General features: G+C 31.2%; 124 protein-coding genes, 9 tRNA genes and 2 other annotated features (1 of these 135 running past the window's edge). Of the genes, 83 read left to right on the top strand and 50 right to left on the bottom strand.

Annotated features, from left to right (window positions below; all coding sequences use genetic code 11):
• The 4 genes from recF to dnaA all read right to left on the bottom strand — a co-directional run.
• Positions 1-826 carry the 5' portion of a DNA replication/repair protein RecF gene (recF, locus tag KPL50_RS13695; protein WP_216299089.1) on the bottom strand. Its footprint begins 266 nt before the window's first position, so 826 of the gene's 1092 nt are visible here — the first part of the coding sequence; the start codon lies at positions 824-826; its stop codon lies beyond the left edge, outside the window.
• Between the two features lie 142 nt (positions 827-968).
• The gene (locus KPL50_RS13690; protein ID WP_216299088.1) at positions 969-1175 is read right to left on the bottom strand and encodes an RNA-binding S4 domain-containing protein; all 207 of its coding nucleotides are present in this window, start codon (positions 1173-1175) and stop codon (positions 969-971) included.
• A 44-nt stretch (positions 1176-1219) separates the two neighbouring features.
• Entirely contained in the window at positions 1220-2329 is a 1110-nt protein-coding gene (gene dnaN, locus KPL50_RS13685) for a DNA polymerase III subunit beta (RefSeq protein WP_216299087.1), read from the bottom strand.
• Between the two features lie 270 nt (positions 2330-2599).
• Positions 2600-3952 (bottom strand): chromosomal replication initiator protein DnaA, encoded by a 1353-nt coding sequence (gene dnaA, locus KPL50_RS13680; protein ID WP_164957318.1) that lies wholly within the window; start codon positions 3950-3952, stop codon positions 2600-2602.
• Positions 3953-4496: 544 nt separating this feature from the next.
• On the opposite strand from dnaA, the gene rpmH reads away from it, so the two are divergent.
• The 13 genes from rpmH to KPL50_RS13615 all read left to right on the top strand — a co-directional run bounded on the left by rpmH (position 4497) and on the right by KPL50_RS13615 (position 14611).
• Positions 4497-4631, top strand: coding sequence for a 50S ribosomal protein L34 (rpmH, locus tag KPL50_RS13675; RefSeq protein ID WP_216299086.1), 135 nt, complete (start codon positions 4497-4499; stop codon positions 4629-4631).
• 52 nt (positions 4632-4683) lie between these two features.
• Complete coding sequence (gene rnpA / locus KPL50_RS13670; RefSeq protein ID WP_216299085.1) at positions 4684-5064, top strand: ribonuclease P protein component; 381 nt, start codon at positions 4684-4686, stop codon at positions 5062-5064.
• Entirely contained in the window at positions 5027-5236 is a 210-nt protein-coding gene (yidD, locus tag KPL50_RS13665; protein WP_124998842.1) for a membrane protein insertion efficiency factor YidD, read from the top strand. The genes rnpA and yidD overlap by 38 nt, the downstream gene beginning before the upstream one ends.
• Positions 5237-5256: 20 nt before the next feature.
• Positions 5257-5934 carry a membrane protein insertase YidC gene (yidC, locus tag KPL50_RS13660; protein WP_216299084.1) on the top strand — a complete coding sequence of 226 codons (678 nt, stop codon included), beginning with the start codon at positions 5257-5259 and terminating at the stop codon, positions 5932-5934.
• Positions 5935-5980: 46 nt separating this feature from the next.
• Positions 5981-6607, top strand: coding sequence for an RNA-binding cell elongation regulator Jag/EloR (gene jag / locus KPL50_RS13655; protein WP_216299083.1), 627 nt, complete (start codon positions 5981-5983; stop codon positions 6605-6607).
• Positions 6608-6869: 262 nt separating this feature from the next.
• Positions 6870-8246, top strand: coding sequence for a tRNA uridine-5-carboxymethylaminomethyl(34) synthesis GTPase MnmE (mnmE, locus tag KPL50_RS13650; protein WP_216299082.1), 1377 nt, complete (start codon positions 6870-6872; stop codon positions 8244-8246).
• An 8-nt stretch (positions 8247-8254) separates the two neighbouring features.
• The gene (gene mnmG, locus KPL50_RS13645; protein ID WP_216299081.1) at positions 8255-10144 is read left to right on the top strand and encodes a tRNA uridine-5-carboxymethylaminomethyl(34) synthesis enzyme MnmG; all 1890 of its coding nucleotides are present in this window, start codon (positions 8255-8257) and stop codon (positions 10142-10144) included.
• A 14-nt stretch (positions 10145-10158) separates the two neighbouring features.
• Entirely contained in the window at positions 10159-10878 is a 720-nt protein-coding gene (gene rsmG, locus KPL50_RS13640) for a 16S rRNA (guanine(527)-N(7))-methyltransferase RsmG (protein WP_216299080.1), read from the top strand.
• A gap of 220 nt (positions 10879-11098) precedes the next feature.
• Positions 11099-11878, top strand: coding sequence for a nucleoid occlusion protein (gene noc / locus KPL50_RS13635; RefSeq protein ID WP_216299079.1), 780 nt, complete (start codon positions 11099-11101; stop codon positions 11876-11878).
• 235 nt (positions 11879-12113) lie between these two features.
• Complete coding sequence (locus KPL50_RS13630; protein ID WP_216299078.1) at positions 12114-12881, top strand: ParA family protein; 768 nt, start codon at positions 12114-12116, stop codon at positions 12879-12881.
• A 6-nt stretch (positions 12882-12887) separates the two neighbouring features.
• Positions 12888-13736, top strand: coding sequence for a ParB/RepB/Spo0J family partition protein (locus KPL50_RS13625; protein ID WP_216299077.1), 849 nt, complete (start codon positions 12888-12890; stop codon positions 13734-13736).
• 39 nt (positions 13737-13775) lie between these two features.
• The gene (locus KPL50_RS13620; protein WP_216299076.1) at positions 13776-14282 is read left to right on the top strand and encodes a DUF4446 family protein; all 507 of its coding nucleotides are present in this window, start codon (positions 13776-13778) and stop codon (positions 14280-14282) included.
• Positions 14283-14353: 71 nt separating this feature from the next.
• Positions 14354-14611 carry a YkuS family protein gene (locus KPL50_RS13615; RefSeq protein ID WP_216299075.1) on the top strand — a complete coding sequence of 86 codons (258 nt, stop codon included), beginning with the start codon at positions 14354-14356 and terminating at the stop codon, positions 14609-14611.
• Between the two features lie 267 nt (positions 14612-14878).
• Here the strand turns inward: KPL50_RS13615 and yyaC are convergent, their stop codons facing one another.
• From yyaC to KPL50_RS13600, 3 genes are read right to left on the bottom strand one after another with little or no spacing between them, the layout of a single operon-like run.
• Positions 14879-15481 carry a spore protease YyaC gene (yyaC, locus tag KPL50_RS13610; RefSeq protein ID WP_216299074.1) on the bottom strand — a complete coding sequence of 201 codons (603 nt, stop codon included), beginning with the start codon at positions 15479-15481 and terminating at the stop codon, positions 14879-14881.
• A gap of 47 nt (positions 15482-15528) precedes the next feature.
• Complete coding sequence (gene ytvI, locus KPL50_RS13605; RefSeq protein ID WP_216299073.1) at positions 15529-16581, bottom strand: sporulation integral membrane protein YtvI; 1053 nt, start codon at positions 16579-16581, stop codon at positions 15529-15531.
• Between the two features lie 9 nt (positions 16582-16590).
• Positions 16591-17745 carry an aminotransferase class V-fold PLP-dependent enzyme gene (locus tag KPL50_RS13600; protein WP_216299072.1) on the bottom strand — a complete coding sequence of 385 codons (1155 nt, stop codon included), beginning with the start codon at positions 17743-17745 and terminating at the stop codon, positions 16591-16593.
• Positions 17746-18082: 337 nt separating this feature from the next.
• Between KPL50_RS13600 and yedF the strand changes: the two genes are divergently transcribed.
• The 17 genes from yedF (at position 18083) to KPL50_RS13515 (ending at position 31534) form a co-directional block, all read left to right on the top strand.
• A complete protein-coding gene (yedF, locus tag KPL50_RS13595; protein ID WP_216299071.1) occupies positions 18083-18667 on the top strand; it encodes a sulfurtransferase-like selenium metabolism protein YedF in 585 nt (194 codons plus the stop codon).
• Positions 18668-18690: 23 nt separating this feature from the next.
• Complete coding sequence (locus KPL50_RS13590) at positions 18691-18963, top strand: DUF3343 domain-containing protein (protein WP_216299070.1); 273 nt, start codon at positions 18691-18693, stop codon at positions 18961-18963.
• A 19-nt stretch (positions 18964-18982) separates the two neighbouring features.
• Complete coding sequence (locus KPL50_RS13585; RefSeq protein ID WP_253200618.1) at positions 18983-19168, top strand: DUF951 domain-containing protein; 186 nt, start codon at positions 18983-18985, stop codon at positions 19166-19168.
• A gap of 96 nt (positions 19169-19264) precedes the next feature.
• Positions 19265-19552 carry a 30S ribosomal protein S6 gene (gene rpsF / locus KPL50_RS13580; protein WP_124998809.1) on the top strand — a complete coding sequence of 96 codons (288 nt, stop codon included), beginning with the start codon at positions 19265-19267 and terminating at the stop codon, positions 19550-19552.
• Between the two features lie 11 nt (positions 19553-19563).
• Entirely contained in the window at positions 19564-20004 is a 441-nt protein-coding gene (locus KPL50_RS13575) for a single-stranded DNA-binding protein (protein ID WP_216299068.1), read from the top strand.
• A 30-nt stretch (positions 20005-20034) separates the two neighbouring features.
• A complete protein-coding gene (gene rpsR / locus KPL50_RS13570; RefSeq protein WP_372481131.1) occupies positions 20035-20298 on the top strand; it encodes a 30S ribosomal protein S18 in 264 nt (87 codons plus the stop codon).
• A 313-nt stretch (positions 20299-20611) separates the two neighbouring features.
• Positions 20612-20929 (top strand): MazG-like family protein, encoded by a 318-nt coding sequence (locus tag KPL50_RS13565; protein WP_216299067.1) that lies wholly within the window; start codon positions 20612-20614, stop codon positions 20927-20929.
• A gap of 11 nt (positions 20930-20940) precedes the next feature.
• The gene (locus KPL50_RS13560; protein WP_216299066.1) at positions 20941-21948 is read left to right on the top strand and encodes a YybS family protein; all 1008 of its coding nucleotides are present in this window, start codon (positions 20941-20943) and stop codon (positions 21946-21948) included.
• 13 nt (positions 21949-21961) lie between these two features.
• Positions 21962-23953 carry a DHH family phosphoesterase gene (locus KPL50_RS13555; RefSeq protein WP_216299065.1) on the top strand — a complete coding sequence of 664 codons (1992 nt, stop codon included), beginning with the start codon at positions 21962-21964 and terminating at the stop codon, positions 23951-23953.
• Positions 23953-24396, top strand: coding sequence for a 50S ribosomal protein L9 (gene rplI, locus KPL50_RS13550; RefSeq protein ID WP_216299064.1), 444 nt, complete (start codon positions 23953-23955; stop codon positions 24394-24396). Before KPL50_RS13555 ends, rplI begins: the two co-directional genes overlap by 1 nt.
• Positions 24397-24492: 96 nt before the next feature.
• Positions 24493-26367, top strand: coding sequence for a Lon family ATP-dependent protease (gene lonC / locus KPL50_RS13545; protein WP_216299096.1), 1875 nt, complete (start codon positions 24493-24495; stop codon positions 26365-26367).
• Between the two features lie 96 nt (positions 26368-26463).
• Entirely contained in the window at positions 26464-27795 is a 1332-nt protein-coding gene (locus tag KPL50_RS13540) for a replicative DNA helicase (protein WP_216299095.1), read from the top strand.
• A 927-nt stretch (positions 27796-28722) separates the two neighbouring features.
• Positions 28723-29778, top strand: coding sequence for a ParM/StbA family protein (locus KPL50_RS13535; protein WP_216299063.1), 1056 nt, complete (start codon positions 28723-28725; stop codon positions 29776-29778).
• A 2-nt stretch (positions 29779-29780) separates the two neighbouring features.
• Positions 29781-30170, top strand: coding sequence for a hypothetical protein (locus KPL50_RS13530; protein ID WP_216299062.1), 390 nt, complete (start codon positions 29781-29783; stop codon positions 30168-30170).
• Positions 30171-30290: 120 nt separating this feature from the next.
• Positions 30291-30617 carry a TM2 domain-containing protein gene (locus tag KPL50_RS13525; RefSeq protein WP_216299061.1) on the top strand — a complete coding sequence of 109 codons (327 nt, stop codon included), beginning with the start codon at positions 30291-30293 and terminating at the stop codon, positions 30615-30617.
• A gap of 25 nt (positions 30618-30642) precedes the next feature.
• A tRNA-Thr gene (locus KPL50_RS13520) sits at positions 30643-30718 on the top strand.
• A 174-nt stretch (positions 30719-30892) separates the two neighbouring features.
• Positions 30893-31534, top strand: a complete 642-nt coding sequence (locus tag KPL50_RS13515; RefSeq protein ID WP_216299060.1) for a phosphatase PAP2 family protein — start codon at positions 30893-30895, stop codon at positions 31532-31534.
• On the opposite strand, the gene KPL50_RS13510 is transcribed toward KPL50_RS13515, so the two are convergent.
• Both KPL50_RS13510 and KPL50_RS13505 read right to left on the bottom strand, forming a co-directional pair.
• A complete protein-coding gene (locus tag KPL50_RS13510) occupies positions 31505-33067 on the bottom strand; it encodes a hypothetical protein (protein WP_216299059.1) in 1563 nt (520 codons plus the stop codon). The genes KPL50_RS13515 and KPL50_RS13510 overlap by 30 nt on opposite strands.
• A gap of 49 nt (positions 33068-33116) precedes the next feature.
• Positions 33117-34031 carry an ABC transporter permease gene (locus KPL50_RS13505; RefSeq protein ID WP_216299058.1) on the bottom strand — a complete coding sequence of 305 codons (915 nt, stop codon included), beginning with the start codon at positions 34029-34031 and terminating at the stop codon, positions 33117-33119.
• 268 nt (positions 34032-34299) lie between these two features.
• Between KPL50_RS13505 and KPL50_RS13500 the strand changes: the two genes are divergently transcribed.
• The 5 genes from KPL50_RS13500 to KPL50_RS13480 all read left to right on the top strand — a co-directional run bounded on the left by KPL50_RS13500 (position 34300) and on the right by KPL50_RS13480 (position 39037).
• The gene (locus KPL50_RS13500) at positions 34300-35262 is read left to right on the top strand and encodes a 3'-5' exoribonuclease YhaM family protein (RefSeq protein ID WP_216299057.1); all 963 of its coding nucleotides are present in this window, start codon (positions 34300-34302) and stop codon (positions 35260-35262) included.
• Between the two features lie 29 nt (positions 35263-35291).
• Entirely contained in the window at positions 35292-35504 is a 213-nt protein-coding gene (locus KPL50_RS13495) for a DUF3006 domain-containing protein (RefSeq protein ID WP_216299056.1), read from the top strand.
• 249 nt (positions 35505-35753) lie between these two features.
• The gene (locus tag KPL50_RS13490; RefSeq protein WP_216299055.1) at positions 35754-37166 is read left to right on the top strand and encodes an NAD(P)/FAD-dependent oxidoreductase; all 1413 of its coding nucleotides are present in this window, start codon (positions 35754-35756) and stop codon (positions 37164-37166) included.
• 135 nt (positions 37167-37301) lie between these two features.
• Positions 37302-38588 carry an adenylosuccinate synthase gene (locus KPL50_RS13485; protein WP_216299054.1) on the top strand — a complete coding sequence of 429 codons (1287 nt, stop codon included), beginning with the start codon at positions 37302-37304 and terminating at the stop codon, positions 38586-38588.
• A 263-nt stretch (positions 38589-38851) separates the two neighbouring features.
• A complete protein-coding gene (locus KPL50_RS13480; RefSeq protein WP_216299053.1) occupies positions 38852-39037 on the top strand; it encodes a DUF1858 domain-containing protein in 186 nt (61 codons plus the stop codon).
• A 39-nt stretch (positions 39038-39076) separates the two neighbouring features.
• Here KPL50_RS13480 and KPL50_RS13475 read toward each other — a convergent pair whose 3' ends face one another.
• Positions 39077-39664 (bottom strand): ECF transporter S component, encoded by a 588-nt coding sequence (locus KPL50_RS13475; protein WP_216299052.1) that lies wholly within the window; start codon positions 39662-39664, stop codon positions 39077-39079.
• Between the two features lie 304 nt (positions 39665-39968).
• Here KPL50_RS13475 and KPL50_RS13470 point away from each other — a divergent pair, with 304 nt between their 5' ends.
• Positions 39969-40718, top strand: a complete 750-nt coding sequence (locus tag KPL50_RS13470) for an acyl-[acyl-carrier-protein] thioesterase (RefSeq protein ID WP_216299051.1) — start codon at positions 39969-39971, stop codon at positions 40716-40718.
• A gap of 174 nt (positions 40719-40892) precedes the next feature.
• Here the strand turns inward: KPL50_RS13470 and KPL50_RS13465 are convergent, their stop codons facing one another.
• From KPL50_RS13465 to KPL50_RS13445, 5 genes are all read right to left on the bottom strand, one after another.
• Positions 40893-41426: a 2'-5' RNA ligase family protein gene (locus tag KPL50_RS13465; RefSeq protein ID WP_216299050.1), complete on the bottom strand. Its 534-nt coding sequence runs from the start codon at positions 41424-41426 to the stop codon at positions 40893-40895.
• Between the two features lie 39 nt (positions 41427-41465).
• On the bottom strand, positions 41466-43379 hold the full coding sequence (gene thrS / locus KPL50_RS13460; RefSeq protein WP_216299049.1) for a threonine--tRNA ligase: 1914 nt from the start codon (positions 43377-43379) through the stop codon (positions 41466-41468).
• A 57-nt stretch (positions 43380-43436) separates the two neighbouring features.
• Positions 43437-43664: a binding site (T-box leader), on the bottom strand.
• A gap of 37 nt (positions 43665-43701) precedes the next feature.
• Positions 43702-43931 (bottom strand) — a binding site (T-box leader).
• Between the two features lie 97 nt (positions 43932-44028).
• Positions 44029-45030, bottom strand: a complete 1002-nt coding sequence (locus KPL50_RS13455) for an anti sigma factor C-terminal domain-containing protein (RefSeq protein WP_216299048.1) — start codon at positions 45028-45030, stop codon at positions 44029-44031.
• Positions 45017-45526, bottom strand: coding sequence for an RNA polymerase sigma factor (locus KPL50_RS13450; RefSeq protein WP_216299047.1), 510 nt, complete (start codon positions 45524-45526; stop codon positions 45017-45019). Before KPL50_RS13450 ends, KPL50_RS13455 begins: the two co-directional genes overlap by 14 nt.
• A 415-nt stretch (positions 45527-45941) precedes the next feature.
• On the bottom strand, positions 45942-47171 hold the full coding sequence (locus tag KPL50_RS13445; RefSeq protein ID WP_216299046.1) for an NAD(P)/FAD-dependent oxidoreductase: 1230 nt from the start codon (positions 47169-47171) through the stop codon (positions 45942-45944).
• Between the two features lie 338 nt (positions 47172-47509).
• Between KPL50_RS13445 and KPL50_RS13440 the strand changes: the two genes are divergently transcribed.
• The 9 genes from KPL50_RS13440 (at position 47510) to KPL50_RS13400 (ending at position 50545) form a co-directional block, all read left to right on the top strand.
• Positions 47510-47584 (top strand) — tRNA-Glu (locus tag KPL50_RS13440).
• Positions 47585-47597: 13 nt separating this feature from the next.
• Positions 47598-47673 (top strand) — tRNA-Val (locus KPL50_RS13435).
• Positions 47674-47678: 5 nt separating this feature from the next.
• A tRNA-Asp gene (locus tag KPL50_RS13430) sits at positions 47679-47755 on the top strand.
• A gap of 10 nt (positions 47756-47765) precedes the next feature.
• Positions 47766-47840: transfer RNA gene (locus KPL50_RS13425), tRNA-Thr, on the top strand.
• Between the two features lie 28 nt (positions 47841-47868).
• A tRNA-Glu gene (locus KPL50_RS13420) sits at positions 47869-47943 on the top strand.
• A gap of 13 nt (positions 47944-47956) precedes the next feature.
• Positions 47957-48032, top strand: a tRNA-Val gene (locus KPL50_RS13415).
• A gap of 5 nt (positions 48033-48037) precedes the next feature.
• Positions 48038-48114: transfer RNA gene (locus KPL50_RS13410), tRNA-Asp, on the top strand.
• A gap of 7 nt (positions 48115-48121) precedes the next feature.
• A tRNA-Thr gene (locus KPL50_RS13405) sits at positions 48122-48196 on the top strand.
• A gap of 165 nt (positions 48197-48361) precedes the next feature.
• Positions 48362-50545 (top strand): 5'-nucleotidase C-terminal domain-containing protein, encoded by a 2184-nt coding sequence (locus KPL50_RS13400; protein ID WP_216299045.1) that lies wholly within the window; start codon positions 48362-48364, stop codon positions 50543-50545.
• Positions 50546-50724: 179 nt separating this feature from the next.
• Here the strand turns inward: KPL50_RS13400 and KPL50_RS13395 are convergent, their stop codons facing one another.
• Positions 50725-51705 (bottom strand): ATP-binding protein, encoded by a 981-nt coding sequence (locus KPL50_RS13395; RefSeq protein WP_216299044.1) that lies wholly within the window; start codon positions 51703-51705, stop codon positions 50725-50727.
• Complete coding sequence (locus KPL50_RS13390) at positions 51698-52684, bottom strand: DnaD domain protein (RefSeq protein ID WP_216299043.1); 987 nt, start codon at positions 52682-52684, stop codon at positions 51698-51700. Before KPL50_RS13390 ends, KPL50_RS13395 begins: the two co-directional genes overlap by 8 nt.
• A gap of 227 nt (positions 52685-52911) precedes the next feature.
• Between KPL50_RS13390 and KPL50_RS27515 the strand changes: the two genes are divergently transcribed.
• The 5 genes from KPL50_RS27515 to KPL50_RS13370 all read left to right on the top strand — a co-directional run bounded on the left by KPL50_RS27515 (position 52912) and on the right by KPL50_RS13370 (position 57363).
• A complete protein-coding gene (locus tag KPL50_RS27515; protein WP_216299042.1) occupies positions 52912-54111 on the top strand; it encodes a M23 family metallopeptidase in 1200 nt (399 codons plus the stop codon).
• A gap of 61 nt (positions 54112-54172) precedes the next feature.
• Positions 54173-54298, top strand: a complete 126-nt coding sequence (locus KPL50_RS27510) for a hypothetical protein (RefSeq protein WP_290443240.1) — start codon at positions 54173-54175, stop codon at positions 54296-54298.
• A gap of 227 nt (positions 54299-54525) precedes the next feature.
• Positions 54526-55188 carry a hypothetical protein gene (locus KPL50_RS13380; RefSeq protein WP_216299041.1) on the top strand — a complete coding sequence of 221 codons (663 nt, stop codon included), beginning with the start codon at positions 54526-54528 and terminating at the stop codon, positions 55186-55188.
• A 254-nt stretch (positions 55189-55442) separates the two neighbouring features.
• A complete protein-coding gene (locus KPL50_RS13375; protein WP_216299040.1) occupies positions 55443-56996 on the top strand; it encodes an ATP-binding protein in 1554 nt (517 codons plus the stop codon).
• Between the two features lie 151 nt (positions 56997-57147).
• A complete protein-coding gene (locus tag KPL50_RS13370) occupies positions 57148-57363 on the top strand; it encodes a hypothetical protein (RefSeq protein WP_216299039.1) in 216 nt (71 codons plus the stop codon).
• 409 nt (positions 57364-57772) lie between these two features.
• Here the strand turns inward: KPL50_RS13370 and KPL50_RS13365 are convergent, their stop codons facing one another.
• Positions 57773-58417, bottom strand: a complete 645-nt coding sequence (locus KPL50_RS13365) for an undecaprenyl diphosphate synthase family protein (RefSeq protein WP_216299038.1) — start codon at positions 58415-58417, stop codon at positions 57773-57775.
• Positions 58418-58681: 264 nt separating this feature from the next.
• Here KPL50_RS13365 and KPL50_RS13360 point away from each other — a divergent pair, with 264 nt between their 5' ends.
• The 3 genes from KPL50_RS13360 (at position 58682) to KPL50_RS13350 (ending at position 63033) form a co-directional block, all read left to right on the top strand.
• The gene (locus KPL50_RS13360) at positions 58682-59245 is read left to right on the top strand and encodes a TetR/AcrR family transcriptional regulator (RefSeq protein WP_216299037.1); all 564 of its coding nucleotides are present in this window, start codon (positions 58682-58684) and stop codon (positions 59243-59245) included.
• A 166-nt stretch (positions 59246-59411) separates the two neighbouring features.
• Positions 59412-61961, top strand: coding sequence for a YhgE/Pip domain-containing protein (locus tag KPL50_RS13355; protein WP_216299036.1), 2550 nt, complete (start codon positions 59412-59414; stop codon positions 61959-61961).
• Between the two features lie 136 nt (positions 61962-62097).
• Positions 62098-63033, top strand: a complete 936-nt coding sequence (locus KPL50_RS13350) for a DUF4097 family beta strand repeat-containing protein (RefSeq protein ID WP_216299035.1) — start codon at positions 62098-62100, stop codon at positions 63031-63033.
• Between the two features lie 77 nt (positions 63034-63110).
• On the opposite strand, the gene KPL50_RS13345 is transcribed toward KPL50_RS13350, so the two are convergent.
• Positions 63111-63995, bottom strand: coding sequence for a radical SAM/SPASM domain-containing protein (locus KPL50_RS13345; RefSeq protein WP_216299034.1), 885 nt, complete (start codon positions 63993-63995; stop codon positions 63111-63113).
• 234 nt (positions 63996-64229) lie between these two features.
• Here KPL50_RS13345 and KPL50_RS13340 point away from each other — a divergent pair, with 234 nt between their 5' ends.
• Positions 64230-64544, top strand: a complete 315-nt coding sequence (locus tag KPL50_RS13340) for a demethoxyubiquinone hydroxylase family protein (RefSeq protein WP_216299033.1) — start codon at positions 64230-64232, stop codon at positions 64542-64544.
• Between the two features lie 73 nt (positions 64545-64617).
• On the opposite strand, the gene KPL50_RS13335 is transcribed toward KPL50_RS13340, so the two are convergent.
• The 10 genes from KPL50_RS13335 to KPL50_RS13290 all read right to left on the bottom strand — a co-directional run bounded on the left by KPL50_RS13335 (position 64618) and on the right by KPL50_RS13290 (position 72373).
• Positions 64618-65250, bottom strand: coding sequence for a tRNA-uridine aminocarboxypropyltransferase (locus KPL50_RS13335; RefSeq protein WP_216299032.1), 633 nt, complete (start codon positions 65248-65250; stop codon positions 64618-64620).
• A 112-nt stretch (positions 65251-65362) separates the two neighbouring features.
• A complete protein-coding gene (locus KPL50_RS13330; protein ID WP_216299031.1) occupies positions 65363-66034 on the bottom strand; it encodes a zinc dependent phospholipase C family protein in 672 nt (223 codons plus the stop codon).
• Between the two features lie 186 nt (positions 66035-66220).
• Positions 66221-66697 (bottom strand): GNAT family N-acetyltransferase, encoded by a 477-nt coding sequence (locus KPL50_RS13325; RefSeq protein WP_216299030.1) that lies wholly within the window; start codon positions 66695-66697, stop codon positions 66221-66223.
• Between the two features lie 81 nt (positions 66698-66778).
• Positions 66779-67303: a dCTP deaminase gene (gene dcd, locus KPL50_RS13320; RefSeq protein ID WP_216299029.1), complete on the bottom strand. Its 525-nt coding sequence runs from the start codon at positions 67301-67303 to the stop codon at positions 66779-66781.
• 356 nt (positions 67304-67659) lie between these two features.
• Positions 67660-68268, bottom strand: coding sequence for a GNAT family N-acetyltransferase (locus KPL50_RS13315; protein ID WP_216299028.1), 609 nt, complete (start codon positions 68266-68268; stop codon positions 67660-67662).
• Between the two features lie 269 nt (positions 68269-68537).
• Positions 68538-68807 carry a CD3324 family protein gene (locus KPL50_RS13310; protein ID WP_216299027.1) on the bottom strand — a complete coding sequence of 90 codons (270 nt, stop codon included), beginning with the start codon at positions 68805-68807 and terminating at the stop codon, positions 68538-68540.
• Positions 68808-69196: 389 nt separating this feature from the next.
• Entirely contained in the window at positions 69197-69424 is a 228-nt protein-coding gene (locus KPL50_RS13305) for a hypothetical protein (protein ID WP_253200615.1), read from the bottom strand.
• Positions 69425-69470: 46 nt separating this feature from the next.
• Positions 69471-70268, bottom strand: coding sequence for a DUF692 family multinuclear iron-containing protein (locus KPL50_RS13300; protein ID WP_216299026.1), 798 nt, complete (start codon positions 70266-70268; stop codon positions 69471-69473).
• A gap of 8 nt (positions 70269-70276) precedes the next feature.
• Complete coding sequence (locus KPL50_RS13295; RefSeq protein WP_216299025.1) at positions 70277-71251, bottom strand: GNAT family N-acetyltransferase; 975 nt, start codon at positions 71249-71251, stop codon at positions 70277-70279.
• A 123-nt stretch (positions 71252-71374) separates the two neighbouring features.
• Complete coding sequence (locus KPL50_RS13290; RefSeq protein WP_216299024.1) at positions 71375-72373, bottom strand: GNAT family N-acetyltransferase; 999 nt, start codon at positions 72371-72373, stop codon at positions 71375-71377.
• A gap of 210 nt (positions 72374-72583) precedes the next feature.
• Between KPL50_RS13290 and KPL50_RS13285 the strand changes: the two genes are divergently transcribed.
• Positions 72584-72997 (top strand): hypothetical protein, encoded by a 414-nt coding sequence (locus tag KPL50_RS13285; protein ID WP_216299023.1) that lies wholly within the window; start codon positions 72584-72586, stop codon positions 72995-72997.
• Between the two features lie 40 nt (positions 72998-73037).
• Here KPL50_RS13285 and KPL50_RS13280 read toward each other — a convergent pair whose 3' ends face one another.
• The 4 genes from KPL50_RS13280 to KPL50_RS13265 form a co-directional block, all read right to left on the bottom strand.
• Positions 73038-73235, bottom strand: coding sequence for a hypothetical protein (locus KPL50_RS13280; protein WP_216299022.1), 198 nt, complete (start codon positions 73233-73235; stop codon positions 73038-73040).
• A gap of 27 nt (positions 73236-73262) precedes the next feature.
• Complete coding sequence (locus KPL50_RS13275) at positions 73263-73520, bottom strand: NUDIX hydrolase (RefSeq protein WP_216299021.1); 258 nt, start codon at positions 73518-73520, stop codon at positions 73263-73265.
• 84 nt (positions 73521-73604) lie between these two features.
• Positions 73605-74249, bottom strand: a complete 645-nt coding sequence (locus KPL50_RS13270; RefSeq protein WP_216299020.1) for an MBL fold metallo-hydrolase — start codon at positions 74247-74249, stop codon at positions 73605-73607.
• A gap of 90 nt (positions 74250-74339) precedes the next feature.
• On the bottom strand, positions 74340-74888 hold the full coding sequence (locus tag KPL50_RS13265) for a flavoprotein (RefSeq protein ID WP_216299019.1): 549 nt from the start codon (positions 74886-74888) through the stop codon (positions 74340-74342).
• A gap of 587 nt (positions 74889-75475) precedes the next feature.
• Here KPL50_RS13265 and KPL50_RS13260 point away from each other — a divergent pair.
• The 4 genes from KPL50_RS13260 to KPL50_RS13245 all read left to right on the top strand — a co-directional run bounded on the left by KPL50_RS13260 (position 75476) and on the right by KPL50_RS13245 (position 78267).
• A complete protein-coding gene (locus KPL50_RS13260; protein ID WP_216299018.1) occupies positions 75476-75883 on the top strand; it encodes a nucleotidyltransferase domain-containing protein in 408 nt (135 codons plus the stop codon).
• A 272-nt stretch (positions 75884-76155) separates the two neighbouring features.
• Positions 76156-76377, top strand: a complete 222-nt coding sequence (locus tag KPL50_RS13255) for a helix-turn-helix transcriptional regulator (protein ID WP_216299017.1) — start codon at positions 76156-76158, stop codon at positions 76375-76377.
• Entirely contained in the window at positions 76364-77059 is a 696-nt protein-coding gene (locus KPL50_RS13250) for a DUF3169 family protein (protein ID WP_216299016.1), read from the top strand. Before KPL50_RS13255 ends, KPL50_RS13250 begins: the two co-directional genes overlap by 14 nt.
• Before the next feature lie 32 nt (positions 77060-77091).
• On the top strand, positions 77092-78267 hold the full coding sequence (locus KPL50_RS13245; protein ID WP_216299015.1) for a site-2 protease family protein: 1176 nt from the start codon (positions 77092-77094) through the stop codon (positions 78265-78267).
• Positions 78268-78383: 116 nt separating this feature from the next.
• On the opposite strand, the gene KPL50_RS13240 is transcribed toward KPL50_RS13245, so the two are convergent.
• The 11 genes from KPL50_RS13240 to KPL50_RS13190 all read right to left on the bottom strand — a co-directional run bounded on the left by KPL50_RS13240 (position 78384) and on the right by KPL50_RS13190 (position 86893).
• On the bottom strand, positions 78384-79277 hold the full coding sequence (locus KPL50_RS13240; protein WP_216299014.1) for an AraC family transcriptional regulator: 894 nt from the start codon (positions 79275-79277) through the stop codon (positions 78384-78386).
• Between the two features lie 185 nt (positions 79278-79462).
• Positions 79463-80020 carry a GNAT family N-acetyltransferase gene (locus KPL50_RS13235; protein ID WP_216299013.1) on the bottom strand — a complete coding sequence of 186 codons (558 nt, stop codon included), beginning with the start codon at positions 80018-80020 and terminating at the stop codon, positions 79463-79465.
• A gap of 110 nt (positions 80021-80130) precedes the next feature.
• Positions 80131-81063 carry a hypothetical protein gene (locus KPL50_RS13230; RefSeq protein ID WP_216299097.1) on the bottom strand — a complete coding sequence of 311 codons (933 nt, stop codon included), beginning with the start codon at positions 81061-81063 and terminating at the stop codon, positions 80131-80133.
• Positions 81060-81560, bottom strand: a complete 501-nt coding sequence (locus tag KPL50_RS13225; RefSeq protein WP_216299012.1) for an RNA polymerase sigma factor — start codon at positions 81558-81560, stop codon at positions 81060-81062. Before KPL50_RS13225 ends, KPL50_RS13230 begins: the two co-directional genes overlap by 4 nt.
• A gap of 500 nt (positions 81561-82060) precedes the next feature.
• Positions 82061-82687, bottom strand: coding sequence for an HD domain-containing protein (locus tag KPL50_RS13220; RefSeq protein ID WP_216299011.1), 627 nt, complete (start codon positions 82685-82687; stop codon positions 82061-82063).
• 158 nt (positions 82688-82845) lie between these two features.
• Positions 82846-83433: a class I SAM-dependent methyltransferase gene (locus KPL50_RS13215; RefSeq protein WP_216299010.1), complete on the bottom strand. Its 588-nt coding sequence runs from the start codon at positions 83431-83433 to the stop codon at positions 82846-82848.
• 89 nt (positions 83434-83522) lie between these two features.
• Entirely contained in the window at positions 83523-84176 is a 654-nt protein-coding gene (locus KPL50_RS13210; RefSeq protein WP_216299009.1) for a CPBP family intramembrane glutamic endopeptidase, read from the bottom strand.
• Positions 84177-84208: 32 nt separating this feature from the next.
• Entirely contained in the window at positions 84209-84904 is a 696-nt protein-coding gene (locus KPL50_RS13205) for a class I SAM-dependent methyltransferase (protein WP_216299008.1), read from the bottom strand.
• 15 nt (positions 84905-84919) lie between these two features.
• Positions 84920-85291, bottom strand: coding sequence for a helix-turn-helix domain-containing protein (locus KPL50_RS13200; protein WP_216299007.1), 372 nt, complete (start codon positions 85289-85291; stop codon positions 84920-84922).
• Positions 85292-85637: 346 nt separating this feature from the next.
• Entirely contained in the window at positions 85638-86105 is a 468-nt protein-coding gene (locus KPL50_RS13195) for a VOC family protein (protein WP_216299006.1), read from the bottom strand.
• A gap of 176 nt (positions 86106-86281) precedes the next feature.
• A complete protein-coding gene (locus KPL50_RS13190) occupies positions 86282-86893 on the bottom strand; it encodes a bifunctional 2-polyprenyl-6-hydroxyphenol methylase/3-demethylubiquinol 3-O-methyltransferase UbiG (RefSeq protein WP_216299005.1) in 612 nt (203 codons plus the stop codon).
• Positions 86894-87733: 840 nt separating this feature from the next.
• On the opposite strand from KPL50_RS13190, the gene KPL50_RS13185 reads away from it, so the two are divergent.
• Positions 87734-88180: a staygreen family protein gene (locus tag KPL50_RS13185; protein ID WP_216299004.1), complete on the top strand. Its 447-nt coding sequence runs from the start codon at positions 87734-87736 to the stop codon at positions 88178-88180.
• A 6-nt stretch (positions 88181-88186) separates the two neighbouring features.
• Here the strand turns inward: KPL50_RS13185 and KPL50_RS13180 are convergent, their stop codons facing one another.
• The 4 genes from KPL50_RS13180 to corA all read right to left on the bottom strand — a co-directional run bounded on the left by KPL50_RS13180 (position 88187) and on the right by corA (position 90992).
• Entirely contained in the window at positions 88187-88681 is a 495-nt protein-coding gene (locus tag KPL50_RS13180) for a TspO/MBR family protein (RefSeq protein ID WP_216299003.1), read from the bottom strand.
• Positions 88682-88876: 195 nt separating this feature from the next.
• A complete protein-coding gene (locus KPL50_RS13175; RefSeq protein WP_216299002.1) occupies positions 88877-89437 on the bottom strand; it encodes an NUDIX hydrolase in 561 nt (186 codons plus the stop codon).
• A gap of 44 nt (positions 89438-89481) precedes the next feature.
• On the bottom strand, positions 89482-89787 hold the full coding sequence (locus tag KPL50_RS13170) for a zinc ribbon domain-containing protein (RefSeq protein ID WP_216299001.1): 306 nt from the start codon (positions 89785-89787) through the stop codon (positions 89482-89484).
• Between the two features lie 251 nt (positions 89788-90038).
• Positions 90039-90992, bottom strand: a complete 954-nt coding sequence (gene corA, locus KPL50_RS13165) for a magnesium/cobalt transporter CorA (RefSeq protein ID WP_216299000.1) — start codon at positions 90990-90992, stop codon at positions 90039-90041.
• A gap of 349 nt (positions 90993-91341) precedes the next feature.
• Between corA and KPL50_RS13160 the strand changes: the two genes are divergently transcribed.
• From KPL50_RS13160 to KPL50_RS13095, 14 genes are all read left to right on the top strand, one after another.
• Entirely contained in the window at positions 91342-92415 is a 1074-nt protein-coding gene (locus tag KPL50_RS13160; RefSeq protein ID WP_216298999.1) for a nitronate monooxygenase family protein, read from the top strand.
• 170 nt (positions 92416-92585) lie between these two features.
• Positions 92586-93032, top strand: a complete 447-nt coding sequence (locus KPL50_RS13155; protein WP_216299093.1) for a MarR family winged helix-turn-helix transcriptional regulator — start codon at positions 92586-92588, stop codon at positions 93030-93032.
• Positions 93033-93057: 25 nt separating this feature from the next.
• Positions 93058-94041: a beta-ketoacyl-ACP synthase III gene (locus KPL50_RS13150; RefSeq protein ID WP_216298998.1), complete on the top strand. Its 984-nt coding sequence runs from the start codon at positions 93058-93060 to the stop codon at positions 94039-94041.
• A gap of 20 nt (positions 94042-94061) precedes the next feature.
• Positions 94062-94292, top strand: a complete 231-nt coding sequence (gene acpP, locus KPL50_RS13145; RefSeq protein ID WP_216298997.1) for an acyl carrier protein — start codon at positions 94062-94064, stop codon at positions 94290-94292.
• Positions 94293-94470: 178 nt separating this feature from the next.
• On the top strand, positions 94471-95403 hold the full coding sequence (fabK, locus tag KPL50_RS13140; RefSeq protein WP_216298996.1) for an enoyl-[acyl-carrier-protein] reductase FabK: 933 nt from the start codon (positions 94471-94473) through the stop codon (positions 95401-95403).
• Between the two features lie 49 nt (positions 95404-95452).
• Positions 95453-96388 (top strand): ACP S-malonyltransferase, encoded by a 936-nt coding sequence (gene fabD / locus KPL50_RS13135; protein WP_216298995.1) that lies wholly within the window; start codon positions 95453-95455, stop codon positions 96386-96388.
• 102 nt (positions 96389-96490) lie between these two features.
• Positions 96491-97231 carry a 3-oxoacyl-[acyl-carrier-protein] reductase gene (gene fabG, locus KPL50_RS13130; RefSeq protein ID WP_216298994.1) on the top strand — a complete coding sequence of 247 codons (741 nt, stop codon included), beginning with the start codon at positions 96491-96493 and terminating at the stop codon, positions 97229-97231.
• A gap of 93 nt (positions 97232-97324) precedes the next feature.
• The gene (gene fabF, locus KPL50_RS13125; RefSeq protein WP_216298993.1) at positions 97325-98566 is read left to right on the top strand and encodes a beta-ketoacyl-ACP synthase II; all 1242 of its coding nucleotides are present in this window, start codon (positions 97325-97327) and stop codon (positions 98564-98566) included.
• Positions 98567-98568: 2 nt separating this feature from the next.
• Complete coding sequence (gene accB / locus KPL50_RS13120; RefSeq protein ID WP_216298992.1) at positions 98569-99087, top strand: acetyl-CoA carboxylase biotin carboxyl carrier protein; 519 nt, start codon at positions 98569-98571, stop codon at positions 99085-99087.
• A 69-nt stretch (positions 99088-99156) separates the two neighbouring features.
• On the top strand, positions 99157-99603 hold the full coding sequence (fabZ, locus tag KPL50_RS13115) for a 3-hydroxyacyl-ACP dehydratase FabZ (protein ID WP_216298991.1): 447 nt from the start codon (positions 99157-99159) through the stop codon (positions 99601-99603).
• Between the two features lie 32 nt (positions 99604-99635).
• On the top strand, positions 99636-100982 hold the full coding sequence (locus KPL50_RS13110; protein ID WP_216298990.1) for an acetyl-CoA carboxylase biotin carboxylase subunit: 1347 nt from the start codon (positions 99636-99638) through the stop codon (positions 100980-100982).
• A 62-nt stretch (positions 100983-101044) separates the two neighbouring features.
• Entirely contained in the window at positions 101045-101905 is an 861-nt protein-coding gene (gene accD / locus KPL50_RS13105; protein ID WP_216298989.1) for an acetyl-CoA carboxylase, carboxyltransferase subunit beta, read from the top strand.
• 42 nt (positions 101906-101947) lie between these two features.
• A complete protein-coding gene (locus tag KPL50_RS13100) occupies positions 101948-102898 on the top strand; it encodes an acetyl-CoA carboxylase carboxyltransferase subunit alpha (RefSeq protein ID WP_216298988.1) in 951 nt (316 codons plus the stop codon).
• A 175-nt stretch (positions 102899-103073) separates the two neighbouring features.
• Positions 103074-103955: a DegV family protein gene (locus tag KPL50_RS13095; RefSeq protein ID WP_216298987.1), complete on the top strand. Its 882-nt coding sequence runs from the start codon at positions 103074-103076 to the stop codon at positions 103953-103955.
• Between the two features lie 101 nt (positions 103956-104056).
• Here the strand turns inward: KPL50_RS13095 and KPL50_RS13090 are convergent, their stop codons facing one another.
• Positions 104057-104203 carry a small, acid-soluble spore protein, alpha/beta type gene (locus tag KPL50_RS13090; protein WP_216298986.1) on the bottom strand — a complete coding sequence of 49 codons (147 nt, stop codon included), beginning with the start codon at positions 104201-104203 and terminating at the stop codon, positions 104057-104059.
• Positions 104204-104435: 232 nt separating this feature from the next.
• Between KPL50_RS13090 and proC the strand changes: the two genes are divergently transcribed.
• The 7 genes from proC to KPL50_RS13055 all read left to right on the top strand — a co-directional run bounded on the left by proC (position 104436) and on the right by KPL50_RS13055 (position 111094).
• Entirely contained in the window at positions 104436-105245 is an 810-nt protein-coding gene (gene proC / locus KPL50_RS13085) for a pyrroline-5-carboxylate reductase (RefSeq protein WP_216298985.1), read from the top strand.
• Between the two features lie 262 nt (positions 105246-105507).
• On the top strand, positions 105508-106752 hold the full coding sequence (locus tag KPL50_RS13080) for a hypothetical protein (RefSeq protein WP_253200614.1): 1245 nt from the start codon (positions 105508-105510) through the stop codon (positions 106750-106752).
• A gap of 142 nt (positions 106753-106894) precedes the next feature.
• The gene (locus KPL50_RS13075) at positions 106895-107620 is read left to right on the top strand and encodes an ABC transporter ATP-binding protein (RefSeq protein ID WP_216298984.1); all 726 of its coding nucleotides are present in this window, start codon (positions 106895-106897) and stop codon (positions 107618-107620) included.
• Positions 107607-108359: an ABC transporter permease gene (locus KPL50_RS13070; protein WP_216298983.1), complete on the top strand. Its 753-nt coding sequence runs from the start codon at positions 107607-107609 to the stop codon at positions 108357-108359. The genes KPL50_RS13075 and KPL50_RS13070 overlap by 14 nt, the downstream gene beginning before the upstream one ends.
• Before the next feature lie 44 nt (positions 108360-108403).
• A complete protein-coding gene (locus KPL50_RS13065; protein ID WP_216298982.1) occupies positions 108404-109846 on the top strand; it encodes a cell wall metabolism sensor histidine kinase WalK in 1443 nt (480 codons plus the stop codon).
• A 9-nt stretch (positions 109847-109855) separates the two neighbouring features.
• Positions 109856-110551, top strand: coding sequence for a response regulator transcription factor (locus KPL50_RS13060; protein WP_216298981.1), 696 nt, complete (start codon positions 109856-109858; stop codon positions 110549-110551).
• A gap of 285 nt (positions 110552-110836) precedes the next feature.
• The gene (locus KPL50_RS13055) at positions 110837-111094 is read left to right on the top strand and encodes a hypothetical protein (RefSeq protein ID WP_216298980.1); all 258 of its coding nucleotides are present in this window, start codon (positions 110837-110839) and stop codon (positions 111092-111094) included.
• 213 nt (positions 111095-111307) lie between these two features.
• Here KPL50_RS13055 and KPL50_RS13050 read toward each other — a convergent pair whose 3' ends face one another.
• The gene (locus KPL50_RS13050) at positions 111308-112426 is read right to left on the bottom strand and encodes an HD-GYP domain-containing protein (protein ID WP_216298979.1); all 1119 of its coding nucleotides are present in this window, start codon (positions 112424-112426) and stop codon (positions 111308-111310) included.
• 338 nt (positions 112427-112764) lie between these two features.
• On the opposite strand from KPL50_RS13050, the gene KPL50_RS13045 reads away from it, so the two are divergent.
• The gene (locus tag KPL50_RS13045) at positions 112765-114054 is read left to right on the top strand and encodes a CapA family protein (RefSeq protein ID WP_216298978.1); all 1290 of its coding nucleotides are present in this window, start codon (positions 112765-112767) and stop codon (positions 114052-114054) included.
• 279 nt (positions 114055-114333) lie between these two features.
• A complete protein-coding gene (locus KPL50_RS13040) occupies positions 114334-115197 on the top strand; it encodes a methionyl aminopeptidase (RefSeq protein WP_216298977.1) in 864 nt (287 codons plus the stop codon).
• The last annotated feature ends 146 nt before the right edge of the window (positions 115198-115343 follow it).

The raw sequence follows: 115343 nt of genomic DNA, 5'->3' as shown, positions 1-115343 counted from the left end.
ATCCAAATGTTTTAGCATCTATACCATTAATATCTATAGAGAAATCATCTCTATGTGGACCTACTGATGTAGTTTTAGTTTCTAGGTCTCTTTTTCTATTTTTACATAGAAGTATATACAAGTTTTCTTGTATATTAATTAACTCCTTAATAGGTGTTAGATACTTAATTTCTATCATTTCACTTTTAGATGTTATATCACTATGTATTACTTTTCCCTTTTGGTTTAACTTCTCTATATAGTTAATTCTATCTTTTATTATAATTGCACCAAATTCACTAAGTTGCTTATCATACACATCTATAATATCAATGTTTGTGTTCCATTTTTTTATAGTCGTGTTTCTCTCATTTAAAACTTTTTTATATTGCGTTAAGCTATGGTAGTAACGACGGCTTAACTTACATAACTCTATATCTAGAAATTTACGCCTATATGATGGAGAATCCTTAACAATATTTAAATCTTCAGGAGAAAACATAATCACATTGAAGCTTCCTATGAGCTCTGACATTTTTTGAACTTTTATAGAATTTATATTAACGCCTTTTCTACCTTCTTTAAAAATTTTTATTTCTATCTTTTTATCTAATCTAGTTTTACATACATAAAGCTTTATATAAGCTTCTGTTCCATTCCAGTTTATTAACTCTTTATCTCTATTTGTTCTGTGGGATTTAGCTAAACTACAATAATAGATTGCTTCTAAAATATTTGTTTTTCCTTGGGCATTATCTCCCACAAATACGTTAGTACCTTTATTTAATTCTATAGCTAATCCATCAAAATTTCTAAAATTTAGAAGTTGTAAATATTTTATATGCATACAATCACCTAATATAATTATAACATATATATATAATTATATTATTTAATATGTATAAATATATTTGCATAATTTTTTATATTAAATACATAAATTGTGCACCGGATAATTTTTAAATAATTTTCCGGTGCATTCATATATTTTAAACTATTTTATAACTCTCATTGTTAAATTCTATTATATCGCCTTTAGTTAATTTTTTACCCCTCTGAGTTTCTATTTCACCATTGACTTTAATATCTTCATTTTTTATATAGTATTTTGCTTCTGATCCCAAACAAGCTATTCCAGCCCATTTCAAAAAAGAATCTAGCTTTATTATATCTGTTTCAATTTTTATTTCATTCATTTAAAAACCTTCTTTTCTAAAATATTATTATAAATATCTCTTTGTTAATTATTTGTTGCTCTTATTCTTACTGGCAATACCATGTACGTACAATTGTTTTTTTCTTTGTTTTTTACCACACAAGGATTAACGCCACTAGAAAATTCCATAATAATTTCTTCCTCTTCCATTATTTTAAGGAGCTCTATTAGGTATTTTGAGTTAAATGCAATTTGAAGAGACTCTCCTTGCAAAATTATATTTATTTCTTCTCTAGACTTTCCCAATTGAGAATTAGAGGTAATTATCATGTTATCTTCTTCTATATTAAATTTAACTAAATTAGTATTTCCCTCTTTTGCCATAAGAGAAGCTCTTTCTATACAGTTTAATAATTCAGACCTTTTAGCTGTTATTTTCAAGTTATATTCTTCTGGTATTATTGAACTATATTTTATGAATTCACCTTCTAGTAACCTTGATATAACCTTAGTTTTCCCAATATTAAATAGTATATGGTTTGGTGTGAATGTTATATTAACAGGTTCATCCGTTTCCTCTAATATTTTTGATACTTCACTTAAGGTTTTACCTGGAATTACGGCAGTTATATTAGAATCATTATCTACTGGTTCACTTCTAAATGCAACTCTATAACCATCTAGTGCTACAAGATTAAGTTTTTTATCTTTTATTTCAAATAGGACGCCTGTAAGTATCGGACGTGTTTCATCTTGAGCAACTGCAAAAATAGTACCTTTCATCATGTTTTTCAACACTTTTTGAGATATTGAAAAAATCATATTTTCAATTATATTTGGCAAACTAGGATAGTCTTCACCGTTCATATGAATTATAGTTGCGTAGGATTTTTGGCAAACTATTTTAATAGCATTATTGTCATCTGTTGTTATTTCAATTGTACTATTAGGTAATTTTCTTATTATTTCACCAAATAGCTTTGAATCTAAAACTACCGTTCCGTCTTCTATAACGTTCGCAGTAATTTTAGCTTCAATGCTTAGATCAATATCAGATCCTATAAGAGTGACTTCTCTATTACTGGCAACTATTAATATACCTTGTAGTACAGGCATCGTTGATTTTCCAGTAATTGCTTTTTGAACATTTGATATTGCTTCTTGTAATATATTTTTTTCACATATAAATTTCATAAAAAAAAGACCTCCTTATCCACATGGGAAATTTATTAAAGATAGGTAAGATAATAATCTAAAAATAGTAGTAATAGTAGTAGGGGCTGTTGATATGTTAGAAACCTATCTTAGCCTTCTGGCTTCAACAAAGTTAGGTAAAACTATTTGTGGATAAGTATGCAAAAAAAAACCATAGTTATCCACAATATCCACAGCTGTGTTATATGTATTATTTTATACACAGCATTATATATAAATAGTATCAACACCTGTTAGTAAATTAATATACTATTTCTGACTTATCTTTTTAGTTAGTTCGGCTACGTTATCTTGCAGATTTTCATCTTCTTTAAGACCTTTAGATATTTTCTCACAGGCATGAATTACAGTTGTATGGTCTCGACCTCCAAATTCTTCACCTATTTTAGGCAGCGACATATCTGTAAGCTTTCTGCACAAATACATTGCGATTTGTCTTGGGAAGGTTATGTTTCTAGTTCGTCTTGAAGACTTGAAATCCTCAACTTTTAAATTAAAATAGCTAGAAACTATATCTTGGATTAGCTCAATAGTTACTTGCTTTGAATTTCTACTGGATATAATATCTTTAAGTGCTTCTGACGCCAAATCTATTCCAATTTCCTTATTAGTTAGAGACGAAAAAGCTACTATTCTAATAAGAGCGCCTTCTAGTTCTCGTATATTAGATTTTATTTTAGTTGCAATATAAACCATTACTTCATTTGGAATATTTAAATTTTCTACATCTGCTTTCTTTTTTAAAATAGCAATTCTAGTTTCAAAATCTGGAGGTTGTATATCAGCTATAAGGCCCCATTCAAATCTAGAACGCAATCTATCTTCTAGAGTTGGGATCTCTTTTGGAGGTCTATCACTAGATAAAATGATTTGTTTGTTTGCTTCATGAAGATCATTAAATGTATGGAAAAATTCTTCTTGCGTACGTTCTTTGCCTGCTATAAACTGAATATCATCAATTAGAAGCACATCTACATTTCTGTACTTGTTTCTGAATTCTACGTTTTTGTCATCCTTAATAGAATTTATAAGTTCATTTGTAAATTTTTCCGAAGAAACGTAAACAACCTTAGATTTTGGGTTGTTTGATAATATATAATGACCAATAGCATGCATTAAATGTGTTTTTCCAAGACCAACTCCTCCATATATAAATAGGGGATTATAGGCCTTAGCAGGGGATTCGGCTACAGCAAGAGACGCGGCATGAGCGAACCTATTACTATTTCCAATTACAAAAGAATCAAATGTATACTTTGGATTTAGTGTTGCAGACATTTCATCATTAACTATCAAGTTATTTCTTTCTGCTTCTCTTTTGGCTTTCGGTGTTTCAATTTCTGCTACTTCTTCAGATAATATAAAGAATTCTATTTTATATGTTTTAGAAGTAAGTAATTTAACGGCATTCATTATTAAATCCTTATATCTATTTTCGAGAATGTCTTTGGTAAAATTATTAGGAACACCTAATTTAAAAGTATTATTATCTAAGGCCATAGGTTCTATACTTTTGATCCAAGTATTAAAACTAACTTCTGTAAGCTCGCCTTTTATTATATTTAAGGTTTTTTCCCAGATATCTTTAATTTGGGTGTTCATGTACTACCCTCCAGTTCAAATAAAAAAAATATTTTATGTAAAAACAAACAATGTATAAACAGAGTTATAAACAATAAATAAATACACTATGTGCTGTTGATAAATAACATTAAAAATATTCACATGTTAATAACTATGTTAACATTTTTAATAGCAATTAAGTTATTAACAATTATAAAAAAAAAGTATTAACAGATAAAAAAAGGAATAAATCTATTAATATAGCTAAAAATAGTTGTGCGAAAACACGTTTTGTACAATATTATAGTAGTTATTCACAATTTTGTCCACAAGTTGTGAATAACTTTATTAATATATAGGTTATTCACAGTTCTTTCTTATATAATATCAAAAATATACAAGGTGTTCAAGAAGTTATCCACAAAAAAATATATTAATATAAAATATATCAACAATATTAATTAAAATGGTTATCTTGACATTATGAGGTTGTGAATATATAATCTAATAGTAAAACCATAAATATGCGATTGAAATATTATTGTTATAATTTAAAGGTTATAGAGAAGGGGGTGTAGTAGATATGTTCATGACTTACCAACCTAAAAAAAGACAAAGAAAGAAAGAGCACGGATTCAGAAAAAGAATGAAAACCGCTTCTGGTAGAAACGTTCTTCAAAGAAGAAGACAAAAAGGTAGAAAAAGATTGACAGCATAAAGGCCGCTAATGTGGCCTTTTTCTGCAATTTGCTGAAACGAGGGCGGCTAATATGAATTTTAATGTTAAGAAATACAGAATTAGAAAGAATACTGAATTTAGAACAGTATATAGAAGAGGAAAATCTTTTTCTAACCTACTACTAGTATTATATATCTATAGAAATGGCAAAGATCTTAATAGGTGTGGAATATCTGTAAGTAAAAAGGTCGGAAAAAGTGTAACTCGAAGTAGAGTTAAAAGACTAATTGGTGAAAGCTATAGGCTTAATAATGAAGGATTAAAGACTGGTTATGATTTGGTATTTATTGCTAGGAATCCTTCTAATGGTAAAAATTATAAAGAAGTTGAGAATGCTTTAAAGAATTTGCTTAAAAAGGCAGGTTTGATTAATAATGAAAAAAATACTTATACTGGGTATCAAAAGTTATAGAAAATATATATCACCTCTTAAGAGGCCTTGCTGTATATTTTATCCTACATGTTCTCAGTATACTTTAGAAGCTATTGAAAAGCATGGAGCAGTTAAAGGCTCTATTATGGGAATTAAGAGAATACTTAGATGTCATCCTTATAACAAGGGCGGCTTTGATCCAGTTAAATAACCACTTGGGAGGTTTTATATTTGAATTTAGATTTCTTAACTCTTCCACTTGAAAAGTTCTTTTATCTATTACATAGTGGAATTCATACGGTTATATCAAATAATAATATATCATTTGGACTCGCAATAATTCTTTTCACAGTTATAATAAGGATATTATTGTTGCCATTAAGCATTAAACAAACTAAATCAACGGCTAAAATGGGTGCAATTCAACCAGAAATGAAAAAAGTTCAGGAAAAATATAAAAAGGATCCACAAAAGTCTCAGCAAGAAGTAATGAAGCTTTATAAAGAAAATGGAGTAAATCCAATGGGTGGTTGTTTACCAATGCTTATTCAAATGCCTATTTTATTTGCTTTGTTTGCTGTGTTTCAAAAATTAAATTTCCAGGGCGCTAGCTTTTTATGGATTACGGACTTAACAAAAGCAGACCCTTTATATATTTTACCAATATTGTCTACTGTTACAACATATTTTTCATCAAAGCTTATGCAACCACCAGGTGGCGGTGCTCAATCTAAACAAACTTCAACAATGAACACTGGAATGGCCCTTATGATGGGATTTATGAGTCTTAAATTCGCTGGTGCATTAGTATTGTATTGGGTAGTGAACAACGTAATACAAGTAATACAAACACTAGTTATAAATAAGATGGAACTTGGAAAAACTGATCTTACAAAAAAAACAATTTAACACAAGTGCCTAATTTTGATATTGAGAAAGGCGGGTGTCTTACGGTATGAAGATTATAGAAATCATGGGAAAGAATGTAGAGGACGCAATTAATAATGCGTTGCTGGAATTAAAAGTTACAAGAGATAAAGTAAAAGTGGAAACTTTAGACGAGGGTAGTAGAGGGTTTCTAAATATTATTGGGGTAAAACCTGCGAAAATTAGAGTTACAGTTAAAAGAGATGGTCTATATGAAGCTAAAAAGTTCTTAACTGAAGTATTGCAATCTATGAGTATGAAAGCGGAAATAGAGCTTAAAGATGAAAATAATGAAATTAGGATTGACTTAATTGGACCTAATATGGGACTATTGATAGGCTATAGAGGTGAAACACTAGATTCGCTTCAATATCTTGTAAGTTTAGTTGTAAATAAAAATCACGATGAAGAGTATAAAAGAGTAATATTAGACACTGAAAATTATAGAGCAAAAAGAGAAGAAACACTGAAGAGACTTGCATCAAAGATTGCCTATAAGGTAAGGGTTAGTGGTAGAGTATTAAAACTTGAACCTATGAATCCTTATGAGAGAAGAATAATACACTCTACGCTTCAAAATGATTCATATATTTATACCTTTAGTGAAGGTGAAGAACCCTATAGAAGAGTTGTAGTTGACTTAAAGAAAGCCTAAGGGCTTTCTTTTTAAATTTACAAAACATAGTGTAATATTAATTATATTCTTAAGTTTCAAAGTTATATTTAAATATATTTTCGAAGAAAAAAGTTCTAAATTCATATAGATAGCACTTCAGTTGATGATTTAACATTGAACTTTACGAATATTATTAAAAACACTTATAATAGGGTAATAAAAACCACAGAAGTTGCTTTGATATAATATATTTTAATAGGATATAATAGTAAATACTTATAAAATTAGGAGGTCATATTTAATGAAAGAATTTGATACTATAGCTGCAATAGCAACTAGTATAGGTGAAGGTGGTATATCTATAATTAGAGTATCTGGGGATAAGTCTATTAATATAGTAGACAGCATATTTATAGGTAAAAATAATAGAAGACTTCAAGATTTTAAATCTTATACTATGAGATACGGTTATGTTATAGATAAAAATGGCAGTAAACTTGATGAAGTTATTATTTCCTATATGAAGGGTCCTAAAAGTTTTACCGCAGAGGATACTATAGAGATAAATTGCCATGGTGGTGTGGTTGGTACTAATAGAATTCTACAAGAAGTTATTAGAGCGGGAGCAAGAATGGCAGAACCCGGAGAATTTACTAAAAGAGCATTTTTAAATGGTAGAATAGATTTAAGTCAAGCGGAGGCAGTCATAGATATAATAAGAGCTAAGACAGAGCTTAGTATGAAGTCCGCCCTTTTGCAATCTGAAGGATCAATTTCCAGGGAAATAAAAACAATAAGAAATAAATTACTTAGTGTAATTGCAAGTATAGAGGTAACTGTTGATTATCCAGAAGAGGATATTGAAGAAGTAACAGCAGGAATGGTTAGCGGCGATGTTGCTTCAATAATAAATGAGATAGATATACTACTCAGTACGGCAGATGAAGGGAAAATTCTTAGAGAAGGCTTAAGCACAGTAATAGTTGGTAAACCTAATGTAGGTAAATCATCACTGCTTAATGCTCTAGTTAAAGAGAAAAGAGCTATTGTTACGGATGTACCAGGCACTACTAGGGATGCAATAGAAGAATATATAAGTATTGAGGGTATACCCGTTAAGATAGTAGATACAGCAGGTATAAGGGAAACCGAAGATATAGTTGAAAAAATAGGAGTACAAACATCAAAAGAAAAAATAGATGAGGCGGATTTAGTTATCTTAATGTTAGATTCAAGTATGAAGCTCAGTCATGAAGATAAAGAAATCATTGAATATATTAAAGAAAAAAAATACATTGTTCTCTTAAATAAAAGCGATTTAGGTGGTAAAATAGAGAAGAGTGAGTTACAAAGTCTGAAATCAAAATATATAACTAATATTTCAGCAAAAACAGGTGAAGGATTAAGTCAGGTTAAAGAAAATATAAAAGATTTATTCTTTAATGGCGAAATTAAAACTGAAGGAGTTTTTGTTACTAATAATAGACATAAGCAGTCTTTAATAAGAGCAAAGGAAAACTTAGAATCATCCCTAAATGCATTAGAGCATACTTTAGCTATAGATTTAGCATCCATTGATATACGTAATGCATGGATGAATTTAGGAGAGATTACCGGAGAGGCTTTAGAAGAAGATATTATACATAAAATATTCTCAGAATTTTGTTTAGGAAAGTAGGTATAAATATGAAATATGTTGCAGGAAATTTTGATGTTGTAGTTATTGGAGCTGGTCACGCAGGTTGTGAGGCAGCTCTAGCAGCTGCAAGAATAGGATGCAAGACTTTAATTTGTGCTATAAACTTAGATAGCGTGGCATTAATGCCATGTAACCCCAATATTGGTGGCACAGCTAAAGGACATTTAGTAAGGGAAATAGATGCTCTTGGGGGAGAAATGGGAGTAAATATTGATAATACATATATACAATCAAGGATGCTAAACACATCTAAGGGTCCGGCTGTGTTCTCGCTCAGAGCTCAAGCGGATAAAAAAGCATATGGACAAAGAATGAAAAATGTATTAGAAAAGCAAGAAAATTTACAATTAAGACAATTGGAAGTAGTATCTATAGATATTGAAGAACAGAAAGTTGTGGGTGTTCTTACTAAAAATGGAGCATATTTTACAACAAAAGCTGTAATTATAGCCTCAGGAACATATTTGAAATCAAAAGTTATAATTGGAGATTGTACCTATGATGAAGGGCCTAGTGGATTATTGCCAGCTAATGAACTTTCTAAATCTTTAAATGAAATAGGAATAGAACTCCGAAGATTTAAAACCGGAACACCAGCTAGAATAAATAAACGGTCAGTTGATTTTTCTAAAATGGAAGCGCAAGTTGGAGATATAGAAGTAGTACCATTTTCATTTATTAGTGGAGACATACATCGAAACCAGATAAGCTGCTATTTAACTTATACAAATGAGGACACTCATAACGTAATTAGAAAAAATATTCATAGATCCCCACTGTATAATGGATCTATTGTGAGTACAGGTCCTAGATATTGTCCTTCCATCGAGGATAAAGTGATGAGATTTGCAGATAAGGAAAGGCACCAAATATTTATTGAACCTGAGGGTGAGAATACTGAGGAAATGTATGTTCAAGGTATGTCTAGCTCACTTCCAGAGGATATTCAGGTTGAAGTGTTAAAAACAGTGCCAGGACTTGAAAATGTAGAAATAATGAGAACTGCTTATGCTATAGAATATGATTGTATAGATTCCACTGATTTAAAGCTTTCACTGGAATTTAAAAATATTCGGGGGTTATTCTCAGCTGGACAAATAAATGGTAGCTCGGGATATGAGGAAGCTGCCGCTCAGGGTATTATGGCAGGAATTAATGCTGCACTTTATATTCAAAATAAGGATCCATTGATATTAAAAAGATCTGATGGATATATAGGCGTTTTAATTGATGATTTAGTTACTAAAGGTACCAATGAGCCATATAGGATGATGACCTCAAGAGCGGAGTATAGATTGCTACTAAGACAAGATAATGCTGATTTAAGGTTAACTGAAATAGGATACACCGTAGGACTTGTTAACGCCTTTAGATATGAAATATTCAAGACAAAGAAAATGCAACTAGATGAGGAACTGAGCAGAATAAAACATCTGCAAATTACAAATAAAAAAGAAATTGAGGCATTCTTAATTTCTTGTAATTCAACGCCATTGAAAAAGCCCATTAGTCTGTACGAACTTATAAAAAGACCGGAGCTTGATTACTATATTGTAGAGAAACTAGATCCGCAGAGGCCGCAGTTAAATAAATATATACAACAGCAAGTTAATATTGTGTCAAAATATGAAGGTTATATTCAAAAACAATTAGACCAAATTCACCAATTTAAGAAGTTTGAAAACAAAATTATATCAAAAGATATAAATTACGACAATATAAAAGGATTAAGGATAGAGGCTATGCAAAAATTAGGCAAAATCAGACCGGAAAGTATAGGGCAAGCTTCCAGAATATCAGGGGTATCACCTGCAGACATGTCTGTTTTAATGATTTATATTGAGCAACAAAATAGAATTAGGAAAGAACAAGAATAATTTGGAGGTGAAGAATGCAATATTTTGATATAATGAATCAATCTAGCGATAATGAAGGACTTGAGTTCAATGAAAAAAAATATGAGCAATTTATGAAATATAAAGACCTCATAAAAGAGTGGAATGAAAAGGTAAATTTAACCGCAATAAAAGAAGATGAAGAAATAGTAAAAAAACATTTTATTGATTCTATAAAAGTTTTTAAGTTTCAGGAGCTAAGGAATGCAAAAAATATTATAGATATTGGAACTGGAGGAGGATTTCCAGGTATTCCTATGAAAATAATAAAACCTGAAATAAACATAGTTTTATTAGATTCACTAAACAAGAGAATTAATTTTTTAAATGTGGTAATCAAAGAGCTCCAATTAGAAAAAATTAAAGCTATTCATGGAAGAGCGGAGGATTTTGCACAAGAAAAGCAATATAGAGAAAAATTTGACGTAGCAGTTTCAAGAGCCGTTGCCAATTTAACAGTACTGAGTGAATTTTGCATACCTTATGTAAAGGTGGGGGGGTACTTTGTTGCAATGAAGGGACCTGCAGTTGAAGAGGAAATTAAGTGTTCCAAGAATGCAATCAGAATGCTAGGCGGACGTATAGAGCATATAGAAAAGGTACAAATTGAAGGCAGTGACCTTAACCATAATTTAGTTATAATAAGTAAAATTGCAGAGACTAATAAGAAGTATCCTAGAAAAGCCGGAATGGTTACTAAAACCCCACTGGGTTAACGACATTTCAGAAGGTGGTCATAAGCATTATAAATGGTAATCTAATGTTTATAAAAGAAATTTTAAGTTGCATAGGTATGTCCTTCTAAAGCTGTTAATATTCCAGCACCAGGTGATGAATAGTGTTATAAATTGTCGTACGAAAAATAAAAAAAAAAGAAGGAAATGAGCATAAAATAGAGAATTGTTAATAAAAGGAAAAACTTAAGGATGGTATATTATGCAAAATGATGTAAAATATGTATCTATAGAATTAATTTCTCCAAACGTCTATCAGCCTAGAAAGCATTTTAATGAAGAAACTATCCAGGAGCTTTCACAGTCAATAAAAGCTTACGGAATAATCCAACCTTTAACAGTTAGAAAAAGCGGTGATATCAGATACGAACTAGTAGCAGGTGAAAGAAGACTAAGAGCAGCAAAAAAAATAGGACTTCAGCAAGTTCCAGTAATTATTATTGATATTACAGATAAAGATTCTGCTGCAATTGCGCTACTGGAAAATTTGCAAAGAGAAGATTTGAATTTTCTTGAAGAAGCATCAGCTTACTATAATCTCATCCAGGATCATTCTTATACACAAGAGCAATTAGCACAGGTAATAGGGAAGAAACAATCAACTATAGCTAATAAGTTAAGGTTATTAAAATTGGATAAGCAAATTACAAATAGTTTGATAGAAAATAAGCTTACTGAGAGACATGCTAGGGCTCTTTTAAAATTAAATGATATAAATATCCAGAAAAAAGTACTTAAAATAGTTATTGATAAAACACTTAATGTTAAAAATACTGAAGAACTTATTGAAAAAGAATTATTAAAGCTATGTAGGGATGAAGTGGCTACTGATGGAAAGAAAAAAATCAAGGGAATCTTTTCTCCTAGAGTTTATATAAATACTATCAAACAAGTTTTTGATAAGTATGGAATAAATGCAGATTATAAATCTAGAGAATTAGAAGATAGTATCGAGGTAACGATAAGAATACCTAAAAAATAGATTATAAAAAACAGAATGTTTCACGTGAAACATTCTGTTTTTTTTATTTTTTTTGAAATATTGAAAATAATACTATTAATATATTTAACATAAATATATAATGAACTATATAGAAAAATTGATTTAGGCACATTCGAGTAAATAATAATGTAAAATACAATATTAACTTTTCTTTTTAATTATTTAGGTGTATCTTGTATAGGAATGAATAATATTATGAAGGGCAGGTGTAGTCATGGAAACCATATGTATTTTTAATCAAAAGGGAGGAGTAGGTAAAACTACTACGAATATAAACTTATGCTCTTACTTAGCATTACAAGGTAAGAAAATTTTAACAATAGATATAGATCCTCAGGGAAATACCACTAGTGGGCTCGGATTTGATAAGAAAAAAATCAAGCTATCAATGTATGATTTGTTAACATCAGATATTTCCATAAGGGAAACTATAAAAGAATGCGAGCTAATTAATAATCTGTATATAGTACCATCGAAAATGGAACTTGCAGGTGCAGAAGTAGAATTGATAAATAGAAGTAATCGTGAAAATATACTAAAAGAGAAACTTAAAGAAATTGAAGGCGAATTTGATTATATTTTCATAGACTGTCCACCTTCACTGGGAATTTTAACTATTAATGCTCTTACCGCTGCAACTAGCGTACTAACACCTATTCAATGTGAATTTTATGCTTTAGAAGGTGTTGGACAGTTAGTAAATACAATCCAATTAGTTAAAAAATCTCTAAATAAAAAACTAGAAATTCAGGGTGTAATTCTAAGTATGTATGATAATAGAACTAAACTATGCAATGAAGTTGTATCAGAAGTGAAGAAATATTTCAATGATAAGGTTTATAAAACTACAATACCTAGAAATATAAGACTCGCTGAAGCTCCAAGTTTTGGATTACCAATTATGCTGTATGATGATAAATGTAAGGGTGCAGAAGCTTACGAAGAATTAGCAAATGAATTCTTAGAAAGACAAGGGAGATGATATATTGTGAACAAAAAATTTGGATTAGGTAAGGGCCTGGGAGCATTAATACCTGAAGAGGAAATAATAGAGGACGGTTCCTCGGTACTTAAAATATCTATGAATTTGATTAAAGCAAATAAAGATCAACCAAGAAAAAGCTTTGACCCTGAAAAAATATCAGAACTCGCACAATCTATAAAAGAACATGGGGTAATTCAACCAATTATATTAAATAGAGAAAATGATACATATACAGTTATAGCAGGTGAGCGAAGGTTCAGAGCGGCTAAAAGTATTGGACTTGTGGAAATACCTGCAATTATTATGAATATAGAAAGTAAAGAAGTGTTAGAAATATCATTAATAGAAAACATTCAAAGAGAAGACCTTAATCCAATTGAAGAAGCTTTAGCTTATAAAAGACTATTAGTAGACTTTAATCTTACTCAAGAGGAAATAAGTAAAAAGGTATGTAAATCAAGAACGGCAATAACAAACTGTATGAGATTATTAAATTTAGATGAGAGAGTTCAAGATTATATAATAGATGGAGTTATTTCTGAGGGGCATGGAAGGGCAATACTGGGCATAAATGATAAGGAAATTCAGTATGGAATTGCTCAAATGGTTATAGATGAGAGTCTTTCAGTGAGAGAAACAGAGAGATTAGTAAAAAATCATGAAAATGAAAAAAAAGAAAAGGTGGTTAAAAGTGAAAATAATTTATATTATAAAGATATAATGAATAAATTAGAGAATAGATTTGGTACGAAAGTATTTATAAATTCTAAAAATAGAAGCAAGGGTAAAATAGAAATTGAATATTACTCAGAAGAAGATTTTGAAAGAATTTTAGAAGTTTTTAATATATAATGTTTCACGTGAAACATAATCGAGAGGATGTAATTCATAATGCAAAGTATATTCAATTTTATAAATAGTGCGCAGATATATATAACATTAGCACTTATGACGCTTGTATTTATATTAATCATAATAATCATAATGACCTATGCATCTTTAAATAAATTAGAAAAAAAGTACAGAAAATTAATGAGAGGCGTAAACAATAAAAATTTAGAGGAAATGGTTGTATCCTATTTGGATAAAATTGATGAGGTTAAAGAAGAAAATGTGGTTATGAAACAAATGTATGAAGAAATAAGTGATGGACTAAAAACTTGTATTCAAAAAACTTCAATGGTAAGATATAAGGCTTTTGATGATGTTGGAAGTGATTTAAGCTTCTCAATAGCACTTTTAGATGGAAACAATAATGGTGCTATATTAACAAGTATTTATGGTAGAAACGAGAGTACAACCTATGCTAAGCCCATAGATAAAGGGATATCTAGGTATGATTTGTCCGAGGAAGAGAATAAAGTGTTACAAGGAGCCATTAGTTCTAAAAATAAATAAAAGATTATGTATTATTAAATTTAATAATAAAAAACCTTTTTTGTGGCATACTAAAAACAAAGGGGTTTTTTATGGTAATATGTATTTCAGAGGAACTTGAATATTTACAGGATGAACTAATTAAAAGAGGATATACTGTGATAAATAATAGAGACAATAATACCTATTGTGATGCAATAATATGCAAACTTAAAGATGGGGGTCTTATAAATCTAAATATGCAAAATAATATACGAAGAGAAGGTACTTTAATTATAGATAGTGGAAGTAAAACTATTGATGAAATAGAGTATATATTATGTAATAGAGTATGTAGTTCAATATTTTAAAAAAATAACTCTTTAATATATTATTAAATTGTATGATAAATATGTACAAACCTTGTAAAAAATCTTCAAGATACATAAAGGTACATTAGTCTTCAAGTTTGTTGTTTATTATCATGGAATTTGTATAAAATCCATGTGCAATAAATAAAAATCAAATATAAAATCTAAGCATGCTTTAACAACTGCCTAGGATTTTATATTTGTTTTTTTTATATAATAGTGTAATAAACAGAATTCCTTTTGGGGTGGGGCAGTTGACAAAGTAAACTAACCTTCAACATCTTTAATATTGAAATCCTCATAAATGGAGTTGATTTTTCTTCCGCCTACAGTTTTGAGTATTGAATGATATAAACCATTTGCAATGGCATCGGCAAGCATCATCACTGTATACAATCTCGTATTTTGAAGAACCATAAATTCAAAGGCTCCAGATATATTTACAACTCCAGTTATGCTTAAATTACCTACTTTAGGCAAATTTTTATTCATAGCAGCACCAGGGCTTAAGGGTTTTTCTTCAACAATAATTTTTCCTACATTTTGCAAACTTCCAAGGCAAGCATCAATTGCAATAATATATGGGTCAGTATAGGTATAGTTAATTTCGTCAATTGTTTCACATAAATTTTTGGCGTGCACCGGGCATTCAAGACTGCCGTAAATGTGAATTTTATTTCTAACTAAAAATTTAAGTTTATTTCCAACCAAGGGGCCTAAACTATCACCAGTAGATCGGTCGGTTCCAATACATAAAACAACAATAGGACGTGAGCATTTAGCTATGGGAAAAATATATTGACTTATAATATCTCTTAATTTAAAAGTACAATCTCTGGACATAGAATCTAAAATAACTTTTTCTAGCATAAAAAAACCTCCTATTTGGATTTTATCCATGTAGGAGGTTTTTTATTCTATAAAACTTCAACTTTTTTCAATATATTGTAAAATACCACTAAAAACATACAGAATAACATGCCAATAAGACCATTTGCTTTTAATCCTATAAATATAGAAGCAAGAACTGCAACAGGATTAATACCTAGTGATGATGAGACTATTTTAGGTTCTATAATTTGTCTTACTATGGTAATAATCACATAAGATATTAGAAGTCCTAAGGCAGCAACATAATTTCCAGATATAAAAAATATTACGATTAGTGGAATATATATAGCGCCTATACCGAAGATGGGGAGCAAATCAAATATTCCACATAATATACTTAGAGTTACAGCATACTTAACTTTGAAAACTAAAAAAACAATTAATGTTTCTAAAAATGTTATAGTGATTATAAGTAAGTAAGATAGCAAATAGTTTTTAAACATTTTTTTTGATTCATCAAATATATAATGTACTCTATCTCCATTTTTATTAGGAATCAAATCAAATATTTTATTGCTAGAAGATGATAAATCTTTTGTGAAAAAATATGTAGTAAGTAAAGTAAATAGTAAAACCATCAAAGTATAAGGGACAGTAGACATAAAACCTAGGGTTAGGGAAAATATTTTTGTAGAGGCATCCATACTTATATTTAAAGTCTTGGTTATATAGTTAGAAATGTTTGACTCAATATTAGTGAGAATGCTGGGGTCTAAATTTTTATAATAGTTTTTTAGATTGCTAAAGAAATCAATTATACTATCTTTGTTATTAGAGAAATAAGATTGAATATTTTTTACTAATTGTATTGTTTCTGAAGTTATAGTGGTTACAATTAAGGATAACAATATAACAATTACTGTGAAAAATATAGTAGTAGTAAATAGTGAAGCTATAGTGTTTTTAATTTTGAATTTTCTCATCAAAAATTTTGTTGGTATCTTAAGTAGTGAAGCTAGAATAAGAGCTAACACAAAAGGGAGTGTATATCCAATAGTTCCGAAAAAGATTACAAAAATAAAGGTATACAAAACAAAGAACACAGCTAACTTATCAATTTTTTTTAGAATGTTTTCCATGAAAAAAAATCACACCTTTCTAATAATAGAATTGAGAGAGCTCAGGGTATAATTAATGTCTTTTATATCGTTAAAAGGTCCAATGCCAAATCTTAAAGCACCAGTTGGATATGTGCCAATGGTTTCATGAGCCAGCGGTGCACAATGGAGACCAGTTCTCGTTGTAATTCCATACTCTGTATCTAGGATAAATCCTAATTCTGAATTGTCGATTTTTGTAGAATTAATGGAGATTGCAGCTATTCGCTTAGAGCTGTCCATGGAACCATAAACTTCAACAGAGTTTATATTTAATAAACCACTTATAAAATTTTCACACAAATATTCTTCATGCTGGCAAATAGAATCTAAGCCACGGGTATTGATAAAATTAAGCCCGTCTAAAAGCCCTGCTACACCTGGGCCATTTAAGGTCCCGCTCTCAAATTTGTCAGGTAAAAAATCTGGCTGAATAATACTAGATGAAAGACTACCAGTCCCACCCTCTATAAATGTAGTACACTGATCATTTAAATTATCGTCAATTAAAAAGCCGCCTATACCTTGAGGCCCCAATAAACTTTTATGACCTGTAAAGGTTAGGGCATTACAATTCAGTTTATAGAAATCTAAAGGCAGAACTCCGGCAGTTTGAGCAGAGTCTATGACAAAATAAATACCTTTTTCTTTACATATTTTACCTATAGCTTCTAGTGGCTGAATTGTTCCAACAATGTTAGAGGCGTGAGAGAGAACTACTAATTTTGTATTAGGCTTAAGTGCATTTATAAAGTCTTCTACATTTAGAAGACCTTCTTTTGAACAAGGAACAATATCGAGTTCTATAATGCCCTTTTGGCAAAGGGAGTTTAAAGGCCTTAAAGTAGCGTTATGATCCATTGAGGAGGTTATTACATGCCAGCCCTGCTTTACAACGGATTTTATAATAGTATTTAAAGAGGTTGTAATATTTGGTGTAAAAATTACATTTTCAACCTTATCAAAGTGAAAAAAATCCATTAATGCATATCTACAATTTAAAATAACTTTATTGCCTGCAAGGGAAGCAGTGGATGCACCTCTTCCTGGATTTGTGCCTATGTTCGTCATATAATTCATCATTGAAGTATAAACTTCAGGTGGTTTCGGAAATGTAGTAGCTGCGTTATCTAAATATATTTTCATTATTTCCTCCAATTTTACAAAATAAAACAATAGTATTCCTACATTCTATAGAAGATGCAGTATCTATCAATATTATCGATAGCAAGTTAAATTTTGTTTTGATATAATTTAAACTACAAATAGTTTATAATAGACTTAGCTGAAGAATGAAATGTAAATTTTTTCAGCTAAAAACTATTTATTATTACATTATAATTACTTATTTAAGATTAACATATAATACAATATTATAATCCAAATTTCTGTAAATGTATATGAAATCAATAGTTATAACAACGAAAGGGGTGTGACGGTTTCAAGTTAGTTTTGAAAAAAACTAATATGAAACTCAAATAATATGAATAATATAATAGATTGTAAGGGCTTACTATGTCCAATTCCTGTGGTTAAGACAAAAAAATATTTTGATTCAATTGAAAGTGGAGAAAGTACAGTTATCGTAGATAATTTAGTTGCTAGAAACAATGTAGTAAAATTAGCGGTCGGCAGTGGATACACGAGTGTTGTAGAAGAAAAAGATAAATTATACTTTATTAATATAACAAAAGACAAAAATGATGTAGTAAATGTAGAAATAGATGTAACTAAAAAATTAACATTGCTAGTATCTACTGATAAGTTAGGCCTTGGGGATGATGAACTAGGGGCTATACTTATGAAAAGCTATATATTTGCATTATCAGAAGCAGATACAATACCTAATGATATACTCTTTATTAATGGAGGAGTAAAACTTACCACATCTGATTCCCCAGTACTCGATAGCTTAAAGAAGTTAATTTTCAGAGGAGCAAATATTTTAGTTTGTGGAGTTTGTCTTGATTTTTATAATATAAAGGATAAGCTTTCTGTTGGAGAAATTTCCAACATGTATACTATTGTGCAATTGATGAATAATGCAGATAATACTATTAAACTTTAGAGTATAGGATAGGGTGAAAAACATTGAATAAATATTATATAGTAACATTTCAAAACACACATGAAGCTATGAGAGCAGAAAGAGAAACTATAAAGAATAAGATAAAGGTAGTAGTTATTCCTACACCTACGTATATAACTAAAAGCTGTGGGATTAGTTTAAAAATAGAAGAAGAAAATATTCAAAGAATATTTAAACTTGTAAAATCAGAAGATATAAAAGTAAAAGAAATCTTCCTTAGGGATGGAGAAAGCATAAAAGCTATTGAAGGTGGGATATGTAGTGAAGGTATTTAATTTAGGAGACATTGTTGAAATGAAAAAAACTCATCCTTGTGGTAGCAAGAACTGGGAGATTGTTAGGTTGGGTGCAGATATAAAAATCAAATGTTTAGGTTGTGGAAGGCTTGTGATGCTTCCAAGAATTAAGTTTGATTCAGGTGTAAAGAAAATTATAAAAGAAAATGCAATTAACAAAGAAAATGTGGTTGCCAAAGAATAATAACTTGATTTTTGTATAATTAAGTGATATAATTTATTCTTGTAATCCCTGCTGTGCAATGCGCAGCCGTTAGTCCGAGGGGAGGAGGTGAAATTAATGAGAAAATATGAAACTATATTCATATTACATCCATCATTAGACGAAGAAGCTGTTAAAGCTAACGTTGAAAAATTTAAAGGTGTAATAGAAAATAATGGTGGAGTAATTGAAAATATTGATGCATGGGGCAAAAGAAAATTAGCCTATGAAATACAAAAAGTTGGTGAAGGCCACTATACATTAATCAATTTCAATTCAAATCCTGAATTACCGAAAGAATTAGATAGAGTATTTAGAATTACTGACAGTGTTATAAGACATATCATAATAAATCCAGAAAAATAGGTGGTGCTTTTATGAATAAAGTTGTTTTAGTTGGTAGATTAACAAAAGATCCTGAGTTGAAATTTGCTCAAGGAACAGGAACAGCTGTAGCCACTTTTACTGTAGCCGTTAATAGAAGATTTAAGCGAGAAGGTCAACCAGAAGCAGACTTTATACCAGTGGTTGTATTTGGCAAGACAGCGGAAGCTACTGCTAATTATATGAGTAAAGGTAAGCTTATAAGCGTTTCTGGAAACATTCAAACTAGAAATTATGAGGCTAAAGACGGAACTAAAAGATATGTTACTGAAGTGATTGCTGATGAAGTTGACTTCCTTGAATGGGGAGACAAAAAAACATCAGGAACGAATACTAATCAAGGTGGATATAATGGCGAATCAAATGCTGGATCTAACGATTATGGCAGTGCTAGCGATATAACACCAATTGATGATGGAGACATCCCATTCTAATATTAGGTAAGGAGGAAAAAAACTATGGCTATGAACGAACGTAAAAGAAGCAGTGGCGGAAGTGCTGCTGGCGGAAACAGAAAGAGAATGAAAAGAAAAGTTTGTGCTTTCTGTATGGATAAAGCAACTGCAATTGATTATAAAGATATAAATAAATTGAGAAAATATGTTACAGAAAGAGGAAAGATTCTTCCTAGAAGAATTTCTGGAAACTGTGCAAAACATCAAAGAATGCTTACTGTATCTATCAAAAGAGCAAGAAACATAGCATTATTACCATTTACTACTGAATAGTAAATTTTTACTAATAAATAGTAAATGACTGAAAGCAGCGCCTTACGGTAGCTGCTTTTATTTTTTTAAAATAGAAATAAAGATTTCATTGAATAATGAAAATATAAATTTAAAAATATATATGCATCAGTGTGATTTGTAGTATACTTGTAGTTATAACCCATAAAATGTAAACCTTAGAACTATTAAATATTAGATTAGCTATTTTCAGATTATATACTACGCGTATATAAATAAACTTTAGTTGCATAATATCAGAAAAATAACTAAAATAGAGTTATAAGCATAAGCCTACAGGGGGGGATGATATACTATGAAAAAAGATGATTTTAATATAATGTCTAATGTTAAGCTAATTGAAAGTTTGAAGGCTGAGCTACTATGTATAATAGGTGATTTCTTCAAATTACTAAGTAAAGGAAGCAATGTTGCTCAAGACTCTATACTAGATTGCATTTCAGGGGCAATAATACTTTTATATATATTAGCTGAAAGGCTAGGATACTCCAATGTTGCTGTGGACGAGAGTATGAAAAAGAAACTAAAGGTGGGAATAGTTGAAGGAGATAACATAGAAAAGGATGGAAAGGATTTAAGTAGATTATATATACACATAAAAGGAAGGCAATAATGGAGGAAAAAATGAAGAATAACGATTACAGTACAAGGGCAATGGTAGAGGCTTCACTTATGGCTGTTATAATTTCAGTAATAATGATTATAATAGGATACTTGCCCTTTGTAGCATTTATAGGAACATTACTATTACCAATTCCTGTGGCAATACTCTATATAAGGCATAACAGCAAAATAACAATCGCGGCTATTGTACTCAGTATAATTTTAGCATCCTTAGTCTATAATCCAATAATAGCAATACGTTCAGCTATAACTTGCAGCGTTGTTGGTATTGCACTTGGTTATTGTGTTAAGAAAAACAAAAAATCATCTATAACTCTATTATTTTTAACTATTGGTTCTGCAATATCTAATACATTAACCATAGCTTTTTCTATGTTATTTATAGAAAAAGTAGGTTTTATGAATTTTATTACAAATAAATTAGAGTTTATGAAGCAAAGCATGAAGGTCTCTGTGGACCAAGTGAAAACAATTTACATGCAAGCAGGAATAACTCCAAATCAGTTGAAGCTTTTAGATGAAAACCTTGAAATGATAAAAAAAATAGATGTTATGCTAGTTTTGGTGGTAATACCTTCAGTTATTTTCCTTTTCTCATTTATATCAGCTTATTTGAATTATATAGTGTCTAGAGCAATATTAAACAAGCTAAACTATAAAATGCAGGAAGTATTACCTTTTAGCAGAGTTTATGTTTCTAATATAGTAGGAGCGGTACTTATAGGTACGGTGTGCATTGGGATAATACTTTCATCGAAAAAGATAACTGGTGGGAATTATATACAAAATGCCTCTCAGATTCTTACGCAGTATATATTTATGATAAATGGCCTAGCGGCAACTACATATTTTCTAAGAGTTAAAAGAAATTTATCTAAGCCATTAGTAGTAATAATCATAGGGTTAACAACACTTTCGTCTCTGGGCAATATTTACTTTTCAATAGGACTCATGGAAATGGCTTTTGACTTTAGAAGGCTTGATCCATATAGAATTAAAAGAAAATAATTGGGGGCGAATTATGGATAATAAATATAATTACTTCAATGTTAATAATAAAATATATATGGTGACCATGGCCCTATTTATATGTATAATATTTTATTATGGACATTATGAAGTAGGAATACTTACACTAGGATTATACGCCATACTAGTGGTATACAATATTTACAACACAAAGATTAAAAAAAGTGAATGGAAACAGTTTATTGAAAATTTTTCCTCGAAACTTGATATAGCAACTACAAGTACTTTAGTAAAACTTCCATTCCCCTTAATAATTATAGGGTATATGGGAAACATTTTATGGTACAATCAAAGTGTAACCACAATGCTTGAAGGTGAAGATCTTTTAAATAAAAATATCAGGGATATAATTAAGGATTTGCCTTTAAAACAAGTTTTAGAAGGTAAGAAGAATATATTTCCAAATATTAAGATAAAAGATAATTATTATGAAATTTATACAAATATTGTGGATACAAACGAAAATAAAAATGTTAAAGATAAGATTATGCTTTTATATTTTTATGATATAACTGAAAAAAACAATCTGATAAAAGGTATTAATGGTAATAGAGAAAGTGTTATGCTAGTAGAGGTTGATAATCTTGATGATGTTATTAAAACTACAGAAGAAGATAAGGCACCGATGCTTGTAGCTGATATTGAGAGAACAATAAACAGCTATGGACAGAGCGTAAATGCGGTAGTAAAAAAATATACATCAAATAAATATGTTATTATAGTACAAGATAAGTATATTGAAAAAGAAATAGAAAAGAAATTTGATATACTAGATAGTGTTCGCGAAATAAGTAATGGTAACAAGCTTGCAGTTACTTTAAGCATAGGAGTAGGAAGGGGAGAAGATACACCACTAAAAAACTATGAATTTGCGACTTCAGCGAAAGAACTTGCCTTAGGTCGTGGCGGTGATCAGGCAGTAGTAAAAAAAGGTGATAAATTATCCTTCTTTGGAGGGAAAACAAAGGAAGTTGAGAAAAGAACTAAGGTTCGTGCGAGAGTTATTGCTCATGCGCTAATGGATTTGGTAAGTGAGAGTGATGTGATTTTCATTATGGGACATAAAAACCCTGATGCTGATTGCTTAGGTGCAGCAATTGGCCTATATAGTATTATTAAAAGTACAAATAAGGAATGTTATATTATTCTAGAAGGAATAAGTACTGGAATAAAAAGCATGATGGATATATTTGTGGAAGATGAGGAATATAAAAACACTTTTATATCAAGTGAAAAATTTAAAAGTGTTAAAAAATCTAATAATCTGCTTATAATAGTAGATGTTCATAATGAAAGTCATGTGCTGAATTTCGAAATAGTTAAAGAGGTAGAAAAAGTAGTTATAATTGACCATCATAGAAAATCACAAGATTTTATACAAGGGGTAGTGCTTAGCTATATGGAAACTTATGCATCCTCTACTTCGGAACTAGTTACAGAGATGATACAATATATGGTAGATAAGCCAAAACTTAAGCATATAGAAGCAGTGTGTCTACTCGCAGGAATATGTATAGATACAAAAAACTTCTATTTTAAAACAGGAGTTAGAACCTTTGAAGCAGCTGCCTTTTTAAGGCGCCATGGTGCGGATACTATGGATGTTAAAAAAATGTTTTCTGATGATTTAAATGTTTATTTAAAAAGAGCTGATATTATAAGGTCAGCAAAAGTTGAAAATGAAATTGCTATAGCAGTTTGTTCCCCAATTGTACAAGATACAGTACTCGCTGCTCAAGCAGCGGATGAGCTTCTAAACATTACTGGTATTGAGGCGTCATTTGTCATTATTAAAATAGGAGATGAAGTCTTTGTTAGCGGAAGGTCTCTTGGAAAAATTAATGTACAGTTAATACTTGAAGCCTTAGGCGGGGGTGGACATATGACTATGGCTGGTACAAAATTTACTTCAATGGATATTGAAGAAGTATTAGTGAAATTAAATGAAGCAATAGATGAATACTTAAGGGAAGGTGAAAAATAATGAAAGTTATTTTATTAAAAGATATTAAAAGTGTAGGTAAAAAGGGAGATGTGGTAAACGCCGCAGATGGATATGCGAGGAATTTTTTATTTCCTAGGCAATTGGCCCAGGAAGCAACAGACCCAAATATGCACATATTAAATAAAAAGAATGAAACTGAAAGAAAAAAGAAAACCGCTGAAATTGAGGAAGCACAGAAAACAGCTAATGAGCTTAAAGATAAGGTTGTAAAAATAATTGGAAAAGCTGGAGAAAATGGAAAGCTTTTTGGTGCAATTACAAATAAAGATATAGCAACAGCATTAAATAAACAATGTAATTTAGATATTGATAAAAAGAAAATAGTAACAGATACAATAAAATTATTAGGAACTTATGAAGTAGAAATTAAAGTATACCCAGAAATATCTACTAAGATAAAAGTTCTTGTTTGTGAGGAATAATCATAAAAAAAGAAGGGAGGAAACGCTTTAGTATATAAATTGATAGTGTTATCTATTTAAAGCGGATTGAGCTTGAAGACATTACTTGTTAATAAGATGGGTGAACCCATTGTAAAAGATACCTTACCACTAGATACACAAATTGACGTTTTATATGAAATAATGAGAAACGTAATAGATGAGAGCAGTATAAAGGCTAAAACTATAAAATTTAAACTCCAGAAGTATATAAAAAGCGAAGATATATATAAAAGATTATATGCATTAAATAAAATTATCAGCGATGGTAAGGGAATAGATATAGTACCGAACCAAAGTAATATTCATGAGGTGTTAGACAGCACTAATGACTTTCTTACTGAAGAAATAGCTAAAAGATATGTGCAAAATAAGATTGAAGCTGAAGTAGAAAAAAATCTAATGGAAAAGCAAGATAAATATATTGATGAGGTAAGACTTAGCATAATCAAGAAACAAAAGGGCCCTGAAAATGCTAAAACTCTTAAAAAATATGAGGAACTAGAATTACTTGATAGCAGAAAACTTACGAAAAATATACAAGCTATGTTAAGACCGGATAGTTTTAGTGAAATAGTTGGTCAAGAAAGAGCTATAAAATCATTGCTATCTAAAATGGCATCCCCATATCCTCAACATATTATTCTTTATGGACCACCAGGAGTTGGTAAAACCACTGCAGCGAGGCTTGCTCTTGAGGAAGCTAAAAAGCTAAGTTACACTATTTATGATAAAGATGCTAAGTTTGTAGAAGTGGATGGTACAACACTAAGATGGGATCCAAGAGAAATAACAAATCCTCTACTGGGCTCTGTTCACGACCCAATATACCAGGGGAGTAAAAGAGATTTAGCTGAAACTGGAATTCCTGAACCAAAAACAGGTCTTGTTACTGAAGCTCATGGAGGAATATTATTTATCGATGAGATAGGAGAACTGGATAATATACTTCAAAATAAACTTCTTAAAGTACTAGAAGATAAAAGAGTTGAGTTTTCATCCTCTTATTACGATCCTGAAGATGAAAATACACCTAAATATATAAAATATTTATTTGATAAAGGTGCCCCAGCAGATTTTGTTTTAATAGGGGCTACAACCCGCGAACCATCAGAAATAAATCCGGCATTAAGATCAAGATGCACTGAGGTTTACTTCGAACCATTAACTGCGAAAGATATTGAAACTATAGTAGTTAATGCTGCTAATAAATTAAAAGTTGAAGTGGCGGATGGAGTGGCAGAGACCATTAGTAGATATACTATTGAAGGAAGAAAGGCTGTAAATATCTTAGCAGATGCTTATGGATATGTATTGCATAATAGAGAATTAACAAAGAGTTCTAAAATTAAAATTGAGCTTAAGGATCTTTTAGATGTCATATCTATAAGTAGATTAACACCCTATGAGGAATTAGATAATGAAGTTAAATTTGAAGTTGGTCACATATATGGACTTGGAGTATCAGGGTATATAGGATCAACTATAGAAATAGAAACATCAGTATTTGAAGCCAAGGAAAAAGGTAAAGGCCAAGTAAGGTTTAATGATACTGCAGGAAGTATGGCTAAGGACTCAGTGTTTAATGCTGCCTCAGTAATAAGAAAGACAACAAATAAAGATATTAAGGATTACGACATACATGTAAATATAGTAGGTGGAGGTAAAATTGATGGACCATCCGCCGGAGCAGCTATAACTGTATGTATAATTAGTTCACTTTTAGATAAACCTTTAAGGCAAGATATTGCAGTAACTGGAGAGATATCACTTAGAGGTATTATAAAACCAGTAGGCGGCATATTTGAAAAAATTTATGGTGCAAGAAGAAAAGGAATTAAGATGGTTATGATTCCTAAAGATAATGAAAAAGAAGTACCTATTGATCTTGTGGATATTGAAACAAAAGCTATATCAACAATTGAGGAACTAATGAAATTAGTCTTCGCATAAAAAACAAGTAACTATAATTAATGGCCCTGTTAATCATCACCTTCGGTGTTGCGATATTAGCAGGGCATAAACATTACTTTAGGAGAGATGAAAAAAATGGATACACCTCTTAGAAGTCTGCCTTATAACTTAGAAGCAGAGCAATCAGTAATTGGATCAATGCTAATAGATAAAACTGCCATATCACGTGCAGTAGAGGTTTTAAAAGGCGATGATTTTTATAGAGATTCTCATAAAGTTATATTTAATGCTATTTTCGATTTATATCAAAAGGACACACCTATTGATATGATTACACTACTGGAGCATTTACGTTCTTCTGAAAAACTGGAAGCCTCAGGGGGAATCACTTATATTACAGAGATAAGTAACTCAATACCCTCTACTGCTAATTTAAGTTCTTACATAAAAATTGTAGATGATAAGTCTATTTTAAGAAAACTTATTAGAGCGTCTACGGAGATTATGGAAAATTGTTATAATAAGCAAGACGATGTAGAGGCAGTTATGGATCTTGCAGAGCAAAAAGTCTTTAATATAGCTGAGAGAAAAAATTCAAGTGACTTTGAACCAATGAATACTGTACTTGAGAGAGGATTCTTAGAAATAGAAAGAATCTTTAATAATAAAGGAGAAACAACAGGAATATCTAGTGGGTTCCCAGAACTCGATGAGAAAACCGCTGGATTCCAAAAGGGAGACATGATTCTTATTGCTGCCAGGCCTTCTATGGGTAAAACTACATTTGCACTAAATTTAGCTGAATATGCGGCCCTTAGGGGAGGAAAAAGTGTAGCCATATTTTCACTGGAAATGTCTAAGGAACAGCTTTCCTATAAATTACTTTGTTCAGAGGCAAATGTTGATATGTCAAAGCTTAGACATGGTAGTTTAGAAGATAAGGACTGGGAAAACATAGCGAAAGCCTCCGGGCCACTAGCTGCTGCTAAAATATTCATTGATGATACAGCAGGAACTTCCGTTATGGATATGCGTTCAAAATGCAGAAAACTTAAAATGGAGCATGGTATAGATATGATAGTTATAGATTACCTTCAACTTATGTCTGGTAGTAATCCAGAAAGTAGACAACAAGAGGTATCAGAAATATCAAGATCTATTAAAGCCCTTGCAAAAGAGATGCAGTGTCCAGTTATCGCGCTCTCACAGTTATCACGTGCGCCAGAGCAAAGAGCTGACCATCGACCTATGCTATCGGACCTTAGAGAATCAGGATCTATTGAGCAGGATGCTGACCTTGTTATGTTCTTATATAGGGATGAGTATTATGACCCTGAGACAGAAGATAAGAACGTAGCAGAGCTTATAATAGCAAAACAAAGGAATGGTCCTGTAGGTACAGTAAGACTTGCATGGATAGGTCAATTCAGTAAATTTGCAAGGCTGGATGTTATTCATAGAGATTAGATAATAATTTATGTAGACTGAAAATTTTTCTTAGAGGATGCTATAACAAAAGTATATGTTGCTAGAAATGCGTTCGCGTCGCTAAGTAATTCTAAAATTTATTTTATTTGTATCTGCTAAAAATCGCAAACTCGCTTCGCTCAAACATGCGATTTTCTTAACGCTGCTACAAATAAAATAAATTTTGAATTACTAGAGCTTGCTCAAACGCATTTTACACGACATATACTTTTGTTAGCAACCTCTAAGAAAAAAAATTTATTTCGAAAATTGATATTGTTTTTTTGATGGTATAACTAAAAGTATATGTTGGTAGAAATTAATGACGTTATTTAGATTAATTTAACGTCTATTTTTGTGTAGTGAATTCCTATATATAAATTTTTATTTATTAGATAAATGTGTATAGAATGGGCTGATAAGGGCATTTGGACTAGTAGATATATATCTACATTTATATATATATCTACAAATGTAGATATATATAAACATTTACAAATAGGTAGATAAATGTAGATATTATACACAGTTATCACTTTATCACGGCAATATTGTGCCTCAGAGAGAGGAACGGACCCTAGAACCAGGCAATTAAGTAGTAGACAATCAAGTTATGTTTTCGAAAATCTCTTATGTACACCTCAATTTAGTGAATTTCATGGGAGTTATATAATTAATAGCAATTTAAGTAGTTTAGTATGATAGGATAAGGAAACTTTATAAGTTTTCTTATCCTATTTTCGTTTTAGTATAGATATATAAACATTTGTAGATATATCTATATATGTTTACAAGTAGTTATGTAAACATTTACATATAATCTTACAAATGTTTATAAAATATTTTGTTATAAAAGAAGGAGTTTACATTAAAATACAGAATATATAAATACAAACCATTAAATGAAATAATTAGGAGGAAAGAAAAATGAACTTAACAGATATATCAAAAAAATACCCTGTGCTAAACAAAGTGTTGGCCTCCGTATTAACTGTAGACATAGGAAATACCTTTACAAAAACAAGTACCAATGTAATATTTGCTAGTAGAGTATCTTCTGTAAGTAAGCATGGGTCAAGGGCTACTGGAATAAGTAATGTCACTTGGAATGGGAAGTTTTATACAGTAGGTAACAAAGAAGGTAAACTTAATATGGAATCTAACAAATACATGTCAGATCATTATAAGTTGAACTTACTTAATGCTATTGCACTAAGCTTTAAAGGTGATACTAAGATAAAGGTAAGACTTGCTGTGGGACTTCCTGCGGAATACTATATAGATCACAGTATTCCACTTAAAAATGAAATCAAGAAGATGGAAAGACAATCCATAACAATAAACAATATAACATATGATATTGAAATATTAGATGTACAAGTATTTAAACAAGGTGGAACATTAAGTGCGGAGACTATGGAAATGTTTAATTATCCAATGTTGTTACTTGACTTTGGTGGTGGTACTTTAGATGTATCTCAATGGAAATATGAAAAAGATGAATTTGGTAACAAGGTGCTTGGAATGACTAAGGCTAGTAGTTTTGCTCAACATGGTTTTGAGCCAACAATAGAAGCCTTGCTTACTAAGTTTAACTCTGCTGAAGGCTCTGACGGAAATTATGATATATCAGATGCTATTGAATACTTAGAAGACGATGAACTACCTTTTGGAGAAACAAATGTATTACAAGACATTAAGGACTTAGTGTTAAGGCCTTATGTAGAGAAAGCAATTAGCTCAATTAATAGTTCTTTTAAACCGAATACTTGTAAAGATATAAGAATAATAGGCGGGCCAGCTGATTTATTACTAGACTATTTACAAACTGAGTTCAAAAAAACTGCGCCAAAACTAATAGATAATAAAGATCCTCAATGTGCTAATGCTATATTATTTGCTGAAAGATATAAAGAATTGTTAGTGCTTGAATACTTAGATGGAAATAAAGAAGCTGCTGCAACTACAGAAGCAGGACAATAATCATGGGAGCACTCCGTAAAACTGTATCATCAAATTTAGGAGAGGATACAGATAAAGACTTGATTACTTATGTGAGCAATATGGAGAAGAAGGGTATCAATAATTCTAAACTTATAAAGCAGGCTCTAAGATTTTACAGGGACTATGGGAATAAAGTTAAGCAATTAGATACAGTAGATATTGCAAACATTTTAGATAATCCTGAAGTTAAAGAATATATAGGTAATATAGTTGGAGAGCTTTTTAAAAGTGCTACACCAAATTCAATACCACAAGTTAACGATACCAATACTGCAAAAAAACTAAAAAGAGAACAGCAAGAGAAGGATATAGATTCTATTGAAAATGATTATAGAAAAAAACTTAATTGTGTGAAAGATATGTCTCTATAGTTTGGAGTGGTGGCCAGGCTACTCCTTTTAATTAGATAAATGACATGCATATAGTAAAATGTGGCCACATATGATAAAATGTGAATATGATATTTAAAATAATGTGAAAAGGGTGATTTTATGTTCTGTCATAATTGTGGGTCTCAAAATGATGATGGATCTAATTTTTGTAAAACCTGTGGTATCAATTTATTAATTCAACAGAATAAGACTGAAGTAAGGACTATTAGTGATAAAAACTGGTTAGTTGCACTATTACTTTGTGTTTTTCTTGGAGGAATCGGCATTCATAGATTTTATGTAGGCAAAATTGGTACAGGAATTTTAATGATTTTAACCTTTGGCGGTTTTGGGATATGGGTATTAGTTGATCTGATTACAATTGCTACTAATTCATTTACTGATATAAATGGGTTACAATTAAATAAAAATATATATAACTACTAAAGAGGATTAAACCCTCTTTAGATATGCTGAAATAGCTCAGTTGGTAGAGTAACGCACTCGTAACGCGTAGGTCGAGGGTTCGATCCCCTTTTTCAGCTCCAATTTTATAACATAGAAAAAAAGCTTAAGTAGCGATACTTAAGCTTTTTTTTATATCTTAAAAATTGACACTTTTAAAAAAACATGAATAATAATCCACATACTGAAGAAAATGTATATAAAATATATATTTAAATTAGTGATATTGATTAAGGCTAGCTTAGAAAGGAGATTTTATGAAAAAATTAAAAAGTGACTTAATTGCATTAAGTTTTATGGCATCTATTGCAGTTTCTATTATTTTTTATAAACTCTTAAATAATGGAGATGGAGATATAAATAGTTTAATAACAAATGTAGATCAGACAATACCATTTCTAAAAATATTTATACTACCATATATAACCTGGTATGGATATATTGTTATAGGATTAATATATCTATGTATGAAAAACCGTAAAACTTATTATACTTCTCTTATTAGTTTAAATATTGGTCTAGTGATATGTTATATTATATATGCAATTTTTCAAACTACAGTGCCTAGACCAATAGTCGCTGGTTCAGATATATTATCTAAATTAGTAAATTTGATTTATAAATATGATAATCCTTTTAATTGCTTTCCAAGTATGCACGTCATAACAACTTATATTATTATGAAAGGAATTAATGGTACTGAAAACAATATAATTATAAGTTTTATTTTTAATATAATAGGAATACTTATAATTATATCTACCCAATTTGTTAAGCAACATGTGGTATTGGATTTGGTATTTGCTATGCTATTAAGTGAAGTAATATTTAGATTTATAAATAATGCTAAAAAAGAAGATATCGTTATCTTATTTTATAAAAGGTACAAAAATATATAAAGTAAGTAAACTATCTATTATTAGCGGTAGGGATAGTGATAATGCTACAACGTTATTTTGTAAATTTTCCGCGTATTTTTTATAGGCATAAATGCAACAGGGTATACTTACTATAACTGATAGAGCAAATCCAATAGGAAAAGTAATAAATTTTGGTAAAAATGAAGCATATTTATCAAAGGAAATATTGTATACAAAATAGCATTTAATTAAGATTATAAGAGAATAAACAAAAACAAATAATAATTTTCTTTTTTTATCTGGAAGTTTATATTCAAACATAGAAGCTATGGAAGAAATACATATAGAAGGAATTATCCAAAGTGAGCCATAGACAAGAATATATACCATGCTAAACATCCAGCTTTCAAAGGTATCATTTAATGCAAGTATTGCTTCAGATTTTCGATTGAAATTATGAGCTTTCCTAAAATCTTCTCTGCTAGAAACCATATTAACATTCAATTTATCCTTAGCTATAAATTCACAAAAAATTACAGTATCATTATAAACAGCGGGATACATAGAAGAATGTCTAGATCTAGATAAGGGTATAATATTAGAAATAGCGTTGCCATCAAGCGTTATTTCCAGAATACTTGTATAAAATTCTTTCTTCCCAAATACTCTACCACCAACAATTAAAAACTTAGCAGCATTATTAGATTTAAAAGAAATAGTATTGTAAAAAGGGCTATTATTAACTTTTTCAGTGTACTCTGTAACCGTGTAGTCATCCTTAGCTAGAGAAAAAGTAAGAAGCTTTTGACAATTTAATTGATCTACATACTTATATTCTAAAAGCATATATGCATTTTTACCATCCGTAGAAAGAGCGCTAGCGGTATAACTAACTCTGCTCCATTCAATAACTTTACCAGCAAGTTTAGTGTTTGAGGCTAATCCATCTTTTACATAAAAGTAGTTAATACCTTGAGAACCTTCCATATATGAGATAAGATATTGATCATTAAGTTTAGTTCCTGCTATATAAGACGGATCATAGCCTGTTTTAATTATAGTATTTTTTTTTGATTTTAAATCTATAAATTTGATTGTATTTTTATAAGACAGGGCCATTACGTGATCATCTAATTTGATTCTTTCTTTAACCTGCTTGTCTTCATATTCTTGTATTAAATTAAGGTTATTGTCTAATTTCAAAGTATTTAATGAGGTACCTTTATCATTATGATTAAACCAGCTTAGATAAATAAATTCATCGTCTGTAAAGATTTCTATGCTAGTAGTTAGATTAGTTTTAGCAGAAAAAGTTTTAGCACTTTTTTGTCTACCAAGAGTATCTAAGCATAATAGTTTTATGGTGTTATTATCGTTATGTGCTACTAAAAAATTCCCATTAAACCTTAATATACTTGGAGTTGTAGTAATATTACCAGAAGAAATTAAAACTTCTTTAGACCAAGTAGAAGAAGGTGGTTTTATCCTTTGTTTATAATTCATGGAATAGTGAAAAATAGAAATGGCAATAAACATAAAGCTTAAAACTATAATAAAAACTCTTTTTTTCATATAGATACCTCCAAATAAAATAGGCACATCAGTGGAATCTTATTCTGTATTAATTTATAAATTTCGGATCAAAAACATTTTGTAACCCCTCACCTATAAAATTAAAACAAATTATAGTTAGGGCTATAAGAGTAATGGGTATAAAAGTTTGATAGGGGTAGAATATAAAGGCAAACTGAGATTGATTAGCGACTAACCCCCAGCTTAAATCAGGGGCTTGTACACCAAAACCTAAATAACTTAAAGTAGCTTCATTAAGCATAACTGAAGGGATTTCCAAGGAAATAATAACTATGGCAGTATTAATAAGATTACCTATTAAATGGTTACTTATAATTCTTGCTGAGGATGCACCTAGTGAATGAGCAGCTAGTATATAGTCTTGTTCTTTGAGCTGCAATAATTGGGCCCTAACAATTTTGGCAATAGTGCACCAACCGGTTAAACTCATTGCTATAATTAAACCAACTATGCTTGGGGTAAGAATCATATAAATTAAAAGAATTATAATTAAATTAGGAACACATAATATTATTTCAACTATTCTCATAATTATATCATCCACAATACCGCCATAATATGCACATATACCACCATATATAATTCCAATTATTAAATTAATGGAGGCTGTAATAATACCAATAAGCAAAGATATTCTGCCTCCTAAACATACTCGTATAAAAATATCTCTACCAAATCCATCTGTACCAAACAAATGGTCAAGGGAGGGTTTAAAGTTTTTAGCATATACATCGCGATTATCATATTGATAATCACTGAAAAGTGGTCCCAAAATAACCATTGTGATAATAATTATTAGTACTATTAGTGAAGTGACAGCAAGCTTATTTTTAAAAAAGTTTTTAATTGGATTTTTAATTTGTGGTAATTGGGATAAGGGTTCATCAAAGCACCTATCTGTAGAATCAAGAATAATAAATTTTTTTTTATTTAAGGAATTCATTTTATTACCTCCGTATTATGAAAAACAAAACATACATATTAATGCAATATATAACATATTATACATTAATATGTATGTTTTGTAAATGTATAATATGTAAATGGTTTAGGTGAAATTATAATAATATTGGAGGAAAAACAATAATGATGTATAATTAAAGAGTATATTTAAGTTGTGTAATTTATTTAATAGATATAGAAATATTAAGCACTTATATCAGCATAATGTATTATATATAATAAGTTCAATACAATATAAGGAGATAAATATGGAAATTAAGAAGATAAGTGAAATAAAAAAAGGTGATAGGATTGAAGGCTTTTTTGTTATAAAATCTGTAGATAGCAAGGTTTCCAATAACAGTAATACAAATAAATATTTAGACTTTAATTTAGGAGATGCCACAGGGGATATAAATGCTAAACTCTGGGAATGTAATGAAGAATTAGAAAATACCTTTAAGCAAAATATTTTAGTGAAAATTAAAGGTAGTGTAAATGAGTGGCGAGGAAAGCTTCAATTAAAAATTGAAATGATAAGACTATCAGAAGAAAGAGATGAAGTTAACATTTGTGATTATGTTGCAGTGGCACCATATTCACCAGAAAAAATGTATGATGATATTTTAAATTATCTATCTAAAATCAAAAATATAGATATTCAAAATATAGTTACAAATATTTTAGGTGATAATGAAGATAAGCTTATGCATTACCCCGCAGCCAAGTCTAATCATCACGCTATAAGATCAGGGCTTTTATATCATACAACTACAATGCTTAAAGCAGGAGAGAAATTAGGCGAAATTTATACTTTTTTAAATATGGATTTATTATATGCAGGTATAATACTTCATGATATTGGAAAAATATATGAGATGAATTCTAGTGAGCTTGGGATTGTATCCGAGTATACAGTAGAAGGTCAACTTATAGGCCATATAGTTCAAGGCATTAAAATGATAGAAACAGCAAGTCTCCAGGTTAAAGCGGATAAGGAAGTATCTATGTTATTACAACACATGGTGCTAGCTCATCATTATGAAGCGGAATACGGAAGCCCTAAAAAACCTATGATACCGGAAGCGGAGATGTTACATCATTTAGATATAATGGATGCAAGAATGTATGATATGAATAAGGCATTAACGGATACCGAGGAAGGTAAATTTTCAGAAAGAATATGGTCCTTAGATAATATAAGTATTTATAAGAGTTTTATTAATAAATAGATAAAAAATATTTGGATAAGGTGATAAGAATGAAGGGAATAATAGATAGATTTGAAGGAGATTATGCTGTAGTAGAACTTCGGGATGGAAAAATGATGAATATACATAAAATAAAATTGCCTACTGGAGTAGAAGAAGGTATGGTTATTAATATCGCAGAGGTTATAACTATTGACAAGGCCGAAACTGCGAAAAGAAAAAAAGAAATAGAAAAATTAACGGAAGGTTTGTGGGATGAGTAACATATATTCGCATTTTAAATATACGAACTATAATTAAAAATAAATTATTAATATTCGCGTTTTGTATTGACTGGAACATCTCGCTCTGATACTATTAAGTGGGTAAACAAACACTTGTAATTGTTATCTGTCCGAAATTAACACAGGACTGATAATAAATAATAATCGTTATTTGCCTAAGAGTAATGCAGGAGGGATAGCAATTAATAGTTGTTATCTGCCCTTAAGGAATACAAGGGGGTATGTGAAATGAAAAAAAAATACGATGTAGTTATTGTAGGAGCCGGACCCGCAGGAATATTTACGGCACTAGAAATTACAAATAAAAAACCTGAACTTAGTGTACTTATAGTTGATAAGGGAAGAAGTATTGAGAAAAGAAAATGTCCAGCTAGAGAAAATGGCAAATGTGTTAAATGTAATCCTTGTGGGATAACATTTGGATGGTCAGGTGCTGGAGCCTTTTCAGATGGTAAGCTTTCTCTAAGCCCAGAGGTGGGTGGAAGACTTCTTGAATATTTAACTGAAGATGAATCAAAAAAATTAATAAAGTATTGTGATGACATATATATAAAATTTGGAGCAAATGAAAAGGTATATGGACTTAATAGCGATAAGGTGGACGAAATTAAATACGAAGCAAGTAAACATAATATTCGTCTTGTTGAATGCCCAGTAAGGCATTTAGGAACAGAGCTTGCCTATGAAGTTTTAAAATCTATGTATCATCATTTAATGGATAATACAAATACTGAATTTATGGAACTTAGTGAAGTGGAAGATATTTTAATAGAAGATAATAAAGCCACTGGGATATTATTAAAAAATAAAGACGGCGTGGTTAAGGTTGATGCAAAGTATGTTGTAGCAGCACCGGGTAGAGGTGGGGCAGAATGGATTTCAAATGAAGCCAAAAAACATAACATTGTGGTTACTAATAATGCAGTAGATATTGGACTTCGCGTAGAGGTACCTAATTCTGTTATGGATCATCTAACTAAGGACTTGTATGAAGCAAAATTAGTATATTACTCTGATACCTTCGACAATAAGGTTAGAACCTTTTGCATGAACCCAGGTGGAGTAGTTTCAGCAGAATATTATGATGATAATAAGATCGCAGTTGTGAATGGTCATAGTTACTCAGATCAAAAGCTTAGAACAACTAATACAAACTTTGCAATGCTTGTATCTACTACTTTTACAGAGCCCTTTAATCAACCTATTGATTATGGGAAATATATAGCTCAGCTAGGTAATATGTTAACTGGCGGAGGCATAATGGTTCAAAGACTGGGGGATTTACTAAAAGGAAGAAGAACAGATTATGATAGACTAGCTAAATCAACTACTGTCCCTACTTTGAAATCAGCAGTACCAGGGGATTTAAGCTTTGTATTGCCACAAAGGCACTTAACTTCTATAGTAGAAGCATTAAAGGCTTTTGATAAGATAGCACCAGGTTTGTATAGTAAAAATACACTACTCTATGGGGTAGAAGTAAAGTTCTATTCTAGTAAGATTAGTACAAATGATAAATTTGAAACATCTGTTAGTAACTTATATACTATAGGTGATGGAGCAGGAATAACTAGAGGACTAATGCAAGCATCTACAACTGGTGTAGTTGTAGCTAGAGACATAGCTAAAAAGGAAGACTAAGAGTATTTAAACTAAATCATTGGTTATATGAATATTAAAAGTGTATAATTCAATATGTAGTAAACATAAGATACAATATAATTTCACAACTACAGTAATTAAAAAGTTGTGAAATGAAGAAAGCGAGGAATTTATATGTCAGCATTTATTATTTTAGGAGCCCAGTGGGGAGATGAAGGTAAAGGTAAGATGACGGATTATCTTGCTGAGGGAGCTGATGTGGTTGTCAGATTCCAAGGCGGAAATAATGCGGGTCACACGGTAGTCGTAGGAGAAAAGGAATATAAACTTCACTTAATACCATCAGGTATATTATATAAAGAAAAGCTAAATGTAATAGGAAATGGTGTGGTTGTAGATCCAGAAGCACTATTTAAAGAAATTGACTACTTAGAAGCGCTAGGCGAGAACATAACGCCAGAAAGATTGATGATTAGTGATAGATCACAGGTTATAATGCCATACCATAAAGAGTTAGATAATTTATATGAAATAGCTAGAGGCGAAAATGATATCGGAACTACTAAAAAAGGTATAGGCCCTTGTTACACTGATAAGTTTGAAAGAAGTGGAATCAGAGTTTGTGATTTAATGAAAAAGGATGTTTTCAAAGAAAAGCTTAAAACTAGTTTATCAATGAAGAATGATATAATAACAAAAGTATTGGGTGGAAAAGCTTTAGATTTTGATACTATATACACTCAGTATTTAGAGTATGCAGAAAGAATGAGACCTTATGTAAAAGACATATCAGTTAAGATTTTCGACGCAATAAAATCTGGCAAGAATGTTTTATTTGAAGGAGCACAAGGAACTTTACTTGATATAGACTATGGTTCATATCCCTTTGTAACGTCATCAAACACCATTGCAGGAGGAGTTTGTACTGGAGCTGGCATAGGACCTACTATGATAACAAATGCTGTAGGAATAGCTAAGGCATATACTACAAGAGTAGGAAAAGGACCATTCCCAACAGAACTTGATAATGAAGTAGGAGAATGGATTCGAGAAAAAGGCTTTGAATTTGGTGTAACAACAGGTAGAGCAAGAAGATGTGGATGGCTTGACCTTGTTATATTAAAAACTGCAGCAAGGATTTCAGGACTTACTAGCTTTGCTGTAACTAAAATAGATACCTTAGCAGGACTTGAAAAAATTAAGATTTGTGTAGGATATGAATTTGAGGGAAGCGTTATAGATTATTTCCCAGCAAGTCTCGAGGATTTAGCTAAATGCGTGCCAGTATATGAAGAGTTTGACGGTTGGGATGCAAGTATAGCCGATGCAAGAAGTTATGAAGAAATTCCTGAAAATGCAAAAATATACATAAAGAGAATTGAAGACTTTACAGGAGTTAAAGTTTCAATAGTATCAGTAGGACCTAAAAGAGATCAAACAATGATATTAACTGAAATATAGAATATAGACATACCTATTGTAAAGGTAATCTTTGTAATAGGTATGTATTATATGTTATAGGGAATTATAAGTATTGTGGAAATAGTTTTAAGGTATACATGTATATACTAAAGATTAAAAAAGTGCGTACTTGTAAAATAGAAGCATATACAATATAATCATAATGAGAATGAGAATGATAATTAAAGTTAAATAAATCTATTTATTTGTTAGTCGAGTTCTGATATAATTATTTCAAATTAAAAAAAAGCGAGGTAGATACTATGATAATAACTAAGGATATGACAATAGGTGAAGTTGTAAGACAAAAACCAGAATCAGTTGAAGTACTAATGGGATTTGGAATGGGTTGCGTAGGATGTCCTTCAGCACAAGCTGAAACATTAGAAGAAGCAGCGATGGTTCATGGTCTTGATTTAGAAGCATTAATGACTAAATTAAACGCATAAAAAAATTAAGACACTTAGCAAATGCTAAGTGTCTTTGCTTTATTTTTTTATCTTTTTAATGGACAGTATTACGGGTATGGTGATTATAGAGGCTATTATAGCTTCTGGGACACCATTTATCACTGCTATACCATAAATGGTCTTGGCAGCAATGGAAGGGTCTATGCCTTTAGAAACAGCAAATTTAGCTGCATATAAAATATATATCATAGTAAGTACACCAAAAGTGTTAGTTAAAGAGCCAATAACAGTAGCTAGGCCAATTTTTAGGCTATCTTTTTTAATAAAGTTTAGCTTATAAACATAGTAAGAAGTAAGACCAATAAGAACCCTTGGTAATACAGATACTAGAGGATTTATAAAAGCAAAAGATAGTATATTTGGAGCCATAATATTTTGCATAATGCTAAATACTCCAAATATTAATCCAATAGTCATTCCAACCATAGGTCCACCTAATATAGAACCTATAATAACAGGAATATGCATGATAGTAGCTTTTGCGCCAGGCAGTGGAATAAAACCATACCCAGTTAATCCGAGGACTACACAGATAGCTGATAGCATACCGATAGTTGTAAGTTGATGTGTTTTTACCCTTCTCTTTTCAAAAGAATTATTAATCATTTTTTTCCCTCCGCTCTTATTCCATAAGGATATAAGTCGATTTTAATCAAGTCTTTATTAATAGTTCAGTTTCATTATGAATACCGACAACAATATTTTATCACTAATTTAATAAAAATTACAATAATAAAAAAAAATTTATATGAAATATTACTCTAATTTTAATTTTGTAGTAGAATGAAAGGTATGTGATTAAGCTAATAAATGTTTACTATATTAGTTTGATATTATTTTAACATAAAGAAACTAAAATTACATAAAAAAATAATTGTTTCTCAAAAACGACAATAATAGGAGGTAAAGTATGACTAGAATTCCAGTGGTTACAGAAAGAAATTACAATATTCATTATTATGAAGTAGATATTCATAAGAGAGCTTTAATTACAAGCATTGTGGATTATCTTGGAGATATGGCAATGTACCAAAGTGAAATATTGGGTGTTGGAATAGAGCATCTTAAAGAGAAGAAGATGGCTTGGGTGCTATATAAATGGGACATAACAATGGAGTCATATCCTCTATTAAACGAAACTATAAGGGTGAAAACTTTTCCATATTCCTTCAGAAAATTCTATGCCTATAGGAAATATGAAATTATTAATGCAGAAGGAGATAAAATAGGATATGCCAGTTCTGTGTGGATTTTAATAAATACAGATAGAAGGCGTCCAATAAGAATTATGAAAGATATGTATGCGACATATGGTATAGATGAAAGCAATGATACACCTATAGAGATTGAGGACATAAAATCAATAAAGATAGTGGATAGCGAGAAAAGCTTCCAAGTTAGGTATAGTGATATTGATACGAATATGCATGTTAATAATGTTAAATATGTTGCTTGGGCTTTAGAAACGGTGCCAAAGGATGTAGTACTAAATTGTGAATTAAAGAATATTAAGGTAACCTACGAAAAGGAAACAACCTATGGAGAAATCATAAAAGTAAGCACAGAAGTTATAAGAGAAGAAAACAAAATAATATGTAGACATAAAATCATAAATGAAGAGGGTACTGAGCTCACACTATTAGAAAGTACTTGGATTTAAGATTTTTTTCTTAGATTATGCTATAAGGTCAAGTATATGTTGCTGGAATGCTTTCACGTCGCCAAGTAATTCTAAACTTTAGCATTCTGAGCAACATATACTTTTGTTAGCATAATCTAAGAAAAAATTATAAGTCATTATTGTTTCCTAGGTTAATAAATCTATTTAGATTTATTAACCTATTCTAATACTACTTACACATTTACCATCCTTAAAATCTATTTTAACCAATCCCACATCATTTAAGGTAATCCTTAAGGGTTTAAATCTATCCAATGAAAAATTAAATACACCCTTAAGCTCTTCAGCGCTTAATCCTATGGCTAGTGTACAATGAGGGTTCCAATGTCCTGGTAAATAATAGGAATTGGATTTTTCATTGAAAGCTCTAAATTGCTCATGAAATTTACTATGAATATTTAATAATTCTTCAGTTACAGTAGGCTTTAAGAAACAAGTACCAGTTACGGGAAACACTCCAAGTATATCAAAACAAGTATTAATAGGTTTAAAGTTAGCTTTAAAGACTAGAAATTCTTCAGTAAAATCTACTATGTCTATATCCTCATATACTGACAAGGCTATATGGGGACATATTTCTTTAATGTCTTTTAGACTTGAATCTATGTGTTCATGACTTAGCTCATCCCAAATACTTCTTACATATAAATCAGATTGTTCGTTTAGAAATAATTCTACCGCATACATAAAATAACCTCCCATAATTTTATATTTTGTTAGTTGTTGTTAAACTTCTAGAATTTTATTATCTATTTCATATTTAACCCTTGCAATAAATTCACTCAAGGAAGATTTCCCCTCATCTCCATTTTTCCTACTTCTCATAGAAACGTTACCTTCTTGCTGCTCTTTTTCTCCTATAACTAAAATATATGGTACTCTCTCATTTCTTGCTTCGCGAATTTTATAACCAATTTTTTCTACCCTACTGTCAAATTCTACTCTGATGTTATTTTCGTTAAGGAGGTCTGCAACATTCTTTGCATAATCAGCAAATTTTTCTGAAATAGGTAATACTTTTACCTGTACAGGTGCAATCCAAGTTGGAAACTTACCTGCAAAATGCTCTATTAATACTCCTATGAATCTCTCTAAACTTCCAAAGATTACTCTGTGTATAACTATTGGTCTATGCTTTTCACTATCACTACCGATATAGTTTAGATCGAATCTTTGAGGAAGTTGAAAGTCTAATTGTATAGTTCCACACTGCCAACGTCTACCTAGACTATCTTCTAAATGAAAATCAATCTTTGGACCATAAAATGCTCCATCACCCTGATTTATCTTATATTGCATATTCATCTCGTTTAATGCTGCAGCAAGGGAGCTTTCTGCTATTTGCCACTCCTCATCGCTTCCCATAGAATTTTCTGGTCGTGTTGAAAGTTCAATACTGTATTTAAATCCAAACCTTGAGTAAACTTCATCTATAAGTCGGATTACACCCTTTATTTCTTCTTTTATTTGCTGCGGAAGCATAAAAATATGAGCATCATCCTGAGTGAACGCCCTTGCTCTCATAAGCCCATTTATAGCTCCCGACAGCTCATGTCTGTGTACTCTACCTAATTCTCCTACTCTTATAGGTAAATCCCTATAAGAATGAGGTTCTGACTTATAAACAAGCATACCGCCTGGACAGTTCATTGGCTTAATTGCAAACTCTTCTTCATCAATATTAACTGTATACATATTTTCTTTAAAGTGGTGCCAATGTCCTGAAGTTTCCCAAAGCTTTCGGTTTAAGATTACTGGAGTTTCAATTTCTACATATCCAGATTTTTTATGAATACCTCTCCAATATTCAATTAAATTATTCTTTAAAACAACACCATTTGGTAGAAAAAATGGAAATCCTGGTCCTTCCTCCATAAATGAAAATAGTTTTAACTCTTTTCCTAGCTTTTTGTGATCTCTCTTTTTTGCTTCTTCAAGCATAGTAATGTAAGCATCTAATTCACTTTTTTTAGTAAATACTGTTCCAGATATCCTTTGAAGCATCTTATTATTTTCATCACCTCGAAAGTAAGCTCCTGCAATAGATAAAAGCTTAAATGCTTTAATATATGAAGTGGATGGAACATGTGGACCTGCACAAAGATCAACAAACTCTCCTTGCCTATAAAAGGATATAATTTCTCCCTCAGGTAGATTATTAATCAATTCAGCTTTATATGGTTCTTCTTTTTCCAGCATAAGCTTTATAGCTTCTTCCCTTGAAAGCACAAATTTTTCAAGCTTAAACCCTTCTTTAACTATCTTCTCCATTTCCTTTTCTATTTTTTTTAGAATTTCTGGAGTAAATGTTTCTTCTGAGTCAAAATCATAGTAAAACCCATTGTCAATTGCAGGACCAATAGCAAGCTTAACATTTGGATATAACCTTTTTACTGCTTGAGAAAGCACGTGAGCTGCAGTATGTCTTAATGCCAATCTACCTTCAATGTCTTCAAACGTTAAGATTTCTAGGTCGCAATCACAATTTATTTCAGTCATAAGTTCTGTAGCTTTACCATTTATTCTTGCAATCAAAGCTTTTTTAGCTAGTGCTGGACTAATGTTCATAGCAATATCATAAACCTTTGCACCTTGTTCAATTTGAATAACATTTCCATCCTTTAACATAATATTTAACATAAATATTTCCTCCTCTTATATAAAAAAATTATTAAAAACAAAAAAACTCGTCCCTAAAAAAGGGACGAGTATACTCGCGATTCCACCCAAATTATAGCAATCCACAAAATGTGTATTACTATCACTCGATACCTTTAACGCTGGTTTGCGGAGATACTTACTAAAATTCAGTATTCAACTCAGAGGCGGTTTTCAATAATACTTGCCTTAGAAACCTCTCAGCCGATGGGTTTCGCTCTCTGTTACAACAGTAAATTATTTACTCGTCCTCTTCAATGCTTTATGATATAAAATTAATAAAAACAAAAAAACTCGTCCCTAAAAAAGGGACGAGTATACTCGCGATTCCACCCAAATTACAACAATGCACAAAAAATGTGTATTACTATCACTCGATACCTTTAACGCTGGTTTGCGGAGATACTTACTAAAATTCAGTACTCAACTCAGAGGTGGTTTTCAATAATACTTGCCTTAGAAACCTTTCAGCCGATGGATTTCTATCTCTGTTAAAACAGTAAATTATTTACTTATCCTCTTCATAGTCTTTACTTTGTTGCTATTATATACCCATTGTATTTTAATGTCAATATTTATTGTAATATATTTTTTCTTATAAGAAAATCATATTTTCGATGTTTGTCCGCAATCATTTAAAAATTATATCCTTAGTTATAATACCGACACTTGATGCCTTTATATGTGGATTTGACTTTAACTGCTTTAATTCCTCTGGACTACCATAAACCACTACGCCTATTATATCTACTTTATTTGCTTCTAATTGATCTTTATTTTTTAGCATAGAATATATATTACTAAATTTATTTTTATAATACTTATCCTTGAAATCAAACTGGAGATTATCTATATACTTCTTGTAATTGTTTGATACTTCATTAGCTTCATAATTAAACCATCTAGAACCCTCAAATCCTATAAAATAGTACTCTGAAATAAATGTGGCTTTTCCATCATTTTGGGAGGCTTCCTTTTTATATTTTTCCAATTCCTCATCTGTATAACCATCGATTAGTAGCTCAGATATTTGAACTTTTGGTAGAATACCTGAAACTTCATTAATTTTATATTTTTTATCAAAGGATAAAGTCATCTCTAATAGTGAGTCAGAACTTACTTTGTTAAGTAAGGCTAAATCATTTCTATATTCCTTGTACTTAACATCCGGGTGAAAGGCCATCATAGTTAAATTGCCTGAACTATCAAAATTAACTGGCCACTCACCTGCCTTTTGTCCACCACTATTTGAAGACAGAATGCGATTTGGCCCTTTAATATTTACTAATCCATAACTGCTATTTTTATTATATATATCTACAGATTTCCAATTGCCAATTTTTTTAGAGACTGTATATTGACCACTTGCACCAAAAAAACCTATATCATCATTTGCTTTGCTAATATAGGTATTAGGTTTTGTAATCTCAAGCATTTTTTCAACTTCAGCATAATATTCAGTCCCGATTTTAAAAGTAACCATAACATTAACCTTAGTAAACACTGCATATAGTGGTATCATCACAAGAATAACTATTACAAGTATTCTAATAGTACTCAGAAATTTTGATTTATTGTATGCTTTTTTTAGTTTTTTATCATCAAGTAAAAACTCTATATTATCTTCTTTCATAATTTTCCCTCCACCTTTCCTTGAATTCTTCTCTTGCCCTGTAAAGATAAGTCTTAACTGTATTTTCAGGGATGCCAAGTAATATAGAAATTTGTTTATAGCTTAAGTCTGCCTGGTATTTCATAAGCAGTAAAGTTTTATATTGCTTCTTTAAACTTTCTAATGTTTGTTTAATATACGTACCTTTTTCCACTACTAATATTGAGGTTTCAACTTCGTCATCACTATAAAAATTATTACAATACTGCTGTTCATCCAAAGAGAAACTTAATCTGTTATTTCTTTTTTTAAAGGTTCTAAAAACATTAATGGCTACAGTAAATAGCCAAGAACGAAGTTTTTCTAATCTCACACCATCCATATGCTCCATAGCCCTAGTAAAGGATTCTTGAACGATATCTTCAGCTTCTTGCTTTGAACAGCCAAGCTTTACGAGATATTTGTAAATAATACTCATTTGGCTTATATATAATTGCGTAATAACATCGTCATTCATTTTAACCTCCCTCTAAAGCTACTTAAGACTATCGGAATGTGGAATTGTATACAAAAATATATATAATCTTTTTTCGAAAAGGCAATAAGAGTTTTATAGAGGTGGAAAATGATTAATTCGAAAGGGATTTATAATAGTAATTTTCGAAATTGGGTATTTTTTCTTGGATTATGCTAACAAAAGTATATGTTGCGCAGAATGCATTGTAACAAGCTTTAGTAATTCTTAATTTATTTTATTTATAGATGCGTAAAGAAAATCACATGTTTGAGCGATAGCGAGTTTGTGATTTTTAGCAGATATAAGTAAAATAAATTTTAGAATTACTAAGCGAAGTGAAAGCATTCCAGCAACATATACTTTTCGTTATAGCATAATCTAAGAAAAAACTCTTAACTAGGAATAGGATGAGTCACTATTTAGATGCATTAATAGCTGCAATAGCACCAGAACTCCAGGCCCATTGGAGGTTATAACCACCGCAATCTCCATCTACATCTAATATTTCTCCAGCAAAAAATAGATTGGGTACAATATTTGATTCTAGAGTTTGTGGGTTAATTTCTTTTGTATTAATGCCTCCTGCAGTGACTTGAGCATTGGAAAAAGAATTGGTGCCTGAAACTTCAAATTGCCATTGCTTTAACAGTGCATATATAGCATTTTTTTCTTCTAAGTTTAGATCAGAGCAAGGTTTATGAAAATCTTCTATGTTAACTTGTTTTAAAATTATTGGAATGATTTTTTTATGAATTATTCCAATAAATGAATCAATAATACTACGACTTCCAAATAGTGACCAATGACTTTCTAAAAATTCTTTTAGATTTTCAGGAGTAATAGTTGGTAACATATCAATTTTTAAAGAAACTTTAGTATTTTTAGATAAACCATAAGAAACAGTCCTGCTAAGTTGAAGAATAGGAGGACCAGAGATGCCATAATCAGTGAAAAGTATTTCTCCAAATTCCTTTTGGACATATTCACCATTTATAAATATTTCTGCATAACCGTCGAATTTTACTCCAGATAGTGCCTTTAACCTATTATAGTTTAATTTAAGCTGTACAAGGGCCGGTACCAGCGAAGTTACACTGTGGCCTAATTGTTTAGCCAGGGTGTAACCAGAACCGTCAGAACCTGTCTTAGGGGCAGATTTACCTCCTGTAGCAATAATTAACTTATCACACTCATATGTGTCACTATCCATGGTGGAAATTTTAAAACCATTTTTATTTTTAGTGATTTCTTTAGCTTTTGTGTTTGTATACACAGGAATATGTTTTTCTTCTATTGCAAAGCGTAGTATATCAATGACTGATGAGGCTTGCAATGACATAGGAAACATTTTGCCGCCATCTAAAGTAACTAAAGGTATGCCTAAACGGTTAAAAAAATCTATAGTTTGCACTAGGCTAAAAGAATTTAGTGTATGCTCAAAGAAATATGGATTTTCACTATGGTATCTATTGGTATTTATGTTTTCATTACTAATGTTACATCTTCCGTTACCGGTGGTTAATATTTTTTTGCCTATTCGATCAGTTCCTTCAATAATGGCTACATCTATTCCAAAATCTTTTGCTATAAGTGCAGAGGTTAAACCAGCGGCACCTCCGCCGACTATTATAAGAGAATGTTTCAAGTAAATCTCTCCCTTCGAGAAAAAATATATTTATAATATCGAGTGTGCTATCTACAATTTTACCCTAAAACTGCGCCCTTTAATATTAATTTTTATTTTATGTTATAAAATCAAAGTAAATGTTTAGCACTAGTTGGCAACAAGGTAAGTATTCACCGTGATGGACTACCTTTTATTTATATGAGAAACCACTGAATTTATTGGATTCGTGGATTATATAAAAAAATAAATAAATAAAAACATGGAAATATGTTGACACTTGAAGAAAAATTATGTATTATAGTTTATGTTGGGTTGCGAGACGGAAGCACATGATAAATAAAGTAACAATTTAGTATGGCTCCTTGGTCAAGCGGTTAAGACACCACCCTTTCACGGTGGTAACAGGGGTTCAATTCCCCTAGGAGTCACCAATAAAACATATATGGGAGCATAGCTCAGCTGGGAGAGCATCTGCCTTACAAGCAGAGGGTCACAGGTTCGAACCCTGTTGTTCCCACCATATATGGCCCAGTGGCTCAGTTGGTTAGAGTGCCGCCCTGTCACGGCGGAGGTCGACGGTTCGAGTCCGTTCTGGGTCGCCATGTTTTTTTAGCTAGCATGGCTCAACGGTAGAGCAGCTGACTTGTAATCAGCAGGTTGTAGGTTCAATTCCTATTGCTAGCTCCAAAAAAAACACAACACAATAAATTAATATGGCTCCTTGGTCAAGAGGTTAAGACACCACCCTTTCACGGTAGTAACAGGGGTTCAATTCCCCTAGGAGTCACCAATAAAACATATATGGGAGCATAGCTCAGCTGGGAGAGCATCTGCCTTACAAGCAGAGGGTCACAGGTTCGAACCCTGTTGTTCCCACCATATATGGCCCAGTGGCTCAGTTGGTTAGAGTGCCGCCCTGTCACGGCGGAGGTCGACGGTTCGAGTCCGTTCTGGGTCGCCATATGCCTGCTAGCATGGCTCAACGGTAGAGCAGCTGACTTGTAATCAGCAGGTTGTAGGTTCGATTCCTATTGCTAGCTCCAAAAAAGTCCTAAACATTTGTTTAGGATTTTTTTTATTTTTTGCAAAATTACAGACAGTAATACTTTTAATTATAATTATTAATAAGCTACCATAAGTGGTATAATAAGTATTACAAAAGTATTACATGTAATATGTAAAATTATTGTAAAATGAGGGGGATAAAAATGTATAAAAGGAACAAAAAGGCTCTTAGTATGGTTATTGGGGTACTTATGCTATTTAATCTTTTTAGCACTATTGCACCAAGAGCAGTTAATGCTGTGGAAACAACAGGCACCGTAAAGATTACAATTCTAGGAACGTCAGATATTCATGGAAGATATATGCCATGGGATTATTCAATGGATGCACAAAGTATGGCAGGCAGTTTGACACAAATTTATACAAAAATCAAATCAATTCGAAATGAGAATCCAAACACAATTTTAGTAGATGCGGGAGATTTAATTCAAGACAACTCTGCTGAACTTTTTAATAATTCGCCAAAGCACCCAGCTATGATTGCACTGAATGAAATGGGTTACGATGTATGGAATATGGGTAATCATGAGTTTAACTTTGGACTTGATGTGCTGGGTACTGCAATTAAACAGTTTAATGGAAAGGCTATTTCAGGAAATATTTATAAAGAGGATGGAAGCAGATTTGCTCCCGCATATACAATTATTGAAAAAGAAGGGGTTAAAATTGCCCTAATCGGAATGGATACTCCACTAATTACTCAGTTTGAAGCGGGAACTGATCATCTAAAAGGACTTAAAGTAATGAGTCCCATAGATGAAACTAAAAAGGTAATTAATGAACTAAAGGGCAAAGTTGATGCGATGGTAGGGGTTATGCATATGGGTATTGATAATGAAAACAATATTGCAGGTACTGGTGTACGAGATATCGCAAATGCTTGTCCAGAGTTAACAGCTATTGTAGCAGGGCACATGCATAAGCTTGTTAAACAAGAAACCATAAATGGAGTGTTAATTACTGAACCTAATAAATATGGATCGGCTTTATCAAAAATAGATTTATCATTTAAGAAGGTTAATGGAAAAATTGAATTAGATAAAAAATCTAGTGAGGCTATAGTGATTGATAGTAGTATTCAATCAGATAAAGGACTTGAAAAGTCTCTTGAACCATATCATAATATCGCTCGCGCGGATGCGAATACAGTTGTTGGGCAGTTGAAAGGAATAGATCTTGTTCCAACAAATGAAATAAAGGACATACCCCAGGTACAGATAGAGCAAACGCCTCTAGCAGATTTCTTTCAACAAGTTATGCTTTACTATAGTAAAGCCGATGTAGTAGGAATGCAAATTGATAATGATAAAGCAAAGCTTAATGTTGGACCAATAAAGAAAAAGGATATTTCATATAATTATCAGTATGCAGGTGGAGAAGTAACGGTCTTTGAATTAACAGGTAAAGATTTGAAGGAGTATATGGAGTGGTCTGCTGGCTACTTTAACTCAACTAAGCCTGGAGATGTTACTGTAAGTTTTAATAGTAATAGGCGTGCATCAAAATATAGTACAAATGATATGTTTGGTGGAGTTAAATATGAAATAGACATTACAAAGCAAGAAGGAAGCAGAATAGTAAATTTAAGACATATGAATGGAACTACAATAAAAAATGATGAAGTTCTGAAGCTTGGCATGAATGATTATAGAATGCAGGCATTAATAGGAAAAGGTGGAGTATTTGAAGGAAAAACCTTTAAGAAGCTTTGGAGTTCAACAGATAAAACTGCTTTTGGTGAGGAACAAGGAACAATAAGGAATCTTGCAATTAAATATATAAAAGAAGTTAAAAAGGGTACTATAACATCAAGTATTCAAGACAACTGGAGGATACTAGGTGTTGATACAACTTCATTAGAAAGAAAAGATATAGTTAAACTTGTAAATTCCGGAGTACTTGAAGTAGAAAAAACAGCTGATGGAAAATATACAAATATAGCATCAATAAATATTAAGGATGCTACACCTCTGGATGAAATAAGTGAGCTATGCAAGAAGGCAAATATAGAGCCAGGAAAATTTACTTCTGGAATTAGTAAGGGTGAATTCTACCATAAGTTAAATGCAATTATGAATCCTGAGCCAGTGGTAGTTAAGCCTGAAATACCAGCGCCAGTAAAGGAAAAAGTAAGTAAAACATACGGGGTAGTAACTTCATATGCTCTTAATGTTAGAAGTGGGGCTTTAGCAAAAACTAAGGTTATTGGATATGTTACTAAAGGGACAAAGCTTGAAGTGTTAGGAATGACAAACAAGTGGATTAAGATTTCTTATAATGGTAAAGTAGGATATGTTTATAGTTCATATGTTAAAATTTCAAAATAAATTAGTTTTTACAAATTGTATTAATAATTTATAATTATTAATACAATTTCAAAGTTTATAAAAAAGAATAAAGCACACATTACGTAAAATGCATTTAAATTAGTCTTAGAATTAATTCATGAAGACTAATGCATCTGTGTAGTAATATGTGCTTTTTTAATATTGTAGAAATATTTATATTATTTTGGTTTACTCAAATTTTTCTTTATTCTTATATCGTCACAAAAGAATTTGCAAGCGGTAAAATTACCAAGTAATCTAGAAGTTATTCTTTCAGAATAGGTATGTAATAAATTTTCAAGAGTTAAATTAGTAGACACTAGCATTTTCTTTTGTTTTAATAACTTTGTGTTAATCAGATTAAACATTTCCATTTTAGTAAAATCTGAAATTTGCTCAGTACCCAAATCATCTATTATAAGTAAGTCACAATTTATCAATAGCTCTTCTAAAGAGTTGTCCCCATTAAACCGAATTTCTTTTAAACCTTTTATCAATTCTTCGGCAGTCCTATATACTACAAAAGAGCCTTTGTCCATTAATTCCTTTGTAATGCAGTGAGACAGAAAAGTTTTTCCTGTGCCAGGCCCCCCGTAGAATAATAAATTTTCATCAGAGGTGTGAAAATTCTTTAAAAAGCTCATAGACGTAGATAAGATCTTTTCCATGTTCTTTTTTGGAGATTCTGATGCATGTTCACTTTTTCTAGAAGGATAATAATCCATTTTAAAATTATCGAAATTATGATCTTTTAACAAGCCGCGAAGTTCAGAACCAGTGTAATAGACATCTATAACCTTTTGCTTAAAACAGGAGCATTTATTATTTCCAAGAAAACCGGTATCTTTACATTTATTACATCTATAATGTAAATTCAAGTATTCCATATCAAAACCATTAGAAACTAATAGTTCAGATTTTTTAACTCTTAGATCTACTATTTTTTCTCTTAGATCACGTAAATATTCATCTCTATTGTGTATGCTTTTTAGTGCACTAATAGATAATTCTATACATAGCTTACCTATTTTGTGATCCAATTCAATAATTTCAGGATGAGTTTTTTCTATGTGAGTTTTTCTTGTTCTAAAGGCACTCTCTTCTTCTTCTCTTACCCTATCATATAAAGCTAATATTTTCGTTTGATATCCTTTAATCATTATTATCCCATCCTAGTAATTTTTTTTCTAGCTCATCAAAGTCATAGGCTCTTTGTTCATAATCATTAAAACTTCCTTTGGCAGGTTTTCCACCAGCAGTATTGCCTTTAGTAGAAAGTATTCGCTTTTTATCTTTTTTCTCAATATCCTCCAGTGAGGTTATACCATCTTTAAACCAACTATTTAAAATTCCATCAATGTATTTAAAATCAGCTCGGCCCAGTCTATCAAAACAGATATCGCAAGCTTTAAATATTACTTCTAGCGAAAATTTATAAACATTTATCCATTTATCTAATATTTGTTCTTGAGGTTTCATTATTTCTGGGGCCTTTATTCCTAGGTAATTTAATATTTTTCTAATATTTATCCATTTATCCTCATGTTTTTTTATATAGGATTGGGCATCTTCAATATTTTTAATGTTAGCATCATGCCATGCAATTGCAATAGTTTCAATATATCTATAGTCAACTTTACCTTTTGATACACAATATTGAATTAAGAGAAGTATTAGCTCTGGTGAAAAACTATAATCCTTTTGCCAGCTTAAGTACATAGTCATTTCTTTTGGCGAAAGAGGTTTAGCTAATAGCTTTTCAATATCTTGAAGCATACCTTTTATTGAAGAATTGGTTAATTCCTCTAGTAAATTTATATTTCTTATATTTTCATCAGGAACATCTAATAAATCTAAAAATTCAATGTTAAAATTGCCCATATTGTCAATGGGAGTCATTTTAATTAGACTCTCATCATTCCAATAGTTCCAAGCATTAACAACATCAGTTTCTAGAAGCCCAAGGGTATTGGCTATAACTGAAGACGTAGCACCTATTTCTCCGGATGCACAATATTTTAGCCCAAGAAGGTATACTTTAACGAATTCTCCCCTAGCTCTAGGCATAAACTTATCAATAAAAATATTACTCACAGGAGTATATTTATAATTTTCATTTTTAAACATGAAAGTGCTCATAAAGTCACTACCTTTCTTTTTATATTATAGAAATATGATTTTAAATAGAAAAATTGCAATTTATTTATAGTATGTACATTATATTTAAGATCACAGTCTATAAAAATTTTATTATCCAAAGTATAGTATACCATATAGTTAAACATAGATTTAAAAAAATATATTTCAATAATGTTTAAAATTAGCCATATAGGGCATATTAAGTAAGTGCCATAGGAGGTATAATATTGAATATTATAAAGAGAAACAAAATGAAAATAAGTGTTATACTCATAACACTTATACTTACAGCTACTATTATGTATTTTAACGTTTATAGGTTTAATGGTTATAAGGTTTCTATAGGGAAAAGTACAATAACCTATGTAAAAAGTAAGAGGGAATTTAATAAAGCATATAAACAATTACAGAATGAAATTAAGTCTAAATATAAAAATGTAATTATAAAAGAAGATTTCACTGTAGATAGTGAAAATGTAGATGATGTTGCTATGTTTATGAGTGGGGATAACCTTAAGAATATAATGTTAAAAAAATTCAATATAGTAGTGGATGGATTTCTAATGAAATCAGATAATAGGAAAATAGCATATGTGAGATCCGAAAATCAAGGAAAAGAGATTTTGGATTCTGTAAAAGACTATTACTCTAATGAAGCTAAGCTAAATAGTATTACAAAAATAGAAATAGTAAATAAAATCAGTTATGAATCTGTTGTGGTTAAAATGGGGAATTTATATGAAAATTCTGAAATTGTGAGGGAATTAATAAAATATAACACTAGAGCTCAAGTACCCTTTATAAATATCAAAACCGTAGGGAATATAAGTAAACAACAAGTAATATACCCTACTACAATTATAAAATCCACCGGTACATTAATGAATGGTGTTAAAAAGATTCAACATGAAGGTAAAGAGGGCATTAAACAGGTTACTACTGAGGTAATAGTCCAGAACAACAAGAGGGTATCTGAAAAGGTTTTAAAGTCGGAAATTATAAAACCGGTTCAAAATAAAGAAATATTTATGGGGAATTATAAACCCATAATACTTGGGCTTAACTATATGAATACCCCGTCAAGAGGTAGTATAAGTTCAAACTTTGGTATGCGCTGGGGGAAAATGCATAAAGGAGTTGACATAGCGGCGGCTTTTGGCGCAACAATAAACGTTGTATTAGATGGCACAGTTACTTATGCAGCATGGCAGGATGGCTATGGTAATGTAATAAAAATCGATCATGGAGAGGGAATAGAAACTACATATGCACATTGTAGCGTTATTAATGTTAAAAAGGGTGAAGTTGTAAAGCTCGGAGAAAAAATAGGAGAAGTGGGAAGTACTGGTAATAGTACAGGACCTCATCTACATTTTGAAGTAAGAAAAAATGGAGAGGCCCAAAATCCTCAAAAATACATAAAATAAAAATAAATGTATGAATAAAATTATGTTAAAAGTAAAAAATACATAATAAAGGAGTGATTTTATGCCATATAAAGAAATGAAGTCGCCAGCAAAAGAAAAAGATAATAAGCCTAAAAAGCCAGAAACTATTGAAGCTTCTGATATGAAGAAGCAAAAACGTAAATCTGCAATAAGATTTGATGAATAATAAAATGGATTTTCAATAAATGGGTTTTATAAAAAGAGCTAGCAGCTCTTTTTATTTTTAAGAAAGATTTATAATTAATCATTGCTATAATAGTAATTAACTTCAGTAATATTTTAAATGGTAACATAAGTTACTGTGATTTTAAGCTCTATGCATTATTATTGATATATAGATTAAAAGAATAAATAGATATAGAAAATTAAGAATGTAGAGAAGGAGGAATAATAATGAGCGCTTTTTTAGCACCTATTCATACCTGGTTATTTAATAAAATTATATTAGCAGAGGAATTAGAGAAAGACTTAAAAGAAGTTTATATAGATAAATACAGTGACATTGCAAAAGAGGTGGGTGAGAAGTCCCTAGCTTACGGTAGCCCCATAGATACCACGAAAAGTATAGAGGATATAATTGATAAATCAAATATACATGGGTGGTTACAAGATAAAATTAGCAAAGTTGAAACTAGAACAGCATTTGTAATAACAGAAATGATTAATAAGTATGGAGAAGAAGCAGAAGCTATTGCTATGTTAAGTTTTAATAAGCAAGGTAAAACTGTCGGAGAAACCTTAAAAGCAAAAGAAATGCCAGAAGGAGCAGAAGAATTATATAATGCTCTTAATATTTATTTGTTAGAAGGTATGCCTTGTGATAGGGTAACAAGGGTTATAAAATCAGAAAATAACATATTAGAATGGGAAACCACAAGCTGTATTCATAAAAAATATTGGGAAATGGTGAATGGAGATGTAAATGTATTCTATAATCTTCGACATATTTGGATTAAAGCATTTATTGAAAATTCTAATGAAAAATATACCTATAATTTTATTGAAGGCTTAGAATATAACGGTTCAAGGTCAGTAAATCAAATTATAGCCAAGTAAATATATAGATTGGTTTTTAAAATTGAAGACACCTTTAAGAGCGAAATAGCGCTAAGAATGTTTTAAACATTTTTAGCGCTATTTTCTTTTATAGTTAATAAAAAAGTTTTCGATTATAAAACAAATAGATGAAAATCAATACAAATAATGGTATAATGCTCTTATATTTATATTTGAGTTTAATTAAATATATCAATAAATGTCTGAATATTATGAAAATATTTTATTTTTTAATAAATAGGAGGTTAAAAATTATGGGTTTAATAGATGAAGCTATATTTATTGAGTATGAGCAGTTGCCTGTTCCAATAATATCTTTTGATAGTCATGTTAATGTTAATTATTTAAATAGTGAAGCAAAAGATATACTAAAAAAGATAAACATGTTTGAGTATAGTTATGAAAATAAAACTGCTATACCAATATGGCTTAATATAAAAACCCAAGAGTTTATTAAAAGTGAGTGCAAGCGCCAAGAGTTCATAAAAAAAATTGTAGCCAAAGAAACACATTACTTCCTTCAATTAATTTATAAAAAGATACTTGATACAGAGAATAATTGTAATGAAATAAAATTAATTATTAATGATGTAACCGTGCACCTAGAAGCAATGGAAGAAATGCAGAAAAAGTCAAAAGAAATGAGAAATTTATTTGAAGAGCAATTAGTGAAATTAGAAAAAATAAATTCACTAAGTATTCTTGCAGCAGGAATTGCTCATGATTTCAATAATATATTAGCTATAATTTTAGGAAACATATACATTATCAAGAGATATTTAAATATAAGCACTAATAAAGTATATAATAAAATTAATAATAAGTTTTCTCAAATTGAAAAATTAACCTTGCAGGCACAGGATCTTAACCAACAATTAATGAATTTTTCAAAAGAGGGAGTACCAATCAAAAAAAATATATACATAAAAAAGCTAATTAGGAAAACCGCTAATATGGTATTAAGCGGCTCCAATAATATGTGCAATTTTTCAATAGCACAAGATTTATGGCCTGTGAAAGTAGATGAAGGACAAATTCGTCAAGTTATTAATAATCTATTAATAAATGCTAAGCAAGCCATGCAAAATGGAGGCAATATTGAGGTAAGTGCTAATAATGTATATGTAGATGAAAAGAATAAAAATAATATAAAGCAAGGCAAATATATAATGATCCGGATAAAAGATAAGGGAAAGGGAATTCCTAAAGAAAATATAGAAAAAATATTTGAACCCTACTTTACAACAAAGGATGATGGTACAGGCCTTGGACTTGCGGCCAGTTATTCAATAATTACTAAGCACAATGGCTATATATATGCAGAATCTGAGTTGGCAGTTGGTACAAGTTTTTATGTTTATTTGAGGGCTTCAGAGGAAGAAGTGAATATAGATAAGATTAAATGTGAAAAAGTGATACAAGGTACTGGTAAAGTTCTAGTAATGGATGATGATAAAAATATCAGAGAAATTAATAGGCTTATGCTTATGGAACTGGGGTATGCAGTAGAAATGGCGAAGAATGGGGAAGAGGCCATTAAAGCCTATAAAAACTCAATTATGCAGAATAGTACTTTTGATGCGGTAATAATAGACTTAACTATACGTGGAGGAATGGGTGGAAAGGAAACCATTGCAGCGCTTTTAGAACTTGATACAAATGTAAATGCAATACTAGTAAGTGGATATAGTAGTAATTCGGTAATGGATAACTGTACGAATTATGGGTTTAAAGAGTGTATAAGAAAACCTTATACAATAGAACATCTAGCTAATGTGATTTACAGGGTTATAAATAAAACAAAATAATTTCAACGCTTAAAACGCTTAGAAGGCGTTTTATTTTTTTAGAAAGAACCTCTTTTCTTAATCTTATAATTTCGAGAAATCATATCTGGAATCTTTTAAGTATATTAGCATTTATATATGGATAGCATAATATTTAAAAGGAGGTCATAATTTGAAACGTATGAAGGGAAGAGAAGTAGGCAACCAGGAATACGAAAAATTTAAAGATGGACTAGATAGATATGTTAAAATTCAAGGAATAGAAAGTAAGCTAGTAAATATACCTACAATAGTTACAGGTCTTAATGAGGATGGCACCATAAAGCAAGAACAAATTGAGCCTTACGCATATGAGATAGTTGAACAAGACAAAGGATTTACGGATTAAGTTCCAAAAGATAATAGAGCATACAAACACAGGCGTAATTTAACTGTTTTGTTCTATGCTCTATTTTATACGTTATATTTTATAGTGGTTTTATTGCATACTGGGTTGTTTTTATTTTGGTGTAAATTTAACACAAGATAACCCTGATGATTGTTTTACCAGTATGGAAGGCAAATTCAAAGATTTGAAACCATAAAATTTACAACCTTTAGGGAAGGTTGGATCCCAGGTTACATAGTAATATATGCATTTATAACAATTTATTTTTTCATTAACCATAAAGGACTCCTTTAAAAAATTGTTTTTAAAAAAAATTAAAATATTCAAATTTAATTTAATAATAGCATATTTTAGCACATAAAAAAATAGATATAGTTTGTTTTAAAACATATATCTATTACAAAAGAATTTAACCACCAAGGGTTACATCTTGCTGATTATACCAAGTCAAAGCCGTTGATAAATGTTCGGGCTTGAAATCAGGCCAAAAGTCATCTATAACATAAAAGTCAGAGTATATGGATTGTAGAGGTAAGAACCCACTAAGACGCCTTCTTCCACCCCAACGAATAATTAAATCTACTCTAGAAATATCATTAGTTTTTATGCAATCAAATATATTGCTTCTTTTACTACTTTTATTTTTATCAAGATTACTTAGGTCCCATTCCCAACCGTAGTTCACTAGAAAGTTTAGCTTTATACCGCCCTTGCCAAAAGTTTTTCGAGTGGTATAAGGAAGTAGTTCTTTAGGAAACATAGGTGAGTTACTATTTCCTACTACTAATAAATCGGCATCCTGTGTACTTAAAAGCTTTACTGCATCCACACAAGCTTTAACAAAAGCTTCTCTCTGCAAGGGTGGTCTTTTTGTATTATCAGTAGTAAACCCATAATAAGTTATTTCTTTTACGCCTAAATCTTTGCAAATTTTATACAGTGATAGACCAGGATCTAGTCCAAAGGTATATCCTTTATCTTTTGATAGTCCATTGTCTACAGACCACCTTCTATTTCCATCGGGAATTACTCCAATATGATTTGGTACTCTCATCTCATCACCCTTTATTTATGAATTTTTATAACATATAAATCATAGTATCTCCATTATTACTATATTAATCCATGATATTTATAAGATTTCAATACTTTATAAGTGTATAATGTTATTAATTATAGATAATACATAAAAATACTTTCAATTTATAGTTTTATAGTGTAAAATTACTGAAACATTGGTTAATACATTTGGACTATAATTTTATTTATTATTAAGGTATCAAGATAAGATAAATTTCTTGCTAAGTGGGGTGAATTAATGAATAAAACAAAAAGAGATATATTTCAGTCGGCAATTAAAATTTTTTCTAGCAATGGCTATGATGGATCTACTATGGATGAGATATCCGTAACTGCCGGAGTAGCTAAAGGCACGGTTTATTATCACTTTAAAAGTAAGGATGAAGTTTTTAAATACATAATTACTGAGGGAGTAAGCTTACTTAGGCAACAAATTGAGTGCATTATTAAAGGACCAGGTGACTATTCCTATAAATTAAGAGAACTTAGCAAAAATCAGTTAAAATTGGTATATGAAAATAAGGATCTATTTAAGGTTATAATGAGTCAAGCATGGGGCGGGAAAATAAGACATTCTGAACTGAGAGAATTGTTAAAGTCATACATGGAAGACATTGAGAAATTTCTAATCAAGGCTATGGAGGATGGAACTATAAAAAAATGTGACTCTTCTTTTTTAACATATACATATTTTGGAACCCTAGGATCCATAGCAGTTTATAATGTTATAAAAAATGATAGTATGAAACTAGATCAAATTACAGATAACTTCATGGAGAATCTGTTAAATGGGATAAAATAGAAAACAGTAAGATCATTCTAGAGAAAAGAATATCTTACTGTTTTTTTTATTTACAAAAAATATATTGACTTTTTAATAAAAAAATGTAAAATATATATATGACTGACTGACCAGTCAGTCGAGAAAAGGTTATTATAAAAAATTTAAATAAGGATGAGGTGATAATATGAGCTTTTTAAAAGTGGCAGGGAGAGATATTTCAAGCATATTTAAAAATAGATTCATACGAGTATCGGTAATAGCAATTATTATAGTTCCACTTTTGTATAGTTTACTTTACCTTGATGCTTTTTGGGATCCATATACCAGGATTAAGGATATGCCTGTAGCTGTGGTAAACCAAGATAAAGGAAGCATAAAGGATGGAGAAAAAGTTAACTATGGAGAAGATTTAGTAAATAATCTCAAAGATAAGCAAGATGTAGGTTGGAGGTTTGTTACAAAGAAGCAAGCTGAAGAGGGGATTAAGGGTAAGGACTATTATGCTATGTTTGTAATTCCAGAGAATTTTTCGGAAAATGCTCTAAGTTCCACGAAGGGCAAACCTCAGCAAGCTAAAATATTATATAGTGCAAATGAAAAGAGGAATTTTTTAGCAGCACAGATTAATGGTAAGGTTTTAGATCAGCTTAAATCAGAACTAACAAAAAGTATGTCAAAGGAATATGTAACAGTAGTATTTGATAGTTTATATGATATTAAAGAAGGAATGAAAAAAGCTTCAGATGGAAGCAAGGAACTCGCTGATGGTTTGGTTACCGCAAAAGATGGTACAAGTAAGTTAAAAGACGGAGCGGGAAAGCTTAATAGCAGTGTTCCACAAATGATGGACGGTGTAGGGAAATTATTAGTAGGTTCTAATACATTAACTACTAAACTAGGGGAGCTTAATGCGGAGGTACCTATAATGGTGAGTGGAGTAAATCAGCTTTCTTCTGGTGCAGATCAGTTAAAAAATGGATTAGTACAGCTTAACAACCAAGTACCAACTATGGGAGCTGGGGTGAATAAACTTAATGAGGCATACAAAACTCAAATTGTACCCACCACTGGAAAACTTAAGGACGGAGCAACGGAACTTGCTTTAGGGCTTGGTGCAGCAAAAGAAGGAGCAAGTCAGTTATCTGATGCGGCAGTTAAGTTAAAGGATGGCTCATCACTTCTTACAGAGGGCTCAGGTAAACTTGATGCAGGATATGCTCAAATGAAACCAGGCATAATTGCGATCAAAGATGGAAGCGTAAAAGTTGCTGGAGGAGTAGATGTTTTATTAGATAATAGTAAAAAATCTCAAGCATCATTGAAGAAAGGAGTAGATAATCAGCTAGGAGAATACTTAAAAGCTCATCCAGAAGCGATGAAAGATCCCAATATGCAAGGCTTTTTATCTACACTAAGCGCATTAAATAAAGCTTCTGTGGACGAAAATAACCTAGCAATGATGACCGAACTTCAAATTGGTGCACATAAAGTAGCGGCAGGAGCAGGACAATTAGAAGCAGGGTCCGCAGCTTTTGTAGATGGTTCACAAAAGTTTGCGCAAAGCACTGTTGTTTTTGCAAGTGGAGCAGATCAGTTTTCAAAAGGAACGGTGAACTTTGCAGAAAAAACAGGTACCGCAGTTGTTGCAGCAACCCAAATTAGTGGTGGTCTAGATAAGTTATATGCTGCTATGAATGGGGAATTTGGAAATGGACTTTCACAGCTAAGCGAGAATGTGACCGCATTAACTGCAGGTGTATCGAAGTTATCTGGAGGTTCAGTGACTTTATCGGGAGGGCTAGCACAATTTAACGAAAAAATGCCAACTCTCGCGGATGGAACCTCAAAACTAAGCGCAGGTTCAGCGGAGCTTACAGGAGGAATCGGTACTTTAAATGGAAAATTACCTATGCTTAAAGATGGGGTAAATAAGTTATATGATGGTGTTAATAAATTAGATGATGGTACTATTAAATTAGTAGCTGGGTCTAAAGAACTTAATGAAAAGCTTGCATCAGGGTATAATGACCTTGCTAATAGTTTGAAAAATGACAGTAAAACTATGGCAGCTACATTTTCGGAACCTGTAGTTATGGATCAAGAAGCGATAAATCCTGTTAAAACTTATGGTGAAGGCTTTACTCCATATTTTATTCCACTATCCTTATGGGTAGGAGCGCTAATGATGTTCTTTGTAATTACAGATAAGGTGGATGAAGATATTGCAGCAAGCCCAGCTTCTGTAGTAGCAGGAAAGTTTTTATCTTATGGAGCTATAGGATTTATGCAGGCAACACTTGCAAGTGGAGCTGTAATGTTATTAGGCCTCAGACCAAATAACATACTGTTATATTTCTTATTTAATATTTTCTTATCATTTGTATTTATAGCTATTATTCAATGTATGGTATTTTTGCTTGGGCAAGTAGGAAGATTGTTATCAATTATATTATTAATTCTTCAACTAACTTCTTGTGCAGGTACATTCCCAATTGAAGTTGTACCTAAGCTATTTAGGGTTTTAAATCCACTTATGCCATTTACTTATGCTGTATCTGGATTAAGAGAAGTAGTATCAGGTGTTGATTATGCTGTGTTTACAAAAGATATAACAGTGCTTGCAGCAATGTTATTTGTATTCTTATTCACCTCTATATTAATGAAGGGTCATGCAGATAAGATGCAGAAACTAGTGCAAGGCAGAAAAGAACAAGCATCAAATATTACGGACTAGCATAAAAAAGGATATAATATGATAATTAATATTATATCCTTTTTTTATTTTTTGAGATTATACAAAATAACTTACAATACACATCAGGCTATGATAAAATGATATCGTGGTAAATAATGTAATGAAGGAGAGGGAAATGAGAGATTTCGATGTTAAGAAAATAATTCAAATAACTTTACTTATAGTACTAATTACAATAGGGTTTGCTTTTATAGTTGCGAAAATCCAGGGAAAAAACCTGTTAACCACAGTGAAGAATGTGTCAGTATCAAAGGGAAGTGGAAGTATTGACGAAACCAGGGAATTTGATATAGTGCCTATAAGCAAGGTTAGGGTGGATACAGTAAGCTCTGATGTTAATATAATATTATCAAAGGAGGATAAAATAGTGGTGCATTTTCATGGCACGGCCTCTGAGATGAGTAGGGCACCTAAATTAGAAACTAGTTTAAATGGAGATACACTAGATATATCAATAAAATATCCAAATCAAATTATGTCTATAATTAATTTTAGTTTAAACACAAAATTAGATTTGTATATTCCAGAAAAATATAAAAAATCTATGGAGATAGAAACGGTATCAGGGGAAATAAATATCGATAAGCTTGAGGCAGATAACTTTAAGGCAAACACAACTTCAGGAGACGTAAATATAAATTCTCTTTTAGCTGATATAACAGATTTCAGTAGTGTTTCAGGTGGTATTGATATAAAAGTATTATCATCTAAAACAAACGGATTTGAGACAACTTCAGGTGATATAAAAGTTGAAGCGATTACTGGAGATATTAAAGCAAATTCGGTTTCGGGGAGCATTACAGCATTATATAGCGAATTTAATAATGAGGTAGCAGCGGAAACAGTTTCAGGAGATGTAGAGTTAAGTCTTCCACAAGCATCGGAATTTAAGGTTGATTTCAGTAGTACATCTGGAGAATTAGATAATGATTTCCCGCTAGTAGTAATTGGAAAAGTGGAAAAGCGAGATATCAAAGGAACTGTTGGAAATGGTCAGAAGAGTATTAGAATAGAAACTATTTCTGGAGATGCGGCTATAAATAAAAAATAAACATTAAAAAACACAGGTTAATTTATAAAAATTAACCTGTGTTTTTTAATTTGAAATTTACATATTAATTAAAGACTCTATTCTAAAATATCGTTGAATTTTTTTCTGTAGCCGCACTTTCTGCATAACTCTTCAACCGCTTCTCTCCTAGAAAAGCCATTGAAAATGTCCTTTGACCGTTGGCTTTCAATTATTTCAGAAAAAGGAGTTTCATGAATATTGCCTAGGTTAATCACACCTTCTCCATCGAGGCAGCAGGGTACTACTGTTCCATCTACTAATATAGCTACTTGGTTTCTAAGACCATAACAAAAACCAGGGCTATTATCTTCTTCTACCTTTAAATCTGGCCACTGAAATTCATGGTCTTGATTTAAATATACCTTATCACAAATTTTAATGCCGCGACCAGGGTGTATTTCTTCTTCAATTTTATAAGGTAGATTGAAAGCATTTTCGATTTCAAAAATCAAGTCGCGATTTTTCTTAGCCTCAAGGTTTGTGGTATTATCCACATCAAGGTTCCATAACCTTAGAGAAAATAAAGTATCCGTTATGGCTATGGATTGTTTCACAAAGGAGATAATATTATTAACATATTCATCCTTGTTCTCGGCGCCTTCATTGCCGTCAAAGCTATGCAGAGAAAAATTAACCTGTCTTAATGCGGGCTTTAGGATTATTTTGCCTTGAACTTTTATTAGAGTTCCATTGGTGGTAATATTAACCTTAAAACCTTTTGCATAACTTAAATCCAAAAATTCATCTAATTTTGGATGTAAAAGTGGCTCTCCTTTAACATGAAAATATATATAATCCGTATGAGGTTTTATTCCGTCTAATATTTTGCTAAAGGTTTCTAGGGTCATAAATTCAGGAGCCCTAAGTGTTTGCGGACAAAAACTGCAACAAAGATTACAAACATTTGTAATTTCTATATAAAATTTTTTAAATTTTTTCATTAATTATTCTCCAATCATAACTAGAATTTGGGTAAGGGTAGAGGTATAAATAGTAATGTAATGATTTTAACATGACATTCATATAGATTGTATCATATAAAAATCTGAAACTATTATGTATTACATGAAAGTTAACATAAATGGTTGTTTTTAATAAGGCCCTTAACTTATATATGAATAATAAATTACCATAAAGCTAAAAATATATTTAATATTGAAAGGGAGGAAGAAATTATGGCGTTATTAGGAAATCCGTTTATTGCAAATGTACCAAGGAAAATGTCAAATGAAGAGCTAGCACAAGCAATTCGAGTGGACATTTCTGGTGAGCTTGAGGCCATCATAGGCTATGAAGCTCATGTAATGTCTACAGATGATGAAAATGTTAAAAAGATTTTGAATCATATTGCAGATGAAGAAAGAAGACACGTTGGGGAACTGCAGGAAGTTTTATATATGTTATCTCCAAAGGATTCTCAGTTTATGGAGGAAGGCAAACAGAAAATTAAAGATCAAAAGGCTCAAAATTTTCAGAAGCCTTTGCAATAATATTTATTGTTATAAATTTATTTTTAATAAAGTAATATTAAAAATAAAATCGCCATCTTTTAGGATGGCATTTTTATTTTATTTGGTGCCCACTTGACCCTGCCTTATAACTCTTTAAAAATAAATTGAAAAACTCATTTATTACTTGTGAAGAGTCAGTTTCTCCATTTATTTTTAATACTTCCATTGCAGCTTCTATTGTGCATAAGTTACCATCTACCACACCTCTTCTTAAATCATAATTAGAATTAAAAGCTGGTTCTAATGAAATGATTGGTAGGTTTTCTAAATAGGCGCTTCTTCTAAATATTTTTCGGGCCTCTTTCCAGGTGCCATCTATAATAATAAATGCAGGTATTTTTCCTGTATTTTCATATTCAACTTTACGGCTCTCAGTTTCATAATTTTCTATAGGAAAAAGCAAGAAGGGCTCATATATTTCATTATTTAAATTTGCTACTAATTTTTCAGGTGTTTTCGTTCTTTCCCAAAGAAAAATCTCTGTGGAATCAGGATTAACTAGCTCGAGTAGTCTTGCAGTATTAGAAGGCCTGTAAAATTCTTTTTCCGTAGAAAGAATCCACAGCTTTGCATGAGTTTTTATTTTAGGCGCCTTATCACATAGGCAATTTATAATTGGTAAACCACATTTACTACAACTACCATATAGACTTGTTATTTGTTTTACACTGTAATTTGAATTCATTTTTCCTCCTAAAAACTTTAATTGCTTTTCCTATACTCGTCCTTAAGAATACTTAATTTTAAAGTTTGAATGCTATATCTAGGATACCATTAGTCGTAATTTCAATTAGCTATCAAGTAGATGGTTTCTTTATTAACAGATTGCTAAGTAAATCATCTATTATCTTTGTGGCTTTTTCAATAAAGTTATCCATTTCTTCCTCTGTTAAATAAATAAAGTTATCTTTAGTTTCATTATTTTCTCCTAAATAAAATTCAGTAATGTATTTTACCTTATTTTCAAAGGCACTGTGTGGAAAATAATCCAGGTAATCTGGTACACTATCTATATTTTTAAATAATGTATTAAATATGCACTGTGGATTTTTTTCTAAATATATATAATCAAGCCCGTACCAATCCTTTTTTATAGTCCAAATAAAACTTGCATCCTTTTCTAATCCTTCTTTGTATAAAATCTCATTTTTCTTCTGAATAAATAGTTTTGACCATTCAATATCAGTTAATAAATGTACAAAATATCCTATTTTAAAGGAGAACAACTCATCATTTTCTCCTGTTTCACTATTATTCAAATAGTTGTCCCAAAAACTTTGAGCATTAATTTCGTTGTTTTCTCCCTCCCAATGTGTGATTTTTTTTTTCGGATTAAAGATACTATAATCTTCATTAGGTACGCCGGCGTCAGGACTAATATTTCCTACTATGAAAGGTTTTGTTTCAAAATCATACCCTTTTTTTAGAATTTCTTCTGCTATTCTTAGATGTGTAATCCAAGTTGCCATTTAATACACCTCATTTTTAAAGCATTTTTGGTTTATCCTATAATTACATTATAATTCATAGATTGGAACATTAATATATAAAAAAAGAGCATAAGCCCTTTTGAATTTACTATTTATATATCCTTCATTCTATAATTATTTTTTTATTAGGGCTAAAAGCCAACAGCTATGCCCATACACATCATGTCAATATATTACATTGAATTTCATTTTAATAAATTCGAATTCTCCTCCATTTGTCTTTTGTATATATTTCTCTATAGGCTCGAATCCAATATTCTCATATAATTTTATTGCCCTTTCGTTAAAGGCGGCAACTGACAGTATTACATATTTATTTCTATAATTTGTTTTTTGAACTGCAAAATTCATACCTGAAATCACAAATTCATGGCCAAGACCTATTCCTGATAACTCCGGCTTAAGACCAAATCCCAGACACATAATCTCATCTTCAAAGTAGACTGAATAATATCCAATTAATTTATTTTCTTCATTTAACACTGCAAAATAATGACCATCCCAATTCTCTTCATTAAGAAAATCATTTAAATCTTCTTCATCAGCTGTCATATCATAGAATGAATAAATTCCACTATACTTCCATTCATATGATATTTCATGTGAGTATACTTTATTCATAGGTACAAATTTATAAGGCACTGGTGATCCTCCCTCCACTTTTTTAATTATGAGCATCAGCTGCAAAACTTCCTATAATAAATAGATTTCTATCTAATTTTTTTACATCTCTTGGAAATCCTTAAATAATAAACTTGGCTGAATGTCCGTATTATTCTGATACTTTCCACTTGAATACTTATCATATTCTCCTTCGATATTATGGTAATATATTTGGCATATCTCAACACTCGGGTATATTCGTATAGGTTGAACACAAAATATTTCCAATGTCCAATAGCCACTAAAGCCTACATCCCCAAATCCAGCTGTAATATGAATGAATAATCCAAGCCTGCCAACTGAGGACCTACCTTCTAACATAGGTACATACTTGTCTGTCTTTGTATATTCAACAGTTCTACCTAGGTATAACTTTCCAGTTTCAAGAAGTAATCCCTCTGGGGGTATAATCAACTCTTTTGTTTTGTTATCTTTCTTCATATCCAAAACAGAGTCTTCATAAACAAGTAGTCGGTTATGTAGCCGTAAATTGTAACTATTGGGGTTAAGCTGTTTATCTACAAATGGTTCAATAATAATCTGATTTCCTAATTTTTTTTTAATTTCTTTACCTGATAATATCATATAAATATCCCCTAACTATTATTATTATTATTATTATTATTATATTCGTAAAAATTCCGTTTCTTAAATTAACTCTCTCCTTAGAGATTGATCTTCAGTTTCATTAAGCTCTATAGCCACCTGGAAGAAAATCGTCACATTTACCTTAGTATACTATCATTAAATGTTATTATCAACGAAACTGTCAACAACTATACTGATTAGTAGGCATGTTAATTAAATCATCAAAACTCCTCATTATATAAAGTACTTATTTTCAAAAAGCAAGAGGACCGTAAGAAGATGGATTCTTCTTACGGTCTAAAAATAATTATAACTACCAATTCCACTAAAAAGTACAATAAACAACGGAATAATTACAACTTATCCTTACATAACGAATAATCTCTTTTTATTATAGCCAATATAACATCATCTACAAATTCGCCCTTCATAATGGTTCTTTCTCTAAAAATGCCCTCTTGAAGAAAGTTAGCTTTCTTTAAAGCTTTTACAGAAGCATCATTACCAAGGGTTACTTCAGCTTCTATCCTATTAAAACTCATACTCTCAAATCCAAATTTAACAATAACCTTTATAGCTTCAGTCGCATATCCTTTATTCCATTCATCACGATTAAAGCCATACCCAATCTCACTTCTTATTGAATCATCATCAAAAGTTCCCAAGCAGCAATACCCAATGATTTTATTATCACTCTTCTTTGCCACCCCCCATGTAATCTCTTCTTTATCTTGAAATTCCCTCCTATAACGATTTATTATAGTAATTGCATCATCCTTTGTAGCAATTGGTTTATACCAGTCATATTTAGCAACCTCAGGATCACTATAAATTTTAAATATATCCTCTACATCCGCTGAAGTTACCTCCCTATATATCAATCTTTCAGATTCCAATTCTGGGAATATATCGAAACAAGACTTGTTGATTTTCATTTCTTGCGTAACATTATTATTTGTCATTTAGTACCACTCCTTTTAATATCTCCTGTACTTGCTTGTACAAAGATTTACATCACTTATTAACCACATAATATGGCATTCATTACAAAGAAATATTTGCATATGATTTTAAATAGCTTTCTTGTAAATTATATTGTCGTGTCATAATTTTTCTTTAACCTAGCCTAATTATAATGTTATAGTGTATTAAAATAAAAGATAAAGAACATTTCTATGTTGTTTTTTATACAAAAAAGCTACCACTCATTATAATAGTAGTAGCTTTAGTTCTATTTATTTTTTGCATATACGATCTTTTTAATACTGTCAACGGAAAGAAAAAATTCCTCAGCTAAATTTTTAATTTTACCTCCACCGATATACTTCATACGTATATCTTCATTTCTATTTTGTATACAAGTTCGATATCCTGAGTTTTCTCCCCATTTTTTTCGTGCTTCCACTTGAGAGGGAATATAAATATATTCACCTTGAATATATTTTTGAATTTCTCTAACTAAATTATCTGGTAAAACTGTTTTAACTTTTACATATTTCATAAAACTCAGCTCCTTATATTTTTACTTAAATTAAGGAAACAAAGCCTGTATATGTATGAATTTTAATTAATAAAGGAGATTAAATTACCTACCCCTATGTAAATTGTAGCTGCAAGTCATACCTACAGACTTTGCATAGAGTACTCTGAGCTTTTCATCATTTTTAAATATATTTTTCATATTAATACGCTCCTAATAATAATATTAATAATATCAAATTTTTAACAAATTATCAATTAAAATAGAACTCTTAGACTACTTTTACATAAATGTAAAAGTAGTCACTGCAGAGACGTTTTCAAAGGAGGACCCACTGAGTTTGATAATTAACATAAATCATTAAGATATTAATATAGTTTTAAGGGTTTAAGGAAGCATTGGGCACAATCTCATTTTTTTTCATTTCCACGTTTAAAATTTCCGGTAACCTTTGCTAAAATTAATTGAGCCTCTTTTGAATTGGCGTTCCGTATTTTAGCTAGAAATTTTTCGCTTTCTTTACCTTTTAGAATCAATACTTGCTTGCCGTACCAAAACACAAAAACTTTGTTATCTTTTGATACCTTATACGAAAAAAACTGTTCTTCAAGCTTATTGCGCTTGTTAATTTCATTCAATTTTAATGCGTCCCCCTTAAAAATTTATACCAAATTATCTAATAATTTATTTGTTTGGATTACATATATTTTGTATTTCATTTAGTTGTTTTTCTAAAGAGGCAATAACGGTACCATTGCTCTCAGTCTCTATTCCGTTATATTCCAATGTAACTATACCTGGATTTGTGTAATTAAGTACCCATTCTAATAATTTGTAATCTTCATTTTCCATAGATTGATGTGTATCTGCTGGAAAACCATCTTTATCATAACCGGAACCATTTACGTGAATTTCTACAACACGATTAAGTGGTAGAGTGCGAAGGTAATCATGAATATCCCAGCCGCGATATTGTGCTGTAATCTTTGCGTGTGTTAGATCAAGCAAAAATGACACATCATTATCTGCAAACAACCTCTTATATTGCTCTGGCATAATATAAGGATAATGATCAAATAGTATACGATCTTGCGGTGAATCAGGAGTGTTCTCTAAGAGCAATGGTACTGCTAGGTTCTTTTTAAAAATCTGAATTTGTTTGCTCATATGTTCATATATATCTTCATCTGTCATACCTTGATGCATGTCTGAATTTTTAATTGAAAGATGCAGACCATAATGTGGAGAATTACAATTTTTAAGGAGACTATTTGCAAAATTAAAATCTATCATTTCTATATTTTTCATTCCTGTGTGCTCAAAATATCCCAGGCCGTGTAGTAAAATTGGTCTCATTGAACGCATAGTTGAAAACTCTTCATTAAATGTTCCCCATGCACCAGACTTAATATAATCTATTTTAACAGCATCTTTTTCAATAAGAGATTTTAAAAATTTTGACCAATTGCATCCAATATACATATTTTACATCATGCTCCCATCACATCATTGATATTTTTATTGATAGTCCTTCGCATGGATAATAACATGGGACTAAAATACTTCCTCCAAAATTTATTAGCATATAAATTTGCAGTTTCAAAATCCACATGAATACAGGATATATTGTTTAGACTGCTATACTCATTTATACTTTTTAACAATTGCGTCCCAACTTTTTTACCTCGATACTCTAGCTTTATGTAGGCGCCTATTTCATCGATTAATCCACAGTTGTAATCGGTCATATCTATTGGGTTATTATTTTTTGATATACTTAAGTTAATAAACCCAACTGCCAACTCTTTATCCCAGGCAATAAATACATTACTTTTCGAGATGATTTCAGAGATTTCTTCTTTTGATATTCGTTCCCTTTTTAGAAACAATGGTGCAGACTTATAATAATCTTCTGATTCTTCTACAAGATCATATAAAGTGTTTATATCCTCAGAACTAGCTTTTTTAATTTCAAATAGACACTCATTGTCCCCTTTAACATTCAAACCACTGAAGGCATCTATAAGGTATGAACCGTACCCTAAATCAAATAAAATATCTTTTAATTCTGTATCATTATAAAAGATGGTCCACATATGATTTAAGATTCCTTTATTAATCCACTGCTGTGAAATGTTCTTATATAATGAAAGATAAGCACTTTCCTTGTATTCTTCCGTAGCACAATGTCCTATTGCAGGGCAAAACACTGAAGATTCTCCATTAAAAGGAAATTCATCATAAGCCAAAAAACCTACTATTTCCTTATCTAATTTTGCTACTATAGCACTGTTATTTTCAACCTTATTATTTAAAAAACTTTCAAGCTCATTTATATTATTCACCCAATAAGAAGGAAAATCATTGTTATTATCACAATAGTTTTTATACTGATCAGTCCATATCTTTATAGCTTTGTTAATATCTGTTTTTTGCATATTACTTACTTTACATTCATAAACCATTTTTATTACCTCACTTGTATATTTGTTTTACTTTACCATTTTACAAATAATACTATTAAGAACAAAGGTAAAGAATAATTATAGTTATTCTTTATATTTATAATTATTTAGCAGGAATATGATTTATAGCTTTTTCTTTAAAAAATACTGTACTATACCATTTGGATAATCAGCAAGCTTTGCGAAAACTTGATAACCACATGCTTGATAAAATTCTGGTGACTGATAACTAAATGTACAGGTATGAGAGAACATGCACCCATTGTCTTTTGCTATTTTCTCTGCTTTAGATATAAGTACCTTACCAAAGCCCTTTCCCCTATAGGCATCGTCTATCCACATAACATCAATATACATACTAAGATTAAAGGTGTCACATAATATAGCGCCAATAGGTTTACCTTTTTCCTTTAAAAATAAATTTATATTAACATCTGGCTTTTTTAGCAAACCGTATGTTTTTCTAACATTATGTTGAAGAAGACCTTTGCAAACTATGTTCGAATCTTCCTCAGTATAGCTGCTGGTCATGCAGATACCTCCAGGTAATGATTCATTAAAAGCAAAGCCACCTTGCTCAAAACTACGTGTATATAACTTATGATTTATCAGCTTCATAAGAATATCAATATCCCATATAAATGCATCAACCAGTACCTCTTTACCTTTTACGGTTTGCGTAACCTGCTTAAGTATTTCTCCACCAAGATAGCGGTAGAATTTATTTGACTCGCTGCCATGCCAGTTATAAATGATTAACTGGTCCACTCCGTATTCTTTAAACTCAACTAGAATGGTTGCCATGAGTTTTAAACCTAGTGCTTTTTTACGATATTCTTTTTTTACAAACAAATAATTTAGTTCTACACCATGCTTGGCATCTTCTGTTTCTGCAAGACTTCCGCCTACATATCCTAAAAAAGTATCACCTTCAAAAGATCCATAAATGCGCCTAATATCGTCACATTCCTTATCATTTAACCAAGTGGAAACAAAGGAAAGCTCCTCTCCTACATCCATTGAATCATAAGGAATGATGTCAGCAAAGTCATCATTCCAGCATTGGTAGTTTAGTTCTACAGCCATTTGTAATTCTTCATGTGTCAACTCACGTATTATCATTCTTTCTCCCCCTTAATAAAAATTATTTACTATATAACTTTCTAAAGGATATATTAGATATAAATAGTTATAGCGTACTTAAATTTATCAAACTATGTTATAATAAGTCAAAATATACATTTATAAGGTGTATATGGGTGAAATGTTGGTACTTAAGCTTATGTTATATATAGTATATAATTGTAGATTGTGATATAAGGGGGAGTTGAAATGTGGAATAAAAGGTTGACTTTTTTGCTAATATTTTTGTTGATTGGATTTGTAGGAACTATTGGTATTGTTAAATTAAATCAGTTTAAAGATAAGAGTTTATTTACACAGGATAAGTGGATTAGAGAACCAGGTAAAAGATATTTAATAGTAGAGGATATGTTGAAAAAATATGATTTTGAAAAAATGACAAAAGAGAAAGTAATACAATTTTTAGGAAAACCAGACGAAAAGTTTGAAGGTGGAATAATGATAGAACGTCTCAATAGAAACCCGATTAACACATCTGACCCTAACAATATATTCTACTTCACTAAAAAAGGGTTAATGCCAGAAGAGATTAGTGGGCTTTATGTTATGTTTAATAATAAAGGTAAAGTTATTAATTATGCAATAGTACATTTTACTACATAACAGGGGGATAGTATGTTTAATGCTATCCCAATAATACAAATTAGATTCTCATTTCTAATAGATGATCTATTACTTGTGGTACTTGTAAAATATTATTTTTTATAAATAGTGGATATATATTTAAATATTTAATCTTGTCTATATCTTCCCAGTAAAAAGAATGATTATGTTGGTCAGTGTCTTTAAGAATAAACTCATTTCCTTTATTTATTAATCCGTCATCAGTTATATCTAACAAATAATAAAAACATATTTCGTGAAAGTTCTAATCAAGGTTTTTTTCGTGGAAGAAATTTTCATTGACCCACAACATGCGATTAACTTTAACTTCAGCATTTAATTCTTCTTTTATTTCTCTAATAATTGCATATTCACTTAATTCATTCATGGCAACTCGGCCACCAGGAATATAATAGTAGGGTGAATGCTCACCTTTCATAATCAATAATTTATTATCATGAATTATAATACCAGCTACTCTATAATTAAATCTTCCCTCATCAGTTTTAAATGAAATATCCATATTTAAAATCCCCTTATTTAAGCATTTATTTATTAAATATAAACAATTTTAACAATAAATAATAATTACGTCCTAATAAAATTATTAAAGGTTGTTCAATATTTTCTCAATAACATCCTTTCCCAAAATCACATTATGACCTGATATACAGGTGTCGAAATCAATCTCCCTATACTTTAAAAGAGTATCAATATATATAGATTTTTCACAATAAATATCAGGTATTATTTGATCCATATCGTCACCTATATTATCGCCTACATTAATGACTTTATCTTCCTCATCTATTACACTTATGGAGTCAATAGTATGCCCAGGTGTGCATATAATCCTTATTTTGTCTTCTGGAAAATAAAGTTCTTTTTCAAAAACTAAATTAGGAAGATACATTTCTACTTCACCATAACAATACTGTTTATTCTCATTTATCATATCTTCCCATTCGGATTTAATTATTTCTCTACATAATTTATGAGATATAATTATACAATCTCGTAATGAGCTGTTTCCCCAAATATGATCCCAATGATAATGTGTATTTATAACAACAATAGGCTTATTACTATTTTTTATATATTCTTTAATTGGATCAATACTTAAAGATCCTAGTCCTGTATCAATGATGTAATTATATTTTTTGCCCATAATTAAATGGAGGTTTAGATCCCACTCTGAAGAGTTATTATACGTAAATAAAACCCCTCTGTTTTTAATTTTTTGAATCCTCAAAACTTTATCCCTCCTGTTTTAGTCAATTAATTTTACCTGTTTATTTTCCTCTTAAAATTTCTTGATAAATCTTTATTAACTCATAGATATTTAAAATTCCATGGACAATACATGATTTACAATGGTTATTGGTTCTGGTAGCCTACCTATACCAGCTTTTTCACTTTTCATTGCCATAGTTCCTACTTCAGGTTCTAAAAATTTGTAACCAAATATTTTAAGTTTTTCTATATTATTTTGAATAATAAGATTTTCATACATTACAGTGTTCATGGCAGGAATAAATAATACTGGCGCCTTTGTTGCACTTATTGAAGTAGAAACAATATCGTCAGCTATACCATTGGCTATTTTACCAATGATGTTAGCTGTAGCAGGAGCAATAACAAATAAATTTGCGTTTTGTGCAAGTGATATGTGGTTAATATCTGCATTGCCCATACCAGCATATAAACTAGTAGTTACTAAATTAGCTGATATTGATTGAAAAGTTAATGGAGTAACAAATTTAGTCGCTGACTCACTTATTACAACGAACACATTAGCGTTTTGTTTTTTAAATTTACTAACTACATCTACAACCTTATATACTGCTATTCCGCCGCATACACAAACTACAATGTTTTTATTTGTTAACATATTTACATTTCCTCCATCCAACTATAGAACTTATTGATTTAGCATTCTCCTAAAATAAAATTTCTAACTAAACACTTTTCTGAGATGTGATTGTCTTTTCTACAAAAACAATTTACTGTATTTTAGCATAACGATACTTAAATTAACAGTTATTCTTAAAAAAGGTAAACTAATACCTTGGCATATATATAATTTTGAAAAATTAAATCATCACCTGCGCAGCTATGCATCTTCTTCGAAGCTGCAATATTAACGACTTTATAAGGAGATTTAGACTTCCACTGAAGTTTTCCTTTTGTTGTAGTATGTGCTCCCCACTTATAAAAGTGGGAGACTTTCTTCCTGAAATGTCGTTAAACTGAGGCAAGGAAAATATTGGTGAAATAAGGGTTCAAGCGTTTCTGACAGTGTACTTTGCTAGAATGAATAAAGATAAAGAATTTTGAAATACATTGTAGGGAGTATAAGGTGTAAGTAGATTTAAACTCACAAATAACATTGTTTAGTTGATCTAATTGGGGGTATAATAATAATAAAGAGATAGTAGATATATTATTCATATATTGATTAATATATGAGGTGATAAAATGTTCAAGGAAGAATATTCATTGCAATTTGATAATGAAGAAGTTATTCACAAAATAAAAGAGTATCTGTATAGTAAGGATAACATTGTAAGTGCGTATATTTTTGGATCCTTTGGTACCGAAGATTTTACAAGCAAAAGTGATATTGATATTGCAATACTTACAAATAAAGATATCACATATTCAGAGTGTCTTATAATTAATTCAGAACTAGAAGATATAATTGAAATTCCAATGGACTTAAATAATATAAGATCATTACCAGAGTATATACAAGTACAAGTAATTATGGCAAATAGACAATTATTTAATAAAGATGATGTTTTAGAAGAAAAATATCTAAATGGATTAAATCATTGGATAAAGACAGAACTTCCATTCTGGAAAAAGCTTATGACAGCTAATTAGAAAGGGTGATAATTATAAAAAAGATAAATTTAACTAGGCTTAGCACAACTATCAGTAAGGCTGAAAAGTGTGCTTATGAATTAGATTTATTTTAACAAGTCATAGTTACAATAAGGTATAGACAATAAACGTCTATACCTTATATTTATTTTATGACAATTTATGACAATAATATCATTTTAAATGACATACATTATTATAAAAATGACAACTTTTATTGACAAAATGATAATCATAATTTACACTAGAATTATAGACAGGAGGTAATTATTGTGGAACTTAGAAATAGAGTGAAGGAATTACGTGCTAGATACAATCTTAGCCAAGGTGATCTTGGTAAATTAGTTGATGCATCCAGGCAGACCATAAGTCTTATAGAAAGAGGAGATTATTCCCCATCTATTTTATTAGCTTTAAAAATAGCAAAAGTATTAAAAGTTACCACGGATGAACTATTTTATTTAGAAGGAGGAGAACACAATGAAGAAATATAAGGGACTTATATTAGTAACGATGGTATCAGGTATATTGGGTGCATTTATGGGTTTTTTTTCAAAGGAATTATCAGAATTTAATTTCACTTTTACTGGAAATATAAACGATTATATTTTCAAAATATTCTTAGGGATAACTTGCATTTTAACTATTTTTTTGATTGTAAATTTGATTTACATAAGGACAAACTATAAAAAAATAAATTTAGATGATATCCCCAAAAGCATTGAAAGAAAAATAGCAAAAGCCATAAACTACAGTACAGTGCAAGTAGTATTAGGATTAACTTGGGAGGCTATTGTAATTAATAAGAATTTTGATAGAAAATTATCATATTTAGTACTCTTCCCAACAATGGCCATATTTGTAGGGCTTTTATTACAATCAATCACCATAAAATATTATAATTATTTATATCCAAATAGAAAATTGAATATCTTTGAAAATAAAGCCGAAGAAAAGTTTTTTCAAAAATTAGACGAAGGCCAAAAATGGGTTACATTTAATTGTAGTTATACAACCTTTAAAAAAATGCAATTTGTATATGCCGCAATAATTATTATATGCATTGTTTTATCTACTTTTATTTATGTACCAATGATATTACCTATAGTAGTAGGTCTACTATGGATAATTCAAATATCAATTTATATGATTGAAGAAAAGAAATATGAAGAGTAATAATTTTTTTAAAAATAACAGGAGGGCTTCTAATGATTGAAAAGAAAAAAAATATAAAACCTAATAAGAAAAATAATTTTTTTGCTCCAATTATGTTTTTTGTGATTTGCGCAGCCGTTGGTTTTTTCATGGGTAGTATTTCAAATACCTATTTAAAGGATTTTATGAATGTACATGTTAAGAGCAATAATCTATTTGTGGAACTACTTAAAGTTTATGGACTAATTCTTATATTCATTGTAGGATTTCTAATACACATAGTTATCCATGAAGCAGGTCACCTTGTTTTTGGACTTATGACAGGATATTCTTTTGTATCCTTTAGAATCGGTTCCTTTACTTTAATAAAAGAAGATAAAAAGTTAAAACGCAAAAAATTTAACATACCAGGCACAGGGGGTCAGTGTCTGATGATGCCACCAGATTTAAAGGATGGCAAATATCCCTTTGTTATATATAATTTTGGCGGAGTTATAATGAATTTAATAGTAGCTATAGCAGGAATATTAGTTGTGATTTTTGTAGAAGGAATTACATTTCCAATAGACGCCATATTAATTCTAGTTTCTGCAGGGGGCATAGTCGCTGCATTAACTAATGGAATTCCAATGAAGTTTTCAGGAATTCCTAATGATGCATATAATGTATTATCAATGCTAAAGGACCAAGAAGCTAGAAGCTCTTTTTATGTTCAGCTTAGGGTTAATGGAATGCAAAGTCTAGGTACAAGAATTAAGGACATGCCCCTTGAAATGTTCAAGCTGAAAGAGAACTCAGACCTTTGTAATCCACTGAATACGGCTGTTAGGTTAATAGAATATAACTGGCATCTTGATAATATGGATTTTGACAGCGCAAAACAATGTATTGATTCCTTTATACCTTATCTTGATAAATTGGTTGCTTTATTTAGAAATGAAATTAATTGTGAGCGAATGTTTTTAGAGCTTGCTAGCATTTGTGATAAAACTTTTATTGATGATTTGTATGATAAGAATCTTAAAAAATATATAAAGGCAGCAAAATTTATGATTGGTAAGAAAAGACTTCTTATGGCTTATGAAGGTTTTTATAATGAAGATAAGAATAAGGCTTTAGAATATTATGAAGATACAAAGCAGTTAGCTAAAAAGTATCCTGTAAAGGGTGAGGCTGATATGGAGATAATGATTGTAGAGTGGATTAAGGGAAACTTGAATTATTCCTAAAAACATGAAAAATGCAAGTTTCCTGTATAATAAAAGAATTAAATCATCATCTGCGATGCTGCAATATTAACGACTTCAAAGGAGACTTTCCTTCTGAAATGTCGTTAAAGAAAATATTATTTAGTAATAGGAATCCATATTTCACAAGTATAATCATCAGAACTTGTGTCTCCCGGCGGGTAAACCTCAATTTCATAATCAGCTGCCCGTTTATAACCACATATTGGGAACCACTCAGTTGTTATTCTTGCCCACATTGCATCAATTGGGTGATCCTTACCGCTAAAGCTACCTGTTACAGTGAATACTGCCCATTTATTCGCTGGAATAGTATAGGGCTGCAAATCGGTTAAAACATTTGTATCTTCCTGTGCACCGATTGCAAGTAAAGTTTCCCCATTCTCCAGCGTTTTTGTGAAACCCATTTGCCACATCGGTGCGCGATAAAGATTGTAAACAGCTCCGATTTTCTCATCGGTGCCGCCCTCTAAAAACTCCTTCCATGTACTCCAAACCTCCCCTGAAGCCTCTTTCCATTCATTTTCCATAGTATTTGCTGATTGCCTCTTGATATGCTTAACCATTCCAACTATATTTATGGCCTGTTTTTCTTCAATACGATATTCCATCTCTACATCTCCTTTAATTGAAATATGAAAAGTGATGCGTGGATAGGCTTTAAGCTTTACTCCCAAAGTGCGCGCTACTTTAGGCGTTACACCATGCATTCCTAAAAAAGCACGAGTAAATGCATCAGGTGAATTATATCCATACTTCATAGCAACATCAATTACTTTTTCAGTGCTGTTTTGTAAATCTAATGCTGAAAGGGTTAATCTCCTACGACGAACATACTCAGATAGAGATATGCCTACAATGTAGGAAAAAACACGTCCGAATTGATGCATTGAGCAGCAAGCAATTTTTGCTACTTCATCATACATAATGTCATAAGTTAAGTGATTTTCAATATAATCCACTGTTGCTGTCATTCTATTAATCCAATCCATCTTGCATCCTCCTTTCTTATTTAATTGTAACAAAGGTAATGTTAAATTGCCCTGCATTTTAGGTACAAATATGTAGGGTAGGTGGATACAGAATATAAATCACATTGTTAATTAAAAAAAATTCACATATACCCAAATATTTTTATAGCGGGCAGAGCTCTTTATAAAACATGATTTTTAGCTAATTACTTTATCCACTCATCTTTTAATATTGAATATAAAGCCAAATCGTAAAAATATTTATTATCACGCAGTTTAGCTTGTCTTAAGGTTCCTTCGAGCTTCATTCCACTTTTAATCATTACCTTTCCAGAAGCAATATTATTTGTGTCATGCATTGCTGCTATTCGATTAAATCCAATTTCAGAAAACAAATAGTCAATTACTGCCTTTAAAGCTTCACTCATTATTCCCATGCCCCAATATTTTCGTGACATACAATAGCCTATTTCACAAGAACAGCACGTTTCATCGAACCTGACTATAGAAATATCACCAATAACTTCATCAATCTCTTTGAATTTAATAGCCCAATAAAAGGTATTATTCTCATACCTTTCGACCACTTGATCTATAATTTCTTTAGTATCTTGCACATTATTATGCGGCTTCCAAGATAAAAACTTTGTAACCTCACAATCATTTGCCCAATTTTTAAACATATCAGCTGCGTCATCAGGTTGATATTTTCGCAGTAAAAGTCTGTTTGTATTTATTATTTGGGTTCCTTTATGAATTAACATAATTTCTCCTTTTAATTTAAATTAAGTGCTCATTTTATGTTTGTTTTGAATTAATTTGTTATATTCGTTCTCAAGAATTATGAATATTAATGCATCAAGCATTTCATTAACTATTCTAGTTCATTCCAAAGTTCATCGAAAACTTTATTCTCCATTTTGAAGAAAATATGAGAATTGTTATAATATAAATATCCACCCTTAAAAAGTCGTAGCTGCACTTCGCTGCCATCATTTAAAATTATATATACAATCTTTTGGTTTGTATCTCCTTGGTCATTAAAAAGATAGGATAGGCTCTCTTGTGTATATGGAATTGTATTTTTAAATTCACTTACAAAGTTGTTTAACGACTGAAGATCCTTCAGTTCTTTATATTCTTGCTTATTATAGTTCCAGCTTTCGAACTTTTCTTGTTTTGCCAACTTTATATTATCTTCTATTTTTAATTTGCCAAAAACATCATCACCTGTTCTTATCGTAATTCCATTGAAACATTCAAAAAACTCCGGATATATGGTTCCTTCTCGTTTATCATATGTCATTATTCTAAAGCTTTTATCGTAACCCTTAACGGAGTATACATCCGCTTTTCCTATACTTGATGCAAAATCAACTGCATAATCCTTCTGCTTGCTCCACTCATCTATATTTCCTTTTGTAGTACCGAGTTTTTCACCAAGCAATTTTTCCGCACTCTCGGGATTTATCCTTGTATCAGTTTGGGTATATATTCTGCCTTGATATACAATAAGGCCTATCATGTTAGCATTTGCATTTGTGTTTTTCGGTAATTCTATTTTTGGTATATTGATACTGTACTTTGAACTTATGGTACTAGTTGGAGTAGTGTTTTTTTCCTCTGTGAGATTATGACCTATTATTCCAAGTGAAAAAACTATGATAAGACCTGCTGCAATTGAAGCCGTGATCTTCAAAGAAAACTTATTATATTGTTTGTGTGATATTTTTTCCGACAGTCTTTGCTCCATTTCCTTATCTGGTACGAGCTTTTCGATAACATTCTTAATATCAGCTTTATTCATTCATATTCTCCTTCCAATTCGATTTTTAGCATGTCCCGACCCCGTTTCAAGCGCATTTTTACAGCCGATTCTGTAATCTTAAGTGTCTCTGATATGTCCTTCACAGTATAATCTTCAAAATAGTACAGATATATGACAGCCTTATACTTAGATGACAACTTCAAGATTTCTTCCATAATATGAATGTCAGATGGAGTGTCATAGTAATTTTCAATATGCTCCATCTTAACAACTCGCTTATGCCACACGCTACGGAGCATATCTTTACATATGTTGGTGGTTACTCTAATGATCCATGCTTTTTCATGTTCTTCATTAATAAACTGCGGATGCTTATATACAAGCCTCATGAATGCCTCCTGCATAGCTTCTTCTACATCTTCTTTATTGCCAAGATAGACCATGCAAATTCTAAACAGCATATCACTATATAAACTGTACTTTTCCGAAAAATTATCACCGAAATTATCACTGGACTTTTGCAATGAAGTTTGCATAAGATAAAACCACCTTTCATACATAACACGAATAGGAAATGGAAATAGTCACATATATTTTTAATAAATAATCTAAAAATTTAAAAGCGTGTTCCGATTGATGAATCAGACACGCTTAGTCAGTGGAATGAACAAATTTCACAAGTTTATACAATTGCAACTTATTCGTTATATACTAATAACGAAAATAACTAAATGTGTAAACATAAACATTCATAGACCTGAAATTTCAAATTACGTTTTAAAATGAAGACGTCCTTGAACCTAGCCAGACGTGGCTTGGTGAAAGCGAATTCTTCATGCATTTCTCTAATAATAGCTGCTTCACTTTTTTCTCCAGCAATAACATGTCACATATGTATGTCCCATCAACCTGGCAAAAAATCTTTCGTTTGCGACCTTTTTTGAAGTGAGAAATCTCCTTTTAAGTTATGTACATATGCACGTTCTGTGAATATCACATGTTATCTTATACTTTCTTTACTTAATAGAAAACACCTTTATAAATCAAAGGTGTTTTTTATAACATCTGGTAATACACTATATATTGATTTTCCCATCCTCTCTTCAAAATATTGTTTGTTTTTGAAAGTTGCTTTCCATTTATTAATAATTTGATCATGTATCCCATGCCTTAATGCTACATCAACCATTCTCTTTTCCATTAAGCAAAATCCGCTTGGCAATGCTAGTGCATCACATAATTGTATCAATCTATCATAATCATCGTATTCTGCAGACTCAATGTAATTTTTAATAAAGATATATTCTTCATCACTACAGTAATCCCATCTTCCAAAACAAGTTCTTATATCTTGGCAATCAAATGAATGAGTTAAACAAACTTTTGCTAGCTTATAATAGCCCTTTTCCATAGCAAAATTATAACCATGCAAAATATGCTTCATATATGAAACCCCAAATCTTACACCAATGTCATGTAGCATTCCTAATACTAATGCAACATCTGGGTTTAAACCTTTACAATTCTTTGCTATCAACTCTGCTGCCCTTCCTGCATTAATTGAATGTTCAATCCAAGGACCAGGATTTAACTTTTGTCCTTCTAGTAATAGTAATTTTGCCTCTTCTATAGTTGGCATACCTTGTCCCAAATGATTTATCATAATTGTGTACCCCCTTTAATTACATTTATTAGATGAAGTCCTTAGGCACTACACCCTAAATTTTCACTATCCAAAACCCTTTTTAGTGCACAAGACATTAATTATAAATCAACCATTATGATACCTTTAATTTGAAATTTACAAATCAAAGTACATACTTACTTTTCAGCTATAACACAAATACATTGATTTTTCTCTTGGATTTCAACTGTTTTAAATCCTATATCCTTTAGCAATTGTTGAAGTGAATTATTTGTATTATACTCTTTCATATGATAATTAATTTTATATAGTTCTGAAAGTATCAGGAATTTTCCACCCTTACTCAATACTCTAAATACCTCTTGTATATCTTGTTTTACGTTTGGCCAAAAATAATGAGTCCTAATAGCTGTAATGCAATTAAAAAAATCATCACTGAAAGGCATAGACGAAACACTCGCTTGGCTTATTTTAATACTACCTACTTTAACCTTTTGCTTATTTTTTTTAATCGTAGTTTTAACAGCTGCTTCTGAATAATCAATACCAAATATATTAGTTTTAGGATACATTTTTGATAACATATACACTGTTTTCCCTCCACCACATCCAATGTCTAATATTTTGTTATCGGTACAGTTTATTTGCCTCAAAGCCCATTTGTTTAGGCCTGCATCCATATTATTCATAATTCTTATCATCGTAATGCCTACTAAGCCCTTTGGATTTTTGCACTGTTCAACTAATTGATCTACAATTTTCACTTATATTTACCTCCTGATATCAATAATACATACCTCACCTTTTCATTCACTGTATCTTACTTTTTAACTTGTTATTGCTAATAAATTCATTAAGTTTTATTCCATAATATATTTTGGCGTTTTTTATATTTATTTTCTAATACATATGTGCAAATAATGGTGCAAGTAATAAATAACAGTACTATAATGTATATACCAACTTTAACAGGAGTGGGAACTTCACTTGTTGTATCATATATAAGTTTAAATCCTGTCATACCATGATTGTAAGCATGTAAAATAATAAGAAAGAAGATATTCTTGCATTTTTTGTATATAATACAGAATATGAATCCTATAATACATGCATTTAAAAATGGACTACCTACAAAAATATGCACGAAGCCAAATATAGCTGATGAAATGAGAGCCGCTTTTATCCAGCTTTCTTCACTCCATATATTGATAAAATGATTATACAAAATGCCCCGAAAACAGATTTCTTCTACGAAAGAGACCATAAGCCAGTAATAAATAAAGTCTTTAAGATAATCCATTTTAAATATTGAAAACTCTATTTTTATTGCACCTTTTGTAAAGACAGATAATGCATAAAAACTTAATAATAGCAATGTTTCAAATAATATAAAACAAATAATACTATCCAATAAAAGTCTTTTTTTAAATCCAATTATATTTAGCGGTATCTTAAAGTATTCTTTATTAAGTAGAATGAATATAGTAAATATAATTAGACTTAACATAATTACTCATCTCCCTCCGATGATTGATCATGTTATTTTTTTCGTAAAATAACATGATGAAAGGATGCTATGGCTTTATACTCTTCCAACTCACTTACCTTCAATTCAATTTCCAACATCCGTTCTTGCCATGTGTTATTCTTTTGGATTTCCTGGTTTTGCTGTAAATCCCAAAATGCTCTCATACCCAGGATTCTTTCTATTTTAAATTTATCTGACCATTCTAATATGTTTGTATCTTCATAGTAATTAATAGCGCCAAACTGCCGTGCATGTCCATTCTCGCCTTCTAATAATTCATTGGCATGTTCAAAATTATTCAATAACACTACCATCTGCATAACTCTTCCGGCCTTATTATGTTTTAAAATAGAAAGATATCCATTGGTCTTTAATATCCTTGAAAATTCTCTAATAATTTCTTCTCGTTTATCTGCATACTCAAAAACATTGTGACACAATATCACATCGAATGATTCATCTTGAAAATTCTTAAGTTCCCTCACGTCTCCTTTTATTTGTATATAATCATTTTCTGTAAATCTATTCTGGAGCATCTTTTCATCTGGCTCAATTGCTATAACCTCATTGTCTATAGCAAAATGGCCTGCTGTCATGCCATTTCCACTTCCAAAATCCAGAACTCTTTTATTATGTATGAATTTTAGCTGTTCCCATGTCATTTTCTTTTGCAATAACTCCCAAGGAGAAATACCTTTAATAGTCATTCTTAACACCTCTTATTATTTCATTTCTATTTTAGCTGTCTCAAGCCGTTTATCTAATGCATTTCTATTAAATATATAATCACTACCTATTTTTAAATAGGGTATTCCAGACCCCTTATCACTAACAAGTTCTATTAATTTGTTTTCTGAAATTCTTAAATATATAGATGCCTCATCTAAACTATAATTATCTTTCGGAATTCCTTGATTGTTCTTGTATGGATTTAAATTGCTGCTTATATTATTTAATCCAGAACCAATATCTCCTAAACCATTTCTAACATATTCGCCATTATTTTTCATTCCTTTTGTGACTATAGACGCACTAATAATAATTGAAATTGCTAAACAAAATATAGAAATAGGTAACATCTTTTCTTTTAACATAATACACCCCCCATAATGTTTGTTTGTCATATCTTACAAATGTGCACTAATAAAAAAACTTAATGTGGAATTAAAACTTATATTAATATATCATTTCAACGTCTCTTGTTGCCGACGTTTTTGAGCGCTATTTTTTTGATTTTCATAGGTTGAAATATACACTTGCATGTATAGCTTGTCCCCCCTCAAAGGAGTCTCCAGCCAAGGAGAACGGCAACGTTTTGTTATGTGGAGTTTCAGTTCTTGTACTCTCTATGATACGTGCGGTTTCCACTAATCTATTCATTATTTACCTCACTATAAAAGAAGAAAGTGAATTAACTCAATTACACATAATGCACATTTCCTACGCTAAACAGGATTTCACATAATCAACGGGTACATCCATACGGACAGCAGTTTCTTCAATAGAAAGACCACTATTCAAAAATTGTTTAACAACCATAACCATATTTTCGCCAACTTCAATGATGTGCTTATCCAAATCATAGAACCGCACCACTCTCTGCCCCCATGAATGTTCAATTAGTGGATGTAAATAGTCAATATTTTTTATATCGTTCAGCTTTTCTACAAAAGCATCCATATCCTCTTCTTCAAAATACAGTTCACTCGCATTGTTACAGAAAACAATTTCACTATCCTGTTTATGGATAAAGTCATTCCAAGTCTCAACAGTCTGTAATCCAATACTACCTGTCAAAGTCACATTTGCTCCGAAGTCGGCAATAACATCTAAGCCTAATACATCATGATAAAATTGTTTGGCTCTTTCCATATCTTTCACCACAATCAATGTACTTGTATATTTCATCTTTTTTATCCTCCTCATAGAGATTATATAAATAATCATTACTTCGCTGTTTTCTACAATTATTCATCTATCATAGAAGTAAGATTGATGCACTATTTAAGAATGTTGCGAAAAAAATATACTCTAAATTTTGTGAATAACAAAACAACAATAACTACAATTTATATTTTTTAATATCATTTTTTTCTCATAATTATAGATTGAAAATGACGTTTTCCTCCTGTTTCAATTCTTTCAAAACTAATTAACTCAAAGTAATTTGAAACAACTTCCTTTATGCTTATATCAGTATAAGACGAGAAAAATCGATGTGGAGTATATATATCATCCGGCCATATGCCTTCTGAATCCTCACCACCATATACTCCCATATAAAATAATCCTAAAGGATTTAGTACACTACTAATTTCTTGTAACACTAAACGTAGATTTGATTTTTCAACATGCAATAGTGAGTTCATTGACCATACAGCATCAACTTTTTTACCAATTTGATGAAGATTATAAAAATCTAATTCATAAGATTCAATCCCTTTTTCTCGACATAATTTAATCATTTCACCTGATAGATCAACAGCTATTACATCGACATTGTTATTCATAAAAAACTTGCTATCTTTTCCAGATCCTGCCCCAATATCTAAAAGATTAGACTTACCTTCATTAAATAAAAGTTTCTGAAATGAAGCTCTTGGCTTTACCTTCCATTCTTGCAATTGTTTTTTTTCTCTTTCATGAGCGTGATTATTATATGACTGTTTTAAAATTTCTTTTGTTTCACTTGTCATCATATAGCCTCCATATTATTCATCTTTCTTTATTACATAATATCTAACAACTATGGCTCAATTAAGTTAATCCAAATAACCTATGAGCAATCACTTTTTTATTATAAATTACGTATAACGTCTCGAGTTCCAGATGTTATACAACCCTGACTATTCATAAAATATAGCTAATTTCCGACGTTGGTGTCGTGCAATACAACTCTAGCTGAGATTATCACACACATTTTGAGATTATTTCCTCACCGGTGCATAAAATTTTAGCTTGTCATCTTTCAAGTCACAATACTTAAACCACATATATTTCATTATACTTACATTAATTGTTATTATCAACAAAACTTACAAATAACATGCTGGTTTAGTGATTAATAACAGAATATTTCAATTTATTACCACCTCTTGTAATCCACATAAACCCTTAAAATATCTACAGTAGACACCATATATATGTAAATATTACAAAAAAACAAAAATGCATTATTATAAGAGATGGCTACATAATTTTACAATTTTACTGTAAATACTGAGAACAAGGGCATATATGTTTGCTGAAGATGTAATACAAAAGCAATGCTAGTATTTTTTAGGGTATTTATTCCAGAGGTAATGCTTAATGATTTAAGCCGTACAATAGTAATTAGGGGGTTCGAATTTTTAAGTGAGACAAGAAAATCCAAAGGATAGAAAGACTTTTAGGTGTGCAGTGATTTATATTAGTAATCTGAGGGAGAAGAATGTTGATATAGATTTCATGGCGGATGATAATATGGTAAATTGAAGAACATAACGACACTTAACTTCATAATATACATAGTGTATTTATATTGTGGAGGTAAAACTTTGAAAAAATTAAATCCAGAAAAGCTACAAGTTAATTTTGGCGCTGGGACAAGTGAAACAAAACTGATTATTCCTAGAAAATATACCCTTACTCATTCAGATATTACGGGAGAACTATTTTTAACAATTTCAGCAAAATATGATTATAATAAAATCACCAATATGAGGGATGAAGTACTAGCAGAATGGAGTATGGTTAATGATGATTACGCCCTAATGGTTAATATTATGGCAGATAAAGAAAAGAACCCAGTAATGTCAGCTATACGTAATGATATATTTGTAAAAGAGCTCCCTTTAGCAATAGAGGCAATTGTTTATGGAGATAGGGAGCTTTTAAAAAATAATGTTTTTTTATACAAAGCACCTATTTATGTGAAATTTAATTCTGTTTATCCTATGTTTAATCGTCTAGAACCATGGGGTACTCTGTCAGATTATAAGTAAAAATCTTTAATTTAGCATCCATATAACATAATTTAAAACCCCAGCAAAAGATACCCAAGCTATATAAGGGATCATAAGATAAGCGGAAGGTTTATCTATCCTATGAAACTCAAAAGTAGTTAAAAGAATGAATACTAACAATAGTAGTAATTCTAAAAAGGCTATTGCATAGAGTCTAAATCTGAAAAATATAATGGACCAAAGAAAGTTGAAAAATAACTGAGTACCATATAAAATCAATGCTTTTCGTGTTTCCTCTCCTGATTTACCTTTCATCCAAATTCTATAAGCAGCTACAGCCATTAAAAAGAATAGAATGGTCCATACTACAGGAAAAATCCATCCAGGGGGTGAAAAGGGAGGTTTGTTGAATTTTTCGTAATCACTAGATGAGGTCATACTCAAAAATCCACTTAAAAGACCTATGCCTTCTGCTAGTAAAACGCTAATAATAAGAGCAATAACGCTTTTTTCACCTTTTGCCTTAAAAATACTAAACATATCCTATCTTCCTTTCTATTATTGTTTATAATAGAGCTCCTAGTTAAAATAAAATATTTTAACTATATATTTTATAATATATTTATTTAGAAGTTATTTTATACCAATAAGAATGTTGGGTTAAGGTTGTCGCTCTTTTTAGCTTGAAAGCTAGATATATGAAAAGTGTTGCTTTAAGTTATATTTTCATATAATTTAAAGCAACACTTTAATTTTACATATTAATTTTTCATAAACCTTCTGCATATGAGGTTCATTGCTATATAAATTGACCTCATCTATTGCAATCCATTTCACAGCACTATTTTCATCCTCTTTTACCACAAGAAGTTCTTCTTCATCAGCTTCAACTAAATAAGCAACTGACAAATGTAAATGTGCGGATACGTAGTTTCCTCTTTTTATATGACCAAGCACAGGTAATATGTCCAATGAGAATATATGCGGAAAAACTGGGTAAACATTTTGTACTCCAGTTTCTTCTCTTGCTTCTTTAATTGCAACAGCCAGTAGATCTTCATCTCCGTCTGCATGACCACCTGTCCATGACCATGAATTATATATATTGTGGTGTACCATTAACACTTTATCTTTTGTTTTATTTACTACAAAGCCGGAACTTGTTATATGAGCCACGCCGTTGTCCCTAGTTAAGATATCATAAAATTTATTTATACAATACTCAATTAACTCTTTATCTTTTTTTTCTTGTTCATTATAAGGGATATAATCATTTATTGAATTAATCCAATTCAAAGTCTTCTCATCTTCTCTCTAAAGCATTATTGTGACTATGATTTTTATTTTTTAGGATTTTTTGTGGCTAGCTTAGTTGGTTTTATAGTTTTCCACCTTTTTAGTTTATAAGTATTTCTTGTTAGGAATTTTGCCACAAATTTAGGAAGCTTCATTTTTATTATTTTATTAGTTACTATTTCTCTCATTTCAATTACGGTAATATCAGGAGAGGTAAATTTACCATTTTCATAACAATGACTGCAATACATTTCACTTAAGCTTCCGTCAGCTTCGGTTCCAGCAATTTTTTTATCTTTATCTAGAGGCATTCCACAGCTTTGACAATTTATGTATTTCTGTATCTTCATTATATTTCACACTCCATTTCTAATATGTAGGCATATTTTGCTCTAATATAGATTAAACTTTTAATTACATTCTAGACTATAATATGTAACTTGAACATATAAATAGAAACAATTTTATAATTTTATATTTTCCTTTATCTGTAACCATTCTTTTTTAAGAATAATAGCAATCTCGAGCTGCCTTATTATTATTATTATTATATTTTTTCCTTGTATCAATTACATACCCACCTATAATTAAAAATAAACAGTTACATATCAAACCATCCTTTACGTTTAAACCATAAAAACATTTCGATTGCAATAAAAGCCATAATTATCAAAATTATAAAATAGCCATACTTCCAAGTAAGTTCAGGCATGTTTTGAAAATTCATACCATAAACTCCTACTATAAATGTTAATGGTATAAATATACTTGATATAACAGTTAAAACCATCATATGTTTATTCATACTAGATGAATTTATGGACAAGTAATTATCCCGCATATCTGAGGTTAGTTCTCTATTAGAAGTTATCATATCAGATAGTTTAACTAAGTGGTCGTGAATATCAGAAAAATATAATTTGTGTTCATGAAAGCCTATAAGTCGCTGCGAGTTTAATACTCTATATAATAAATCACGCATAGAGTTTATAGTTTTTCTTAAATTTAACAAATCGCTCCTTATCTCAAAAATTTCATTCATAAGGCTTCGGATATGTTTTTTTGAAACGTTATTTTCGATTTCATCTAATTTGGCTTCAATTTTATTAATAGCCGGAAAGAAATAATCAACTATATTATCTAATATTCGATGGGCAATATAAGAAGGCCCTTTATCCCAATTTTTCTCATCTGTTTTTACTCGATGCCAAGCTTCATCTAGTTCATTTAATTCAGTGCTATGATAAGACACGATGTACTTATTGCTTACAAAAAGAGAGACCTCTACTGGATCTAAAGTTTTTTGATTTAGAGCATTAAGCACAAAAAAATTATAATCATCATAATAATCTAGCTTAGGACTATTAAATGAAAACACACAATCTTCTATGGACAACTGATGAAAATGAAAATAACTATCCAATAAGGATATTTCTTCTTGGTTAGGATTATTAAAATCCATCCAATACCACATTATGTTATCTTTTGATAAATCATCTAAAGGCAAATCACAAATTAGCTTTAAATCTTTTGTAATGGCTATAACACGAACCAAATAAATCCATCCTTTCTGCGGGAACTTTATTTTTAATACAAATATTTTGTACATATTAAAAATCCGTTATTTTCTTAGTTATGAGAAAGTAATCAAAATAATTAAATCGTAACAATTTCATTATAATACAATAATTACTAATAACAACGAAAACATTAAACTGTTTTACATTCAAATAAATAATTTTTAAAACATAGTAAATACTAATAGTTATGGGAATATAAAACTCTATTATTAAAAAACAATTCAAAATAGTTATAAAATACTTTCTTCTTGACATATAATATAAAAATATATATACTTTGACTATCAAACTATTTGAAAATCAAAGTAAAGGGAGAGGATAATTATGAAGTTACCTCCTTTAAAAATTGGAGAATTAATAGCAAGTGTTCCTATAATTCAAGGCGGTATGGGGGTAGGCGTATCGCTTTCAGGTCTTGCAGCAGCTGTTGCAAATGAAGGTGGGATAGGGATAATATCTACTGCTCAAATTGGGTATAATGAAGAAGACTTTGGAACTAATGCAAAGGAAGCAAACAAGAAAGCATTAAGAAATGAAATAAGACGCGCTAGAAAGCTCAGTCCTAAGGGTATCATAGGAATAAATATTATGGTTGCTATGAATAATTATGAGGAAATAGCAAGGACTGCGTTAGAAGAAGGTATAGATTTAATAATATCCGGTGCAGGACTTCCACTTAATTTACCTAAAATAGCTAAAGGCTTTAAAGCAAAGCTTGCACCTATAGTATCATCAGCAAAGGCAGCTACAGTTATATCAAAAATGTGGGATAGGAAAGATAATTGTACCGCAGATTTAATTGTTGTTGAAGGACCTGAAGCAGGCGGACACCTTGGTTTTTCTATGGAATCATTAATAGAAAAGAAAACTCAAGACCTAAAGGACATAGTTAAAGAAGTTATTGAAGCAATTAAGCCTTTTGAAGAAAAGTATAATAAGAAAATACCTGTAATAGCTGCTGGCGGAGTCTATACTGGAAGGGATATTGCGGAGTTTATAAAACTAGGTGCAGCAGGTGTACAAATGGCTACTAGATTTGTGGCTACTGAGGAATGTGATGCAAGTTTAGCTTTTAAAATGGCATACGTTAATTCAAAAGAAGAAGATATAAAGATAGTAAAGAGCCCTGTAGGCATGCCAGGAAGAGCTATAAACAATGAATTTATGAAATGCGTCTTGGAAAAGGGATGCAAAGTGGATAAATGCTATTTATGCATAAAGGATTGTGACCCGAGACAAACTCCTTATTGTATTACAGAAGCCTTAATACAAGCGGTAAAAGGTAACTTAGATAAGGGACTTATTTTTGTGGGAAGTAATGCCTATAAAGTAGATAAAATAGTTTCTGTTAAAGAACTTATGAGTGAACTAGTGTCAGAGGCAGAGCTTGATTTTTAATACCCTTTCGGCATGGGTGGAGATGATTGAATTTCACTTTAAATATTAAAATTTGAATTAATTAGGAGTACATTTATGTTTATGGTAAAAATATTGACAAATAACTGGTACACGGATATACTTTGATTATCAAAGCATTTGAAATCAAGGTATGGGAAATGGTGATAAACATGAGTAAATCTGTTAGCGTTGTCAATGAACTTTTAGTAGAGACATTTAGTGATATATTGCAAATAGAGCAGAAGGCGCTTAAAGAAGGGGTACTTAATGATCTATCAATAACAGAAATTCATACTATCGATGCAATAGGGATGTACCAATATAGAACTATGACAGAGGTATCCCAAGATCTTAAAATAACTTTAGGTACTCTTACTACAGCTGTAAGCAAACTTCTAAAAAAAGGGTATGTAGATAGAAAAAGAGGGGAAGAAGATAGAAGGTCAGTGATGATTGCCCTTACTAGAAAAGGGAAGCTGGCCTATAGAATACATGATAAATTTCACTCTGAAATGGTGCATGCAACTATAGATGGTCTTAATAATGATGAAGAAGAGATACTAATAAAATCCCTAGAAAAATTGAATAATTTCTTCAAAGAAAAATATAAATTATAAAGTTAATGAAAGGGGCGATTAAGCAATGAATGAGGTACAGATAATTGGTACAGGAAGTTATGCTCCTCTAAACATAATGACTAATCAACAAATGGCAGAACTTGTAGATACTTCTGATGAGTGGATAGTTTCTATGACAGGTATTAAGCAGAGACATATATCACAAGGTGAAAATACCTCAGACCTCGCCACAAAAGCTGCTTTAGAGGCATTAAAGGATGCGAATGTTAATGCTTGCGATATAGATCTTATAATTCTTGCAAGTACATCACCGGATCAATTTCTTCCAGCTACCGCATGTATAGTTCAGGGAAATATTGGAGCGGTCAATGCTATGGCCTTTGATATATCAGCAGCATGTACGGGATTTATATTTGCCCTTAATATAGCAGTTCAATTTTTAAAAACTGGTAACCGCAAAAGGGCTTTGATAATAGGTGCTGAGGTACTATCAAAGATTGTTGATTGGACAGATAGAAACACTTGTGTACTCTTTGGGGATGGTGCAGGAGCAGCAGTAATTGAGGCAGGTAGCACGCCAGGGATTATTTCTGTAAATTCAACTTCAGAAGGTGAAAAGGGTGAATTTTTAACTTGCCCAACTGTAGATGTAAAAAACACTTTTACAAAAGGGAATGAAGATTTTAAAGCAACACTAAGTATGGACGGTAAAGAGATTTTTAGATTTGCAGTAAGAGTTATTGAGAGTAGCATAGATAAAATTTTAAAAGAAAACAATTGTACACTTGGTGATATTAAGTATGTAGTTTGCCATCAAGCAAATTCCAGAATAATAGATTTTGTTGTTAAAAGATTGAAGTCTGACAAAGATAAATTTTATGTGAATTTAGACATGTATGGAAATACTTCAGCAGCAAGTATACCCATAGCTTTAGATGAGATGAACAAAAAGAATTTATTGAAATCGGGAGATAAAATTATACTTGTAGGCTTTGGCGGTGGATTAACCTACGGAGCTTCATTAATAGAATGGACCATAAACAAATAAAATATTAGGAGGAATTAATAATGGTATTTGAAAAAGTTAAAAATGTAATAGTTGAACAATTAGGTATAGATGAGGTAGAGGTTACAATGGAGGCAAATTTTGCGGATGATTTAGGTGTAGATTCTCTTGAAATATTTGAGATTGTAATGTCATTGGAAGAAGCTTTTGAAATCGAAATACCAAATGAAGATATCGAAAACATTAAGGACGTAAAGGGAATTGTTAAATATATAGAAGCAAAACTTAAATAATAGGAATTGTTGGGTTAGATAATTAGAGAACTGAACTACTAAGTATATTAAAATTTAGTTTCCTTCAGTACGTTAAAAAAAGCATATATTACGTGAAATGTAGTTTTAGTAATATATGCTTTTTTTCTATAATTATCTAACCCTAACTATATAATTTAAGGAATCAAGGAGGGGTAAAATGTTTAATTCTGTATTTTTTGAAGATTTAGGTGTAAAATATCCAATAATACAAGGTGGAATGGCTTGGGTTGCGGATAGTAGCTTAGCTTCTGCAGTATCTAATGCAGGGGGTCTAGGTATTATAGCGGCAGCCAATGCACCAGTTGATTATATAAGAGATGAAATTAGAAAAGCAAAACAGTTAACAGACAAACCTTTTGGTGTGAATATAATGCTTCTCAGTGAGAATGCAGAAGAAATTGCACATCTTGTATGCGAAGAAGGGGTTAAGGTAGTTACTACAGGGGCGGGAAACCCAGGCAAATACATGGAACTTTGGAAGGCACACGGAATTAAAGTAATCCCCGTGGTACCATCTGTGGGGCTTGCTAAGCGTATGGAGAGAGCTGGAGCGGATGCAGTTATTGCAGAAGGTTGTGAATCTGGAGGTCATATTGGTGAACTTACAACTATGGCGCTGGTTCCTCAAGTTGTTGATGCAGTTAACATTCCTGTAATTGCAGCGGGAGGCATAGGTGATGGGCGAGGGGTTGCAGCAGCATTTATGCTTGGAGTACAGGGAGTTCAAGTGGGAACAAGGTTTTTAGTAGCAAATGAATGCACTATACATGAAAATTACAAGCACAAAGTATTAGCCGCGAAGGATATAGATTCCGTGGTTACAGGGAGAGCTACAGGGCATCCTATTAGGGTTTTAAAAAATAAACTATCAAGACAATTTCAAAAGCTTGAGAAGGAAAATGCTTCTGTAGAGGCTTTAGAGGAATTAGGCCGAGGATGTTTACCAAGAGCTGCAAAGGAAGGCGATACAGATATGGGATCTGTTATGGCAGGTCAAATTGCTGGACTAATAAAGAAAGAACAATGTTGCAAGGATATTATTCAAGAAATGTTTACAGAGGCAGAAGTAGCTATTAGAAAATTTATATAAAAGAAAATATTATTATTTGTCATGGATAAATTATTTAAGGAGGGAAATTATGAGTAAAACTGCTTTTATTTTTCCTGGACAGGGAGCCCAATATATTGGAATGGGCAAGGAATTATTTGATAATATAGAGGTTTGCAAAAATATATTTAATATAGCAGATAAGGAACTTGGTTTTGAATTAAGTAAACTTTGTTTTGAAGGTACGCAAGAGGAGCTAAGTATCACAGAGAATACACAACCAGCTATTTTAACTACTAGCATAGCAGTTCTAATGGCATTAAAAGAGCAGGGCATAGAATGTGATGTAACTGCAGGACTTAGTCTTGGAGAGTACTCAGCGCTTGTTTGCAGTGGAGCTATGGATTTCAAAGATGCTATAAAGCTTGTTAAAAAGCGTGGAAGATACATGCAGGAGGCAGTACCAGTAGGAATAGGAACAATGGCAGCTATAATAGGGCTAGAAGCTAATTACGTTTACGAAGCTTGTAGTGAGGCTAGAACTTCTGGCATAGTAGAAATTGCTAATTTAAATTGCCCAGGACAAATAGTAATTGCCGGGGAAATAGCAGCGGTGGAACTTGCTTGTGAAAAAGCAAAAGCAAAAGGTGCCAAAAGAGCAATGCTTTTATCCGTAAGTGCACCCTTCCATACCTCTATGCTAAAACCCGCAGCGGATAAATTAGAAATTGAGCTTCAAAATATAAACCTTAAAGAAATTACTATTCCCGTGATGACAAATGTTACTGGTGATTATGTAAAAAACAAGGATGATATAAAAGTTAATTTAAAACTTCAAGTTATGAGTTCTGTTTTATGGGAAACAATTATAAGGAATATGATAAAAGATGGCATTGATACCTTCGTAGAGATTGGACCGGGTAAGGTATTAAGTGGTTTCGTTAAGAAGATAGATAGAAAACTTACAGTAGTGAATGTAGAAGACATGGCATCTTTGGACAAAGCAGTACTACTACTTAAACATTAGAATTGATTAAGCAGTAAAACTGATTAAGTAGTTATATTGATTAGTATGCAGGAGCTTATAAGAATTTAAGTTACTATAAAAGATGCAAAGGAGCACAGATATATGTTAAAAGGAAAAACAGCAGTAGTTACAGGTGCTAGCCGTGGTATTGGAAGAGCTATAGCATTAAAGCTAGCAAAACTTGGAGCAAATATAGTTGTTAATTATAGAAACAGCGTAGATGCAGTACAGGAAGTAGTTAAAGAAATAGAAGCTTTAGGAGTTAGAGCACTAGCAGTTCAGTGTGACATAAGTAGTTATAGTGATGTAGAGCATATGATGAAAAAATGTATTGAGGAATTTGGAAGCTTAGATATTTTAGTTAATAATGCGGGTATAACAAAAGATGGTCTGTTAATGAGAATGAAGGAAGAGGACTTTGATAGCGTTATAGATATTAACCTAAAGGGTGCTTTTAATTGCACAAGGCATGTATCAGCTATAATGCTTAAGCAAAGAAGTGGTAGAATAATAAATATCTCCTCAGTGTCTGGACTTACAGGAAATGCAGGCCAAGTAAATTATTCCTCGGCAAAGGCAGGTATTATAGGAATGACTAAGGCTGTGGCTAGAGAATTTGCAAGTCGAGGAGTTACTTGTAATGCAATAGCACCAGGATATATTCAAACAGATATGACTGAGTCTATGCCCTCAAAGGCAAAAGAGGCTATAATGAATAATATTCCATTAAAGAGACTTGGAATGCCTGGCGATGTGGCAAATGCAGTAGCATTTTTAGCCTCAGAGGAAGCTTCATACATAACAGGCCAAGTTATAAATGTAGATGGTGGAATGGTAATGTAGCAGCAAAAGCAGTTAATACAGCACCTTTAGGCGATAAAACACCTCTAGGTGATTAAGCACTTTTAGGTAATAAATTAAAGGAGGGTTCAGTTTATGAAAAATAGAGTTGTTATTACAGGCATGGGAGCAGTTACTCCTATAGGAAATGATGTAGTTAATTTTTGGGATAATGTAAAAAAAGGTACTTGTGGAATAGATGTAATTAAGTCTTTTGATATTTCGCAGTTCAAATGTAAGTTGGGCGCAGAGGTTAAGGATTTTGATGTAACAGTGGCTTTAGATAAAAGAGAAGCTAGAAAAATGGATAAATACTGTCAGTATGCAATGGTTGCAGCAGACGAAGCCATTAAAAATTCAGGACTTGACTTAAATGATATAGATAGTGAAAGATTAGCAGTTATAGTTGGTTCAGGAATAGGTGGACTTGGTACTATTGAGCAAGAACATGCAAAGCTTATGGAAAAGGGTCCAGGTAGAGTGTCACCATTTTTAATACCTATGATAATAGGAAATATGGCAGCTGGAAACATTGCAATAAAATATGGCGCTAAGGGTAAGTGTACTAGTGTAGTTACTGCTTGTGCTACAGGAACTAATGCCATAGGAGATGCTTTCCATATGATACAAGATGGAAGAGCGGACATAATAATAGCTGGAGGAGCAGAAGGATCAATAACTCCGTTGGCTTTAGCAGGTTTTGCGTCTTTAACGGCTTTAACTAAAAGTGAAGATCCGCTAAGAGCATCTATTCCTTTTGACAAAGAGAGAAGCGGTTTTGTTATGGGAGAGGGTGCAGGAATAGTTATACTTGAATCTTTAGAGCATGCTAAAAAAAGAAATGCAAAAATATATGTAGAGATGAGTGGTTATGGAGCGACTTGTGATGCGTATCATATAACTTCACCGGCGCCCAATGGAGAAGGTGCAGCAAGAGCAATGGTAATGGCACTTAAAGATGGCGATGTTAAAGCCGAAGAAGTATCTTATATCAATGCACACGGAACAAGTACTCCCTATAATGATAAGTTTGAAACAGCAGCTATAAAATCTGCTTTTGGAGAATACGCATATAAAATACCTATCAGTTCAACAAAGTCTATGACAGGACATCTACTGGGAGCATCAGGAGCTATAGAAGCTATAGTATGTGTAAAAGCCTTAGAAGAAAGTTTTGTGCCAGCAACTATAGGATATAAGGTTCCAGATGAAGAGTGTGACTTAGATTACGTTCCAAACATTGGGCGCTCAAAAGAGCTTAAATATGCAATGTCTAATTCACTAGGCTTTGGTGGTCACAATGCTACCATATTATTTAAAAAATGGGATGGTAAATAATTATGGATTATAAAAATATTCAGGAGTTAATAAAAACCGTTAGTGAGTCACAGCTTACATCCTTTGAAATTGAGACAGAAGGTATCAGAATAAAGATGGAGAAAAAAGAAGAGCAGGTGGTAGTAGAAAGAATTCCTGTAAATGTTTCACCTGCTGAATCCGTTATTAATGATGCGTTAAATAGAGAAATTATAGCTACAAATCAAAGGGCCGCAGAGAAAATACAAAGCAATATAGCTAGTACTATAGAAACTGTAGCAAATATAATACCTGATGAAAATCTATTTGTAGTTAAATCACCAATTGTTGGAACTATGTATTCCTCACCTAGTGATGAAGCACAAAATTTCGTAAAAGTTGGTTCTGTGGTCAAAAAAGGAGATACACTTTGTATTTTAGAAGCTATGAAGCTTATGAATGAAATTGAAAGTGAAGTAGATGGAGAAATTGTAGAAGTGTTAGTTTTAAATGAGGATATGGTAGAGTACGGACAGCCATTGTTTAAAATACGTAAAAAATAGTGGAGGCAAAGCAGTTTAGGGTTATAATCTGTCCACTGATTTATATTAGTGAAAGGTGGAAGCGATAAAATGGAAAATATAAAAGGTACTACTTTAAATATAAAACAAATTCAAGAGATTATTCCTCATAGGTATCCATTTTTATTCGTGGATAAAGTAGAGGAATTAGAGCCAGGAAAAAGAGCTGTAGGGTATAAGAATATTACTATGAATGAGTATTTCTTCCAAGGTCATTTTCCCACAGAGCCTGTACTTCCAGGTGTAATAATAATTGAGGCTCTTGCACAGGTTGGAGCAGTAGCTCTTTTAAGTATGGAAGAGTACAAAGGTAAAATTGCTTACTTTGGTGGTATTAATAAAGCTAGGTTTAGAAAAAAAGTTGTTCCAGGAGATGTACTAAGGCTTGAGGTAGAAATAATCAAAATGAAGGGACCTGTTGGAATTGGAAAGGCAGTAGCTACAGTAAATGGAGCAAAGGTTGCAGAAGCTGAAATTACATTTGCAGTAGGGATCTAATAATAATTTTAAGTACAGGGAAGGTAAATAATATGTTTAAGAAGATATTAATTGCTAATAGAGGCGAAATAGCAGTAAGAATAATTCGAGCTTGTCATGAGATGGGAATTCAAACTGTGGCAGTATATTCTGAGGTAGATAAAACTGCCCTTCATACACAAATGGCAGATGAGGCTATATGTATAGGACCAGCTAAATCTAAGGATAGTTATTTAAACATGCAAAATATCCTAAGTGCCACAGTGCTTACAGGTGCAGAAGCAATTCATCCTGGATTTGGATTTTTATCTGAAAACAGTAAATTTGCACAGATGTGTGAAGAGTGTAATATAAAGTTTATAGGGCCAGATTCACAAAATATCGATAATATGGGTAATAAGCTAAAGGCACGGGAAATTATGATAAAGGCTGGAGTACCAGTAGTACCTGGATCAGATGGAGAGGTTGCCTCAGAAGCGGATGCCATAAGCTGCGCTGAGAAAATAGGATACCCTGTAATGATAAAAGCTTCAGCAGGTGGCGGGGGACGAGGTATAAGAGTTGTTACAAAAGTAGAGGATCTAATAAATGCATATAATACTGCTAAAACAGAGTCAAAAACAGCTTTTGGTGATGATACAATGTATATGGAGAAATTCATAGAAGAGCCAAGGCATATAGAGTTTCAAATACTTGCAGATGAGCATGGAAATGTTATTCATCTTGGAGAGAGAGACTGTTCTGTCCAAAGGCGGAATCAGAAGGTAATAGAAGAGGCACCAGGACCTGCAATGACGCAGGAACTTAGAAAACAGATGGGTGATGTTGCGGTTAAAGCAACTAAGTCTATTAATTATAAAAATGCTGGAACCATAGAGTTTTTATTAGATAAGTATGGTAAATACTATTTTATGGAGATGAATACGCGAATTCAGGTAGAGCATCCGATAACGGAAATGATAACAGGGGTAGATTTAGTTAAAGCTCAGATAATGATTGCTTCGGGACAAATGCTTCCTTATAAACAAAAGGATATAAAAATTGAGGGGCATGCTATTGAATGTAGAATAAATGCAGAAAATCCAAATAAAAATTTCATGCCTTGTCCAGGTGAAATAAAATCACTTCATCTTCCAGGAGGAAATGGAGTAAGAATTGATAGTGCAGCATATCAAGGGTATAAAATTCCGCCTACCTATGACTCTATGATAGGAAAACTAATTGTACACGGAAAAGATAGGCAGGAAGCACTATGTAAAATGAGAAGAGCCCTCGGAGAGTTTATAATCGAAGGTGTGGATACTAATATAGACTTCCAATTTAAAATAGTAAATAATGAAAATTTTATAAAAGGGAAATTTGATACTAGCTTCATTAGTAAAGAATTTAAAAATCTTTAAAAAGCAGCTAAATTCATGCTATAAATTGTAGTGTAGGTATGTTTTTAGAAAGGGGTAGCTATATGTTTGAGTTTAAACGTATATTTAAAAAGAGTAAGTATATTGAGGTCAAGAATTTAGAAAATGAAGATGGCGAGAAAAAACCTAATATTCCTACCGGAATGTGGGTTAAATGTGAAACTTGCGGTAAGATCCTTTATAATAAGGATTTAGAAAGCAGTATAATGACCTGTGAGAATTGTAGAACACATTTTAGGATTGGATCTAGAGAAAGAATAAATTACACTATAGATAGTGGAACTTTTATAGAATACGATAAGGATATGATTTCAGATAATCCTATAGATTTTGAAGGATATGAAAATAAACTTAAAGATCTAAGAGCGAAAACATTACTAAATGAAGCTGTAATAACTGGTGAAGGAAAGATAAATGGCCAGACTACAGTAATTGCAGTAATGGACAGTAATTTCATGATGGGAAGCATGGGTTCCGTTGTTGGAGAGAAAATTACAAGGGCTATTGAAAACGCAACAGATGCTAAAAAGCCAATTATTATATTTACAGCCTCAGGGGGAGCTAGGATGCAGGAAGGTATATACTCTTTAATGCAAATGGCTAAAACAAGTGCTGCTATTGCAAGACATAATGAAAAAGGGTGCCTTTATGTAACGGTTCTTACTGACCCCACCACCGGAGGAGTTACAGCAAGTTTTGCAATGCTTGGAGATATAATAATAGCTGAGCCCAATGCACTAATAGGGTTTGCAGGTAAAAGAGTTATAGAACAAACAATAAAGCAGCAATTGCCGGATGGCTTTCAAAGGGCTGAATTTCTGCTTCAAAAGGGTTTCATAGATAAGGTCGTGGATAGAAAAGCTATGAAGGAGACATTAACTGAGATACTGAAAATTCATTCATAGCTAATATAGATTGACAAAAAGTAACGATAGGGAGGAGATTTTATGGGAACTTTACCTTTTGAAAAGCACATGTATGAACTTAAAAGTAAAATTGATGAACTTAAGAATTTAGCAACAGAGCAAAATATGGATTTAGGAAAAGAAATAAGACAGATGGAAGTTAAGCTCTATAATATGCAAAAGGAAGCCTATAAAAATTTAACTGCCTGGGATAAAGTAAGCATTGCAAGGCTTGTGGAACGTCCTACTGCTCTTGATTATATAAATAGAATTTTTGAAAACTTTATGGAGCTACATGGAGATAGATATTATGGTGATGATTCGGCTATTGTAGGTGGAATTGCACTACTTAATGGTATTCCAGTAACCGTTATAGCTCAGCAAAAGGGAAATAACACAAAAGAAAATATAAAGAGAAACTTTGGGATGCCAAATCCAGAAGGATATAGAAAAGCCTTAAGACTTATGAAACAGGCAGAAAAATTCAAAAGACCAGTTATTTGTCTTGTAGATACTCCAGGGGCATATTGTGGACTAGGTGCAGAAGAAAGAGGCCAGGGCGAAGCGATTGCTAGAAATCTTATGGAAATGTCAAATTTAAAAACACCAGTAATCTCCATAGTCATAGGAGAAGGTGGAAGTGGTGGAGCTTTGGCGCTAGCGGTAGCGGATGAGGTTTGGATGCTAGAACATGCAATTTATTCTATTTTATCACCGGAGGGTTTTGCTAGTATATTATTTAAAGATGCAAGCAGGGCAAAGGAAGCCGCTAATACAATGAAAATAACAGCTCAAGATTTAATTAATTTTGGAATAATAGATAGAATTATAAAAGAGCCTCTAGGAGGAGCACATACTAATGTAGATGAGATGGCATTAAGTATTAAGCGTAATTTAGAGGAGTCAATTAATAGATTAATAAGAGAGCCCATAGAATCATTACTTACCAAAAGATATTATAAATTTAGAAAGATTGGCAAAGTAGTAGAATAAATAGTAGGTTCAAAGAATAAATAATAGATTAATTGAATAATTAATGTGTTTGATTTTGGTGTGTTTAAGAAAAGTATATATACTTTTCTTTTTTTTGGTATTGAAGTGTATGTATAAATCATACATAATAGAGAAGAGAATAATATTTACCAGAATGGCAAAGGGGAATTGAGTTATGAGTAAAACACATAGTGCTACAATTTTAGTAATAGATTCAGGATGCGATTTACCTTTAGATTATATTGAACAAGAAGATATAGTGCCCATAGGTTTAGTATGTAATTTTAAAGGTGAAGCAATAGAGGATGACTTTGGGAAAAATTTTATTCGTAAGGGTTTTTATGATGCTTTAAGGCAAGGAGAAATGCCTACTACCTCACAGATAAATAGCCAAAGATATGTAGAGGTGTTTAGTAAGTATGTATCGGCAAAAAAATCTATTATATATATTGCCATGTCTTCTGGATTATCAGGAACTATAAATAGTGCGAATATAGCAAGAGAAACAATACTTGAAGACTTCCCAGAGGCAGATATAAGTATAGTTGATAGTAAATGTGCAAGCCTTGGGCAAGGACTTTTAGTTTATTATGCTTATGAAATGATAAAAAATGGAAATTATAAGGATGAAATAGTTACTTGGCTTGAAGAAAATAAACTTAAGATTAATCATTGGTTTACAGTTAATGATTTAAATCATTTAAAAAGAGGTGGAAGAATATCCAGTTCTGCTGCAACCGTTGGTACCTTGTTAAATATAAAACCTGTTCTATTTATGGACAATGAGGGAAGGCTAACTCCTTTTTCTAAATGTAGAGGAAGAAAAAAGGCAATAAACACCTTAGTTGAAAAATTTAAAGAAAGAACAAATCCAAATGTATCACAAGTTATTGCAATAGGTCATGGGGATTGTATTGAAGATGCATTAACGCTTGAGGCCTTGGTTCGCGAGAATGGAAATGTTAAAGACGTCATTTTAAATTATGTGGGTACAGCCATAGGGTCTCATACGGGACCAGAAATATTAGGATTATATTTTATAGCCGATGAAAGATAGGGGCTAAACTATATTGTGGGCAATAAAATCGCAATTATAATTTTATTTAATAAAGTAAAAGGGGGATGCCACTTGGCATCTCCCTTTTATAGTGTAGAAAACTATTCTGTTTCTTTTCCTAATTTTTTAGATTCTTTAGAAACGCCTATTTCATTTGCAGTTTCCATTCTCATTTTAGATAATTCTTGTTTTGTTTTTGGATTAGCTTTTTTATTATCTTTGCTGTTTTTGTTGTCTTTATGTGCCATTGAATAAACCTCCTTGTATTGCTCAAGAGTAGAAAACAATTATTGATTGCTTTGTCTCTTGCTAATAAATATTTTCATTAATAATATAACCACTATTATGAAATGTATTCCATAATAGTGTATTTTATTAATATAAAAATAAATAGATTAGCCTGTGGATTTATTATTTATTTGAATGTGATTTTAATGATATAATTAGTATTAATAAGAAAACTACTTAGGAGGAAGCATTATGAATAAGACAATAGGATTTATAGGTTGCGGCAATATGGCACAAGCTATGATAGGTGGAATAGTAAAATCTAATTTAGTTCCTAGTGAAAAAATAATAGCAAGTAATCCATCAGATAAGAGTTTAAATAAGGCAAAAGAAGAATATAATATTTTAGTAACTTTGGACAATGTGGAAGTCGCAAAGGTTTCTGATATAGTAATACTGGCTATAAAGCCTAATAAATATTTTGAGGTTATTGATGAAATAAAACCATATTTGAAGAATGAGGTAGTTATAGTGACTATAGCTGCAGGGATAACGCTAGAGAGTATGAGTAATGCACTGGGATCCACTGTAAAGGTTATAAGAACTATGCCAAATACCCCAGCGCTTGTAGGCGAGGGAATGAGTGCGCTGTGTGCTAATAAAAATATAACTAAAGAGGAATTGCAAGAGGTAGTAAAGGTTTTTGAAAGCTTTGGAAGAATAGAAATATTAGAGGAAAATCTTATTGATGTAGTGCCAGCGGTAAGTGGTTCATCCCCTGCTTATGTATATATGTTCATTGAAGCTTTAGGAGATGGCGCTGTGCTTCAGGGAATGCCAAGAGACAAGGCATATAGAATGGCAGCTCAAGCAGTACTAGGAGCAGCTAAAATGGTGATAGAAACAGGAGAACACCCAGGTAAACTTAAAGATAATGTATGTTCCCCAGGAGGAGCTACTATAGCGGCAGTATATACCTTAGAAAAGAATAATTTTAGAGGCTCAGTAATTTCAGCTATGGAGAGTTGCAGCGAAAAGGCAATTAAGATGGGTAAAAAATAATATTAATTGCAAAACAGCCTAAGAGTAAATTTTTGATTTCTTAGGCTGTTTTTTAGCATCCGAATATTTTTTAGGAAAGTAGTATTGAAAGCTAACACACAATATAGTTCAACGAAGTAGAGTGGAGTTGCTATAGCGTGGAAGAGAGTTTATACTTTGTTTATAATTTGTTTATAGAAAGTAGAGACATGTACTTTAAAATAGAATTATGAAAGACTTTCATGGTAAAAAGTAAATTTAAAGCAAAAGGAGATTTTACAATATGAAATTAAATAAAAAAACAGCAACCATCATAAGTTTCGCTATAGGTACCATAATGTTTACAACTACAGCGATGGCTCAAATATTAACAAAAAGTGGATATGATCAGCTTAAGGATTCTTTTAAATATACAGCAGAAAGTTGTACCACGAAGCTTTCAAGCTATACTATGGACATCTCGATTATTCTAAAGGATAATGCTACTGTTATTTATTCTCAAAATTCCCTTGATAAAGTTGATGTGAAAAATGGAGCTAAGGAAACCGTATCAACTAGACTGGAGGGTTCAAAAAAGACAGAGGATTATAACTACTCTGACAAAAATAGTTCTATATTTAAAAACAGTGAACAAAATGTTTATTATACAAGTGATTTCAAAACCCCTCGTGAAAACATAGCTTCTAACAACCCTTTTAAAGAAAAAGAAGCTGGTGATATGGAAAAAATTGTAGATGCACTTGTGGGTAATTTAAAAGATGCTGTTGTAGTTACTGAAAATTCAGATGGAACGAAGACTTTATCTGGATCACTTAGCGAAGCACAAATACCGGCCCTCATTAACGCAGTGGTATCTCTTCAATCTAAGAGCCAATTGGGATACAGGACTGATAATGAGAGCAGCAGGCCTCAATTAACAAAGGATGTATTTGTGAAAGAAGTTAAGGGGAATATGGTAACAACTAAAGAAGGGTTAATTCAAAGTGTTCTTGGAAGTGGAATAATTTCTGGTAAAGATGAAAAAGGCACAGAGCATAAATTGACATTCGAGTTACTAGCGAAGGTGACGAGTCTTAACTCAACTAAGGTTAATAAACCTGATCTTTCTGGTAAGAAGGTAGAAAAAAATATAGAACAAGATTATAGCAAATTATCTAATCCTGGAAAATATATAGGAAAATATAAAACAGATATTTTAATTGATAAGGGAGAAACGTTTGTAAAAATAGGTGAAGAACTCTTAGATGTTACTGCAGTAGACAATAAGGGTATTAGCGTAAGGCATTATATAGAATATGCAAAGGGATACGAACAATATGCAACGGATAAGGATGACTTTAAGTTTGAAGCAAAATTTGATGAAAACAACAAATTAAATGCAAATTTCAATGCTCAGGGCGATTCAAATAATGCTACGAAAGGTAATATATCAATCGATGCACGATCAGCAAAAATATACTTTAATTTAGATGGAAGCAGAAGTGGAAATGTGATTTCTGATGGCCAATTCAGTAAGGTATTTAAATAATAAATAAGTTCACTAGCATTAAAGGCTTGGAACTCTAAAAAACATACAAATATGGCATATGAAAATAAATAACAAGTGAAATATCTATTATACTGGCTTGCTATTTATTTTCATGTGGCTACTAAATTTGGGAGGTATATAAATGGATAAAGTTATTGAAATCAAAAACCTTTCCAAGATATACAAAAATGGAAGAGGTATAACAGATATTAACCTTGATATACATAAAGGCGATATCTTTGGATTTTTGGGACCCAACGGTGCAGGTAAGACGACTGCTATGAAAATCATGACGGGACTTATAAAACCAGACAGTGGAGATGTTAAAATTTTAGGACATAGTATATTGGAAGAACATGAGCTTGCAATGCAAAAGGTAGGTTGTATTATAGAAACAGCAGAATCCTATCTATATTTAACGGCTTATGAGAATTTAAAACAATTTTCAAGATATTATAAAGATGTTGATGACGAGAGAATTAATGAAGTTTTAGAACTTACGGGAATGTTAAAATATAAAAATGAGAAACCAAGAAAATTTTCACTTGGGATGAAACAAAGATTAGGAATTTCCGCTGCAATTTTATCTCGTCCAGAAGTTATTATTTTAGACGAACCCTTAAATGGGCTTGATGTTGAAGGAATGATTTCTATGAGGAATATAATAAAAGATTTGGTAGAAAAAGAAAAAGCTACATTTTTCATCTCAAGCCATCTTATTCATGATGTGGAACTTACTTGTACTAATATTGGTGTACTATACGATGGGAAAATGCTTAATGTTGATACAATGAAAAATATATTAAACAATTATGCTTCCCTTGAAAATTATTTTGTTAGCGAGGTAGAAAGAAATGGTAGAATTTAAAGCTGCTTTAACAAATGAGATTGAAAAACTATATAAAAGAAAAAAAGTTTTGGTTGCGGTGATTATATCACTTATTTTCATCATAATAGGACAGTTATCCATGGTGGTATTGAGAACTGGTTTTGGACTGCGCGGGGTTTCTAGTATGGACTTTCCTATAATGGTACTATCAGTAGTAGTAAATACAATTCTTCCTCTATTTACGGCGCTTGTTACCATAGAAAGCTTTTCAGGAGAATTTTCACAAAATACTATGAAGATAGCACTTACCAGACCCATTTCAAGATTGAAGTTTTACAGCGCAAAATTAACTGCAATTATGTTATTTATACTTGCCAACCTTTTATTTGTAATGGTTTTTTCAATACTAGCTGGCTGTCTTTTTAATTCAAACTCCTTTTCTATAGGAAATGTTTTAAAAATCTTAATTTCTTACGTTGTAACATTAATTCCTATGGCTATTTTATCCATAATAATCGTGTTTTTCACAAATATAATTAGAAGTGGGATAAGCGTATTTTTCCTCTCTATTTTTGTTTTCGTTACGTTTAAAGGACTAGGAATTATATTTTATAGACTTTCTGGAATATTTATTACCTCAATGTTGAACTGGTATACACTGTTCCTTATGGAGACTATTCCTACTTTTAAAATCTTTCTTCAGTTTATGATGATGCTCAGTTATGGTATAATATTTTTTACAGCGGGATATTATTTATTTGATAAAAAAGAATTTTAAAAGTTGAAATTAAACTAATTTAAGGGATTTTTGAGGTGATAGGGATGAACATAAAAAAGCGGTTACTTCTTTCCAATACTATAACTATAGTAATACCTTTTGCAATTACAATTATAGCTGCATTCCTATTTATTTTTGTATCCTCAAAGATGTTTAATAGGGATTTAGGTTATGATAATTTTAAAAAATTTATATCTATAAAAACGGAGTTATCTGATACTAAAAGTGTAATATGGAAACAAAATTCTGAGGATATAGAAGATCCAAAGTTTCAGAAGTATTTGCACCAGAAGCTAGCAAATATAGATGGAGATCTTATAATTCTTAAAAATAATACTGTTATTTTCACTTCTAAGGATGTAAATAAAATTGATATAGAAAAATGTTTATTAGAATCTGAAAGTAAAGCTCAAAAGAAAATAGTTGTAATTGATTCTAAAGCCTACATGGTGGAAGTAGCACCAATTAGATTTAAAGATGATGTGATAGGACATGCCATTTTATTGGCACCAACTTTTGAGTATGCAGGTATTCTTGAAAAGTTTATTATATTTATCCTTGTGATATTCCTTACGACTTTTATAGCGGTTAACATAGTTATGTCCTATCTGCTCTCAAAAAGGATAATAAAACCATTATCTCTTTTAAAAATAGCAGTAGGAGACATTAGTAAGGGTGACTTAAGCATTGAAATTACTGAAGTTGGTGACCAAGAAATTGTGGATTTATGTGCTGATTTTGAAAAGATGAGAATACAACTTAAGGATTCTATTATTTTGAAACAGAAGTACGATGATAATAGGACAATGCTAGTATCTAGTATATCCCATGATCTTAAAACACCTATAACCTCAATAAAAGGCTATGTTAAGGGTATTTTAGATGGGGTTGCGAACACTCCTGAAAAGGCAGAACGTTATTTAAAAACTGTTTATTCTAAGGCGGAGCAGATGGATGTTATGATTGATGACTTATTGTTATACTCTAAATTAGATTTGAGCCAACTTCCATTTAACTTTGAAAAAACGGATATTATAGATTACTTTAATTACTGTATTCATGAGAGTGCGCTAGAACTAGAAAAATCAAATATAAAAATTTGTTTAAAAAACGACCTGAAAGCATCAAAATACGTTAAAATTGATAGAGAAAGATTGATGAGGGTTATACTAAATATAATTGATAATGCTCATAAATATATGGATAAAGAGCAAGGGGAAATTACAATAATGCTTCGAGAAACTAATTCTAGTATTATTATTGAGATAAGGGATAATGGCTCTGGTATTGACGAGAAGGATGTAAATAAAATTTTTGACAGATTTTACAGAGCAGACTGCGCAAGAAGTGAAGCAAGTGGAAGTGGACTTGGACTTGCCATTGCAAAACAAATTGTAGAGGGCCATAAAGGAAAAATATGGGCAGTGAGTCATGAAAGTAAGGGTACAAGCATTTTGATATCATTTGGAAAAATATCAGAAGGGTAGAGGATTAATATGAAAAGAATTTTAATAGTTGAAGATGATGAATGCATTGCTGAACTGGAAAAAGACTATTTAGAGCTGGAAGGCTTTGAAGTTAAGATATGTAACAACGGTGTAGACGGACTAAATGCATTAAAAACCAATGGATTTGACTTGCTAATTCTGGATGTTATGCTTCCTAAAATAGATGGATATACTATTCTGCGTAGTTTGCAAGAGGAGAAAGACATTCCAGTTTTAATGGTTTCTGCAAAAAAGGAAGATATTGATAAAATTAAGGGGCTCAGTCTTGGTGCGGATGATTATATTACAAAGCCCTTCAATCCCAGTGAACTTGTGGCTAGGGTTAAGTCACATCTTAGAAATTACGAAAGAATAAAGAATAAATTTAAAGGCGGCGTCAAAAATAGTACGATTATAATAAGAGGTCTAGAAATAAAAAAGGATTGCAGACAGGTATTTATGAATGGTGAGACAATAAATTTAGCTCAAAAGGAATTTGACCTATTGCTGTATCTAGCTGAAAATCCCAACAGAGTATTTAGCAAAGATGAATTATTTGAAAAAATTTGGGGATTTGATGCTATAGGAGATACTGCAACTGTTACAGTACATATTGGAAGAGTGAGAGAAAAAATTGAATCATCTACATCGAATCCTCAATATATTGAAACCGTTTGGGGCACTGGGTACAGGCTTAGGGTATAAAATATATTCTAAACTTGTGCTTTTTCTAATCGGTGGTATTTTTTGGATATACGGGTAATAAGGTTTACTGGTAATGTTTAATATGAGTAATAAATATCATAGGACAAGCATATATATTTAACAAAGATCTTAAAAATTTACAAAATCTATTGACTTACGAACAAACGTTCGCTATAATATGAATATAGTATTAAGGGTAAAAATACCTGTAAAGTATTTTTTAATATATAGCTATTGTATTTTATGGACCACTTTAGTGGATTATTTAACTGGAGGTAAAACAATATGGAAACAAAGGATTTATGGGTTAAGATTAATTATTCACAAGAGGGTAATGACAGTTTAGCAATAACTTATACTGAAAGTACAAGCAAGGTTAATCATTCTTCTAAGTATCTAATTTGTGGTGGGATGTATAATAGAAATGGTGGAACTATAATGTTTAAGGCTAAGAATATTGAAGAAGCTACAGAAATAGCTAATAATAATCTAGTAGCCAATGCTGGTTCTAACAAATATGAGAATCATAAAAGGATTATATAGTAAGATTCCCAGGGCTAAGGAATAGAGGCTTTTAGGAAATATAAAGTGAGTTGAGTAGCCTAGACCTGATTGATTAAGTTAATTTATGATTTTTAATATAAAAGGATATTCTGATATTTCAGAATATCCTTTATAGCGTTTAAGTTAAAATAGTGGTTAATATTACAACCCAGCGTATGACTTAACGGATAATTAAGACATACTTATAGAATATTAAATAGCAAATTCAATGTTTTGAATTACAATATCCAATTGATCCACTAATGAAACCGGAGATCCAACCTCTCTTGAATTGGCGGCGGACCCTCTTTTTATAATTTTAACTTCTGGTCTTAAACCAAAGTTAGGAAATACAGCGGTTACAACACCAATATCACCAGTGTTTAGTTTTACTAGGGTTTCAGGTGGGTAAGGAACAACTGCCTTAGAAAATGCTTTAACCATTTCATAATCAAATTGAGTATCTCCATGGGCCGGTATATATTCTACAGCATCATTAGGACTCATAGCCTTTCTATAAGGTCTATCCGAAGTTAGTGCATCATACACATCGGCAATAGCAACAATTCTAGCAAATCTATTTATAGATTTATTCTTTACATTATCGGGATACCCGTGTCCATCCATTTTTTCATGATGTTGAAGAGCAACAATTCTAGTGGGAGCAGATATATCCAAACAACCTTTTAAGTAATCATAGCCTTTTGTAGTATGCTGCTTTATAAGCTCAAACTCTTCATGGGTTAAGGGGCCAGGCTTTAAAACTATATCTTTTGGAATAAGGACCTTACCTATGTCATGTATCAATGCACCCATACATAAAGTGTAAAGATCATTTTGATTTAATTGTAATTGAACTCCGAGTACCAGAGAAATCACAGCTACGTTTACAGAATGTTGATAGGTATAATTATCCATGCTTTTAATGTCTACCAAATTAATCATTACATTTTTCTTGCTTATAATTTCGTCAATTATATCTTTGGCAATACATCCTATAGATTCGAAATAGGTTTGTTTTTCTTTGGCAAATTTTTTTTCATTGAAATTTGTATTACTAGAATATAAACTATATTTTTCAAAGCTATAAAAGGTTTCTTTTATGGCTTTTATAGCATTTTGGCGTAACTCAGGTTTTATAACATCCTCAATTATAATATCGCTATATTCATAATTAATATAAATAGAATAAACTTTTAAACGTCTAATTCTTATTAAAAAAATTTCAGTTAATATAACACCTTCTCTTAATAAAACTCTTCCATCATTATCAAATATAGTTTTAGCCAAACAATCTCCTGGTTTTGAAAACTCTATTGGTATAAGTCTCATAAATATATCACACCCCAAATGTATATAATCAAACAATACTATTTAATTTTTAATGTGTTTTATTATTAAAATAAAATTAATATTAAAGATAAGTTTTGTTATATGTATATAATAATATATTTTACACTATTAAAAGGGGAAATCACAGTATTAATTATTAATAGCAGGTAAATAAGATATTTTAATACATTAAATATAAATTTTAGTAAAAATATATATAATATCACCCCAAAAACGATAAAAATATAATTGCGAATATTATACATATTTTATAATAAATGGTATAATATGTTTGTAACTGATTTTAATCTAATTAATATGTAAAGTGGTGATATAATATGAAAAAATCTATTAAAATACTAATAATCATATGCATCTTTGTAGCTACATTTATCAGTACAGTAATTATTAATCTCCAGGGTGGCAATTATAAATCAAATAAAAATCAACTTGTTATTAAAAAAGAGGTTGAGAAAAAGGCACCGGTAAGTGAGAACGCCGAATATAAGGTGGTAAACATTTTAGCCGTAGGGGATATATTAGTTCATGGAGATCAGCTAAAAGCACAATTCAATGAGGAAACGGGAGAATATAATTTCGAAAATAATTTTAAATATGTTAAGTCACATATAGCAGCAGCAGATGTTGCTCTTGCAAATTTTGAAACTACATTAGCTGGTGAAAAGCAGAAATATTCAGGATTTCCACTTTTTAATTCTCCTAGTAGCATAGTTGATGCTATGAAAAATAGTGGCTTTGACATATTATCGACAATTAACAATCATACTATTGACAGGGGCAGTGCTGGAGTTCTTAGCACCCTTGAAGAAATCCAAAAAAGAAACCTTATAGCTGTTGGCACAAGGGAGAATTTACAGAAGAAGCCTTACGTAATAAAAGAAGTCAAAGGCATAAAATTAGGAGTTATAAGCTATAGCTTTGAAACACCAAGAAAGGGAGCAAAGAAAACACTAAATGCAATAGAAATACCTAGTGATGTCGTAGATTTAGTAAATACTTTTAGTTATGAACACATTGAAGAGGACTTGCGTAAAATTAAAGCACAAATTGATGAAATGAAAAGTAAGGGGGCAGAAGCGATTGTTTTCTTTATTCACTGGGGGAATGAATATGAGAGAGCACCTAATGTTCATCAGACACGTATTGCAAATGCATTGTGCGATTATGGGGTAGATATTATTTTAGGAAGTCATCCACACGTTATTCAACCTATGGAATTTATAACTTCAGAAAAAACAGGTAAAAGATCCTTGGTGGTCTACTCAATGGGGAATTTTATTTCAAATCAACAATATGAAAGAACCAATAATAGATATACTGAAGATGGGATTATTGTAAATATACAAATTAAAAAGAGTGTGGCATCTAATGATATTACAATAAGTGGAGTATCTTATATACCTACTTGGGTACATAGGTATACTGAAAACAATAAATTTGTTTATGAAGTTCTACCATTAACTGACGCACTAGCAAGTAAAGGGAAATATAATCTTAATGAGAGTACAGAGGTATGGAGAGCTGAAAATTCTGAGAAGAGTACTCGAACACTAATGGGTGAAGGTGCGGAAATAATAGAGGGTGAAGCGAAAGAAGTTATGAATTAAATCATTTCCTTCTGATAGGATATTAAGTTAAGTTAAGTTAAGTTAAGTGCAGTGTCAAACTTATTATATATGGTCACCTTTTTATCTTATTTTAGGGTCTATAAAAAAGATTTTGTAATAAGGTTGAATACTTGTAATTATAAACTATAATTAAAGGTGAAACTATCAATAAGCATATAATCTTAAAAATCTAAGATCACTTAGAAATAAGCATATGATGTTAAACTAAATTGTAGTTGTAATTGATGGCTTGAATAATTCTAATTGGGAGGAAAGATAATGAGCATACTATCACGAAATGATATTTGCTGGTGTGACAGTGGTAAAAAATATAAAAAATGTCATATGGAGCAGGATATATTTATAAGTAATATAGAGCAAAAGGTAGGTTATAAAATACCTAGGGATATAATGAAAACAGAGGAACAAATAGATGGTATAAGAAAAAGTTGTAAGTTAACTCATGAGATACTTGATATGGTTTCTGAGCGAATAAAAGTTGGAATAACCACAAATGAAATAAATACTTGGGTGCATGAATATACTGTTGAGCATAATGCGTATCCAGCACCACTGGGTTACGGTGGTTTTCCTAAGAGTGTATGTACATCAATAAATGATGTGATATGTCATGGCATACCGGATGATACAGTTCTAAAGGATGGCGATATAGTTAATGTGGATGTGACTTGCATATTAGATGGCTATTACGGCGATGCCAATAGAATGTTTATAATTGGGGAAGCTTCAAAAGAAGCAATAGATTTGGTACGTGTATCAAAAGAGTGTTTAGATTTGGGAATCCAGCAGGTTAAACCTTACAATACCCTTGGAGATATTGGTAATGCAATTCAGAAGCATGCGGAAAGTCTTGGATATTCTGTAGTATATGATTATGGAGGACATGGCGTTGGAATTGAATTTCATGAAGAACCTTTCGTACCTCATATTGGCAAAAAGGGAGAAGGTATGATATTACTACCTAACATGACCTTTACTATTGAGCCTATGATCAATATTGGTAGCCCAGAAGCCGATGTACTAGAAGATGATTGGACAGCTGTTACAATAGATGGATCATTGTCATCTCAGTGGGAACATACTATACGAGTTACTGAAACTGGATTTGAGATACTAACTTAAAACAATCGTATATATTAAAAATACCCCCAATAATTGGAGGCCACTGAAAAACTATAAGAAACGTCATCAATTTTGAGATGACGTTTTTTTTGAGCAATTTTTTAATTCAAAAAGGATTTTTGATGTTTATGTCGAATATGTATAGT

Origin of the sequence: Clostridium sp. CF012, assembly GCF_018861755.1 — a bacterium.
In the GTDB taxonomy this organism is placed as follows: Bacteria; Bacillota; Clostridia; order Clostridiales; family Clostridiaceae; genus Clostridium_AD.
This window is presented reverse-complemented; position numbering and strand designations above follow the sequence as displayed.

What these genes read in the sequence shown, in the direction of transcription:
- KPL50_RS13045 (WP_216298978.1), top strand. Translation starts at nt 112,765, where the DNA reads ATGAAAAAATCTATTAAAATACTAATAATCATATGCATCTTTGTAGCT.
- dcd (WP_216299029.1), bottom strand. Translation starts at nt 67,303, where the DNA reads ATGATATTATCAGGTAAAGAAATTAAAAAAAAATTAGGAAATCAGATT.
- rpsR (WP_372481131.1), top strand. Translation starts at nt 20,035, where the DNA reads ATGAACGAACGTAAAAGAAGCAGTGGCGGAAGTGCTGCTGGCGGAAAC.
- KPL50_RS13450 (WP_216299047.1), bottom strand. Translation starts at nt 45,526, where the DNA reads ATGAATGACGATGTTATTACGCAATTATATATAAGCCAAATGAGTATT.
- KPL50_RS13205 (WP_216299008.1), bottom strand. Translation starts at nt 84,904, where the DNA reads ATGACTATTAAAGGTATTTCTCCTTGGGAGTTATTGCAAAAGAAAATG.
- KPL50_RS13515 (WP_216299060.1), top strand. Translation starts at nt 30,893, where the DNA reads ATGAAAAAATTAAAAAGTGACTTAATTGCATTAAGTTTTATGGCATCT.
- KPL50_RS13090 (WP_216298986.1), bottom strand. Translation starts at nt 104,203, where the DNA reads ATGGCACATAAAGACAACAAAAACAGCAAAGATAATAAAAAAGCTAAT.
- KPL50_RS13600 (WP_216299072.1), bottom strand. Translation starts at nt 17,745, where the DNA reads ATGAAAATATATTTAGATAACGCAGCTACTACATTTCCGAAACCACCT.
- KPL50_RS13100 (WP_216298988.1), top strand. Translation starts at nt 101,948, where the DNA reads ATGGGAACTTTACCTTTTGAAAAGCACATGTATGAACTTAAAAGTAAA.
- KPL50_RS13340 (WP_216299033.1), top strand. Translation starts at nt 64,230, where the DNA reads ATGGCGTTATTAGGAAATCCGTTTATTGCAAATGTACCAAGGAAAATG.
- KPL50_RS13365 (WP_216299038.1), bottom strand. Translation starts at nt 58,417, where the DNA reads ATGAGAGTACCAAATCATATTGGAGTAATTCCCGATGGAAATAGAAGG.
- KPL50_RS13265 (WP_216299019.1), bottom strand. Translation starts at nt 74,888, where the DNA reads ATGTTAACAAATAAAAACATTGTAGTTTGTGTATGCGGCGGAATAGCA.
- KPL50_RS13170 (WP_216299001.1), bottom strand. Translation starts at nt 89,787, where the DNA reads ATGAAGATACAGAAATACATAAATTGTCAAAGCTGTGGAATGCCTCTA.
- KPL50_RS13620 (WP_216299076.1), top strand. Translation starts at nt 13,776, where the DNA reads ATGCAAAGTATATTCAATTTTATAAATAGTGCGCAGATATATATAACA.
- KPL50_RS13250 (WP_216299016.1), top strand. Translation starts at nt 76,364, where the DNA reads ATGAAGAAATATAAGGGACTTATATTAGTAACGATGGTATCAGGTATA.
- KPL50_RS13535 (WP_216299063.1), top strand. Translation starts at nt 28,723, where the DNA reads ATGAACTTAACAGATATATCAAAAAAATACCCTGTGCTAAACAAAGTG.
- fabK (WP_216298996.1), top strand. Translation starts at nt 94,471, where the DNA reads ATGTTTAATTCTGTATTTTTTGAAGATTTAGGTGTAAAATATCCAATA.
- KPL50_RS13380 (WP_216299041.1), top strand. Translation starts at nt 54,526, where the DNA reads ATGAGCGCTTTTTTAGCACCTATTCATACCTGGTTATTTAATAAAATT.
- noc (WP_216299079.1), top strand. Translation starts at nt 11,099, where the DNA reads ATGCAAAATGATGTAAAATATGTATCTATAGAATTAATTTCTCCAAAC.
- KPL50_RS13490 (WP_216299055.1), top strand. Translation starts at nt 35,754, where the DNA reads ATGAAAAAAAAATACGATGTAGTTATTGTAGGAGCCGGACCCGCAGGA.
- mnmG (WP_216299081.1), top strand. Translation starts at nt 8,255, where the DNA reads ATGAAATATGTTGCAGGAAATTTTGATGTTGTAGTTATTGGAGCTGGT.
- KPL50_RS13310 (WP_216299027.1), bottom strand. Translation starts at nt 68,807, where the DNA reads ATGAAATATGTAAAAGTTAAAACAGTTTTACCAGATAATTTAGTTAGA.
- KPL50_RS13110 (WP_216298990.1), top strand. Translation starts at nt 99,636, where the DNA reads ATGTTTAAGAAGATATTAATTGCTAATAGAGGCGAAATAGCAGTAAGA.
- KPL50_RS13500 (WP_216299057.1), top strand. Translation starts at nt 34,300, where the DNA reads ATGGAAATTAAGAAGATAAGTGAAATAAAAAAAGGTGATAGGATTGAA.
- KPL50_RS13220 (WP_216299011.1), bottom strand. Translation starts at nt 82,687, where the DNA reads ATGATAAATCATTTGGGACAAGGTATGCCAACTATAGAAGAGGCAAAA.
- KPL50_RS13300 (WP_216299026.1), bottom strand. Translation starts at nt 70,268, where the DNA reads ATGTATATTGGATGCAATTGGTCAAAATTTTTAAAATCTCTTATTGAA.
- KPL50_RS27510 (WP_290443240.1), top strand. Translation starts at nt 54,173, where the DNA reads ATGCCATATAAAGAAATGAAGTCGCCAGCAAAAGAAAAAGATAATAAG.
- KPL50_RS13495 (WP_216299056.1), top strand. Translation starts at nt 35,292, where the DNA reads ATGAAGGGAATAATAGATAGATTTGAAGGAGATTATGCTGTAGTAGAA.
- KPL50_RS13335 (WP_216299032.1), bottom strand. Translation starts at nt 65,250, where the DNA reads ATGAATTCAAATTACAGTGTAAAACAAATAACAAGTCTATATGGTAGT.
- rpsF (WP_124998809.1), top strand. Translation starts at nt 19,265, where the DNA reads ATGAGAAAATATGAAACTATATTCATATTACATCCATCATTAGACGAA.
- dnaN (WP_216299087.1), bottom strand. Translation starts at nt 2,329, where the DNA reads ATGAAATTTATATGTGAAAAAAATATATTACAAGAAGCAATATCAAAT.
- KPL50_RS13155 (WP_216299093.1), top strand. Translation starts at nt 92,586, where the DNA reads ATGAGTAAATCTGTTAGCGTTGTCAATGAACTTTTAGTAGAGACATTT.
- KPL50_RS13235 (WP_216299013.1), bottom strand. Translation starts at nt 80,020, where the DNA reads ATGTTAATTCATAAAGGAACCCAAATAATAAATACAAACAGACTTTTA.
- KPL50_RS13375 (WP_216299040.1), top strand. Translation starts at nt 55,443, where the DNA reads ATGGGTTTAATAGATGAAGCTATATTTATTGAGTATGAGCAGTTGCCT.
- KPL50_RS13060 (WP_216298981.1), top strand. Translation starts at nt 109,856, where the DNA reads ATGAAAAGAATTTTAATAGTTGAAGATGATGAATGCATTGCTGAACTG.
- KPL50_RS13195 (WP_216299006.1), bottom strand. Translation starts at nt 86,105, where the DNA reads ATGAAATATACAAGTACATTGATTGTGGTGAAAGATATGGAAAGAGCC.
- KPL50_RS13565 (WP_216299067.1), top strand. Translation starts at nt 20,612, where the DNA reads ATGAAAAAAGATGATTTTAATATAATGTCTAATGTTAAGCTAATTGAA.
- KPL50_RS13455 (WP_216299048.1), bottom strand. Translation starts at nt 45,030, where the DNA reads ATGAAAGAAGATAATATAGAGTTTTTACTTGATGATAAAAAACTAAAA.
- KPL50_RS13530 (WP_216299062.1), top strand. Translation starts at nt 29,781, where the DNA reads ATGGGAGCACTCCGTAAAACTGTATCATCAAATTTAGGAGAGGATACA.
- KPL50_RS13075 (WP_216298984.1), top strand. Translation starts at nt 106,895, where the DNA reads ATGGATAAAGTTATTGAAATCAAAAACCTTTCCAAGATATACAAAAAT.
- KPL50_RS13150 (WP_216298998.1), top strand. Translation starts at nt 93,058, where the DNA reads ATGAATGAGGTACAGATAATTGGTACAGGAAGTTATGCTCCTCTAAAC.
- KPL50_RS13050 (WP_216298979.1), bottom strand. Translation starts at nt 112,426, where the DNA reads ATGAGACTTATACCAATAGAGTTTTCAAAACCAGGAGATTGTTTGGCT.
- KPL50_RS13095 (WP_216298987.1), top strand. Translation starts at nt 103,074, where the DNA reads ATGAGTAAAACACATAGTGCTACAATTTTAGTAATAGATTCAGGATGC.
- KPL50_RS13355 (WP_216299036.1), top strand. Translation starts at nt 59,412, where the DNA reads ATGAGCTTTTTAAAAGTGGCAGGGAGAGATATTTCAAGCATATTTAAA.
- KPL50_RS13040 (WP_216298977.1), top strand. Translation starts at nt 114,334, where the DNA reads ATGAGCATACTATCACGAAATGATATTTGCTGGTGTGACAGTGGTAAA.
- dnaA (WP_164957318.1), bottom strand. Translation starts at nt 3,952, where the DNA reads ATGAACACCCAAATTAAAGATATCTGGGAAAAAACCTTAAATATAATA.
- KPL50_RS13240 (WP_216299014.1), bottom strand. Translation starts at nt 79,277, where the DNA reads ATGGATTGGATTAATAGAATGACAGCAACAGTGGATTATATTGAAAAT.
- yyaC (WP_216299074.1), bottom strand. Translation starts at nt 15,481, where the DNA reads ATGCTAGAAAAAGTTATTTTAGATTCTATGTCCAGAGATTGTACTTTT.
- yedF (WP_216299071.1), top strand. Translation starts at nt 18,083, where the DNA reads ATGAATAATATAATAGATTGTAAGGGCTTACTATGTCCAATTCCTGTG.
- jag (WP_216299083.1), top strand. Translation starts at nt 5,981, where the DNA reads ATGAAGATTATAGAAATCATGGGAAAGAATGTAGAGGACGCAATTAAT.
- KPL50_RS13505 (WP_216299058.1), bottom strand. Translation starts at nt 34,031, where the DNA reads ATGAATTCCTTAAATAAAAAAAAATTTATTATTCTTGATTCTACAGAT.
- KPL50_RS13295 (WP_216299025.1), bottom strand. Translation starts at nt 71,251, where the DNA reads ATGGTTTATGAATGTAAAGTAAGTAATATGCAAAAAACAGATATTAAC.
- KPL50_RS13055 (WP_216298980.1), top strand. Translation starts at nt 110,837, where the DNA reads ATGGAAACAAAGGATTTATGGGTTAAGATTAATTATTCACAAGAGGGT.
- mnmE (WP_216299082.1), top strand. Translation starts at nt 6,870, where the DNA reads ATGAAAGAATTTGATACTATAGCTGCAATAGCAACTAGTATAGGTGAA.
- KPL50_RS13080 (WP_253200614.1), top strand. Translation starts at nt 105,508, where the DNA reads ATGAAATTAAATAAAAAAACAGCAACCATCATAAGTTTCGCTATAGGT.
- KPL50_RS13225 (WP_216299012.1), bottom strand. Translation starts at nt 81,560, where the DNA reads ATGCAAACTTCATTGCAAAAGTCCAGTGATAATTTCGGTGATAATTTT.
- KPL50_RS13585 (WP_253200618.1), top strand. Translation starts at nt 18,983, where the DNA reads ATGAAAAAAACTCATCCTTGTGGTAGCAAGAACTGGGAGATTGTTAGG.
- KPL50_RS13290 (WP_216299024.1), bottom strand. Translation starts at nt 72,373, where the DNA reads ATGATAATACGTGAGTTGACACATGAAGAATTACAAATGGCTGTAGAA.
- acpP (WP_216298997.1), top strand. Translation starts at nt 94,062, where the DNA reads ATGGTATTTGAAAAAGTTAAAAATGTAATAGTTGAACAATTAGGTATA.
- KPL50_RS13395 (WP_216299044.1), bottom strand. Translation starts at nt 51,705, where the DNA reads ATGATTAAAGGATATCAAACGAAAATATTAGCTTTATATGATAGGGTA.
- KPL50_RS13065 (WP_216298982.1), top strand. Translation starts at nt 108,404, where the DNA reads ATGAACATAAAAAAGCGGTTACTTCTTTCCAATACTATAACTATAGTA.
- accB (WP_216298992.1), top strand. Translation starts at nt 98,569, where the DNA reads ATGGATTATAAAAATATTCAGGAGTTAATAAAAACCGTTAGTGAGTCA.
- KPL50_RS13260 (WP_216299018.1), top strand. Translation starts at nt 75,476, where the DNA reads ATGTTCAAGGAAGAATATTCATTGCAATTTGATAATGAAGAAGTTATT.
- KPL50_RS13315 (WP_216299028.1), bottom strand. Translation starts at nt 68,268, where the DNA reads ATGACAAATAATAATGTTACGCAAGAAATGAAAATCAACAAGTCTTGT.
- yidD (WP_124998842.1), top strand. Translation starts at nt 5,027, where the DNA reads ATGAAAAAAATACTTATACTGGGTATCAAAAGTTATAGAAAATATATA.
- KPL50_RS13480 (WP_216299053.1), top strand. Translation starts at nt 38,852, where the DNA reads ATGATAATAACTAAGGATATGACAATAGGTGAAGTTGTAAGACAAAAA.
- KPL50_RS13245 (WP_216299015.1), top strand. Translation starts at nt 77,092, where the DNA reads ATGATTGAAAAGAAAAAAAATATAAAACCTAATAAGAAAAATAATTTT.
- fabG (WP_216298994.1), top strand. Translation starts at nt 96,491, where the DNA reads ATGTTAAAAGGAAAAACAGCAGTAGTTACAGGTGCTAGCCGTGGTATT.
- KPL50_RS13210 (WP_216299009.1), bottom strand. Translation starts at nt 84,176, where the DNA reads ATGTTAAGTCTAATTATATTTACTATATTCATTCTACTTAATAAAGAA.
- ytvI (WP_216299073.1), bottom strand. Translation starts at nt 16,581, where the DNA reads ATGGAAAACATTCTAAAAAAAATTGATAAGTTAGCTGTGTTCTTTGTT.
- KPL50_RS13475 (WP_216299052.1), bottom strand. Translation starts at nt 39,664, where the DNA reads ATGATTAATAATTCTTTTGAAAAGAGAAGGGTAAAAACACATCAACTT.
- rsmG (WP_216299080.1), top strand. Translation starts at nt 10,159, where the DNA reads ATGCAATATTTTGATATAATGAATCAATCTAGCGATAATGAAGGACTT.
- KPL50_RS13350 (WP_216299035.1), top strand. Translation starts at nt 62,098, where the DNA reads ATGAGAGATTTCGATGTTAAGAAAATAATTCAAATAACTTTACTTATA.
- proC (WP_216298985.1), top strand. Translation starts at nt 104,436, where the DNA reads ATGAATAAGACAATAGGATTTATAGGTTGCGGCAATATGGCACAAGCT.
- KPL50_RS13560 (WP_216299066.1), top strand. Translation starts at nt 20,941, where the DNA reads ATGAAGAATAACGATTACAGTACAAGGGCAATGGTAGAGGCTTCACTT.
- lonC (WP_216299096.1), top strand. Translation starts at nt 24,493, where the DNA reads ATGGGTGAACCCATTGTAAAAGATACCTTACCACTAGATACACAAATT.
- KPL50_RS13575 (WP_216299068.1), top strand. Translation starts at nt 19,564, where the DNA reads ATGAATAAAGTTGTTTTAGTTGGTAGATTAACAAAAGATCCTGAGTTG.
- KPL50_RS13630 (WP_216299078.1), top strand. Translation starts at nt 12,114, where the DNA reads ATGGAAACCATATGTATTTTTAATCAAAAGGGAGGAGTAGGTAAAACT.
- KPL50_RS13160 (WP_216298999.1), top strand. Translation starts at nt 91,342, where the DNA reads ATGAAGTTACCTCCTTTAAAAATTGGAGAATTAATAGCAAGTGTTCCT.
- rplI (WP_216299064.1), top strand. Translation starts at nt 23,953, where the DNA reads ATGAAAGTTATTTTATTAAAAGATATTAAAAGTGTAGGTAAAAAGGGA.
- KPL50_RS13540 (WP_216299095.1), top strand. Translation starts at nt 26,464, where the DNA reads ATGGATACACCTCTTAGAAGTCTGCCTTATAACTTAGAAGCAGAGCAA.
- KPL50_RS13465 (WP_216299050.1), bottom strand. Translation starts at nt 41,426, where the DNA reads ATGTATGCGGTAGAATTATTTCTAAACGAACAATCTGATTTATATGTA.
- KPL50_RS13400 (WP_216299045.1), top strand. Translation starts at nt 48,362, where the DNA reads ATGTATAAAAGGAACAAAAAGGCTCTTAGTATGGTTATTGGGGTACTT.
- KPL50_RS13345 (WP_216299034.1), bottom strand. Translation starts at nt 63,995, where the DNA reads ATGAAAAAATTTAAAAAATTTTATATAGAAATTACAAATGTTTGTAAT.
- KPL50_RS13180 (WP_216299003.1), bottom strand. Translation starts at nt 88,681, where the DNA reads ATGTTTAGTATTTTTAAGGCAAAAGGTGAAAAAAGCGTTATTGCTCTT.
- KPL50_RS13190 (WP_216299005.1), bottom strand. Translation starts at nt 86,893, where the DNA reads ATGACAAGTGAAACAAAAGAAATTTTAAAACAGTCATATAATAATCAC.
- fabD (WP_216298995.1), top strand. Translation starts at nt 95,453, where the DNA reads ATGAGTAAAACTGCTTTTATTTTTCCTGGACAGGGAGCCCAATATATT.
- KPL50_RS13285 (WP_216299023.1), top strand. Translation starts at nt 72,584, where the DNA reads ATGTGGAATAAAAGGTTGACTTTTTTGCTAATATTTTTGTTGATTGGA.
- fabZ (WP_216298991.1), top strand. Translation starts at nt 99,157, where the DNA reads ATGGAAAATATAAAAGGTACTACTTTAAATATAAAACAAATTCAAGAG.
- KPL50_RS13330 (WP_216299031.1), bottom strand. Translation starts at nt 66,034, where the DNA reads ATGGCAACTTGGATTACACATCTAAGAATAGCAGAAGAAATTCTAAAA.
- KPL50_RS13230 (WP_216299097.1), bottom strand. Translation starts at nt 81,063, where the DNA reads ATGAATAAAGCTGATATTAAGAATGTTATCGAAAAGCTCGTACCAGAT.
- rnpA (WP_216299085.1), top strand. Translation starts at nt 4,684, where the DNA reads ATGAATTTTAATGTTAAGAAATACAGAATTAGAAAGAATACTGAATTT.
- fabF (WP_216298993.1), top strand. Translation starts at nt 97,325, where the DNA reads ATGAAAAATAGAGTTGTTATTACAGGCATGGGAGCAGTTACTCCTATA.
- KPL50_RS13510 (WP_216299059.1), bottom strand. Translation starts at nt 33,067, where the DNA reads ATGAAAAAAAGAGTTTTTATTATAGTTTTAAGCTTTATGTTTATTGCC.
- thrS (WP_216299049.1), bottom strand. Translation starts at nt 43,379, where the DNA reads ATGTTAAATATTATGTTAAAGGATGGAAATGTTATTCAAATTGAACAA.
- KPL50_RS13070 (WP_216298983.1), top strand. Translation starts at nt 107,607, where the DNA reads ATGGTAGAATTTAAAGCTGCTTTAACAAATGAGATTGAAAAACTATAT.
- KPL50_RS13360 (WP_216299037.1), top strand. Translation starts at nt 58,682, where the DNA reads ATGAATAAAACAAAAAGAGATATATTTCAGTCGGCAATTAAAATTTTT.
- KPL50_RS13470 (WP_216299051.1), top strand. Translation starts at nt 39,969, where the DNA reads ATGACTAGAATTCCAGTGGTTACAGAAAGAAATTACAATATTCATTAT.
- KPL50_RS13390 (WP_216299043.1), bottom strand. Translation starts at nt 52,684, where the DNA reads ATGAGCACTTTCATGTTTAAAAATGAAAATTATAAATATACTCCTGTG.
- KPL50_RS13690 (WP_216299088.1), bottom strand. Translation starts at nt 1,175, where the DNA reads ATGAATGAAATAAAAATTGAAACAGATATAATAAAGCTAGATTCTTTT.
- KPL50_RS13200 (WP_216299007.1), bottom strand. Translation starts at nt 85,291, where the DNA reads ATGTTAAAAGAAAAGATGTTACCTATTTCTATATTTTGTTTAGCAATT.
- KPL50_RS13555 (WP_216299065.1), top strand. Translation starts at nt 21,962, where the DNA reads ATGGATAATAAATATAATTACTTCAATGTTAATAATAAAATATATATG.
- KPL50_RS13275 (WP_216299021.1), bottom strand. Translation starts at nt 73,520, where the DNA reads ATGGATATTTCATTTAAAACTGATGAGGGAAGATTTAATTATAGAGTA.
- accD (WP_216298989.1), top strand. Translation starts at nt 101,045, where the DNA reads ATGTTTGAGTTTAAACGTATATTTAAAAAGAGTAAGTATATTGAGGTC.
- KPL50_RS13525 (WP_216299061.1), top strand. Translation starts at nt 30,291, where the DNA reads ATGTTCTGTCATAATTGTGGGTCTCAAAATGATGATGGATCTAATTTT.
- KPL50_RS13485 (WP_216299054.1), top strand. Translation starts at nt 37,302, where the DNA reads ATGTCAGCATTTATTATTTTAGGAGCCCAGTGGGGAGATGAAGGTAAA.
- KPL50_RS13615 (WP_216299075.1), top strand. Translation starts at nt 14,354, where the DNA reads ATGGTAATATGTATTTCAGAGGAACTTGAATATTTACAGGATGAACTA.
- rpmH (WP_216299086.1), top strand. Translation starts at nt 4,497, where the DNA reads ATGTTCATGACTTACCAACCTAAAAAAAGACAAAGAAAGAAAGAGCAC.